The sequence below is a fragment of the Paraburkholderia sp. SEWSISQ10-3 4 genome, from assembly GCF_030464785.1.
Classification (GTDB): domain Bacteria; phylum Pseudomonadota; class Gammaproteobacteria; order Burkholderiales; family Burkholderiaceae; genus Paraburkholderia; species Paraburkholderia aspalathi.
In genome coordinates this window covers 1-115,105 of the sequence record NZ_JALPRI010000025.1, presented here as the reverse complement: position 1 = coordinate 115,105, position 115,105 = coordinate 1, and the positions used below count along the sequence as shown (strand labels likewise).

Below are 115,105 nucleotides of genomic sequence, written 5' to 3'. Positions count from 1 at the left end.
CCAATCGCATGATCCTCGGCCAGGTGCTGCACGAATGGCGTGAAGCCACCAATTTTTTCCAGCGTATCGCGCCGCATCGCGATGCTCTGTCCAAAGCAGGGGCGCGCGAGACCGAGCGCAAGCCCCGTCACCACGCCGGGCAGGAACTGATAGTTGGTCGCCTTGGCCGACAATCTCGGCCAGAACCCGGGATCGGGCGCGCCGCGATACACGCAGGTGACGAGACCGACGCCAGGCTTCTGCAATTCGCCGACTACATTGCGCAGATAATCCGGCCCGACGCTCACGTCGCTGTCGGCGAATACCAGCACGTCGTGCCGGGCCTGCGGCAGCATGTTGAGGATGTTGCTGATCTTGCGGTTCGGGCCGTACAGACGTGCGTCGGCGACCACGGTGATGTCCGCTTCCGGATGCAGCCGCCGCAGATCGTCGACGGCCTGCAATGCGGGGTCGGCCGAATCGTGCACGCCGAACAGGAATTGCACCGGGCCCGGATAGTCCTGCTGACAGAAGCTCGATAGATTGGTGAGTAACGCCCACTCGTCGCCGTGCAGCGGCTTGACGATCGTGACCGGCGGAAAGCTGGTCGGCTCGGACACCGCTCGCGCGAAGAACCGGCCGATCAGGGCGCCCGCCAACACCGTGTAGGCGATGCCGAAAACCGCCCCCGCCGCACACGCATAGGCCAGCGTGACGGCGAGCAGATGCACGGCGTTCACGCCTCGTGGGCGCGCAGGAAGCGGAAGAATTCGACGCCTTCACGCAGGCGCCGTTTCATCATGTCCCAGCTCGTGAGCATCTCGCGCAGAATTTCCCAGATCTTCGACGGACGGAAATAGAAGCGCTTATAGAAGTTTTCGAGCTGGTGGTAAATCTCGTCACGCGACAGATGCGGATAGCCGATCGCCGCGAGCTGCACGCCCGACTTGCTGACGAGGTTGATGACCTTGTTCTCTTCCAGCCAGCCGTTTTCGACCGCCTGGTTGTAGAGCGTCGTGCCGGGATAGGGAGCCGCGAGCGACACCTGAATCGTATGCGGATTGATTTCCTTCGCGTACTCGATGGTCTTCTGGATCGTGTCCTGCGTCTCGCCAGGCAGGCCGAGAATAAAGGTGCCGTGAATCTTGATGCCGAGCTTGCGGCAATCTTCGCTGAAGCGGCGCGCAATGTCGGTGCGCAGACCCTTCTTGATGTTCAGGAGAATCTGGTCGTCGCCCGATTCATAGCCCACCAGCAGCAGGCGCAGGCCGTTTTCCTTCATGATCTTCAACGTCGCGTACGGCACGTTCGCCTTCGCATTGCACGACCACGTCACACCCAGTTTGCCGAGACCGCGGGCGATCTCCTCGACGCGCGGCTTGAAGTCGGTGAAGGTGTCGTCGTCGAACATGATCTCCTTGACTTCAGGCATGTTGTCGCGAATCCACTTCACTTCTTCGAGCACGTTCTCGGTCGAACGCGTGCGGTAGCGATGCCCGCCCACCGTTTGCGGCCACAGGCAGAACGTGCATTTCGAACGGCAGCCGCGGCCCGTGTAAATCGACACGTACGGGTGCTTCAGATAGCCGATGAAATAGTTGTCGATCTTCAGATCGCGCTTGTAGACGGGCGCCACGAACGGCAACTCGTCCATGTTCTCCAGGATAGGGCGCGCTTCGTTGTGCTCGATCGAACCGTCGGCCGCGCGATAGCTCAGACCTTTGATGCCGGCGAACGGCTTGCCTTCGGCAACTTCCTGGCAGGTGAAGTCAAATTCTTCACGGCAGACGAAATCGATCGCCTCGCTCGCGGTCAGCGAATTGTGCGGATCGACCGCGACCTTCGCGCCGACCATCCCGATCAGCACCGAAGGCTTGCGCTTCTTCAGGTCTTCGGCGAACAGTGCGTCGGTGGGGAAAGACGGTGTGCTGGTGTGGATCACCACCAGGTCATATTGCTGTGCTATGTCGAGCGACGCTTCGAAGGACAAGCCGTCGGCGGGGGCATCGAGTACGCGGCTATCGGGCACGAGCGCGGCGGGCTGCGCGAGCCACGTCGGATACCAGAACGAGCGTACTTCACGCTTGGCCTGGTAGCGCGATCCCGCGCCACCATCGAAGCCGTCATACGACGGCGCTTGCAAGAAGAGGGTTTTCATGAATGCTCCAGCAAGCCTTAGATCGGCGCTTTCAGTTTTCTGTCGGAAAACTATCGGAACTATTGCCCGCGGGGATACGGGTGGTCGCGGAGATACTACGGAGCAAAGCTGAAGGAAACCTTAAGGAAAATACTCCCGGCCCGCCTGGCCACGTCCGCCATAGCGTCCAACCTGCTTTGATTGTGAGTTTTTATTCGTTCAGTTCGGCATGCGCATTGACTACATTGATCGGTCACAACTAAACGACCATCACAGGACCAGTCAATGAAAATCCCGCGGGGCACGGCGCGCTTTTCGCTTTCTTCGATTTCCTTACACCCGCGGCATGCGCGACGTCTGCAAGCCGGCCTGAGCGCGTTGCTGATCGCGGCGACGGCCACGCTCGCCCTCCTTGCACCGGGTATCGCACGCGCCGCGCCGCCGGCCGAACTGAAACTCGACTACGCTTACTATTCACCGGAAAGCCTCGTCATCAAGCGCAACGGCTGGCTCGAGCAGGAACTCGCGCCGCAGCACACCGAGGTCAAATGGGTGCTTAGCCTCGGCAGCAATCGCGCACTCGAATATCTGAACAGCGGTGCAATCGACATTGGCTCGACAGCGGGCCTGGCCGCCGTGCTCGCCAAAGCCAACGGCAATCCGATTCGCGCGGTGTACGTTTTCTCGCGCCCTGAATGGACCGCGCTCGTGGTGCGCAAGGACTCGCCGATCAAAACCCTCGCGGACCTGAAGGGCAAGAGGATCGCCGCCACCAAGGGCACGGACCCGTTCCTGTTCACACTACGCGCATTGCACACCGCGGGCCTCTCGCGCGACGACGTGGAGATCGTCAACCTTCAGCACCCGGACGGGCGCACCGCGCTCGCCAACGGCCAGGTGGACGCCTGGGCCGGCCTCGATCCGCACATGGCCGCCGCACAGATCGACGACGGCGCGAAGCTGCTGTATCGCAACGTCGACTTCAATACGTGGGGCTTGCTCGACGCCCGCGAGGATTTCATTCGCGATCATCCCGAGACGCTCGCGCAGGTGCTCAAGGTGTACGAGAAAGCGCGCCTGTGGATCGCCGCGCATCCGGACGAAACCGCGAAGATCATCTCGGAAGAATCGAAGCTGTCGCTGCCGGTCGCCAGACTGCAACTGAGCCGCGACGATTTCAGCCATCCGCAGCCGGGCACTCAGCAACTTGCCGCGCTCAAAGCGGCCGCGCCGATTCTCACGCAGGAGCAACTGGTGAAGCCGGGCACGGATCTGAATCAGGTCATCGACGCCTTGATCGACGTGAAGACGGCGCAGCCTGTTATCGCCGCGAACAGCAACCAGTGAGCCGGTGCGCCCATTGCTCCCGAGGACCCTCCGACCGACTCCCATGGCTACCGACGAATCGCTCGGACTTCAGCACCGATCGCACACAACGGATGAACACGCGAGGCATCGCGCGCCGCAAGCCGCCGATGCAACGCGGGTCGCGCCGCGACCGCGCGATCCGCTCAAGCGCTGGCGCATTGCCGGATTAATCCTGCCGCTTGCCTTTCTTGCCGCGATCGAAGTGCTGGTGCGTGCGTCGGTGTTGCCGGCGCACCTCGTGCCGGCGCCGAGCACGATTGCTGAAACGCTGTGGCAACTGGGCGGCGAGCGTCTGGCCCGCCACATCGGCGCCAGCTCGATGCGCGTACTCGCGGGTTTCGGCATCGGCTCCGCACTCGCCCTTCTGTTCGGTGGCGCAATGGGTTTGAGCCGCCGCCTCGACGCCCTTCTCGACCCTGCGTTTCAGGCCCTGCGCGCGATTCCGTCGCTCGCCTGGGTGCCGATTCTGCTGCTGTGGATGGGCATCGACGAAGCGCCGAAAATCACGCTCGTTGCCATCGGCGCATTTTTTCCGGTGCAGTTGAGCGTCGTGGCGGGCATTCGTGGCGTCGACAGAAAACTGATCGAACTCGGCGAAGTCAACCGGTTGAGTCCGCGGGCGCTATTCACGCGCATCCTGTTGCCCGCGTCATTGCCGCAGATCTTCACCGGACTGCGCACGGGCTTGAGTCTCGCGTGGATGTTCATGGTCGCCGCCGAACTGATTGCCGCCACTCGCGGCCTCGGTTATCTGCTGAGCGATGGCCGCGAAACTGGCCGGCCCGATCTCGTGTTCGGCGCAATTCTGTTGCTCGCACTGCTCGGCAAGCTCAGCGACAGCATTCTTAAAACGATCGAAGCGCGCGTGCTGTCATGGCGCGATACCGCGGACGAACCATCTTCCTCGCGAGGTGCGCGTTGAACGCGGCAGATCTTTCAAGTCAGGCGCCGCTGCTCCAGGTTCGTGCCGTGAGCAAGCGCTACGAAGCGCGCGCGGTGCTCGAACGCGTGACGTTCGGTATCCGGCGTGGAGAGATCGTGAGCCTGGTCGGCCCGAGCGGCTGCGGCAAGAGCACGCTGCTGCGCGTGCTGGCCGGCCTCGATCGCGACTTCGAGGGAGAGATTTTGCTCGACGGGCTGGCGCAACACGGCCCATCGCCGCGCCTCGGCGTGATCTTTCAGGAGCCCCGCTTGCTGCCATGGCTGAGCGTGGCCGATAACATCGCATTTTCCGCCGGCCCACGGCGAGGCGCGGACCCGCGTGTAGGCCAACTGCTCGATGAGGTCGGTCTGGCCGGCACCGGCGCAACGTTGCCCAAGCAGCTTTCGGGCGGCATGGCGCAACGCGTGGCGCTCGCGCGCGGCCTCTTCTCCCAACCCGACCTGTTGCTGCTCGACGAGCCGTTCAGCGCCGTCGACGCGATGACCCGCATGCGTCTGCAGGACCTCTTGCTGTCTCTGACGCGCGCGCACGGCACAGCAGCGCTGATCGTCACGCATGATCTGGATGAGGCCCTGTATCTGTCCGATCGCGTCCTGCTGCTCAACACGGCGGGTCAGCGCGGCGCCCGGCTGGTGCGCGACATCGACGTTGCCGCAGCGCATCCGCGTGACCGGCGCGACACGGCGCTCGCCGGCGTGCGAAACGAATTGCTCGATGGGATGGGTGAGACGCGAAACGCTTACGCGTAACCCGACTCGCGTTGTGCGTTAGAAGCGCGAGCAAATCGCGGTTGTGCGCGATCAACCACTCCCGGTCCGCCCGCCTGCGCGCGCGGACCGGTCACTGCTTTTACACCGGCTTGATGTCCGCCGCCTGCTTGCCCTTCGGTCCCTGCTTGATTTCAAAGCTGACCTTCTGGTTTTCCTGCAGCGATTTGAACCCTTCGCTGCGAATTTCCGAGAAATGGGCAAACAGATCCTCGCCACCGTCGTCCGGTGTGATAAAGCCAAAGCCCTTTGCGTCATTGAACCACTTCACTGTACCGGTTGGCATGTCGATTCCTCGTTTGCACCTTGGTTGATTGGGTTGCATTCACCAGCTTGCGCCGGTTCTTGCTACTGCTGCTTGACTTTACGCCTGTTTGCGCGGCGCCGCTCACGTAACCCTCAGCTACCCGTTTGTCCACCGCGGCAATCGGAGTAGCAAAGCCCGTGCCGCCCGTCGCCCGTGGGCTCTGCGCCGATGCGATTGCGCGCAATCAGATAAGATGACTGCTATCGGCAGTCCATCCTTGGCCGCGCAGCGTCAGCCCAATGCATCACGGCCGCGCGACCTATCGTTCTCCCCACTTACAGGAACCCAGCATGGCCACCTCGAGCTATACCGACACCCGTCTTCTGATCAATGGCGAATGGTGCGACGCAGCCAGCGGCAAAACCCTCGACGTCATCAACCCTGCCACCGGCAAGCCCATCGGCAAGGTGGCTCACGCCAGCATCCCTGATCTGGATCGCGCGCTGGCCGCCGCACAACGCGGTTTCGAAGCCTGGCGCAAGATTCCGGCCAACGAACGCGCCACTACCATGCGCAAGGCCGCGGCGCTCGTGCGCGAACGTGCTTCCGACATCGCCCGCCTGATGGTGCAGGAACAGGGCAAGCCGTTCGCCGAGGCGCGCGTCGAAATGCTGTCCGCCGCGGACATCATCGAATGGTTCGCCGACGAAGGCCGCCGCGTCTACGGCCGGGTCGTGCCGCCGCGCAATCTCGCAGTGCAGCAAACCGTGCTCAAGGAGCCGATCGGCCCGGTGGCGGCCTTCACGCCGTGGAATTTCCCGGTCAACCAGGTCGTGCGCAAGCTGAGCGCGGCGCTCGCGAGCGGCTGCTCGTTCCTCGTCAAGGCGCCGGAAGAAACCCCGGCGTCGCCGGCGGCGCTGCTGCAGGCGTTCGTTGAAGCCGGTGTGCCGGCCGGTACGGTCGGCCTCGTGTTCGGCGACCCGGCGGAGATTTCCAGCTACCTGATCCCGCATCCGGTGATCCGCAAGGTCACGTTCACCGGCTCGACGCCGGTCGGCAAACAACTGGCCGCGCTGGCGGGCTCCCACATGAAGCGCGCGACGATGGAGCTGGGCGGTCATGCGCCTGTCATCGTGGCCGAAGACGCCGACGTGGCGCTGGCCATCAAGGCCGCAGGCGCTGCGAAGTTCCGCAATGCCGGGCAGGTCTGCATCTCGCCGACGCGCTTTCTGGTGCACAACAGCATCCGTGAAGAATTCGCCGCGGCGCTCGTCAAGCATGCTGAAGGCCTCAAACTCGGCGACGGTCTGGCGGAAGGCACAACCATCGGACCGCTCGCCAATGCGCGCCGTCTCACCGCGATGAGCAAGGTGCTCGACGACGCGCGCAAGACCGGCGCGAAGGTCGAGACGGGCGGTGAGCGCGTGGGCTCGGAAGGCAACTTCTTCGCGCCGACCGTGCTGACCAACGTGTCGCTCGACTCGGACGTGTTCAACAACGAGCCGTTCGGCCCGATCGCCGCGATCCGCGGTTTCGACACGCTCGAAGAAGCGATCGCCGAAGCGAACCGTCTGCCGTTTGGCCTCGCCGGTTATGCGTTCACGAAGTCGTTCCGCAACGTGCATCTGCTGTCGCAACAGATGGAAGTCGGCATGCTGTGGATCAACCAGCCTGCTACGCCCTGGCCGGAAATGCCGTTTGGCGGCGTGAAGGATTCGGGCTACGGCTCTGAAGGCGGCCCGGAAGCGATGGAAGCCTATCTGGTTACCAAGTCGGTTTCGGTGACTGCGGCTTAAGACGCCGAAGACCGTCGTCAGGTTTTCGGTTCAGGGCGAGGTTTCTGACTTCGCCCGCCTGATTGATTGCTGTGCCAGGTCCGCGAGCGCTCGTTCGCGGACTTTTTTGTTTATTGCAACTTCTCGCTCACGTTCCTCACATTCCTCACGTCATGCAACCCATACTGATCGGACAGGCCGTCGAACTCAGGCCACTTCTGCCGGAACACGCCCAGGCGCTGCTGGACGCCGCAGCGGATGGGCAATTGTGGAATATGAAGCTGACTGTCGTGCCCGGTCCTGAAACCGTCGGCAGCTATATGGCAACCGCGCTCGATGGGCGTGCGGCCGGCACCGTAATGCCGTTTGTGATCGTGAGGCGCGATACTGCGGCGATTGTCGGCAGCACGCGGTTCTGGAAAATCGACCGGGTGAACCGGAAGCTGGAAATCGGCCACACGTGGCTGGGAGAATCGGTGCAGCGCTCACCGGTGAACACGGAGGCGAAGTACCTACTGCTGAGTCATGCGTTCGAAGCAATGCAGTGCGTGCGCGTGCAGTTCACGACCGACGAGCTCAACGAAAAATCAAGAGCGGCGATTCTGCGGATCGGCGCGAAACAGGAAGGGATTGTCCGGCACGAGCGGATCATGCCGGATGGACGCAAGCGCAATTCGGTGCGCTTTAGCATCATCGATGAAGAGTGGGCGGAGGTTAAGGCGATGCTGGAGAGGAAGCTGGGGCGGTGAAGCCCCGCCTCCACGTCATGTGACTCGCTGTACTTCGTCGCGTTCGGGCGCAAACCAGCCGCCCGCCCTACTCCTTCAAACGTGCACGTCCCGCTCATTGAGTGGCTGCGGCGGCGTGGTCGCTGCCGCAAACTCCTCACGCAGCGCATCGCGTGCATGATGCCGGCGCACCCATAGTGCGGTCAGAATCGGCACCAGAATCGCGGTCACGAGACACGCCGTCGCGACCATCGCCGTCGCCGCCGGCACCAGCGGCTTGAAGCGCGGAATCATCTCGCCGATGATCGCCGGATTCGCCACCGCGGCCCCCGCTGTCGACGAAGCCGCCAACCCCGCCGCCCCATTGCCGCCCGCGATCCAGCGGTCCGCGAGGATCAGCGGAATGCCCGTCACGACGATCACCCCGAGGCCCAGCACGATGCCTGGCAAGCCGCTCGTGACGATCACATTCAGGTCGATACCGTTACCGAGCGCGAACCCGAAAAACGGAATCAGCGGATGCACGCAGCGGCCGAAGAACTCGCGCAGCTCGCTGTCCAGGTTACCCAACGCGAAGCCGATCAGGAACGGCAGCACCGCGCCGACGAACAGCCTCGGTTCGAAAAACGCGACACCCGTCGCGCCGAGAATGATCATGCTGACGAGCGGTCCCGATTCGATCGACATCAGGACGAACGCGCCCGCCTCTTCCTTGCTGCCGTACTGCTGCATCACGGCTGCGTAGAGACCGCCGTTGGTCATGTCCATCGACGTCGTGATCGCGAGCACCGAGAGGCCCGCGAACAAGCCCGCCTTGACGCCGTCGATCGGAATGAAGTGCGAAGCAACGATCGTCGCAATCCACGCCACCACCATTTTGGTCACGAGCAGCGTGCCCGACTTGCGCAGCACGACGCCGGTTGCCCGCAGGTCGATCGTCGCGCCCATGCAGAAGAACCACACCGCCAGAATCGGCACGGTGCCGGTAATCAAGCCATTGGTGAACGACCCGAGGTACTTCCCTCCTCCCGGCGCAAACGTGTGGACACAGGCGCCGAGCAGCAGCGGCACCAGCATCAGGCCGCCTGGAATGCGGTCGATGGCCTTCTTGAGCTTCATGCCTCCTCCATGGACTTTGCGTCCAGTTGCCGGGTGGATTACCCGATTAATGTCCCGTTCTTGCGCCGGGCGTCTCCCCTTTCGGCGCAATATAGCACCGCGATAGGAACAACGTTCCGTTTTTGATAGACTTCCTGATCATCGTTTACCCGCGTGTCATTCAGAAGGCTTGCCACGCTTGATGTGGCAGTGCAATATTTTCGGACCGCCGTTCCATATTTAGAATTCTGCGCTACAGTCGATAACAGAACGCCGTCGTAAAACGGCTCGGCTAGACACCCCATCCGATCGGAGACAAGAGCAATGGAAGTGCGACAGAGCATCAATAGCGAGCACGCGAAGACGCTGGATACCGCCGGGCTGCGCAAGCAGTTCCTCATCGAAGACGTATTCGAACGCGACGCGCTGCGGCTCACGTACAGCCATATCGATCGCATCATCGTGGGCGGCGTGTGGCCGGCTACGCGCGCGGTCGAGGTGCCTGGTTCGCTCGGCAAGGCAATTGGCGTCGGCTACCTGCTGGAGCGCCGCGAGCTCGGCGCGATCAATATCGGCGGCGATGGCTGGGTCGACGTGGACGGCACGCGCTATACGGTGCGCAACGAAGAGGCGATCTACATCGGCAAGGGTAAGCAGGCCGTCGCGTTCGGCAGCGACGATGCGGCGCGGCCCGCGAAGTTCTACCTGAACTGCGCGCCCGCGCACGAGTCGCATCCCATCCGCACGATCTCGCTCGCACAAGCGTCGCCCGAAACGCTCGGCGACCCCGCCACGAGCAATCGCCGCACCATCTACAAGTTCATCGTTCCCGAGGTGCTGCCCACCTGCCAGCTCTCGATGGGCATGACCAAGCTCGAGCCGGGCAACCTCTGGAACACGATGCCCTGCCACACGCACGAGCGTCGCATGGAGGTGTACTTCTATTTCAACGTCGCCGACGACGCAGCCGTCTTCCACATGATGGGCGAACCGAACCAAACGCGGCACATCCTTGTGCATAACGAGCAGGCCGTGATCTCGCCGAGCTGGTCGATTCACTCGGGCGTCGGCACGCGTGCGTACACGTTCATCTGGGGCATGGTCGGCGAGAACCAGGTGTTCAGCGACATGGATCACATTGCGGTGCGCGATCTGCGCTGACGGCACGCATGTTTCCATTCTGGATAGCAGATACCTCAACGGCATCGAGGACCTACGCATAGTGAACAGCTTCGATCTGACCGGTAAGGTCGCCATCGTCACCGGCAGCAATGCGGGCCTCGGTGCCGGCATGGCCATCGCGCTCGCCACGGCTGGCTGCGACATCGTCGGCGTGAGCCGCGCGGACGCCGGCGATACGGCCGCCCACGTCGCAGCGACGGGACGCCGCTTCGCGGATGTGCGCGCCGACCTCGCCTCGATCGCTCCGGTTGACGACATCGTGCGCGCCGCAGTCGAAGCGTTCGGCCGCGTCGACGTGCTTGTGAACAACGCGGGCATCATCCGCCGCGAGGACGCGCTCGACTTCAGCGAAGACGACTGGGACGCCGTCATGGACGTCAACCTGAAGAGCCTCTTCTTTCTTTCGCAGGCCGTGGCGCGGCAGTTCGTGAAGCAGGCAAGCGGCGGCAAGATCATCAACGTCGCGTCGATGCTGTCGTTCCAGGGCGGCATCCGCGTGGCGTCGTACACGGCGTCGAAAAGCGGCGTGCTCGGTCTCACGCGGCTGCTCACGAACGAGTGGGCCGCGCAGGGCATCAACGTGAACGCAATCGCGCCGGGCTATATGGCCACCGCGAACACGGCGGCGCTGCGCAGCGACGCGCAGCGTCACGATGAAATCGTCGGACGTATTCCAGCGGGCCGCTGGGGCACGCCGGCGGATCTCGCGGGACCGGTCGTGTTCCTCGCGTCGTCCGCGTCGGACTATGTGCACGGTCATACGCTTGCAGTGGACGGCGGCTGGCTCGCGCGCTAGCGTGATGGCTGCAGAGGTCACGCGGCTCGCGCGACGCGGTATGCTCTCGGCACTGAAGGCGATCGGCATCCGGCAGTGAGCGGACTTTGATCGGTTTGGCATCAACAGGGAATCACGGACATGGCAGCAATGGGCAAGCAGCGCAAAGACGATGACGACGCAAACATGCAGGATGCGGATAGCGCGGGCGGCATGGCTAACGAGCGAGGCGAATCGGCCTCGTCGATCGGCAGGGTCTTCGCGATTCTTGGCGCGATCGGCGACAGCGGGCAGATCGGCATCAGCGAATTGTCGCAGCGACTCGGCATGTCGAAGACCACCGTGCACCGCGTGATCCAGACACTGAAAGCGCTCGGCTACGTAACGCAGGAAATCGAAACCGAGCGCTACCGCTTGACGATCCGCCTGTTCGAACTCGGCGCGAAGGCGCTGGAAAGCGTCGATCTGGTGCGCGAGGCAGACGTCGAGATGCGCCGCATCGGACAGGTGACGCGTGAGGCGGTCCACCTCGGCGCGTTCGACGAAGACGCCATCATCTATATCCATAAGATCGACGCCGATTACGGGCTGCGCATGCAGTCGCGCATTGGCCGCCGCAATCCCCTGCACAGCACGGCGATCGGCAAAGTGCTGCTCGCGTGGATGGACCCGACCCAAGCGCGCGAAGTCCTCTCGCATGTGGAATTTCGCAAGTCGACGCAAAAGTCGCTCGCCTGTGCCGACGCCGTGTTGAGCATCCTGCCGCGCGTTCGGGAGCAAGGCTACGGCGAGGACAACGAGGAACAGGAGGAAGGACTGCAGTGTCTCGCGGTGCCGGTGTTCGACCGCTTTGGCCGCGTGATCGCCGGCCTGTCGATTTCGTTTCCGACGATGCGCTGCGGCGCCGACACGAAATCGCACTACGTTGCGCTACTCAAGGAATCGGGGCTCGCGATCTCGACGCGGCTCGGGTATCGTGAAGCAACGGCGCCGGAGCGTGTACCCGTTGAAGGGCTGGGCTGAAAACGCAGGCGCCCCGCAGAAATTCGATAAAATTCCGCGGGGCGCATTCATAAGCGGTCCGCGATGCTCAGGCAGCCTTCGCAGCAGGATTCGGTTCGACGCTGCGTGTAAGACTGCGGCGACCATCGACGCTCACCGGCACGTCACCCTTCAGCGTCACGCGACGCACCACGCGGTGAGTATCACCATAGTCGTTGACGGCGTAGTGCTGGGTCGCGCGGTTGTCCCAGATCGCGACGTCGCCCGCCTGCCAGCGCCAGCGCACGATGTTCTCGAGACGCGTCACGTAAGCCTGCAGCAGTTCCAGCACATGCGCCGATGCGCTCGGCGTGAGGCCGACAAAGCTCTTCACGAAATGACCGAGAATCAGCGTCTTTTCGCCGGATTCCGGATGCACGCGCACGACCGGATGCTCGGTCTCATAGCGTGTCGACACGAATACTTCGCGGTAGCGTTTGAGCGCCTCGGCATCTCGCCCGCGTTCGCCGACGTTGCCGTAGCTCGCGTAGTCGTATTCATTGCTGTGCACGGCCCACAGTTGCTCGGCGAGCGCTTTGAGCGGTGGCGGCAGATCGTCGTAGGCGGTGGCGGTGTTGGCCCAGACGGTGTCGCCGCCCACTTCAGGAATCGTCACACCGCGCAGGATCGACGCTTGCGGATATGCATCGACGAAAGTCACGTCCGTATGCCACGAATTCGCGCGGCCGCCGCGATGTGAATCGAGTTCGAGCAGATAGTCGCTGCCGTCCACCACCGGCACCGTGGGATGCGAGACCGGTTCACCAAGCAGCTTGGCGAAGGCCTCCTGATCGGCATCCTGCAGATGCGTCTGGCCGCGGAAAAAGATCACCTTGTGACGTACCAGCGCGGCGCGAATCGCTTCTACCGTTGCCGATTCGAGTTGGCCCGACAGGCGCACGCCACGAATTTCCGCGCCGATGCGGCCGGTGACGGGATGAATGTCCAATGCGTTGGACGTCGCGAGACTGAGATTCGACATGCGATGCAACTCCTGGGTTTAAGGACGAGACAGGTCAGCGCACCACTTGAATCAACATCTGGGCGGCTCGGCCTGCTGAATCGATGAACCATTATCGGCAGGGTGAGCGCCGCGAATCTATCGCGCTTTGGACACTTGATAGAAGCGCTTTTTATATCGTTATCAGTTTTCTCACGCGGCGTCGCTAACTTCCCGCAATGCGTCCATATCGATCACGGTGATCCGGCTATAGCGCACGTCCACGATGCCCTGCTGCACCAGCCAACGCAGTTCCTTATTGATGCTTTGCCGGGAAGCCGCCAATAACGCCGCGAGGTCCTCCTGCGAGAGCTTGATCGTCAGCTCCACGCCCCGCTCCGTTTTCTTGCCGTGCCATTCGGCAAGCCCTAGTAATTGATCCGCCAGACGCGCGCGAAATCCGGCCAGCGCCGTCTTGCCCATCCAGCTATGCAACGCCCGGCTTCGCAGGCAGATCAGATCGAGCACGTTGCGCAACAACGCGGGCTCGCGAGCGAACAGCTCGAATAGTGCGCTGCCGGGAATGTGGAAGAGCGTCGTCGAGCCGTGCGCGCGCTGGTCGTGCATCGAGCCGCGCCGGTCCATCACCGGAATGAAGTTAATGACTTCGTTCGGCCACATGTACACCGCTACCGCACGCACGCCGGCCGAGTTGGTCCAGCTCATCTCGATCGCGCCGGAAAGGACGACCTGGATGTCGTCGCACGCTTCGTCGCGCGCGAAGATCAACTCGCCGTTGGTCCAGGTGCGCAATTGGCCGGCGTCGCATAACGCGTCGATTGCGTGCGCTGGCCAACTTTTCAGGCACGGGTTGGCGGTGAACGCCGCGTGAATCGCGGCACGAACGCTCACGTCGAGCGAGCGGCCGTCACGCCGCGATGGGAACAACGGCGCGGGCCACGCGGGAGGAAGATGCACAGAAGGCGCTGCCGAGCGCACGACGGATGGCCGCCCCGCGGAATCCGGGTTGAATGCTTCGGTAAGTGTGCTCATGGCTGACCGGCAAGAGATGCGGTTGGACCTGAATGACTGACAAACAGTCGATCCTCCGATCTAACCAGTGTTAGCGGCGCGCGTAAAAGACTTGTTTTTTATGTGCTTATCACGCACTCGGGAGTGGCGATCGCGCGCCGATGCAATGACGTCGAAACCGCCACGATCCAGGCACCGGGGAGGATATTGGTGGACCCAGCTAGCCGCGGACGGAACACGGCTCACACGCGAACGACAAACCGCTAACGCACACTAACGAATCACGGCAGCATCCGCTGCAATGTCTGATCCTTGAGCACGAAACGATGAAACAGCGCCGCCACGATATGCAGTGCAATCAGCGCGAACAACACCCAGGCCAGATAGCCATGAATGTCGCCCATTTCATGTCCCACTGGCGAACCGACCGCCGAGATGCTGGGATACGGCAATATGCCGAGCAGCTTGACGGACCATCCACGCGAAGACGCGTTGGCCCATCCCAGCAAAGGCACAGCCACCAGCGCGAGATAAAGAAGACCGTGCGTGATGTGTGAAACGACACGGAAGAAAGGTGACAGCGATGCAGGCGCGGGCGTGTGTGTGAGACGCCAGACGATTCTCACCACCACGGCGGCAATCAGCGTTGCACCCACGCCGAGATGCCACGCGATCAAACCATCGGGCTTCGTGTCCTTATGAATATCCGGCATGGTCCAACCGATCACGAACTGCGCGGCGATCAATAAAACCACCAGCCAGTGAAGAAACCTGGCTACACCGTCATAGCCTGATGCATAGCGCGAGAAACTAGCCGGGTCCGTTCGCATGGTCATGAGAATGTGTTAGTGGCAGTGAAGCCATTGGATGGAAAAAGCTTATTTGCACCGAAGATACACGCATTCTGGGCGCACTGACGCAGGATGCTACGGATCAAACCTTAAGAAAAGCTGATGCCGCGTTTGACCATTTCCTTCACGCGTATGAGACGGAAACACATCAGCGACCATCGAGAAAGTGCAAATCACAACACATCAGGTCCGCTCACATCCCTAGTCTGCAACTGAATGTATCCGTCAAGCATACGTGTGCAGAGCTGCCACGCTCTGCTCGCTCCAGTTGTTCATATGCATGTGTTTCAACCTGCCCGAGCACCGCGGATGCATGAAGGCCCGACGTTTTTCATAGCGCGCTCAACGGGTTGCCCACCGATTTCTTCCTGGCGGACCGACTAGTCGCAGCGCTGCAACGCGTCCCCATACCGTGTCACATGCGTGGCTGGCACGCGAATGAATCGACACGTCCTGTTACACACGAACACACCGGTAATCCAGTCGCTCAGTAGAGTTCGATCAAACGTAAAAGGAAGGCAACGTCATGAAACGAATTTTCGCGCTGGTGCTGTTGGCTGTCACCCTCGGGAGTGCATTGGGCGGTTGCATCGTCGTGCCGGAGGGCGGCTATCACGACCATGACCATGACCACTACCACGATCACGACCATTACTAAGTACTAAGCGCTGCCCGAACGGCGCACTCCACTCTCAATCGTAAAACCCGAGAATAAAACATGAGCAATTCACGAAACCGCTGGCTGTCCATGGCGATCGTTGCAGGTCTGGGGATCGGTGCATCTTCTGTCGCGCTGGCGCACGTCGATGTCGGGGTCAACATCGGCATTCCGGGCGTGGCCTATGCGCCTGAGCCGGTCTATGCGCCGCCTCCGCCTGTCTACGCGCCCCCTTCGCCAGTGGTCGTAGTGAGTCCGGGCTGGTACGGCGAGCGCTATTACGACGGCCACCGCTACTGGGAACGCCGAGAGTGGGAAGAACGCCATCACGAGCGCGAGTGGCATGACGCGCGCGGCTATCGCGACGGCCCGCACGGCGACTGGCACGGGCACGGGCACGACGGCGACCATGGCGATTGGCACGGCCATGGCGATGACCACGGTCGGGGCGACCACTAATGCATGGGCCGGAGCAGCGTCACTGACACCGGCACGCGCAGGCATTCGCGCCACACCTTTTTAGGAGCGACGATTTGCAACGCAGCGATCCACGGCGTGTAAGCGCACAAATCGACGGCACGCTCATCTCCGCCGAATACAGCGAACAAACCGGCCAATTGTGTTTGCGTCAGGACGGCGCCGTGCTCCGCGAATGGTTTCCCCCTCATTCGTGGATCGCGATTGCGTCAGTGGCCGGCGCGCGGCACTGGGGTACGCGGCCCACCGATGAAGACCTTCATGCCCTGCTGCGCAACGAGATGACCTTGTTGCGCACGCCATAACCGTATGACGGCCATGAAAAAAGGCCGGTCATTGGACTTGTTCCAATGACCGGCCTCTTATTTTCAACTCGCAGATTTTGAACGAGCGTAACAGCGCCGCAATGATCCGCGTATTTCGTTGTGCGCTTTCGTTACGCCCTTACCGCGCGTTATAGATCGGCGGCGAATACGAGCTTACCGTCGTTTCACCGCCGCGACCTGCTTGCCACGTGCCGCGACTGGCCGAACCATAACCGCTAGTGTCGGCTTGAGCAGCGCCCTGCTGCGTGGAAACCTGCGCTTGCGTACCCTGCGCGTTTTGCGAGGCCGGTTGATTCGATTGCGCAAACGAAGCGATCGGGGCGCCGAGAACAACTGCAATAGCAACAGCTTTGATGAGCGATTTCATGAAACCACCTCTAGAGAGTGTCTTACACGCACTGCAGATGTCACATGTCGTGCAGTCGGTGGAAGGAGTCTAGGGGTCAATCAGGCGCGGATAAATCCTCCATTCCTGAATTCAGTGTTGCTTTTGACACGACAATGGCGGGAGCCTGCCCATCAAGGGTTTGCCGGCGTGCGCGGGGTTCAGCGGGGGTTCGTCTGAGCAAAGATTTGCAGCGCGCATTCTATAAACGCTGGCAATACAAAGCTGCGCGCGCAGATCTCCATCCTTCTTATACGACGGCGATGCCCACGTAGTTCTCCGCCATCGCGGTAGCCGCCGCACGCGACGTGGTCACGTATTCGAGTTCGGCCACCTGCAACTGCTGTTCGAACGGCGATGCACCTTCAATGCGGTGCATCATGCTCGTCATCCAGTACGAGAAATGCTCCGCGCGCCAGATGCGCTTGAGCGCGGTTGCACTGTAATTGTCGAGCAGATCGGTGCGATTTTCGACGTAGAACGCGTTCAGCGCCTGGGTCAGCACACGCACATCGGCAACGGCGAGATTCATACCCTTCGCGCCGGTGGGCGGCACGATATGCGCGGCGTCGCCAGCGAGAAAGAGCCGGCCATGCTGCATCGTCGCCGACACGAAACTGCGCATGCCGACAATATTCTTCTGGAAGATCTTGCCGTCCACGATGTGCTGGCCGTCGTGCGAATCGACGCGCGCGTGCAGTTCGGCCCAGATGCGATCGTCGGACCAGTTGTCGACGGAATCCTTGGGATCGCATTGGAAATACATGCGCTGCACATTCGCCGAACGCGTGCTGACCAACGCAAAACCGCGATCGTGCCGCGCGTAGATCAATTCTTCCGACGACGGCGGCCCTTCGCACAGAATGCCGAACCAGCCGAACGGATAGACGCGTTCGAAATCTTTGCGCAAGGCCTGCGGAATCGATGCACGCGACACACCTTGCGAGCCGTCGCAGCCGATCACAAAGTCGCATTGCAGTTCGCACGCTTCGCCTTCGTGGCGGTAGCGGATCGACGGCTGATCGGTATCGATGCCGTGCAGCGACGTTTCCGTCACGCCGAAACGCAAAGCCCCGTCTGCAGCCAGACGCGCGGCGACCAGATCCTTGATGACTTCGTGCTGCGCGTAGACCGTGATCGAACGGCCGGTGAGCCCGGTCAGATCAATACGGCGCCGCTTGCCTTCGAAAGCAAGTTCAAAGCCGTGGTGCAGTGCCCCTTCGGCCTTCATGCGCGCGCCGACACCTGCCTCGGTGAGCAGGTCCATCGTGCCCTGTTCGAGGACGCCGGCACGGATGGTCGATTCGATCTGTTCGCGAGTGCGCGATTCGAGCACGACTGAGTCGATGCCGCGCAAGTGAAGAAGATGGGAAAGAAGCAGGCCTGCAGGCCCGGCACCGATGATGCCAACTTGGGTGCGCATGAGTTGTCTCCTGAATGCGGCGTTTGATATGCACGCAGTTTGACGATCATGCGCTGTATCGCGCAACGCGATATGGAGGATATGCAGTATCTAGTTTTGAGATAACCGAGGTGCCGGTTTGAGCAGGCGGGAGACGCGCAAATGCGCCATCCCGTTGCCCAGACGGCTGTTGCGCTTACTCGGCCGATAACCGATCGTCCGCGTCGCTTTGCGCAGCCTCGAGGTAAACCCTGGTCAATTTCCGGATCTCGGCAAGCAACCTCCGCCGCACTGCGGGCTTCTCGTCGTTGGCCCCGGCGACTGCCTTGAGCACATGCAGCAGCACCACCGCCTTTGTCTCGGACTGCGCCTTCGTCAGATGCGGAATCGCGTTACGCAAAATCGTGGCGATGCTGCCGCGCGTCGTTTCGCGAAAACGCGCGCGCCGCTCGTCGCTGCCACCGCGCGAATCGACAAGTGCGACAGCCAGACTGCGCTGCGATTGCAGCGACAGCATGAAATCGACGAACGCATCGGCGAGCTGGCCCGGCGTCATTGCCGACGCCTGATCGGCGAGCGCGGTAAAGCTGCTCGTCGTGTCCTCCACATAGCGCGAAAGCAATGCATCCGCCAACGATTCTTTGGACGGGAAAAACCGGTACAGCGAGCCAATCGCGGTGTTCGAGCGCGCGGCGATCTCAGTCATGGTGGCCGCGTCATAGCCCTTCTCGGTGAACACCGCGACGCCCGCTTCCATGATTGCCGCGACCCGCAGATGCCCCCGTTGTCGTTTCGGCTCCTGCGCGCCGCTGGAAAGTGTCGTTGCCATATCGGAGAGTTTTAACTGCTGTTTTTTGCGAGCGTCGCTTCGCATTGTGAGGTGAATTTCAGCGTGCATGTTAACCCCGCGGCTAGCGACGGCCAAGATTACTGACGCAGCACCCCGCGTGCGCCGTTGTTCACCATCCGTAGTCCGGTCTGGTGTGGTTTGACATATGCGAGGGTATCCTCTACTATCTTTTGAGAGGATATCCTCGCATAACTGCGGCATAGCCCTTGTCGCCCGATCACGTGTTTCGCTAACCAGACAAACCATTCCATGAGCTATCTCGCCCTGTTTTTCTCCGGCGCGTTTCTGTGCAATTGCGTCCCGCACCTCGCGAGCGGTCTGCGCGGCGAGCCGTTTCCGACACCTTTCGCGAAACCACGGGGTGTCGGCGATTCGTCGCCGTTGGTCAATGTGCTGTGGGGATATTTCAATCTGCTGGCCGGCTTCTATCTGCTAACGCGGCAGCCTGTCACGATCGGTGTGAATGCAAACAGCCTCGCTGTATTTGCAGGCACGCTGGTCTTAAGCGTGTATATGTCCGTGCATTTCGGCAAAGTCTGGCAGGGTAAGCACGCTCGCTAACAAGCGAAGCAACGGCGCCTGTTGTCTTTTGCCAGGCGCCGTCTCCTGCCACGCTGCAATTCGCATTTCTATGCGAGGAACAAGCGGTACACCGGATTCTGCGTCTCTTCCCAGTACGGGTAACCAAGCGTCGTGAGAAAGTGTTCGAACTCGCTGTTCTCGCTCTCCGGCACCTGAATGCCGACCAGAATCGAACTGTAGTCCGCACCCTGGTTGCGATAGTGGAACAGGCTGATATTCCAGTTCGGCGCCATCGACGACAGAAACTTCATCAACGCGCCCGGACGCTCCGGAAACTCGAAACGGAACAGACGTTCGTCATGCGCCAGCGGCGAGCGGCCGCCGACCATATAGCGGATGTGCTGCTTCGACAGTTCATCGAAAGTCAGATCGACGGTGGCAAAACCATGCGCTTCAAATGCACCCGCGATCTGCGCCGATTCGCTGCGATTGCGGATCTGCACGCCGACAAAGATATGGGCCGAATTCGCGTCCGCAATCCGGTAGTTGAACTCGGTGACGCTGCGCGTGCCCACCAGTTCGCAGAAGCGGCGGAAACTGCCGCGCTCTTCCGGGATCGTCACGGCGAACACCGCTTCACGTGCTTCACCCACCTCAGCGCGCTCGGCCACGAAACGCATGCGGTCGAAGTTCATGTTCGCGCCGGACGTGATCGCAATCAGCGTCTGGTCCTCGATGCCTTCACGCTCGGCGTACTGCTTGGCCCCGGCCACGGCCAGCGCGCCGGCCGGCTCCAGCACGCTGCGGGTGTCCTGGAACACGTCCTTGATCGCGGCGCATAGCGCATCGGTGTTCACGAGCAGCACGTCGTCGAGATATTCGCGGCACAGGCGGAAGGTTTCTTCACCCACGAGTTTCACCGCGGTGCCGTCCGAGAACAGGCCCACTTCATTCAGCGTCACCCGTTCGCCGGCTTTCAAGGAAGCGGCCATCGCGCACGAGTCGTCGGTCTGCACGCCGATCACCTTGATCTCCGGGCGCACCGATTTCACGTACGCGGCCACGCCCGCGGCGAGTCCTCCACCGCCGATCGGCACGAAGATCGCATGGATCGGGCCCTGATGCTGGCTGAGAATCTCCATCGCGACCGTGCCCTGGCCGGCGATCACGTACGGATCGTCGAACGGGTGGACGAACGTCAGGCCGCGTTCTTCCTGCAGTTTCACTGCATGTCCATAGGCGTCGCTGTACGACTCGCCGAACTGCACGACTTCGACGGTCGCCCCGCCATGTGCGCGTACCGCATCGACTTTCACCTGCGGGGTTGTGACGGGCACCACGATGATCGCCTTCACCCCCATGCGGGCCGCCGACAACGCGACGCCCTGCGCATGATTGCCCGCCGACGCGGTAATGACACCCCGCTCCAGCGCATCCGCCGGAATATGCGCCATCTTGTTGTACGCGCCGCGCACCTTGAATGAGAACACCGGCTGGTTGTCCTCACGCTTCAGATAAACCGGATTACGCAGCCGTGCCGACAGATTCGGCGCGCGTTCGAGTTCGGTCTCGCGGGCCACGTCGTAGACGCGCGCGGTCAGGGTTTTCTTCAGGTAGTCGTGGCGCAAGGCAACGCTATCAGCGGCTTCCGCGACCTGTTTGAGTTCGTGTAACGGCAAGGCATGCTCCTGTGCGGCAAGGACAAGTCATCAAAGAGATCACCAGGAGGCAGGCAGAAAGCGGACATAAAAAAACCCGCCTCGTGGGGCGGGTTTTTGTCACTGCGTATCAGACGCGCGCTAACCCACCATTCGATGAATGGTGCTAATAATCAGCGCAATACGGATGTCGAGGCAGTTCATGCGTTCGATCTTCGTTGACTTGACGGGCTTTGTCAATCCCTGTTCGTTACATCGGGCAGCGTGGTCTAGAGGCCGCGCGAGGGCAGCCGCGCTGCGCAGCATCCTTAATTACGCACGCCGCTTTGCTTGCGGAAAGCGTCCAGAATGCGACGCTCCAGCGCGTTGTAGTCGCGGCCGAAGTGATGATCGCCCGAGGTGCGAATCACCTCGACGCCGGTGTTGGCCAACGCCGGACACAAGGTGTCCTTCTCGTCTTCACCGTAGAAGCACTGCACGATCGTGGGCGGTACGCGTGCAAATTCCGGCTGCACCTTCAAGGCTTTGTCGCTCGCCGGCATACCGAGCCAGCCGCCCACGCGAATCTGGAAATCGGCGTCGGGCGCGAAACCGAGCAACGCAATCAGCGACACTTTCGCGCGCAGCGCTTCAGGCAGGCGGTTATAGGCGAACGGCATCACGTCGGCGCCGAACGAATAGCCGACGAGCGCAATATGCTCCGCATGCCAGCGCGTGCCATAGGTCTGCATCACGCGCGCCAGATCGCGGCTCGTCTGCGCCGGGGTCTTTTCGCTCCAGAAGTAACGCAGGCTGTCGATGCCGATCACCGACACACCGTCTTTCTGCAAGGCGAGCGAGATGGTCTTGTCGAGATCGCGCCAGCCGCCGTCGCCGGAAATCACGATCGCCATGAGGCCGTTCGGATGCGCAGCGGGCAATTCAATCAGCGGCAGATCGGAGACGTCGTCATCGTTCGTCGACGCTGTCTGCAAATGCGGCGCGACCATGGCAACAAGCCGCGTGCGATCGCCGTTGCCAGGGGTCGCCTTTTCGACGAAGCCCGGCACCTTGTCGCGGATGATCGTCGGGTCCGGCGGGCACGGTTGGAAGCGCGAATCCAGCGTGCGCTCCGCATCGACCGAGACCGCGCCGGCAACCGTATTCGACGGCGCCTGTTCGAGCACATGCATCGCCAGCGTCGCGCCCTGCCCCGTACCCGCGACGATCGGCGCGAAATAGCGGCTCGATTGCGATTGCCGTTCGAGTTGATGGCTCAAGGCTTCAGCGTCGCCCACCAGTTGATGGCAGGCTTCCTTTTTCGCGCTCAGATTGGCCGCGTAGCGCGCCGTATCCACGCCGACGGTCAACGCCCCGGCCTTGGCCAGCGCATCGGCGGTTTGCTGGTCGGCGGCACTCCAGCCGCTCGCCGCGGAGTAAAGCACCACGAAACCGCGCAAGGGACCGGCCGGCTGCGTCACCGTCACGTCGCCATAACGGCCGCCGGACACGGTGGTGGTTGCGGCCAAAGCGGCCGCGCTGCCAACAACTAGGCCCGCCGCCACGGCGAGCCTGAAAAACGGATGCAATGTCATGAACGCCGGCCTCCTGCCAGCAATGACAGGTCCGCGAGCGTGAAGAACACGCCCACCGAACCTGACGCCGCGAGATAGCGCGGCTCCCAATGCGGCTGGAACTTGCTCTTGAAAGCGCGCAGACCGCGGAAGTTATAGAAGCGGCCGCCGAAGCGCCACACGATGCCCGCCAGCCGATGCCAGCGCGACGCGAGCGGTGTCGGCTGCATGCCGGAGAGCGGCGCAATGCCGAGACTGAGCGAGCGGAACCCCGCCTGCTTCAGATGCAGCGCCAGCTGGGTGAACAGATATTCCATCGCATACGGCGACGCGCTTTCCACGTGCCGCATCACGCCGACCGTCGCTTCGGTGTTCATATCGGTCGTCATGAAAGTCACGAACGCGGCCGGCTCGCCGTTCTGGCGCACCAGCATCACGGATTGCGCCGCGAGGTATTCGTCGGTAAACGCCGCCACCGAGAAGCTCTTTTCGCGCGCGTCACGGCTATCGAGCCAGCCGTCGGAAATCTCGCGCAACGTCTCGAGCGACGCCGGCACATCGGCCTGATCGATCACTTCGACGGTAAAGCCGTCACGTTCGCCACGCTTGAGCGCATAGCGCAGATGCGCGCGATGCGAGCCCTTCAGGTCGAAATCGTCGAGCACCACGTGGGCTTCTTCGCCGAGCTTCATCAGCGTGAGGCCGGCATCGAGGTAAAGCGGCAAGGCATTGGCGCGCACCTGATAAAACGCGGCGCGGCCGCCGTGCGCATGCGCAAGCGCGACGAACTTGCTGATCAGGCCGGCCCACTCCTCGCGCGGTCCAACCGGATCGTGAAGCGCGGCCCACGTGCGGCCATTTTTTGCGTACATCAGGAAGGCTTCGCGCGATTCGGAAAAGAGGAAGCTCTTGTCTCCCATCAGCGCGAGACCGGCGTCGCTGCGCTCCTGGGCGCGCACGATGCGCGCCGCGTCCTGCAGATCCTGCGGAGCGGGCATGACGAAACGGCCTGCCGCGGGGCGCAGCAACTGCCAGAAGGAAAAAGTGGCGGCGAACAGGCTGGCGGCCAGGGTCGCGCGCAACGCACGCGGTGCACGTTCGTCGAAAGCGAATTGCCACCACAGGTCGCGCGTGTACGGCACGTCGCGGAACGCAAACAGCATCACCCACACGGCAAGCGCGAGCACCATCGCCACCGACACCAGCCAGCCCGCCGTAAAGCGCTCGGCAAACAGCGACGAATGACGGTTGAAACGGCGGCGCGTGGACAGCAGCAGCGCGATCAGCATGCCAAGCACGCTCGCTTCCACGAACGCGAGACCTTTGGTGAGCGAGAGCGCGAGGCTCAGCACCGCCAGCAGCAAGGTCATCCACCACGCGGCATCCAGACGCCGCAGCAAACCGCGCGCGACGAACAACAGCAGCACGCCGAGCACGCTGCACAGCATCTGCGAGCTTTCGAGCACCCACAGCGGCAGCACGTCGCGCAGAATCCGGATGCGCTGCCAGAACGCGGGGGTCGCGCTGGAAATCACCAGCATGCCGCCCACGACGAAAGTCACCAGGCTCAGGAACAGCGGCGCGAGTTTGTAGGCGCCTGCCGCGTGCCGCAGCGGCAGGCGGCTTTTCAGCGCGCGGCCTTCGAAGCCGGCGAGCAGCGCGGCCGAAACGATCAGCGGCACGCCGAAGTAAATCGCGCGATACGCGAGCAGCGCGGCGACCATCTGATGCGTTTGCACGCTGCCGTTCAGCGTGAACACCATCGCGGCTTCGAACACGCCGACGCCGCCAGGCGTGTGACCGATCATGCCGAGCAGCATCGCGGCGGCATAGACGGTGATGAAGGTCACGAAGCTGACGTCCGCGTGCGGCAGCAGCGCCCACAGCGCGAGGCCCGCGGCCACCACATCGAGCACGGCGAGGGCCACTTGCGCGAGCAGATCGCGGCGCGCCGGGATATCGAATGACAGCCACTGCCAGCGCGTGCGGATCGGGCGCGTGTCGCGGCGGCAGGCCGCGGCCCCGAGTCCGAGCACGACGAGCAGCGCCGCGCCACCCCAGCGCAGCGTGAGCGGCGGCAGATGCAGCATCGTCGCCAACAAGTCGGCGAGGCACACAATGCCGAGCGCCGTCATCAACACCAGTGCGAGCGCCAGCGAGACGCTCGTGAACACGGTCATGCGGCCGATCTGTGCCGGCGTGACGTTTGACACACCGTAGACGCGCACGCGCACGGCGCCGCCCGTCAGCGCCCCGAAGCCGGTCGCATTGCCGAGCGCGGAGCCCGCGGTTGCGCCAATCCACAATGCCGCGCGCGGCACCGCCACACCGAGGTAGCGCAAACCGACCGCGTCCCGCCCGACCAGCGCGATATAGCTGAGCGTGGTCGCGCCGAGCGCCGCGGCCCACTCACCTGCCGTCAGGTGACGCAGCTGGCGCATGATCGAACGATAGTCGACCGCTTGTGAAAGATGTTGCAAGACGAGCAGCAGCAGCCCGCAAATAACGAGCGCGAGCAAGGGCGAGAGGATGCTCCGCTTGCCAAGCGTCTTCGATATACGGTCGAACATCGCGCCTGGCTGGTCGAATTTGTAGTTATATCGGTGGAACATGGTCAATGCGGACCTTCGAGAGCTGTCGTGGCGACGGGTCGTCTGTCACGGCGTCGCCTTACTTTGGCGATTACAAATGGATAACGGCAAAGTGTTGAAAAGGTTGACAGTGTCAGCCAATGCCAGTGAATTCGTCGGGTTTTAACCTGGGCCGGTCATTGAGGCGAAACGCACTTCACCGCATGACGGAGCGTATGGCAGAGCGATATGGCCGATAAAACGGTCGATATTGCCGATTGGCTTGGCGTGCTGATGAGGACCGCTGTGCTCGACAAGGGGATGGATTTTAAACGCTTATGGAAGATCGCGAGACAAAGATTCGACGTGGCGTCGATATCGCTCGATCGCGCACCGTTTTAAAGGCTGATTCGCTCCATCAAGATTTTCGCGTCGCGTGCCGTAATCGAGATCAATAGCACGGCGCAATGTTGGTTTTCGCGGCGGAAATGGTGGCAACTGAAGGAGAACGATGATGGCAGATCAGGATTGGGTGATGGCCGGTGTGTATCTGGTCGGATTGGTGTCGATGGCGCTTCTGATGAGCGCGTTGTCCGCGCGAGCGACCAGAATGCAGCGCGTGGTTGCGTCGCGTATCAGGAAGTAACGCACGGGCTCGGCGCGTACCGGCAATCCAGAGGTAGCCCTCCAGCGTCCTGAAGCGGTTTGGTGCTCTAATCGATGACGATGCATCGATTCCGAAGCACGCTTCCCTCAGGACAGGAGACACGGATTGACGAACGAACAACAGCTGGAACGCTGGCTCGCACGCGAGCAGGAAGTATTGGCGACGCTTAACGCCGGCCCGGGCCCCGGCGTCGCAAGCCCCGAACAGGTGGCGGGCAAGACCGGTCTGGAAGTCATGCAGGCGATGATGAACGCGGAACTGCCCTACGCCGCGATTGCACGCACGCTCGACTTTACGATCGTCGAAGTCAGTGCCGGGCAAGCGGTCTTTCAGGGCACCCCGCTCGAGCAGCATCTGAATCCACTGGGCACCGTGCACGGCGGCTGGATCGCCACCCTGCTCGATTCGGCGCTAGGCTGCTCGGTGCATACGATGATGGCGCCGGGCCGCGGCTACACCACCGCCGAGCTGAGCGTGAATTACGTGAAAGCCGTCACGCCGCGCGTGCAACGCGTGCGCGCCGAAGGCAAGGTGATTCATTGCGGACGGCAACTGGCCACGGCGGAAGCTCGCCTCGTCGGCCCCGACGGCACGCTCTACGCACATGCCACGACGACCTGTCTGGTGTTCGAGATCCCGAGCCGCTAACGATACGGTCACGGTCGAAACCGCCGGTTGCTTGCCACGGTCGGTGACTTGGCGGCAGTCCGGCTATGCAAGCGCCCGTGCTGCCACTGGCGCGTCGCGATGCTTACTGCGGACGGCGATGCGCTTCGGCGATCACAGCGCAGTTTTGCAAATGCAGGTTCAGCGCGTGCAGAGCCAGTGCGCGGAGCTTGCCCAGAAACGTGTTAGCGGCGGGTGCAGTGCGGACAGCGGCGTTGGAAGCGGTGTTCATGGTGGACTCCTGTATAGGGTTTATACCTAGGCAATAACCCGATTATAGTCCTCTCGTGCCGCACCGCAACAAATATCAATAATCTCGCCGGCATGTTGTGCGACGGTCACATCCGCGATCCTCGCAATCTCGAAAAGGGTCGGCATCAGGCGCTCCACTATTAACCATCCGCACCGTACAGGTGCAATAATGTCGCCTTTGCCTGCGGCCTTCCGCCGCAGATCGCCCGCCCCTCCATGACCGTCGTTCAGAAAGCCCTGATTGCGCCCCTTATCGTCGCATGCGCGATGTTCATGGAAAGCGTCGATGCGAATGTGATCGTCACCGCCTTACCGGTCATGGCGCGCGACTTCGGGCGCGATCCGGTCACACTGAAAATCGCGGTAACGAGCTATGTGCTCGGTCTCGGTGTGTTTATCCCGGTGTGCGGCTGGCTCGCGGACCGTTTTGGTGCGCGCACGATTTTCCGCACCGCGATCGGCATCTTCGTGACCGGATCGCTCCTGTGCGCCGCGTCGAACTCCCTGCCCACCTTCACCCTCGCCCGTTTCGTGCAAGGCGTCGGCGGCGCGATGATGGTGCCGGTCGGGCGGATCATCATCTTTCGGGTGGTGCACAAGTCCGACTTCATCCGCGCGATGAACTATCTGAGCGTCCCGGCGCTGCTCGGACCGGCGGCCGGACCGCTGCTCGGCGGCTTCATCACCACCTATCTGCACTGGCGCCTGATCTTCTTCATCAATGTGCCGATCGGCATTCTCGGTATCTATCTGACCAACCGGTATATCGCCAACACGCGCGAACCGGATCCGGGACCGCTCGACTGGATCGGTTTTTTTCTGTCGGCGGCCGGCGCTGTGCTGCTTCTGCTCGGACTGTCGCTGGTCGGCGGCGAACTCATGTCGAATCGGGACGCGTTCGGCATGTGTGCGAGCGGCGCGGCGCTGCTGGTGGTCTACGTCGCGTACGCCCAGCGCGTCAAAATGCCCTTGCTCGATCTGCGCTTCTTCAAGGTGCCGACTTTTCAGGCGAGCGTGCTCGGCGGCTCACTGTTTCGCATCGGCCTCGGTGCGTTGCCCTTTCTGCTGCCGCTGATGCTGCAGGAAGGACACGGCATGAGCGCGTTCGAGTCCGGCCTGATTACCTGTGCGTCCGCGTTCGGCGGCATGTTCATGCGTACGTTCGCCTCGCGCGTGCTGCATCGCTTCGGCTTCCGTTCGGTGCTGGTGGTCAACGCGGCGCTGTCAGGCATTGCGATCGCGGCGTGCGGACTGTTTTTCCCCGGCACGCCGACCTGGATCATCTGGTTCGTGGTGTTGCTCGGCGGTTTCTTCCCCGCGCTGCAATTCACGAGTCTCAACTCGCTGACTTACGCGGAAATCGCCAGCCGCGACGTGGGCCGCGCGACGAGTCTCGGCAGCGTCGTGCAGCAGATGTCGCTCGGCCTGGGCGTGACGGTGGGCGGTATCGTGCTGCAGATTTCACGCGTGCTGCACGGACATCCGGGCATCATGTGGTCGGATTTCTGGCCCGCGTTTCTGGTGGTAGGCCTGTGCTCATTCGCGTCGATTCCGGTCACGCTGCGCATGCCGCATCGCGCGGGTGAAGAGATCTCGCGAGGCGGTCGAGGCTAACGCCCGCGTTTATCCCCCGCGTCTATCCCGTCGCCCACGCGAGGAGCGTGTCGCCGAAGCCATCGCGTGCGCGCGTCACCGTACGCGCGCTCGTGATCACGCGCGGTGCGGCGCTCCATGCGATGCTGGCCCCCGTCTCGATCAACCGGTCGACAAGCGCGACGTCTTCACGGCACGTGAGCGGTGGAAAGCCACCGGCTCGTCGATACGCCTCGGCTGAGACGCCGAGATTGGCGCCATGCACGTGGCGATGACCGTCCGCGTCCACATAGGTCTTGCGAAAATATTCGCGCACGCTGTGCGGATGAGCGGTCCAGTCGTCGACGGCAATCGAGCCGCACACCGCGTCCGTGCCGAGCGACAACTGCGCGACCAGCCAGCCTGGTGACACGCGGCTGTCGGCGTCGGTGAAGGCTAGCCAGCGAGCGCCGTCCGCCAGCAGGTAGTCGGCGCCCGCCGCACGCGCGATACCGACATTGCGCGCCTTTAGCGTCAACGTCTCGACGCCATAAGCACGCACGATCGCCTCCGAAAAATCGCTGCAAGCGTCGAGCACGACGACAAGCCGCACGACCTCGTCAACCAGATCCGCGTGTCGCGCTGCTTCGATCAACGCGGCAAGACAAGGCGCCAGCAACGCCTCTTCGTTATGCGCCGGAACGATTACGCCGATCATAGAAGCCCCTCGCACTGTGCAACCGAACGTGCGTCGCGCGACCAGACGTCGATCAACAGATCGGCTTCGTCGTGATGCGCGAGACGTGATAGACCACAACGCGCATCGAACAACGCGTGCGCGGTATCGGCATTCTCCAGCGCCTCGGTAAACGGACGGCGCCAGTGGCAAGCGAGCAGCGTGCCGTCCGGCGTGAGCGATGCAGCGATGCGCGCGGCCAGCATTTCAAGGTCGGCGGCATCAAGGTAATAGGCAAATTCGCTGATGACGATCAGGTCGAACGGCGCCGTTGCGGTCGGCCATTCGTGCGGAACCGTGCACTGTTCGACGCGAACCTGCCGCATACCGGCAACACGTTCGCGTGCAAGACGCACCGCTGTTTCGTGCAGATCGGCGGCGAGCAGCCCATCACAGCGGGTCGCGAGTTCGGCCGTCAGTTCCCCGTTCGCACAGCCCGGCTCGAACGCGTTGCGATAACGCGGACGCGGCAACAGCGCTAGCGTGAGCGAACGCTTGCGGCGCTCGTACCAGCCCTGGCGCAACTTCCACGGGTCGTCGCTGCCTTTGTAGAGTTCGTCGAAGTACGCCGTAGAGGTCATGTCAGCGGCCCTCCATGCATCGCGTCAGAGCGTCCACGGCGCACCTCCGTCTGCAGCGTTGGCGTCGAACTTTGTCTTGGCGGTCAACTCGCCGAGCGCGGCAAGATCGCGTTCGGCGTGGCTCTGCCTCAGGAACACCGGCAGGTCCGCCAGCGCGCGGGCGAAGCGCGCATCGCGGCACAACGGACCCGCGCCGAGCGTGCGCGTGGCGTGACACATCACAGCTGTCGCCGCTTCTTCAACGACGAGGCGTGCGCGCATGACCTCACGCTGCGAGTCGGCTTGTGGGTTCGCGTCGATATGGGCGGCAGTTTCGCGCAGCACCGCTGCGGCGCCGGCCAACGCGACATCGACCGCGCCGAGGTGGGCGAGCCGATGTGCGTCGACACGCTGCGTGGACGCTTCGCGCAACGTCCGGCCGATCTGCGTGGCGGCGCCGTACCAGCACGCGGCAATGCCGGCGCCGCCGTGCCAGAAGCCCGGCCGGCGCACGTATGCATGGGCCGCGCCCACGCGTGTGGCCGGTGTCTGATCGAAGGTGACGTCAGCGCTAGCGGTTGCCTGCATGCCGATCGCCTGCCACTTCGATGTGTCGATCGAAATCGACTCGTGATCCATCGCGACGGCCGCCAGCACGGGTTCATCGTCGAGCCAAACGGTGACGAGCGCGTGACTGACTACACCCGCGCCCGAACACCAGGCTTTTGTGCCACTCAGATACAGTTGCCCGGCGTCGTCTGTACGAGCCTCGCGATTGCTGGCCTTCACGCGCGCGTCAGGCGGCTCCGCGGCCCACACCCCCCAGCGGCTGCCCAGAAGCGGCGCGGGTCCGTGCAACTCGGCGAGAATCGCCAGCGCATCGGTATGCCCTTCGAACAGTTTGACCAGACCGAGATCGCACGTCGCAACCGCAGCCAGGGTACGCCAGCGCATGAGAGTCTGCCCGTGTCCTGGCAACGGTGCGAAGGGCAAACGGTCGTAGCCTCGCCGGATCAATGCGCGCAAAACATCGCCCAGTGCGGCAGGGTCGCTCGCATCGAATTGCCTGTCATGCAGAAAATGGTCGAGCGGCTCGGCAGAACGCGCAGCGTCCTCCCCGGCGAGTACCGCATGAGGATCACGAGTGCGGGTTCTGCTGATTTTTTCCGGCTGCCGCGCACTCATGCCGGCCGTACGATCACGCGTATCGAGCATCGCGTCTCCCTGAATCTGTTCGATCTGTGCGCACGGACTTTTGCTAGCCGCAGCGCGTGCAGACCGACAGCAAGCGGCGTGCCGCAGGCGTCTGACACCTGGGACACGCCGCAATATTTCAGGGCTTATAGCGCGCTAAGGACAGCGCACCGCGCACTCGTATGAGGAAGCGCGCATTGACGGCTAGCCGGGACCGCGCGGCCGGCGCCGCGTTTCCGCCTGCTCCAGCACCGCCTCGAATAGCGCGAGTTCCACCGGCTTGACGAGGTGGGCGTGAAATCCAGCTGATTGGGTCCGTTCGCGATCGCTTGCGTGACCGAAGCCGGTCATGGCGGCGAAGACCGTGTCGGACAGCGTGGGCATTGCGCGCAATGCCTCGAGCGTCGCGTAACCATCCATTTTTGGCATCGCAAGGTCGATCAAGGCAAGGTGAGGCACGAGGCGCGGCGCAACAGCGAGCGCCTGCGGGCCGTCGTAGGCAATGCGGACTTCGTGGCCTTTGAGTTCGAGCAGCATGGCGAGGCTGTCGGCGGAGTCGCGATTGTCGTCCACCAGCAGAATACGCAACGGTGACACCGCGTTTCCTGCCATGTCGGCCTGATCGGCCTGCTCTGCGGGCAGCGCTGCGGCAAACGGCAAACTGAGCGTGAACGAGCTGCCGCACCCCGCGCCCTCGCTGCTCGCGATGATGCTTCCACCATGCAATTCGACCAGCGATTTGCACAGTGTGAGGCCGATGCCGAGGCCACCTTCGCCGAGGCTTTGCCCTTCCTTTTCCTGCGCGAACAGCTCGAAGATCGCATCGAGCGAACGTGCCGGAATGCCGCGGCCATGATCGCGCACCTCCAGCACAGCCATCTGATGATCGACCCGTCCGAAGATCTCGATGCGGCTGCCCGGCGGCGAAAACTTCGACGCGTTATGCAGCAGGTTTTGCAGCACCTGTACGAGCCGCGTTGTATCACCGTGCACGATCAGCGGCTCGACCGGCATATGCGTCCCCACACTCTGCTCCCGTGAGTCAGTAAACGGTCGTGCCGCTTCGATCGCACGCGCGACCACTTCGGCCAGATCGACGCGCGCGAGGCGCAACTCGACCTTGTCCGACATGATGCGGCCGACGTCGAGCAGATCGTCGACGAGACGCGTGAGGTGCGTGACCTGGCGGTCGATCAGATCGCGCGAGCGTGCCAGCGTTGGACTCACGCCCGCTTCGAGTTGCATCACGCCGATCGCGTTACGCACCGGCGCAAGCGGATTGCGCAACTCGTGCGCGAGGGTCGCGAGAAACTTGCGCATGCGCTCGCTGGAGCGCGCCAGTTCTTCGCGCTCACGGCGCTCGGTCAGATCGCGTGTGACTTTGGCGAAACCACGCAGCCGGTTCGATTCGTCATACACCGCCGTGATGTTGACGTTGGCCCAGAAGGTCGTGCCGTCCTTGCGCACGCGCCAGCCCTCGTCTTCGACCTGACCGAGCTGCCTCGCGATCGCCAGTTCGCGCGCGGGTTTGCCAGCCGCGGCTTCTTCGCGCGTGTAGAAGTTCGAGAAATGCTGGCCGATGATTTCGTCGCGCGTATAGCCTTTGATGCGCGCGGCGCCTGCGTTCCAGCTCACCACATAGCCGTCCGGATCGAGCATGAAAATCGCGTAGTCTTTCACGTTGTCGACCAATAGACGGAAGCGCTCCTCGCTCTGTCGCAACGCCTCCACAAACGCGCGCTGGGTGGTCAGATCGCGGGTAATCTTGGCGAAGCCGGTCAGCACACCCGACTCGTTGCGCACCGCCGTAATGACCACGTTGCACCAGAAGGTCGTACCGTCTTTGCGAACCCGCCAGCCTTCGTCCTCGAAGCGGCCAGTCAGCGCGGCCTGCTGCAACTCGTAAGCGGGCCAGCCGCGCGCCACGGCTTCCGCAGGGTAGAAACGCGAGAAGTGTTCGCCGATGATTTCGTGCGCCGCGTAGCCCTTCAGTTTTTGCGCGCCGGCATTCCAGCTGACGATATATCCCTTCGGATCCAGCAGGAAGATTGCGTAGTCTTCGATCGATTGGACCAGCGACCAGTAATCGACCTCAGCCGGCGCGTTCGCACGAAGCACGGGCGGCTCGTCAGCGGTCTCGCCGTTGTCTCCTGCGGGGTGGACGTCGGTCTTGTTCATGGTGAAAAGCGTCTATTGGTATGTTCAGGCAGCATACACTGGCTCACCTCCATGTTTGGGGTATTGCCCACTCATTGTCCAACGTCGTTGACCAACGTTGGTGGGCTGAATCAGACGACGACCACGCCGCGGAACTCGACCCTCAATGCCCCCCAGCGCCAGCCGCCGCGGCCGCGCTGGCCTTGTCCGGCTTCGTCAACCAGATCAACGGAATGATCACCACGAAAATCACGGCGGAAAGCCAGAAAATATCGTTCAGACCGAGCATCGCAGCCTGTGCGTTCATCGACTGTTCGAAGAACGCCATCGCCTGAGAAGCGCTTCCGCCCAGCGCCGCTTGCGCGGCGTCCAGCGCGGAAGTGAACGTCGGATTGTTCACACTTGTCTGCTCGGCCAGCTGCGCATGATGCAAGATCGTGCGGTCATTCCAACCCGTAGTAGCAAGCGACGTTCCCGCTGCCCCCGCAAACACCCGCGCAAAGTTCGACAATCCCGCGGCGGCCGGAATCTTGTCGGGGGTGAGGCCGGAAAGAATGATCGCCGTCAGCGGCACAAAGAACAATGCGGTCGGAATACCTTGCAGCAGAGTCGGTAAAACCAGGGTCCACGTGTCCACGCCCGTCGTGTAATGCGAGCGCATGAAAAACACGCCGGCGAACCCGAGAAACGCCAACGTTGCCAACACGCGCGCATCCGACTTCGGCATGATCTTCGCCATTACCGGAGCAAGAATTACAGCAAAAACGCCAAGCGGCGCGGTAGCCAGACCGGCGTCCACCGACCGGTAGCTCAGATACTCCTGCATCCACTGCGGCAACAGAACAAGGTTGGAGAAGAACACCGCGTACGCCACCGAAATCGCAATCGTGCCGCCCAGAAAATTACGCCCTCCAAACAATCGCAAGTCGATGATCGGATTCTTCTCGGTCAACTCCCAGATCAGAAAGAACAGAAAACTGATCGCCGCGAATACGGTCAGCGCGACAATCACGGGCGAATTGAACCAGTCGAGGTCCTTGCCCTTGTCGAGCATGATCTGCAGCGAGCCCACCCATGCGATCAGCGAGAGCAGCCCTATCTTGTCGATCGGCAAGCGCTTGGTCGGGGTTTCGCGCGTGCGGTAGATCGCCCAGGTCACGCCTGCTGCAAAGAGGCCTACCGGAATATTGATGTAGAAGATCCATGACCACGAGTAGCTATCGGTAATCCAGCCGCCGAGCGCCGGACCGGCGATGGGGCCGACCGTCGCCGTCATGGCCCACAACGCCAAAGCGTGCGAGCTCTTTTCCCGCGGATACGAGCCGAGCAGAATCGCTTGCGACAGCGGAATCAACGGACCCGCCACCGCACCCTGCACGATCCGCGCCGCGAGCAGTACCGGCAGCGTCGGCGCTATGCCGCACAACCATGACGAGAGGACGAACAACAGAATTGCCCACACGAACAGTTTGATTTGCCCGACGCGCTGCGTGAGCCAGCCCGTTAACGGAATCGCAATCGCGTTGGCCGCGGCGAACAGCGTAATCACCCACGTCCCCTCGTCCACCGACACACCAAGATTGCCCGCAATGGTCGGAATCGCGACGTTCGCGATCGATGAATCAAGCACGTTCATAAACGTGGCCAATGCCACGGCAAGCGTCGCCAGCACGAGCTTGCCGCCGGTCAGAGGCGGGAGCGCTGCGGCGTTGGGCGATCCATTCATTTCGTCACCTATCGAAGAAGGCTAATGTCTGACTTGTCAGCTAATTGGTTAAAAAAACGGGCGTCGGGAGATCGCCCGTTCAACCTGCTATCCGTGCTGCGTTCTTTGGTGTCGCGCTTGCCGCTACAGCACGTGCCGATGGCATGTTCTGCGCGATGATCCTGGCGATTTCGGCGTCGGCGTCGGCGCCGTACTGGGCGAACACGTCCGTGCGATACGTGGTGTTGATTGCCGCGCCCAGTTGGGTGCCCGACTCGTCACGCGTTTCGACATCCACTTGCATCGACAGGCCGATCCGCAGCGGATGCGCGTTGAGTTCGTTCTGGTCGAGCTGGATTCGCGCCGGGAGACGCTGGACGACTTTGATCCAGTTGCCGGTCGCGTTCTGCGCGGGCAACACGGCGAATGCTGCGCCCGTACCCGCCGAGAAACCGACCACGTGGCCGTGATACTTGACGCTTGACCCATATACATCGGCGGTCAGCGTGACTGGCTGGCCAATGCGCATGTGTTTCAACTGGCCTTCCTTGAAGTTCGCATCGACCCACACACCGTCGAGCGGCACGATCGCCATCAACGGCGTGCCCGGCGCCACGCGTTGACCGACCTGCACCGAGCGGCGCGCCACATAGCCCGTGACCGGCGCGGGCAACGTGTTGCGCGCGTAACTCAGGTACGCGTCGCGCACTTTCGAGGCGGCGGCCTGCACGTTCGGATGCAGTTCGACCGACGTGCGGTCGGTCAGCGCGTGGTTAGCTGCGGCCTGCTGACGAGCGGCGTCGGCCGCGGCTTGTGCGGAGCTCACGGCGTCGCGCGCATGGGCGATGTCCTCACCGGATACCGCGCCCGTTTCGGCAACGGCCTGGCGGCGCTTGAGGTCGTCTTCGGCGCGCGCGAGATCGGACTGACGTTGCGCGACGGTCGCGGCGTAGAAATCGTTGTTCACGTAGAGACCGCTGACCTGTCTCACGGTCTGGCCGAGCGTCGCTTCGGCGTTCGACAGCGCGACTTTCGCATCGGCGTTATCGAGCGTCACGACCGGTGCGCCCTGCTTGACGATCTGCGTGTCGTCGGCGTTCACCGCCACCACGGTGCCGCTCACTTGCGGCGTTAGCTGGACGAGATTGCCGTTGACGTAGGCATCGTCGGTCGACTGGTGGTACTGGCCGTTCGTGATGTAGTAGGCGCCGTAACCCGCGCCGGCCAACACGACGGTGGCTGCCAGCAAGGCGAGCAGCAGCTTGCGCTTCGCAGGCGCCCGCACCTGCTGGGGCTGGTCCGCGTCCGCCGTCTCGCGGTTGGTGGTGATCGTATCGCTCATTTTGTGGGTCCTGACAGAAAGTGAAAGCGTCGCGATGGCGTCTTAGCGGGTGGCGACGACGGGGTTGGTTTGTACTGCCGAAGTGGCCGAACTGGCCGGGGTTGCCGACGCGGCCACGCTGCCCTGTGCGCTCGAATCGGCGTTGTCGGTATAGCCGCCGCCCAGTGCAGCGGCCAGCGCAATCTGCTGATCGCGACGGTTCATCGTCAGATTCGCGACCTGCTGGTCGGCAGCGAGCGCCGTGGTGTCGGCATTCAGTACCGTCAGCTGATTCGTAAGACCGGCCTTGTACTGCGTGAGCGCCAATTGATCGGCGCCGCGGGCGGCTTCCTGGGCGGCTTGCGCGTCGCCCAGTTGCTCATCGGTCGAACGGATTTGCGCGAGTTGCGTCGCGACTTCTGAGAGCGCGGTGACGAGCGTCTGGTTATACGTCGCGACGGCATAGTCGAAGTCGGCATACCGGCCCTTCAGTTGCGCGCGCAACTGACCGCCGTCGAAGATCGGCAGATGGATCGCAGGACCCGCCGATGCCGTGCGGCTCGCTGCGCTCAGGAAGCGGCCGAAGCCAAACGCGTCGAGACCAATCGCAGCGCTCAGATTGATGTCGGGGTAGAACTCAGCCTTGGCTTCCTTCACGTCATGCGTGAGCGCGTCGACGCGCCATCTGGCGGCGACCAGATCCGGACGACGGCTCACCAGGTCGGCAGGCAGGTTGTCCGGCAGACTTACTTCGTCACCGATTCCGAGCGTTGGGCGCGCAATCGCGAGGCCACGGTCCGGGCCGGCGCCAAGCAAGGCGGCCAGTTGATAACGGGTGGTGAGGATGCTGCCGTCGAGCGACGCCAACGTCGCGCGACTCGTGGCGAGGTTCGCTTGCGCCGTCTTGCGCTCGACCTGGGTGTCGAGCCCTGTTGCAATGCGGCCGGCGGTGATGCGGTCGATCTGCTCGCGTTGCGTGACCTCCTGCTGCGCGATGTCGCGTAGCGCGTACAGACGGGCCAACTGGTTATAGGCCCGTGCCGTTGCGGACGTCAGCGACAATCTGACGACTTCGGCATCCGCCTCGCTCGCCTGCAGTTGAGACAGCGAGGCCTTGAGCGCCTCGCGATTCTTGCCCCACAAGTCGAGATCATAGGAAGCGGATAACAGGCCCTGGTTCTCCGATTGCCATGAACCGCCATACGGCGGCGGCACCAGCGCCGTGCCCGAATACTGCTGGCGCGTGAACGAATAGGTGGCGCCGACTTTCGGCATCGTGCTGGCCTTTGCCGTGTCGCTATACGCAGCGGCCGCGGCAACGCGTGCCCGGGCCTGTTCAATCGACGGATTGCCCTTCAGCGCTTCCACAAGCAAGGCCTTCAGTTGCGCGTCGCCGAACTGATCGGCCCAATCGGCGGCGGGCCAATGGCCGTGATCCGCGGGGAGGCTTTGTTGCGTCGCGTAGGTCTGCGGCTGCGCCATCTGTTTGTCGCTCGAGATGCCGGCATAGTTCACGCAAGCCGACAGCGTGGCCGCGAAGATTGCCGTCACGCCCGCCTTCGCGATGCGTGACCTGGCTGCCTGCCTATTTAGCTGCAATATCATTTGCTGACCTGTCAGATATTAGGGTAAAAAAATGGCTGCAATCGTTCGCAGCGCTGTTTGCCTCGTGCTTGCTAGTCTTCGAGAAACTTGTTCAGCAGGCGGCGCAATTCCTCAAATTCGGTTTTGGTGAATTTCCTCAAACGCGCGTTCAGCACCGTCGGCGCAATCTGCGGCAGACGCGCCGCAACGACCTCCCCTGCCTTCGTCAACTTCAGATTGACGACGCGCCGGTCCTCGATGCTGCGCGAGCGCTCGAGCAGACCTTTGGTCTCGAGCTTGTCGAGCATGCGGGTCATCAAACCCGTGTCGATACCGAGATGTTTGGACAACTCGAACGGCGTGGCCGCAATGTCCTGACGCAACGACAGCAGGATGCCCATTTGCTGGCTGGTGATATCCAGATCCTTGAGCGCGGCGTCCATTTCCGTAATCAACACGTTGCGCGCCTTGTTGATGGCGAATCCCACGCTGTTTGTCAAACCGAAACTCTCCGGGGTGTAGTGCTCCATGCGTCGCTCCTTCCTGGTTGGAAGCAATATATCTGCAAAGTCAGATACTGTCAAATTTAAATTCGCAGAAGTCAGATTTCTCAACGCAAGACGGGATGGCAAGGATGATCAGACGAATGCACGGCACGTGGCCGACGCCCGCGGAGCACGGTCTCCCGCGCCCGCTGAACGGTTGGTTATTGTCCCCGGTCAGCCCGCCGCGCCGACCTTTTCCGCCAGCTTCGCGTCGTAACTGGAATGGACGTGCACCCGCTTCTTCTCCGGATAGGCGTACGTGTACGCCTTGCGCAGCGCCAGCGACGCTTCGTGAAAACCGGACAGAATCAGCTTCTGCTTGTTCGGATAGTTGGCGATGTCGCCGACCGCGAAGATGCCGGGCCGCGAGCTTTCGTAGTTGGACGTATCCACGTCGACGCGGCCGCCGTGAATCGACAGATTCCACTGCGCGATTGGCCCGAGATCGGCAACCAGGCCGTACAGCACGACGAGGTGCTCGGTGTCGAGTTGCGTTTCGCCTTCGATATGCCGCAGCGCGATCGATTTCAGCGTATCGCCTTCGACGTTGAGCCCCGAAATCGCACCGACGATGAAGTCCATCTCCCCTGCTTCGACCGCGCGCCGCATCGACTCGACGCTTGAATCGGCCGCACTGAAGCCGTTGCGACGATGCACTAGCGTCACGCGCCGCGCGACCTTGCGCAGTGCCAGCGCCCAGTCGAGCGCGGAATCGCCGCCGCCGGCCACCACGACTGTCTTGCCAGCGAAATCGGCGAGACGTTGCACGCTGTAGTGCACGTGACGCGATTCCAGCGGCACGGCTTCGGCCAGCGCCAGTCTTTGTGGCACGAACGCACCGTTGCCGGCGGCAAGCAGAATTGCGGCTACGTCGAATACGAGGCCATGGTCAGTGCGCACGGTCCAGCGCCCGTCGTCGCGCTGCTCGACCGACTCGACCTTTTGCTCAAGATGGATGGGCACATCGAACGGTTTGCATTGCGCCATCAAACGCTCGACCAGTTCGCGCGCGGTACACGAGGGAATCGCGGGAATGTCGTAGATCGGCTTGTCCGGATAGAGCTCGATGCACTGCCCGCCCACCTTGTCGAGCCCATCGACGATCTGGCACGAGAGGCCGATTACACCGGCTTCGAAAGCGGCGAAAAGGCCGACAGGCCCGGCGCCGACAATCAGGACATCGGAGCGAATCGGTTGCGAAGGCGGTTGCAAAAGCGGGTCTGTTGCGGACGTCATTCGGAGTCTCATGGGGTAGATCGATGATCCACCATACAGAATCGCCCGAAGCCCGGCAACGATGCCATTACAGGCGATAAGGACGCTTGGGCTCAGCAGGCATCGGCCCTCCGGCGGCCACCGGGGGGCTCGTTGAATAGATTACATTTATAGAACTATAAGAAAACAACATTATTTTTATAGCCGACGGCTTCGTATAGTCGAGCCCAGTTCGAATGCGCCCTCCGCTCGGCGCTCTCCTTTCCCGCTACTGGACCACGATGAAACTACTCAAGTTCGCCCCTCTCGCGATCGCCGGCGCGCTCTCCAGCGCCGCCCATGCGCAAAGCAGCGTGACGCTGTATGGCCTGATTTCGGCGGGCGTCGGCTATGCGACGAATCAGGGCGGCAAGAACGCGTGGCAGGCACTCTCGGGGACCAACCAGAACCCGCGCTGGGGTTTGAAGGGCGTCGAAGATCTGGGCGGCGGCACGACCGCGATCTTCCAGCTGGAAAACGGCTTTAACGTGATGACCGGCACCGCGTCGCAAAATGGCCGCGAATTTGGCCGGCAGGCGTTCGTCGGGCTCGCCAGCAAGAAGTACGGTACCTTGACCTTCGGCCGTCAGTACGACACGGTGCACGACTACGTCGGCCCGGTGATCATCGCGAGCAACGGCGTGAACATCGGCGACAACGACAACGGCTATAACGACATCCGCGTGCAGAATGCGGTGAAGTACGTGACGCCCGACTATCGTGGATTGAAGGCCACGGCCGAATACGGCTTCAGCAACGCCACCGGTTTCGCCAACAACAATGCGTACAGCTTCGGTGCCGGTTACGAGAATGGCCCGCTGAAGTGGAGCGTGGTCTACGCGCAGTACAACAACCCGTTTAGCGCGACCAATCCGGACGGCGCGATTTCGAACGACTACGCGTCGTCGCTGCTGATCTTCGCGAAGAGCGCGCTGCATCCGGCTGCGTACGCGAGCAAGCAGCGCATCTTCGGCACCGGCGGCTTCTATACGGTCGGCCCCGCGCAATTTGCAGCGCTTTTCACCGATGTCCGCTACGATTATCTCGACGGTTCGCATCTGCGTTTGCAGAACTACAACCTGAACCTGAATTACCACGTGACGCCCGCGCTCGTTCTCGGCGCAGCGTATGCCTTCACTGACGGCGAATACGATGTGATCAACACGAGCCCCAAATGGCATCAGGTCAATCTGCAAGCCGACTATTTCCTGTCGAAACGCACCGACGTCGCGCTGACGGTGATCGCGCAGCAAGCTGCTGGCGACGCGCAACACGCGCAGATTTTTGCCTATGCGCAATCCACCGGCATCCGTCAGATGATCACGACGGTCGGCATGCGCCACGTGTTCTGACAATGATGAACGCCTTCGATCCAACGCAGAACCGTCGCGCGTTTTTGCGCACGGCCGTGGGACTGGCTGCGGGCGCCTCGGCGTGGCCGATGCTGGCCGCCGCTGCAAGTGGCCCCGGAGCGGCTGACGCGGCCAGTGGCACGGCCTCTTCAAACGCCTCCGCTTTGCAAAGCGGCGCGCGCCGCAGCGTGATCATCGATTGCGATCCCGGTCAGGATGACGCGATTGCGATCCTGTTCGCGCTCGGCGCGAGCGACCGGCTCGACGTGCGCGCGATCACGACAGTCGCGGGCAACGTGCCGCTCAACCTCACCGAACGCAACGCTCGTATCGTGCGCGACTGGGCCGAGCGAACGCAATCGCTGCCGGTCTATGCCGGCTGCCCGCGCCCGCTCACGCGCGAACTGATCACGGCCGCCAACGTGCATGGCAAGACCGGTCTCGAGGGCGTGCCGCTGCATGAACCGCTCGCGCCTCTCGCGTCGCAGCACGCGGTTGCTTTTCTGATCGACACCTTGCGCGCGGCGCCGCCGCATAGCGTGACGCTGTGCGCGCTCGGGCCGCTGACCAACCTCGCCACCGCGTTCACCGAAGCGCCGGAGATCCGCAACGGCATCCGCGAAATCGTGCTGATGGGCGGCGCCTTCTTTGAGCGCGGCAACATCACGCCCGCGGCCGAGTTCAACATCTACGTCGACCCGCAGGCCGCGCAAGTCGTGTTTGCGAGCGGTGTGCCGATCGTCGTGCTGCCGCGCGACGTCGCCGTGAAAGCGCCGATCACGCCGGCCCGGATCGCACCGATTCGCGCGCTCGGTAATCGCTGCGGCGCGATGGCTGCCGATATCATGGCCGCGGAAGTCACTTATCAGAAGGGACGCCGGGGCATTGAAGAAGCGCCCATGTACGACCCCTGCGCGACGGGCTACCTGATCGAGCCGTCCCTGTTCAAGGGACGCGAGGTCAACGTGATGATCGAGACAGTCGGCGAATGGACGCTCGGTGAAACCGTGGTCGACTGGAGCGGACATAGCGGCCGCAAGCCGAACGCGACCTGGATCACCGAAGTCGACGCGGACGGTTTTTATGCCGCCTTGCGCGCACGGCTCGCCACGCTGCCGTGATCCGGCGAGCCCGCGAACCCGTGAAAGGCTCGGCAACGGTCATGCATACCGTCTGCGTTGCATCAGATATGCGCGGCGAGCCATTCGCGGCAAGCACGCACGTGCGGGCCGCGATCGTCGCCGGCGAGCGAAATCAGTGCGATCGAACGGGTGACGCGCGGCTTGTCGAGGCGCAACGCGACCAGTTCCGTGTCGTGCAGATGCATGGTGTAGAGACTGGGCAGCACCGCAATCGCCAGACGGTTGCGCACGAGTTCGTACAAGGGCTCGGTGTACTCGACGCGGTAGGCGACCGTCAGTTGCAGACCTTCGGCCCCGCCGGTGCGTTGCAACGCGTCGCTGACGCTGCCGCGCACGAACACCGCGAGATCGCGGCCCACCAGCTTCGCCCACGCAAGGGTCTTTTTCTGCGCGAGCGGATCGTCGCGCCGCACCACCACCACGATCTGATCCTCGAACAGGTCCTGGTAGCGCAACGCGGCTTCGCCGTCGTTGTCCGCCGCGGCCGCATCGGGCTCGTGCACACCCACGCCGAAATCGACTGCCCCTTGCCGCACGGCATCGATCAAGGCGGTGTTCGGCATATCGTTCAGCGTAAAACGCAGCGACGCCTGCTTTGCGCGCAACAAGGTGAGCGCGGGCAACAGGCGCGCCGCAGCCGACGGAATCAGCCCGATGCGCACCGTCTGCACGCGTTCGGCGAAGGTGCTCGCCATATCGTCGAAGGTGCCGCGCGCCTGATTGAGCAGACGCTCCGCGAGCGGCAACACGCTGGCGCCCGCATGCGTGAGCGTCAGCCGATGCGCGGAGCGCGCGAACAACGGGCCGCCGAGCAGGAACTCGATCTGCCGGATCGCCGCGGTCAGCGCAGGCTGCGTCAAGGCGAGCGACTGCGCGGCCTGCGTGAAACTGCGTGCATGCGCAAGCGTCACGAAGTACTGGATTTGCCGCAGCGTGAGCGCGGGCAAGAGGGACGAACGGTCGGTCATGGAGAGCAATGCATCAACGCAATGCGCAGCAGTATAAATGGCTGGTTACAGGATGAATCAATTGATCAATAACGAATCTTCAATGCCGACAGCAAACAACCCGGCAACCACGGCGCGTGGCGGCTGGCTCGAACAGCGTTTCGCGCTCGCCGAACGCAAGACCAGCGTGCGTATCGAAACGATCGCCGGCATCACGTCGTTTCTCGCGGCCGCCTATCTGCTGGTAGTGATTCCGTCGCTGCTGTCAGCGGGCGGCATGGATCGTGGCGCGGCGACGACCGCAACGATTCTGGTGTTCGTGCTGAGTACGGTGCTGATGGCGCTGTATGCGAATCTGCCGTTTCTGGTGGGGCCCGGCATCGGCGGCTCGGTGATTCTCGGCATTACGCTCGCAGGCGAGCATGTCGCGTGGCAAACGGGCTTGGGCATCGCCTTCGTGTCGGGCGTGCTGTTCCTGATCCTGACGCTGGTGGGCGCGCGCAGTCTCGTGGTGCGGCTGATACCGGCGCAAATCAAGCTGGGGCTCGGCGCCTCGATCGGTTTGTTCATCGCGGTGCTCGGTTTCCGCAATGCCGGGATGGTGATCGCCAACGCGAAAACCAATGCGCTTGCGCTCGGCGATTTCTCGCGGCCCGGCACCCTGGTCGCCTTGATCGGCCTTGGCGCGGCTGTCGTGCTGCAAGGCCGCCGCGTGCCCGGCGCGATCTTGTGGGCGATCCTGATTGCGGCCGCCGCCGGTGTGCCGCTCGGCGTCACGCATATGCCTGCGTCGTTTCTGTCGTGGCCGCATAGCATCGCGCCGATTGCGTTCAAGCTCGACATTGCGAGCGCCTTGAGCGTGGCCGCGATTCCGTATCTGTTCGTGTTCTTCGCGGCCGAGTTTTTCTCGACGCTCGGCACCACGCTCGCGGTCGGCGCCAAAGCGGATCTGCTCGACGAAAACGCGAATCTGCCAAACATCAACCGCCCGTTTCTCGTCGATTCGATTGCGGCGACGCTCGGTCCGGTGTTCGGCATTCCGGCGCTCACGGCGCTGGTGGAATCCGCAGCAGGTGTTGAAGCGGGTGGACGTACGGGCCTTTCTTCGCTCGCGGCCGCCGCGATGTTCGCGCTGATGCTGCTGTTCGTACCGGTCGCGCTGGCCATTCCGAAAGAAGCCACCGCACCCGCGTTGATCCTGATCGGACTGTCGATGTTCAGCACGATTCGCCATACGCATTTCGACGACTTCAGCGACTCGCTGCCCGTTCTTTCGATGGTGCTGCTCACGCTGATGTCGAACAGTTTCGGCACCGGCATTGCGGGCGGCCTGCTCTGCTACGTGCTCGTCAAGCTGCTCGCCGGACGTTTCCGTGAAGTACCGTGGGGTCTCTATGTGTTGGCTGTACCGCTCGGTTATTACTTCTATACCGTGGTGAAGCCGCATTGAAATTTGCACCCGAGCACCCCGGTCACCCGACTTTGCCGCACATTGTTATCCTGCATTCGCACTAAACTGAATCAGCGTCGAGTTTTACGCACTACCGAAAACCATACCGACATGAAAGAGACATTGGGCAACGTGCCCGCATCGCGCCTTGGCATTACGCTCACCGAAGCCCATCGCGCCTTCTTCACGGCCCTGCCGAAGGTCGAATTGCATTGCCACCTGCTCGGCGCGGTGCGTCACGAGACCTTTATCGCGCTCGCTGAAAAGAGCAACGCGCCGATTGACCGCGAGGAGATCGACGCGTTCTATACGCGCGGCGAAAAACCGGTCGGCGTGCTGCGCGTGCTGCGCGCACTCGACGAGCATCTGCTCACGCACGCGGACGATCTGCATCGCATCACCTACGAATATCTCGCTGACGCCGCCGCGCACCAGGTGCGTCATAGCGAATTCTTCTGGAATCCTACCGGCACGGTGCGCGTCTCGAAGATTCCCTATGCGGATGCGCAAGCAGCCATCGTCACCGCGATTCGCGAAGCCGCGCGCGACTTCGGTATCAGCGCACGACTGATCCCGAGCATCGACCGCGAAGCCGATCCCGACGAAGCGGTCGCGTTAGTCGACTGGATGTGCGCACATCGCGCGGACGAAGTGGCAGGCCTCGGCATCGATTACCGCGAGAACGACCGGCCGCCAGAGCTGTTCTGGAAAGCGTACCGCAATGCGCGCAACGCCGGCTTCAAAACCACCGCGCATGCGGGCGAATTTGGCATGCCGTGGCGCAATGTCGAGACGGCCGTGGACCTGCTGCATTGCGACCGGATCGATCACGGCTATACGATCGTCGATAACCCGCAGTTGGCGGCCCAATACGCGGAACGCGGCATCGTGTTCACCGTGGTGCCGACCAACTCCTACTATTTGCGCACACTCGCCCCGGAAGTCTGGGCCGAACAGCATCCAATGCGACGCATGCCGGATCTGGGCCTGAAAATTCACCCGAACACCGACGACCCGACGCTGCACAAAGTGACGCCAAGCGAAGCATGGCAATTGATGTATAGCCACTTCGGCTTCAGCATTGCCGAGTTGCGGCAGTTCATGCTGAACGGCATCGACGGCGCATGGATAGACGAAGCGACACGCCACGCATGGCGCACGGCGTGGGGTGCGGAGTTCGACGCGTTGGCAGCGGCCTTGCCCGCTTGAGTGCGGACACTGCTTCAAGTCAGGCTAGCCACTCCCGCACGGTTTCACTCACCAATCCACGAGCCGCGCAAATCGCTGTCGTGCAGCAATTGCAGCAACGTGCCCGCCGGACGGCTTAGCCGCTTGGCGGCCAGCGCGATAAATTCCACCGAGGGCAGCGTCGGCAGACTGGCCGCGTTAAGCGGCGGCGTCAGACCCCGCGCGGCCAGATACTGCGGACGAACCGTGATACCGAGCCCACCGCGCGCGGCCGCAATGCAGCCCGAATGACTACTGCTCGTACACACCACCTGCCAGCTAAAACCGGCTTCGGCGAGCGCGTCGAGCACCACCGCCCGCGTCACACTCGGCTCGGCGACCAGAATCAGCGGCAACGGCTGGCTGAGATCGACCAGCGTGCCGGTGCGCGCCAGCCACTCCAGCCGCCCCGTGAACAGCGGCACGCCGCGCCGGTCACCCAGACGGCGCTTGCCGACCAGCAGATCGATCGAACCGGCATCCAGCAATTCATAGAGCTTGCCGGTCATACCGATCGTAATTTCCAGTTCGACGTCAGGATGCGCGTCGCGAAACGCCGCCAGCACCGTGGGCAGCGGCCCGAGCGCGACGTCGTCCGATGAACCGAGCCGCACGCGCCCTTTCAGGCGCGGCGCGCGAAACTGCGATTCGGCCCGCGCGAGCGCCTGCAGGATCACGGTAGCATGGGCGAGCATGGCCTCGCCGTCCGGGGTCATCGCGAGCGAATGGGTGTCGCGCACGAACAGGCGCCGCCCGACGCTCTGTTCGAGCCGGCGGATGTGTTCGCTGACGCTCGACTGCGTGAAGTCGAGTTGCCGCCCCGCCTCGGTAAAGCTATGGCAGGCCGCGACTGTCGCGAAGGTCTTGAGCCAGATGGGATTGAGCATGCGTTATTGTGACCCTGGTCATCGGCAAAGTCGATAACAGTCAACAAGCCTAGTGGGGTTCCCGATTGACGAGGATGTCAATATCATGACGGAATCCCCCCAACGATCGCTCCGAGCTCGGCCCGCCGGTCCGTCCGCCCCGCCGCCCCCGCAGCTCAATTGAACATGAACAAGGATTCCGCCCAGACCGCACTGCTCTGGATTGTCGCCGCCGGCTTTTTCATGCAGTCGCTCGACACGACCATCGTCAACACCGCGCTGCCGTCGATTGCGAACAGCCTGCACGTCGCGCCCCTCGCCATGCAGCCGATCGTGGTTGCCTACACGCTGACCATGGCGATGCTCACCCCCGCATCGGGCTGGCTCGCCGACCGCTTCGGCACGCGGCGCGTCTATTTCGTGGCGATTCTGATATTCGTGCTCGGATCGATCTGCTGCGCGAGCGCGCATACGCTCGGCCAACTGGTGATGGCGCGGGTCCTGCAAGGACTGGGCGGCTCGATGCTTCTGCCAATCGGAAGGCTCGCAGTCCTGCGCAGCGTCTCGAGCGAGCAATACGTATCGGCGCTCGCGTTCATTTCGATTGCCGGCCAGTTGGGCCCAATCGCCGGTCCGACGCTCGGCGGCTGGTTCGTCGAGGCCATCACGTGGCACTGGATCTTTCTGATCAACGTGCCGATCGGCGCGATCGGTCTCTACGCAGTGCAGCGGTTTTTGCCGGCGCATGGCGAAACCCAGGCGCCGCCGTTCGACTTTGTCGGTTGCGGGCTGCTGTCCCTGTGCATGATCGCGTTTTCGCTCGCCGTCGAGGCGCCGGTCGCGACGCATCGCGCGGCATGGTCGGCGGGTCTCTTCGCGCTCGCGGTGGTCAGCGCGCTCGCCTACATTCCGCACGCAAAGCGCCGCGACAATCCGCTCTTCAAACTCTCGCTCTTTAGCGAACCGAACTTCAGCGTCGGTCTGATCGGCAACCTGGTGTGCCGCATCGGCTCGAGCGCCGTACCGTTTCTCGTGCCGCTGCTGCTGCAATTGCAACTCGGCTACACACCGCTGCATTCCGGCCTGATGATGCTGCCTGCCGCACTTGCCGGCACCCTCACCAAACGCTGGATTGCGCCGCTCGTGCGCCGCTATGGCTATGACACGTTCCTGCTCGTCAACACGATCATCGTGGGGTCGGCGATCGTTGCGTTTGCATTGATTACGCGGGGTACGCCTCTCATCGTCGAGATCGTGATTCTGGCGGTGTTCGGCGGCGCCAACTCCATGCAATTCGCGGCGATGAACAGCGTCACGCTCAAAGGCCTCTCGCATGAAGATGCCGGCAGCGGCAACAGCCTTTTTTCGATGGTGCAGATGCTGGCGATCGGCTTGGGTGTCTCGATCGGCGGCGGCCTGGTAAATCTCTTCTCGGCACAATGGGGATCGGCGGCGCTCGGGTTCCGCCTGAGCTTCGTGTGCGTGGGCGTCATCACGCTGGTGTCCGCATGGGTGTTTCGGCATCTCGACGAAGCGCCCGTCACGCGCGACATGCGTCGCCAGGCGACCCAGGGCGCGGGGCGTTGAATCTCAGTCCGGCAAACGGATGCCGGAAAATCCCTCGCATGCTTCGAGCAAGCGCTCTTGCACCGCGACGTCGTGGACCGCCGGATGCGTCTCGCGCGGCTTCTTATGATAGAAGTACGCGCCGCTGACGGTGGCCGACGGTTCATCGCTGGCAGCGAGCCACACCTGGGTTTTCGGCGCCGCTTGCAGATCGTCCGGCGCGCCTGCTCCGCCCATTTTCGTCGCCACCCAACCGGGTTCCAGTGCGTTCGACAATACCGCCGGCCAGCGGCGCGCGATCGCAAACGCCAGCAGCGCGTCATGCAGTTTCGAATCGGAATAGGCCGCTGTGCCCCGCCATGGCCGCCGGTCCCATGCCAGATCGTCGAGGCTCGCGTCGCCGCTTCGATGCAGGCCTGAGCTGAGATACACGAGCCGCTTCGGCTTCCTGATCAGCGCGGTCAAGATGTAGGGGGCCAGCGTGTTGACCGCGAACACGTGCGGCAGGCCGTCCACGGTGGCAATCCGGCGCGGCTCCTGGTAACCGACCGCCGCGTTATGGATCACCGCGTCGAAGCGGCCGAGTGTGTTGACCTGCTCCGCCAGCGCGATTGTCGCTGCAATGCTCGACAGATCGCCTGTTAAAGCAGTTTCCGCCTCCGGTACGGCCTTCAACGCTTCCTCGGCACGCGCCGCATTGCGTGCATGCACAACCACTTGATGACCGGCGTCGACGAGCAGACGCGCGGCCATCTGGCCAAGACCGTCGGCGGAACCGGTGATAAAAACTCGCGACATGATGGTGCACTCCGTTGATCAGTCATCTATGCCTGACGCATGGTGAGAACCGCGTTCCATCGTGCGGCAGGCGAACCCGTGCAGATTAGCGCCAAACGAGTGCCTGACGCGATAGCGCGGCTGTCATTCCACTCATGACGCCGTGTCATTGATTGACCCGGACAGGTGGCGTTTCCCGGCGTCGTCGCGTGAATTCAAACACTATTTCGCGATAGCATGTCATGCATTAATACGTAACAAGGGAATATCACATGCCATTTGACGAGCGCATGCTGAACGGCATGGGCGTGCTGACAGCGATTGTCGACTGCGGCAGTTTTGCGGCGGCAGGCGAAGCACTCGACATGTCGCAATCCGGCGTCAGCCGTTCGGTTGCACGGCTCGAAGCACGCCTCGGCATCCGGCTATTCGACCGCACCACCCGCTCGGTTACGCTGACTGACGAAGGCCGGCGTTTCTACGAACAGATCGTGCCGCTGCTCGGCGGACTCGAAGAAGCAGCGGCTTCCGCGGCGCAGGGCGCCACGGCGGTTCGTGGACGTTTGCGTGTGAACATGGACCCGTTCTTTTCGCGTCTCGTGCTGGGGCCGAGGCTCGGCGGCTTCGTCGACAAGCATGCCGATCTGCATCTCGAGTTGATCACACGAGACCAGTTAGGCGATATGGTGGCCGACGGTTTCGATCTTGCGATCCGTTTCGGCGACCCGCCGGTTTCGTCGCTCATTGCGCGCAAGCTGCTCGACACACGGGTTCTGACCGTCGCCGCGCCCTCGTATCTGAAGAAACACGGTCATCCGGCAAGCCCGGCCGAACTCGAAAGCGGCAAGCACGCATGCATCAAGTTTCGTGATCCGCTAACGGGTTACCCGTTCAGTTGGGAGTTTCATCGCGGACGCAAGAAGACGACGATTACGCCGCAAGGCCGCCTGACCGTGAACGACGTCGGCACCTTGCATAGCGTATGCGCTGCCGGCCAGGGCGTCGCGCAGATTCTCGCGTTCGGCGCCGAGTCATTGTTCGCCAACGGCAAACTGGTCGAACTGTTTCCCGACTGGAGCGACGAAGTTTATCCGCTGTATGCGCTCTATCCTTCGCGTCATCATCCGCCGGCCAAGGTGCGGGCATTCTTCGACTTCATCGTTTCGCTGACTGGCGGCCCGACACGCGAAACGGCCGCTTGAGTGACGGCCTGGCGAGCGTGACGTCTCGCCGACAGCCATCGAGCGGCATCCGTGCGTTTATCGGCGTGGAGTATATCGGCGTGGAAAGCGCGACTTCGCATCTTGTACGGTAGCGTGCAGACACAATCTCACGATGCGCGCAGGCTATGTGAAGGCACTCACTGCCCGTACGGAAAAACTATGTCGAACTACCCATTTGAGAGCGAGCTCGCCCATCTCGAACAGATTATTCCCTTTCTCATGACTGCTCCGCCCTTGGGCCTGCCCTACTGGCGACGCCGGATTCTCGCCTTGTCTCCGCCTGAAGGACGTCTGCCGGCTGGCAGTGCCCAACGTATCGGCAGGTTAATGGACGTATTCGAAGAGATCGAGCGCAAGGCATCACCGGACGCAGCGTCTGCAGCAAGGACAACGGCACGCTAGCGCGCTGGACGGCGAACCGGATCAGCCAGCCGTGCTCGCCCTCGCTTCGCCACGGGGCGTTCGCTAGATCGCCTGCAATGCCGGCAACAGCCGGTCGAATTCGCGCTTGACCACCGCGTAGCATTCACACACGTGGACTTCCAGACCGGGCCGGTCCAGCACGGTGATATGGCCGTGGCTATAGCGGATCAAGCCGGCGTTCTGCAGTTTCAGCGCCGCCGCGGTAACACCGGAGCGACGCACGCCGAGCATATTGGCAATGAGCTCCTGAGTCATACGCAATTCGTTCGACGGCAAGCGGTCGATGCTAAGCAGCAGCCAGCGGCACAATTGTTGATCGATCGAATGATGGCGGTTGCATACCGCGGTCTGCGCCATCTGGGTAATGAGCGCCTGCGTATAGCGCAATAGAAGGCGCTGCATGGGGCCGCCGCGATTGAATTCGTCTTTCAGCATGCGCGCATTCAAGCGCCAGGCGCGGCCCGCGCTTTGCACGATCGCGCGGCTCGGCGTGGTCTCGCCGCCCATGAACAGCGACACGCCGACAATGCCTTCATGTCCCACGATGGCGATTTCCGCCGAGGCGCCGTCTTCCATCACATAGAGCAACGAAATAATCGACGTAGTGGGGAAAAAGACGTGTTCGAGCTGACCGCCGGATTCGTAGATCACCTCACCTAAGGGCAAATCGACTTCGACCAGATGCGGCTCGATGCGCGCCCACTCCAATTCGGGCAACACCGCTAACAGTTGATTCGCTTTTGGGTCACCCTTAAGCATCGGTGGCTCCTTGCTGGGTTCCGGACGCGCCAGCGGCGCGGCTACGCATTGATCTGCGGAAACGGCGCAAGCACGCGTTCCGCTGCAACGGCGATTATGAACCGCGCTCAGGACGCGCGGAATCGGGTAAAGCGCCCGCTTCGCTTCGGCCGTGAGCGTCAACGGCTTCAACGCACACGGCACAAATAGAAAAACCGGCTCGACGCCGGTTATTTTCGTTCCGAATGCCTACAGAGCGATGGGTTTCTTTTTGAGTATCAAGGGTCGGCGCGTTTCCATCAGCGTGCGTTTCGCACCGAGCCACTTCGTCACGTGCTTGACCCATTGCTTCGGCGCGGTTTCAATTCCCTGCGCCTGCTGAGGCTCGTTTGCCGTGGGTGCGGCCGTTTTTTCGCTTTCGGCAAGGCGCTCTGCTTCGCGCCGGCGTTTGCTATCGGCAATTTCTTCTAGATTGACCTGGTCATCATCCATGCTGGAACTCCCGCGACAAAGCACGACGAGGCGCCGGTGGGCGCCACGCTGCTTCGGCTGTGGAACAAGGCGGCGCACGGCAGGTCCGGTTGGACCTACCGCGCCGCGCTCGCTGTATCAAGAAATCGTGTAGCGGTTTTGCGGACCGCCGACATACAGACCGCGAGCAAGCGTGAGAATTTGCTCGCGATGACGGTCGAAGGCTGCCAATACTGCCGGCTCGTCGGAGCCTGCGCTCGGGCTCAGATTCGAAATGACCGAATTATTGACAGTGAAGGCGATTTCGCGCGCATTGTCATAGCCCCAGAAATTGACACAATGACGGAAGGCGTCATAGCTGCGGCTTGGGTTCGGGAAGTTGAGGGACATTTCACGCTCCCGTGGTGTTTTCCTTCTTCACGGTGCGCTGAATATGGGGCGCGGTCAAGGTGTTGTTTGTAAGTGTGGATGTTTATCGGGTCCATGCCTTGCTGTTCTGTAGGTGTTCTCACACCAGGAGCATGCAATGAGCGAAACCAAAGAACACAAAGGCGCCAAACCTGCCGACATCGAACATCCGCAGCCCGCCACCCATAGCGACAACGAAAAGAGCAAGCTGCCCGAACGCCACGACGAAGGGCGCGATCAGTCGCCGGCGGACCGCCCAGGAAAAAAACCCGGCGAAGGCGAACCGTCAGTAAGCTAAATTATTAACCGCTAGCCCAACGCCTAGCCCAAGCGGCTTTGCTGCGTTTTTTGCATCAAAGCCGCATAAATTCTCCCCTTCGAACCGCTTTCACAGCGCGGACATTTCTTCCGATTTATTACGGATTATTTTTTCCCTGCAATGGACTATTTTGCTGCATGCAGCAATGTGTGCGCAAAGCGAACCGGCTGCCGCCCCTTAACAGATAAGAACGGAGACGCCCGTGTTCACCTTCTCCACTCCTACGTCCCGCCCTTCCCGCTCCTCTCCCAAGGTTTCCATTTGCCTGCCCACCTGCAATCGGCCTGAGTTGATCGTCGAGTGCATCGATTCGTGCCTCGCGCAGACGTATGGCAATCTGGAGATTGTGATCGGCGACGATTCAAAGGACGAACGCACCCGGCAGTTGATCGCGCAGCGCTACGCAAACGAGGCGCGCATCCGCTATGTGAAGAACCAGCCGGCACTCGGCCAGGCGCGCAACGTCGCGAGCCTGTTCGCGCGCGCACGCGGCGACAAGATCCTGCTGATTCACGACGACGACCTGCTCACCACCGACGGCGTCGAAAAGCTGGTGTCACTATGGAAGCTTCATCCACAGCTCGAAGTGGCCTTTGCCGATCAGTATGAGGCCGACCACACCGGCGCCATCGACTTTGAAGGCAGTGCACGCCTGAATACCGCGTTTCGACGCACTCGGGAAGCTGAAGGCTTGCAGACTTTGCCGGGCAGAACCGGGCTGATCCAGATGTTCCCGAACAACGGCTGGATGGCGAACGCGGATCTCGTCAAACGGATCGGCTATAGCGACCAGTACGGCATGTGCTGCGATTTCGTGTTCGGCACCGAGCTCTGTCTCGCCGCGCGCGAGGTGTTCTATCTGCACGAATACGTGTCGGTGTATCGGAAGACCGCGACCTCGATCTCGCACAGCACGCGCGGCACGACGGTTGCCGCGACCGTGAGTGCGTATGCGTTCGTCAAGGCGCTGAAACTGCCTGCGCAACTGGAGCCGTCACGCAAGCTGGCGTTGCGCCGTCTCGCGCCGATCGTCGTCTCGGTTCATGCGAAGAATCGCCAGGCAATGCCGGGATTGAAGATCGCCTTCACGCATCTCTTCGCCTACAACTATGGTTTGAGCACGCGGCTCTATTACCACCTGCTCATCCTCTCACGTGCTGCCGTAAGCATACGGCAGCGCGCGGCGGTGGCCGCGGTGGTCGCGGCAGCGCCGGCTGTCATTGCCGAGCCAGCCGCCGCGGTGACAGAGCTCGTCACGGACCTCGTGACGGATCGATCCGAAATGATCTGACGCAGCCGCAGTTGGAAGCGGCTGTCCGGTCAGTCGCCGGACAATGCCTGGGTGGCGGCCGGTGCGCGCGGCAGCACGATGCGCTTGCGCCGCGTCAACGCATAAGTCGCGATGCGGTCAAGCGCCGTGCACAACACCAGATAGATGAAGCCGACGAACAAAAAGATCTGCGCGGGATACACCATCAGCCGGTTGCTGACCTGCGTCGCGACGAACGACAACTCGCCGACGCCGACGATATACGCAAGCGAGGTGTCCTTCACCAGCGATACCCATTGATTCACGAACGACGGCGCCATGATGCGCATCGCCTGCGGTAGCGACACGTAGCGCAGTGTTTGCATCCGCGTGAGACCGAGCGAGAGCCCGGCTTGCCACTGACCCTCGCCGACAGCACGAATGCCCGCGTGCACCGAGTGCGCGAGGTACGCGCCGCCGATCAGCGAGAGCGCGCAGACGACCGTTGCGAGCCCGGGCACATCGACATGGAAGACCATCGGCAGCAGGAAATACGTCCAGAAAATCAGCATCAGCATTGGAATCGCGCGGAAGAAGCCGATCACGAGCAGCAACGGCACACGGGCGATGCGCCCCGCCAACGCCAGCGCAATCCCACCCGCGACGCCGAGCACGGCCGATGCAAGGGCCGAACACAACGCGAGTACCAGCGTGAGCGCTGCGCCGCCGAGCGGTCCTTGTGGAAATGCGCCGACCAGCAGATACGGCAGGTTGTGGGCGAACAGTGTCCATGTCATGTTCAGCGCCTCGCCAATGAGCGGTCGCGCGCATGCGCCACCGTATGCGAGACCGCTTCGATCAACGCGATGGCGGCGATATACAACACGGTGGCCACACCGAACGCCTCGAAAGTCTTGAAACTCTCTGTCTCGACTTGACGCGACGCGTACGATAGTTCGGCCAGACCGATTGCCATGGTCAGCGATGAATTTTTCACGAGGTTCATGTATTGACCGAAAAGCGGCGGCAGCGAAATGCGCACCGCTTGCGGCAAAACGACGTAGCGGAACGCCTGCAATGGCGTGAGACCAAGCGCCGCGGCCGCGGCATGCTGACCATCCGGCACGCCGCGCAAACCCGCCTGGAACTCTTCGGCGATGAAAGCCGCGGTATAGCACGTGAGCCCGAGCCATCCGGCGACAAACTCAAACGATGGCCAGCGCAACGCGTACACGCCGAGGTGCACGCCATGCGGCGTATTCAACCATTGCATCAACGCGTCAGGCATCAGCGTGGCCGCGCCGAAGTACCAGAAGAACAGTTGCACCAGCAACGGCGTGTTGCGAAACACCAGCACGTACGTGGCCGTTGCGCGACGCAGCCAGCCATACCGCGCATGACGCGCGATCGCCAGCACGAAGCCGGACACCGTGGCCGCGAGCGCCACCGTCAACGCGAGACCGACGGTGACACCAAAGCCTTGCCACAGCCACATCAGATACTTTGGAGCGAGCCACGCTTGCATCTTTGAACCTGCTTCCTGAAACCTGCTTCTTTCGAAAATGCCGACGGACACGTTGCCAACGTGCCCGTTCATTGCTGGGTGCCTGGATGCTACAGCGACACGACGATCAGGTCTTGTCGCCGATCTTGAAGATGCGTGCGAGCGGGGTCTTCGTTTGCGGACCGAACCAGCGGTTGTAGATCTTCGCCGCAGAGCCGTCGGCTTCCAGCCCCTTCAGCGTGTCGTTCACGAAGCCGACCAGACGCGTCTCGCCCTTCGGGATGCCGACGCCCATGTAGTCGTTCGAAATCGTGAACGCCGGAATCTCGTAGTTCTGCTTGTCCGGCACGTTCGCGAGCAGGCCGACCAGCTTCGGACCATCCTGCGTGATCGCCTGCACGTTGCCCGCACGCAAAGCCGCGAACGCGAACGGCGTGTCGTCGTACGCGACAATCGTGGCTTGCGGGAATTTCTCGCGCAGCGTGATCTCGTTGGTGGTGCCCTTGTCCGCGCCCACCCGCAGGCTGTTGATCTGATCCGTCGACTTCAGCACGCCCTTCTTCGCCAGGAACTGCTGGCCCGACGAGAAATACGGAATGCTGAAATCGACCTGTTTGGCGCGCTCCTCGGTGATCGTGAAGTTGGCGAGCACCAGGTCCACTTTTTTCGACGTCAGGAACGGAATGCGGTTGGCCGGATTGGTGGGTTGCAGTTCGAGTTTCACGCCGAGCTTGTCGGCGAGCGCCTTCGCGTAGTCGACGTCGAGACCGACAATCTGGTTGCTGGTTGCGTCGACGTAACCGAACGGCGGATTGCTGTCGAAGGTCGCGACGCGCAGTACGCCGGCCTTCCTGATGTCGTCGAGACGGTCGGCATAGGCGAGCCCCGGCGCCGTCAGCGAGAGTCCCGCCAGTGTCATTAACCAGGCAGCGAGTATTTTCGATTTCATTTTTATGGATCTCTTGGTTTGTGCGTGATGCTTGTTCAATATGCGTGCGATGTTTCTAAAAACGGATGCGTGTCGGCGATATCCATCGTCAATCCGTTGCAACCGCAAGGTGCAACCGATGGCCACGCATGGGCGTCACATTAGCAGCGACGCTGCGCGCTCCGAACCAAGAAATGCTCCTGTAATAAGCGCGTTTTCTGCTAAGCATCCACTCATTAGCAAACGTGTATTTGTCGCTTGGGCTTGCAAGCGCGGCTGATTAGGATGGACCTCGAACCGTCATCAGCCCGGAGGTTATCCACCATGTCCGACAGTGCCTGTTTCAAGCCACGTGTGATCGAGCCGGTCGTCGTCAATCAGCCGGAAGGATTGGGGCTTGCAGTGGAATTGTGGCTTGCGCATCCCGTCGATGGGATTGCGGGGCGCGCCGTGCAGATTCATCTGCGCAGCGATGCGAAGATGGCGCAAGCCGAGTCGCTACGCGACCTGCTTCATGCGCTGGGAACGGAGATCGTGGTGGCGTGAGCGTGAACTTCGCGCCGTGCTTGCCGTGCTTGCCGTGCTTGCCGGCGGGATAAAAAAAACGGCGGCCGGGTTGCCCCAGGCCGCCGTTTTCAAAGAGCGCTCATGCGCGCTGTTCGAGCTTATCGCCTGAACTCAAGCTCAAGGCTCGTTGCGCAGATAGCCTTCTTTCGAAGGATCGCGCATGCGCAGCGACACGAGACCCGCAATCGCGCACAGCGCAGTCACATACCAGTAGAACGTCGTCTCGCTGCCCACCGATTTCAGCCACAGCGCGACGTATTCCGCCGAGCCGCCGAAGATCGCATTGGCCACCGCATACGACAACCCTACGCCCAGCGCCCGCACTTCCGGTGGGAACATTTCGGCCTTGATCAGGCCGCTAATCGACGTATAGAAGCTGACGATCGCAAGCGCCACGACAACAAGGCCGAAGGCCGCATACGGACTCGTCACGTCTTTCAACGCATGCAGCAGCGGCACCGTGCCGATAGTCGCGAAGAAGCCGAAGAACAGCATCGAACGACGGCGGCCGATGCGATCCGACAACGCGCCGAACGCCGGCTGCATGATCATGTAGACGAACAGCGCCGCGGTCATCACGTTGCTGGCCGTCTTGGCGTGCATACCGGCCGTGTTGACCAGGTACTTCTGCATGTAAGTCGTGAACGTGTAAAAAATCAGCGAACCGCCGGCCGTGAAGCCGAGCACCGTCGCGAATGCACCCTTGTGCTGCCACAAGCCACGCAGCGTGCCGGCTTCCTTGCGTTGACGCGTTTCGGCCGTGGTCGTTTCTTCGAGCGATTTACGCAGATACAGCGCGACCAGCGCCGCTAACGCACCGATCACGAACGGCACACGCCAGCCCCACGCTTTCAGTTCTTCGGTGGAGAGGGTTTGTTGCAGGATCACCAGCACCAGCAGCGCGCACAACTGGCCGCCGATCAGCGTGACGTACTGGAACGACGCGAAGAACCCACGACGGCCCTTGAGCGCGACTTCACTCATATAGGTGGCGCTGGTGCCGTATTCACCGCCCACCGACAGGCCCTGGAACAGCCGCGCGACCAGCAGCAGCGCCGGCGCCAAGGCGCCGATCTGCGCATACGTGGGCAGCACGGCGATGACGAGCGAGCCGCCGCACATCATGAACACCGACACCATCATCGCGGTCTTGCGGCCGTGCTTGTCCGCAAGCCGGCCGAAGAACCAGCCGCCGATCGGGCGCATCAGGAAGCCCGCTGCGAAGACGCCGGCGGTGTTGAGCAACTGCGTGGTGGTGTTGCCGCTCGGGAAGAAGGCCGGCGCGAAATACAGCGCGCAGAACGAGTACACGTAGAAATCGAACCACTCGACTAGATTGCCCGATGAAGCGCCAACGATCGCGAAGATGCGGCGCCGGGTGTCGTGTGCGTCGTAAGTGGTGGCCACGGTTTGGTCGGTCAGGTCGGTCATGCTGTTGTCTTTCCTTGTCTTTAAACGGAGGTAGCGGTCGCGGCGCCGCTTTCACAACACGCGCATCGCGGTGCCGCGCTGGCACCTATAGCGCGCGTGCGCGAATTTTACAGAATTGCAAGGGAGAGATGGGGGTTTGTTAGGGACTATCCCGAGAGGCTCGTTGCCAGGTCTCCGAGTGCTGCTTAGTGAGCGCCTCAGGGAGGAGACCGATACGAGGTTGATATCGGTCTCCTTGGGCATCGCGAGAATTCTGCCTTCCGGAACGGATTGTGGGTTTTTCAGTACTTTTTCAAAAATTACTGAAAAAAGGAGGCGACGCGACCCGCCAGACTCCGAATGACAAAAGCCCCTGTTCGTCATAGACAAACAGGGGCTTCGGACAGATCAGAAAACAGCCTCTACGCAATAAGGCCGAGCGAACTCAAACCCTTATCGCCGGCGGCACATACTTGCACTCATACCGCTTCCTCACCGTGCCGTTCTCATCGACGCTTTCCAGGTAGACGTCGAACTGCCACAAGCGCGCCATGTGCTTGAGCACTTCATCGCTATCGCCGGACAGATGCCGGTTGTCGCTCATGAAATGCCGCAGCGTCAGGCTCCGGTCACCACGCGTATTCACCGCCCAAACCTGAATATTCGGCTCCCGATGGTGCATGTCGTACTGCCGCGACAACGCCTGACGCACGTACTGATACCCGCTGTCGTCGTGAATCGCGGACACTTCGAGCGCATCGCGCATGTCGTCGTCGAGCACCGAGAACAGACGCATCTCGCGAATCAGATGCGGCGACAGATACTGCGCGACGAAACTCTCGTCCTTGAAGTTGCGCATCGCGTAGTGCATCGCCTGCAGCCACGGACTGCCGGCCAGCTCGGGGAACCACTTGCGGTCCTCCTCGGTTGGCGATTCGCAGATCCGGCGGATGTCGCTCATCATCGAAAAGCCGAGCGCATACGGGTTGATGCCGCTGTAGTACGGTTTCGTGACCGGCGGCTGGTAGACCACATTGCTGTGCGAATGGAGAAACTCCATCATGAAACCGTCTTCCAGCTTGCCCTGGGCATACATCGTATTGAGCAAGGTGTAGTGCCAGAACGTCGCCCAGCCTTCGTTCATGACCTGGGTTTGCCGCTGCGGATAGAAATACTGGCCGACCTTGCGCACGATGCGGATCACTTCCCGCTCCCACGGCTCGAGCAGCGGTGCGTTCTTCTCCGCGAAATACAGCAGGTTTTCCTGCGGCTCGGGCGGATAACGCTCCTCGATTTCCTCCGGCAACGGCGTATGCCGGGTCGGCAAGGTGCGCCACAGTTCGTTGACCTGCGATTGCAGATAAGCCTCGCGTTCGCGGCGCGCCGCAAACTCCTTTTCCAGCGACAGTTTCTGCGGACGTTTGTAACGGTCCACGCCGTAATTCATCAACGCATGGCACGAGTCGAGCAGTTCCTCCACCCGGTCGAGCCCGAAGCGCTCTTCGCACTCCGCGATGTAATTCTTCGCGTAGACGAGGTAATCGATGATCGCGTGCGCATCCGTCCATAGCCTGAACAGATAGTTGCCCTTGAAGAAAGAATTGTGGCCATAGGCCGCGTGCGCGATGACGAGCGCCTGCATCGTCATCGTGTTCTCTTCCATCAGATACGCGATACAAGGGTTCGAATTGATGACGATCTCGTACGCGAGCCCCATCTGCCCGCGACGGTAGCTTTTTTCGGTAGAGAGAAAGTGTTTGCCGAACGACCAGTGACGGTAGTTCACCGGCATGCCGACGGACGCGTAAGCGTCCATCATCTGTTCGGCGCTGATGAGTTCGAGCTGGATCGGATACACGTCGAGTTCATATTGCTCTGCAACACGGGCAATATGCGAGTCGTACTCTTCGATCAATTCGAAGGTCCAGTCGGACGGGCACGGCAGAGGCCGTCTATCGGCTACGTTCATACGGACTTCCCTTTGCCCCTCAGTGGGCGTTCCGGTGTGTCCCCGTGCTGCAGCGGCGTCGACTGCTCCGGCTGCGGCGGCTCCCGTATCGTCCGCCTTCGCCTCGGCATGCCCCGACTTTTGCTGCTGCGGCACGCCTTTTCCGCGCGCCGGCTGATCGCCGCGCGCTTCGTTGGGCAGGTGCTTTGCCGTCATGAAGACGCCACCTGCTTTTCAAACAACTCCCGAAACACCGGATAAATGTCAGCCGCGGTCTCGACCTTCTTCATCGCCATGTGCGGCTGGCTCAGCGCCAACTGTGCATATTCGAGCCACAGGTTCTGCTCTTCCGGCGTCACCTGGATATACGCAAAATAGCGCACCTTCTCCAGGATGTCATCCGAAAGTATCTTGCGGCACTTGGGCGAATCGTCGGTCCAATTGTCGCCGTCAGACGCCTGAGCGCCGTAAATATTCCATTCAGTCGGCGAATAGCGCTCGTCCATCACCTTCTGCATCAGCTCCAGCGCGCTCGACACCACCGTGCCGCCGCTTTCCGTCGAATGAAAGAACGTGTCTTCATCGACCTCTTCAGCGCGGGTGTGGTGGCGAATGAACACCACCTCGATCTTTTCGTAGTTACGCTTGAGGAACAGATACAGCAGGATGAAAAAGCGCTTGGCGAGATCCTTGCGCTGCTCGTCCATGGAACCGGACACATCCATCAGACAGAACATTACCGCCTGGCTGGACGGCGTAGGCTGCTTCACCCGGTTCACGTAGCGCAGATCGAACGGATCGATAAACGGAATGCGCCAGATGCGCCCGCGCAAATGGTGGATTTCCTCTTCGAGCAGTTTGATCTCGTCGCGACGGTCGTCCGGATCGGCCTTCATCACTTCGAGTTGCCGTTCCATCTCGTGCAACTGATTGACGAGCGGCGCACCAAGCGCAATCCGGCGGCCGAGCGCGCTGCGCAGCGAACGGACCACGTCGATATTGTTTGGCGTGCCTTCGGCCGCCCAGCCGGCGCGGATGCTTTTCCACGTGGGCACGGCCATCAGATGGGTTTTGACGAGACGCGGCAGTTCAAGGTCGTCGAAGAAATACTGCATGAATTCTTCGCGGCTCAACTCGAACACGAAGTCGTCCTGACCCTCGCCCTCGTTGCTCGCCTGGTTGCCCCCGCCTCCGCCGCCGCCCCCTTGCGGGCGCTGGATCTTGTCGCCGCGGATGTAGTCGGAATTGCCCGGATGCACCATTTCCCGCTTGCCGCCGGGGCCATGCCGGAACGACGGTTCCGCAATGTCCTTGCGTGGGATGGTGATGCTCTGGGTGTTCTGAATATCCTTGATGCTGCGATCGCGAACCGCTTCCGAGACAGCGCGACGAATGTAGTTTTTAACGCGGCGCAAAAAACGCTCGCGGTTTGCAATGCTCTTGTTCTTACCAGCTAACCTGCGGTCGATGATTTGATGAAGCACGCCCGGTCTCCAGTATCGACCGGAGTTGGCGCTTTAGCGCTTACTCCGGTCCTATGCAGTCGCAATTTCCGCTGCGCGAGACGTACGTTGCAATAGGCATGTCGGCAAACGCAACGCTATGTCCATGCAACTTGCGGCTCGCAAGGTGCCCGCGCGGTCAGACCGCGCGGGCGGCACGCAGTGCGTATCATGACGACTTGCGCACGCGCAGATACCAATCACACAGCAAGCGCACCTGCTTCGGCGTATAGCCCTTCGTCACCATGCGGTTGACGAAGTCTTCGTGCTTGCGCTGCTCTTCCGCCGAACCCTTGGCGTTGAACGAGATCACCGGCAACAGCTCTTCCGTGTTCGAGAACATCTTCTTTTCGATCACGACGCGCAGCTTCTCGTAGCTGATCCACGCGGGATTCTTCCCCGCGTTCGCTGCCCGCGCACGCAGCACGAAGTTCACGATCTCGTTGCGGAAGTCCTTCGGGTTGCTGATGCCCGCAGGTTTCTCGATCTTCTCCAGTTCGGCGTTCAGCGCCGCGCGGTCGAAACTCTCGCCGGTGTCGTGGTCGCGGAACTCCTGATCCTGAATCCAGAAGTCCGCATACGTCACGTAGCGATCGAAAATATTCTGACCATACTCGGAATACGACTCCAGATACGCGGTCTGAATCTCCTTACCGATAAACTCGGCATAGCGCGACGCCAGCACGTCCTTGATGAACGACAGATACTTCTGCTCGGTTTCCGGTGGGAACTGCTCGCGCTCGATCTGCTGTTCGAGCACGTACATCAGATGCACCGGGTTCGCCGCGACTTCCGTCGAATCGAAGTTGAACACGCGTGACAGGATCTTGAACGCGAAGCGGGTCGACACACCGGTCATCCCTTCATCCACGCCCGCGAAATCGCGGTACTCCTGATACGACTTCGCCTTCGGATCGGTGTCCTTGAGATTCTCGCCGTCGTACACCTGCATCTTCGAGAACAGGCTGGAATTTTCCGGCTCCTGCAAGCGCGTGAGCACCGACATCTGCGCCATCATCTTCAACGTACCTGGCGCGCATATCGCACTGGCCAGCGACGAATTGCGCAGCAGCTTCTCGTAGATCTTGACCTCTTCGCCATAGCGCAAGCAGTACGGCACCTTCACGACGAAGATCCGGTCGAGCAGTGCTTCGTTGTTGCGGTTATTGCGGAACGCCTTCCATTCCGACTCGTTCGAGTGGGCGAGGATCACGCCATCGAACGGGATTGCACCGAAGCCTTCCGTGCCCTTGAAGTTGCCTTCCTGAGTCGCGGTAAGCAGCGGGTGCAAGACCTTGATCGGCGCCTTGAACATTTCGACGAACTCGAGCAAGCCCTGGTTCGCAAGGCACAGGCCACCAGAGTAGCTATATGCGTCCGCATCGTCCTGCGCGTACTGTTCGAGTTTGCGGATATCGACCTTGCCGACCAGCGACGAAATATCCTGATTGTTTTCGTCACCAGGCTCCGTCTTGGCGATACCGATCTGACGAAGGATCGATGGGTAGCGTCGCACCACGCGGAATTTGCGGATGTCGCCGTTGTATTCGTGCAGGCGTTTCACCGCCCACGGACTCAGAATGTTTTTCAGGTAGCGGCGTGGAATACCGTATTGCTCTTCGAGGATCGGACCGTCCTCGTCGTAATCGAACAGACCGAGAGGCGACTCGTTCACGGGCGAGCCCTTGATCGAGTAGAACGGCACGCGTTCCATAAGTTGCTTCAGACGTTCCGCGATCGACGATTTACCGCCGCCGACCGGTCCCAACAGATACAGAATCTGTTTCTTTTCTTCGAGCCCCTGGGCCGAGTGCCGGAAGTAGGCGACCACCTGCTCGATCACCTCTTCCATTCCGTAGAACTCACGGAATGCGGGGTATACCTTGATGACCTTGTTCGCGAAGATACGCGACATGCGCGGATCGTTGCGAGTGTCGATCTGTTCTGGTTCACCGATTGCCGTCAACATGCGTTCGCCAGCCGTAGCGTACGCGGCGGGATTGTCTTTGCAGAGCGCGAGATACTCCTCGAGCGAGAGTTCATCTTCTCGCGTTTTCTCGAAGCGGGTCGCGAAACTGCTGTAGATATCCATGCTACCTCCTCGCCGAAGTCTAGACCGATGTCGTGCGCGGCGCGCTATTCGGAAACGACATCGCTCGAATTCATCCTAAACCCTTTTAAATTTTTTTTCACGAACTACGTTGCGAAAATCGCGCCGTACCCGCCTCCCAACATTCCTCACTTGGAAACACAGATTCGCTCACCTACAATCTTCCGCTCACATCACAGCGAATGTGCAGCGATTGCCGGCTCACGTTACTGCCTCTCCTGCGCCCTCTGCTCGTCATACTGACCAGCACTGACCAGCACGGTTCGCCATGCTCCGTTACACGAATCGTCTCGTTCATCGAACGATCCCACTGCTCTACCGGACAGCCTGTCTGCATGCGCACACTTTCGTGCATCGAGCACGGACGTCATGCGTTTTCTGTGCCCGGGACCTTTTTTCATCAACGCGCGGCTTCGCTGTTTGGTCTACAGCGACATGCGCAGTGTTACATGTTCGTTCGCCGTGATCACCTGCGACGCGCTTCACCGACGCAGCGTCAAGCGGTTCGTCAACGCGACGGCTGTATTGTTCCGCACTATTTCGCATGAAGTGCGGTGTGTTGCCGCTGCTTGCTGCCCATGCCTGCCTCGCGTATTAACCGCGTCGGCGACATGGTTAGCCGCATATATAACTGGATCACGGCAGCGCATCGGGCCACTTCATAGGTGTATACGGCTAAACGCGCAGTGCAGATGCGCCGGCAAATGTAAAACGGCCGCCCGCGGGCAGCCGTTTGCGTGATGCTTCGTAATCTGCGGTTACAAGCGGACCCTCACAAGCGCACCGTTACAAGTACACGATGACTCGCTCAGGTCAGTTCAATCTCCACTTCCCCAAGGCCGTCGATGTGGCCGCGCACGATGCCCGGCTTGTCCACATTGTGCGCACCGACGTACGAACCGGTGGTGATCGTCCATTCCGGCTCGATGGTGATGCCCATGGCGGCACAATGGTTGACGAACCACACCAGCAGTTCACGCGGATCACCGGCCGGATTACCCGTGGCTTCGGGCACCAGCGAGTTGCCGTCGAAACTCAGCTCGAGCTCGGGCGATACGAAATCGAAGCTGCGCGCAAGACCCGTATAGGCAACCGGACGACCCGTGATCAAGGCGCCGTTGTTCTGTGCGTCGGCCAGTTGCGCGAGCGGCGCGACATTGGGCCACTCGGCAAAGCGGCTATCGACGATCTCGATGGTCGGCAGCACCATGCCGACCTTCGACAGCACCTCATCGCGCGCATAAGCCCGGCCGCGCGGTTCGATCGCCTCGGCGAAACGGAAGGCGACCTCCAGCTCCACCAACACCCGGAAAAAGCCGGTATGGGCCACCCGCGCGGGCGACGGCAGCACCAGCGAAGCCGGAATCGGCGCGCCCGCGGCGGCCCCGCCCGGCGCTCTGGCGCCGATCTTCCACGCACCGGTCGAGTCGCCGAGGCCCACGATCACGGCCTGCTGGATCGCGTACGCGGTTGCTGCGTCAGGCGGCAGGCTGTCGAGTGGGGGCGCATCGATCGGGCGATGCTGCCGGCGGGCTTCGACGAGGCGGTGCGCGAGGTCGTATTGCGTCATGTCGGTCCTTTATGGCTGGCGCGTTGAGCGTTGGGTTGCCGCGCTGAGTTGCAGCAGTTGGGAAAAGCGGGCTCACGGTCCGCGCGTTGACTGCCTTTGGCGGCGATTTGCCGATACAAGCGGTAGTCGCGCCCGTCAATGTACCGGATCATGGCGCTTACCAGGGTGTCGACAACGCATGTGAACGTTACTTAGTGCGCAGACCATGAAAAAAGACCGCGGTTGCATGCGCAATCGCGGTCTTTATCGTCATGCGGTCGATCCGCACAAGCGCCGTTCCGTCTGATGCATCATCGGGAACGAATGTTGCAACGATCAGAAAGTTTCCCAATCCTGATCGCTTCCGGCGCTCGCCACTGCCCGGGCGGGTGCCTTCGTCGGCGCGGCGGCAGCCGGTGCCTGTGTCGCTGCGGACGCAGCAGACGTCCTCGCTGCCGGGGTGGCTTGTGAAGCGGAATGTGACACGGCGTGTGACACCGCATGTGGCACCGCATGTGGCACTTTACGTGCCGCCGCCGGGCGAACCGGCGCGGCCGCGCGCTTCGGCGCCGCGCTCACCGGCGCCTTGAAACCGCTTTCTTCGAGTTGGAACACCGCGACCGCCGAACGCAGTTTGCCGGCCTGATCTTCGAGCGAAGACGCTGCCGCAGCGGCTTCTTCGACCAGCGCGGCGTTCTGCTGCGTCACCTCGTCCATCTGCGTGACCGCGCGCGCGACCTGGTCGATGCCGCTGCTTTGCTCTTCCGAGGCCGCCGCGATCTCGCCCATGATGTCGGTCACGCGCTGCACCGCACCGATGATCTCGGTCATGGTGCGGCCCGCTTCGTCGACCAGCGCCGAGCCGGACTGCACGCGCTCCACCGAGGTGTCGATCAACTCCTTGATTTCCTTGGCCGCCGCCGATGAGCGCTGCGCGAGGCTGCGCACTTCGCCTGCCACCACCGCGAACCCGCGCCCTTCTTCGCCGGCCCGCGCCGCTTCCACGGCCGCATTCAGGGCCAGGATGTTGGTCTGGAACGCAATCCCTTCGATGATCGAGATGATGTCGGCAATCTTCGCCGAGCTCTGATTGATGTCGCCCATCGTGCCGACCACCTGGCCGACCACCGCGCTGCCCTTGTTGGCAATCTCGGACGCATTGGCCGCCAGCGAACTCGCCTGGCGGGCGTTGTCGGCGTTCTGCTTGACCGTGCCGGTCAGCTCTTCCATGCTCGACGCGGTTTCCTGCAACGCCGACGCCTGCTCTTCCGTTCGCGAGGACAGGTCGATATTGCCGGCCGCGATCTCGCGCGTGGCGGTCGCAATCGATTCGCTGCCGCTGCGCACCGTACGCACCGTTTCGGTGAGGCTGCGCTGCATCTTGGCGATACCTTCCAGCAGTTGCCCCATTTCGTCGCGCGAGGTGATCACGACCGGGCGGCGCAGATCGCCAGCGGAGATCGCGTCGAAATGACCGAGAGCGGCGTCGAGCGGACGGCCAATCGCGCGGCTGAGCGTCAGGTACGACAGCGCGGCGGCAAGCACGCCGACCAGCAGTGCGCCCATGCTCACCATACGGAACACTTCGAAACTGCTTTGCGCGGAGTCGTAACCTTGCTTGGCCGAGTCGAACTGGAACTTGCGCAGCGCGTCGTCCGCCGTGGAGAGGTCGTTGTATGCCACCTGCAGCCGCTTGGCGCCGTCGACAACCTTGCTCTGGTCGTTCGCCGTAATGATTGCCGAAAACGACTCCAATTGCTGATGGAGTGCATCGCGCTTGGCGATTACGTCCTGCGCGAGACGGTCTTCACCGGTGTCGCGCGGCAGGTCCATATATTTTTTCCACCACATGTCGGACGCCGCGCGCATCGCACGCGCACGTTCGATCGTCGAGGCCACCTCCGGCGTGCCCATCATGAACGCGGCCCGGTCGAGCGCCAGCCGCTCGCGCGCGGCAAACAACTCGGCGTTGCCGATATTGACCGCGCTCGGCATTGCGTTGGCGAACGTATCCTTGTAAGCGTCGTTCGAACGGCTCATGCCGAACAAACCGAAAACGCCGATGGCGACCAGCAGCGCGGCGAGGAAAGCCATCGTGAGGCCAATCCGCGCCTTGATCGTGATGCCTTTGTTCAACATGCTCGTTCCTGTACTTAACAAATAAGAGGCTGCGTGCGCAGCGCGGGGTAGCGTGTGGCTCTGCGTACATGGCGCTGATTTGAGGCGGCGCTCTAATAGTTTTGTTTACGGCACCTGATCGGCATACTTGAAGGATTTATATGGTATGAAGAAAGACGTTGTAAACAATTGGAAGAAATTACAAAACACTGACAGGCCGTGTCTGTGCGGCGCTCGCACGGCGTTTTGGGCATTCGGGGAATTGCATTCACGCGGCGCGAAAGCGCCGAACGCGGATAGGCGAAACGGATTCAGACGGGGTTTAAAGCGGGACTTTCGATCCGGGACCTTGGGCGCGCAATGGCGCGCTCGAAGACGGGTGGGAAGCGCTTAAGTCCGGGTCGGCGCTCAACTCTCGCGCGCGATTCAGCAGCCCGCAAAAAGCCGCATGGAAGACCGGCCGCGAAGCCTTCCGGCTCACGCCCGGGAACACGACAAGCGATATCAGGCCGCCATATCGCGTCTCGCCAAGCCGGCCCATGTTGCGGTCGATTCGCGCACGATCAGGCGCGGCGACACGACACGCCGGCGACCCAGCGCTCGCGGACTGCCCGACGAGGTACCCGCAATGCGTTCGATCAGCGTCTGCGCGGCCATATCGCCGAGCGCGCGGACTGACTGCCCGACTGTCGAGAGCGCCGGATAGGTGAATCGTCCCAGTTCGATATCGTCGAATCCGATGATCGAGCAATCGCGCGGCACGCTGATATTGCGCTCCGCCGCGGCGCGCAACGCGCCGATGCCCATCATGTCGTTGCCGGCAAAAATCGCCGACGGCTTCACGGTGTCGAACAGTTGTCCCGCCGCGCGATGACCGCCCATTCCCGAAAAATCGCTTTCGACAATGGCCCCGGCCGGAATCTCGATACCGCGTTCGGTCATGGCGCGGATGAAACCGTGTACCCGCATGGCGCTCACGGCCGTCTTGACAGGCCCGGTGATGCAGCCGATCCGCACGTGTCCCAGCTCGAGCAGATGACGCGTCGCAAGATAGCCGCCCTTCTCGTGGTCGATCTGCACCAGATCCGCGTTCACGCCCTCGATATTGCGGTCCACGACGACCAGCGGCTCGCGGGCGTCGGCAAGCGCCTGCGCCAGCACCGCGTCGTCGCCCGCGGAGGCGACGATCAGTCCGTCGATACGCTTTTCCTGCAGAACACGCAGATAGTTACGCTGCTTGGCCGGATCGTCGTCGGAATTGCAGAAGAACAGGCAGTAACCGTTGCGCGAGCAACCATCCTCGATACCACGCGCCATCTCCGCGAAATACGGGTTCGTACTGTTCGGCACCACCAGACCGATCGTCGCCGTCGCCCGCGCCTTGAGCGAGCGAGCCACCGCCGACGGTACATAGTGAAGCTGACGGATCGCGTGTTCGACCTTCGCGCGCACGTCGGCCGACACCGGCCGTGAGTTGTTCACCACGTGCGATACCGTCGTGAACGACACGCCTGCCACGGCCGCTACATCCTTGATCGTCGCCATAACCTGTTGCTCTCCTGCCTGTTGTTCCCGCCGGCCACGCCATCTGGCGACCCACCGGACGTCTTCCTCGAAGACAGACCACACCCATGAATACTTGCTTTAATCGCACTGATCCGACAAGCCGCGTGCCGGTGGCCTTGTCGCTTACCTCTGGATTTAACGGCGGCGCAGGAGGTTTCTTGAGCGTTTATTGAATTGACGCGGGTTCGCGCGCCTTTTGTCATGCATTCCGCATGCAGCGGCGTAAGCGCGAACCCGCGTGCTTCGGCGTGCTTCGGCGTGTTGCGGCGCTTCTTGTGGTGCTTCTTGCGGTGCGTATTTCGGCACCTACTGCCCGACGCTTACCTGGTCACGAGGTCGCACGGCGTTTCCACCACGCCGGACAGCTGCGACTGCTTCTTGTGCTCGCTGATCGCCTTCAGCGCGGTGTCGATACCGAACACGGCCTGCTTGGCGGCGTACTGGTCGGCGGTGGCGAGCACGCGACCGTCCTTGAGCATCGGCTTGATCGCGTTGATGTTGTCGTAGCCGACCACCAGCACCTTGCCCTGCTTGCCGGCCGCGCGCACGGCCGAGACCGCGCCGATCGCCATATTGTCGTTGCCGGCGAGGAGCGCCTTCAGGTTCGGATACTCATTGAGCATCGCCGACGCCACCGCGTTGCCCTTGTCGATTTCCCATTCGCCCGACTGCACCGACACGACCTTTGCACCGACGGTCTGCATGGCGTCCTTGAAGCCCGCGGTGCGTTGCTGCGCGTTGGTGGTGGTCGACACGCCTTCGATAATGCCGACTTCATCGCCCGCCTTCAGCTTTTTGGCCAGATAGTCGCCGACCTTCTGCGCGCCCTTGCGGTTATCCGGGCCGACGAACGGCACGTTCAGATCTTTCGACTTGAGCACGTCCGGGTCGAGCCGGTTGTCGATATTCACGACGATGATGCCCGCGTCGATGGCCTTCTTGACGACCGGCACCAGCGCCTTCGAATCAGCCGGTGCCAGCACGATCGCATCGACCTTCGAGACGATCATCTGTTCGACGATGCGGATCTGGTTCGCCGTGTCGGTTTCGTCCTTGATGCCGTTGGTGATCAGGTCGAACTGCGAGGCATTGTGTTTCTGATAGTCCTTCGCGCCGGTTTCCATGGTCAGGAAGAACTCGTTGGCGAGCGACTTCATCACCAGCGCGACCTTCGGCTTATGAGCGGGCGTGGATTGCGCGTAAGCAGAGGAAAACGGAAAAGCGGCGGTAGCGGTGACGAGAACAGCGGCCGCCAGCATGCGGCGGCGAATGCGATGGCTCATGCCAATCTCCAGGGTTTGTTGGGCTCGCGGCGAGCCGTATTTTTAGTAGTGCGCAAACGTTTGCGAGGCCTATTCTCAGCGTGCCATTTCCGCAGTGTCAACGATTCGCAGTGTTGCGGTGCGTCGGCTCGCAGAAAATGCGTCGATGCGATGCGCTCGATGGCGTCGGCGCGGTGCGGCGAACAGGCGCACCGGCAGGCTGTGTTCTGGCAACGGTTCCTCGCTCAGTCTGTGCGTGGCGGATTTACTGCCAGCTGCAAGCTTAGCGGCCGGCGGGCCGCCTATGCTGGACTTTTATTGCGCACGGTGCAAGCGGAGAACCACGCGGGGCGATGGGCTGGCGGCGCGTCAGAGCCAGCCGGACTTGCGAAAGCGCCAGTACAAGATCAGATCCACGATCACCATCACGGCAAGGCAGATTGGATAGCCGAACTTGTAATGCAACTCCGGGATGGTCTCGAAGTTCATCCCGTAGATACCGGCGATCATGGTCGGCACGGCGAACAATGCGGCAAACGAGCCGAGCCGCTTGGTCACCTCGTTTTCGACCAGCGAGATCATCCCCAGATTGACCTGCACCGCGGTCACAACCAGTTCGCGCCGGCCATCGATGATCCTGACGATCCGATCGAGATGGTCGTAGACGTCACGGAAATAGGCTTGCATGCCGCCGCAGACGCTCGGAATCCGGCCGCCCGTCAATTTGCCGACCGCCTCCTGAAGCGGCGCGATGTGATGCTGCAGGATCACGAGCCGGCGTTTCAGCGAATACAGATCCTCAATGATTGCCCGTGATGCCACCGAATTGTTGCGCTCGAAAATGCGGTCCTCGAGTGCTTCGATCTCGTTGTTCATCGTCTCGAGGATCGGAAAATAACGATCGACGATGTCGTCCATTAGCGCATACAGCACGAATGCCGAGCCCTCCTTGAGCAATTCCGGCTCGCGCTCGCAACGGGCGCGAACATTCTGGAACCCGGTGCGCGTACCGCGGCGCACCGACAGCACATAGTTGTGCCCCACGAATACATCGACCTCGCCGATCAGCAGTTCACCCGCTTCGTCCATTTCCACCGTATGTATGACGGCGAATAGCGACTCGCCGTACTCCTCGATTTTCGGACGCTGATGGCCGTTTTGCGCATCTTCGATCGCAAGTTCGTGCAGACCGAACTCGTGCTGCATCACAGCCAGTTCTTCCGGCTCCGGGTCTTTCAGCGCAACCCAGACGAAGCACTCGGGCCGCGCCACATAGTCGCTGATGCTATCGATATCGATATCGGCCAGCTTCCGGCCGTCCTGATAGGCGGCGCAATTGATTAGCATGTTGGATTACCTTGAAAACGGAACAGACCGGCCGGCTTCGCACTATGCGTAAGCCCGGTGGCGAATCTGAGTGAACGAATACACGACAGCCGACATGTTAAGGGCTCTGCGTGACTGTCATGTATCCAATTGTTAAATGATCAGACTGGAAACGTCGTTAACGCTTACGTAGGGCCGCGGGTGCGGTTCGACACCGTTCAACACGCTCTCGCGCCGCAATCCCGCGCTTGTCAGACCCTCCCCTGCGTTATTGCGCAACCCGGCGCAAAGCGATGCCGTGATCGCCGTCGAAGGTGACCGAGGCGCGGTTTGTATAGCGTGTATCCGCCGTGACCGTAAAGCGCATTTCCACGACCGGATCGAATTGCGTGGAGACGCCGATGCGATGCACCCCCGGGCTCAGATAGAAAACCACATGTTCGCCGTTCATCAGATCGGTGACCTGCTCGCCGTCGATATACACCAGCGCATCGCGAAACCGGACGATAACGTCGCGGGAACGTTCGCGCCGCACGTCCACGGCGACCAGCCCGGTTCCGGGCTCCGTATAACCGGGCTGGACGATGCGCGCCTGCGGCACCTCCTTGAACGGGACGGGCTCGGCAGGTGTCGAGGCGCAACCGGCGAGCGACGCGATAGCCAGCGCAAGCAGCGCGGCTTTGCAGTGGAAGTGCGGACGCATCGGCATGCTGGGTCTCCCGTGTTGTTGGTGGTGTTGCTCTTGTTATAGGCGCATTGCGCGATCCTGGCCGAACGGCCCACTGTCTTTGCGCCCTCTTGCGCGCAGCTGCGTTCTTCTTCATGATCGCTGCAAAGTGCAGCGCTGTGGGTGCCGCGCGCTGCGGATTTACCCTCGGATTCGCCGCATGCTACCTTTATCTGCCCGCATGTTTGCTTCTCTGTACCGGCTATGCGTAGTGCCTCACCGGACACACGATCAAGGAGACCGCGATGTGGTATTTCACCTGGATTCTCGGCATCGGCGTGGCCTTGGGCTTCGGCATCATCAATGTGATGTGGCTGGAGGCCAGCGGCAAATTCGCGCGTGACCCGCAGCACGCCGGCACCCCGGCCGCGGCACCCGAGGACACGTCTTCGTGACCCACCTGGTTTTCTTCTGCGGTCACGCCGGCACCGGCAAAACCACCCTGGCGAAGAAGCTGATCGGCCCGCTGATGCAGGCAAGCGCGACACCCTTCTGCCTGCTCGACAAAGATACGCTGTTCGGCGGATACAGCGCGGCCGCCATGGCCATGCTGACCGGCGATCCGAACGACCGCGACAGCCCGCTTTTTCTGCAACACCTGCGCGATCCCGAGTATCGCGGCCTGCTCGATACCGCCCGCGACAATCTTGAGCTCGGCATCAGCGCGCTGGTGGTCGGGCCGCTCTCGCGCGAAGTGCGCGAGCGGCGCCTCTTCGATCGCGCCTGGCTTGGTATCGGCGCGGACGTGACACTGCGGGTCGTCTGGGTCTATGTGTCCGAAGAAATGGCGCACCAGCGCATCCTCGCGCGCGGCAATCCGAACGATGCCTACAAACTCGCGCATTGGGACGAGTATCGGCAGCGCCGCTTCGTGCCGAGCGGCGATCTTTGCGAAGACCTGTTGATGTTCGACAACACCGCCCCAACCCGCGCGGATTACGAAGCGTTGCTCGCACGCCTCGTGGGCGAGCCGCCTGCGCCGCCGGCGATGCTGCCGCCGCTGCCGGTGTAGCAGCCCATGTCACAGCCAGTGCAACTGCCTGCATAGCATCGGCGTTTCAAACGAAAAACGCCCCGCATAACGGGGCGTTTTTCAAGCGGCCTTCTACGAGACCTGCTTCGTTGCTCGCGGCAATCACTACCGCGTCGTCGCACGGCCCTCGGTATTGAGCCTCTTTTGCTACCTCAACGCGACAATCGCGGCTTACACCGTTGCCATCGCATCCAGCGACTGCCCTTCGTACAACTGGCCAAAGCGGTTCGCGAGGAAGTCGCGCAGCGACACCTGTTCCTGACGCACGAAACCGCTTTGCGGCAGCTTCTGCTCACGGAACAGATCGAGCACCGCGCACATCGCGCCGGCCGTGGTGATCTGAATGGCGCTCATCGGCACGCCGCACACGGTCTTCGCGAAGATCTTGCGGGTGAAGACTTCCTGCACCAGTTGACCGTCACGCATACCGCTCACAGTGATGAACACCAGCACGACGTCTTGCGCGGTCGCGGGCACCGAGCGGCGCATGATGGTCTTGAGCGTATCGCGGTCGCTCGAAAGACGCAGGTCTTCCAGCAGGAACTGCATCAGGTTGCGGTGGCCCGGATAACGCACCGACTTGTAGTCCAGCGATTCGACGCGGCCCGCCAGCGTTTCGCATAGCGTACCCAGCCCGCCGGACGTATTGAAGGCTTCGTATTCGGTACCGTCGAGCGAGAAGTGCTCGAGGCCTTCCAGCGGCTGCACCCACTGCGTCCGGCTGTCGCGGATCGCTTCGCACGGCTGGCAGTACTCGTTGATCAGACCGTCGACGCTCCACGTCAGGTTGTACTTCAGCGCGTTGGTCGGGAACTCCGGGAGCGCGCCGACGCGCATTTTCACGTCGCGGATTTCGGTGAAACGGTTCGCCAGTTCATGCGCGGCGATGCCGATGAAACCCGGTGCGAGACCGCATTGCGGCATGAAGGCGTGATCGGCGTCGTCGGCGATTGCACGAATCGCGCTGGTGGCGCGCACGTCTTCGGTCAGATCGAAGTAATGGACGCCCGCGCCCTTGGCGGCCGACGCCACGTTTACCGCCAGGTAATACGGCAGTGCGTTGATGAGCGCATCGAAGCCCTGAATGGCGGCGCGCAGTGCGGCGGCATCGGCGGAATCGACGCGGCGGGTCGGGATACCCTGGGCGGCGAGCTTATCGAGCGCATGCTGATCGCGGTCGAATGCGACGACGTCGTAGTCGCCAGTTTCGCGCAACATATGGGCGATAGTGTGACCGATCAAACCTGCGCCAACGATGGCTACTTTCATGTCGCTTCTCCTTGTTCTGTGTATGCTGTCTCCAGCTTGGGAAGTGCGCTGCGCTAAGGCGCTGCGCCCGGCGGGCTGAACCCTTGAGACACAGTTTAGGGAGAAGCAAAAACAGTTCATACGCGCAAAGTGCTGCGCTATGACCATGAACTTCGACGTTATGACGACATGATCGGTCGATATGTCGAAAACATGTCAAAACGGCGTAAAAATCTGGCCGTAGGATCACACCATGCCGCGGTCGATCTTGCGTGCAAGAATGATCGACGTGGTGGTTCGCTCCACCCCTTCCAGGCCGCCGATCTCGTCGAGCAGATCGTTGAGGCGGTCAGGCGAATCGGCGCGCAGCCATGCGACATAGTCGAACTCGCCGCTCACCGCGCATAGCAGTTGTACCTCGGGCATCTTGCCGAGACGTTTCTGCACGGCCGGCCCGTACTTCGGCGCGATGATGATGCCGACGTACGCCTGGATGCTCGAGTCGAGTACGTCCTGGCCGAGCCGCACGCTATAGCCACCAATCACGTTGCTGCGCTCGAGCCTGGCGATCCGGGCGATCACAGTGGTACGCGCCACATCCAGTTGACGCGCGAGGTTGGCGACGCTCTCACGGGCGTTGGCTTGCAGCAGCGCAACGAGGTTGCGGTCGAGATCGTCGAGTTGGTCGAGGCGCGGAGGTCTCATCGGGGGCGAAGGAAGTTGGTCGGTTGTGAAGGATTATCGCGCGTCCTGGGCATCGGGCGGCAGGCAGAGGAACCCCGAGCCATGCGTGACGCAATGATGAACGGCTAACAACGAGCGCGAAACGGGAAACGAAGCCTGGCAAGCGGCACGATCACGCCCCGAACCGCTCGATCACGAAATCGATGAAGCTGGTGAGCTTGGGCGTGGCGCGGCGGTCGCGTGAGTAAAGCAGATGGACGGGCGCGCCCTCCGGCAGATAGTCCTCCAGCACCGACACCAGTTCGCCACTGGCGATCTCCCTCGCAAGCAGCGCCTCCGGCTGCAACACCAGCCCGAAGCCACGCAATGCCGCAACCTTCAGCGCCTGGCCGTTGTTCGCCCGGAACCGTCCGGCGCGCAGCTGGTTTTCGTCCGCGTCCTCGCCGCCTAGCCGCCACAAGCCCTCACGGCCCCAATGCAGAAAGCCGAGGCATTCGTGCTGCACGAGATCGGCCGGCGTACGCGGTGTGCCGGCCCGCGCCAGATAGGCCGGCGACGCGCACGCGCGCATCCGGTAAGGCTTCAACGGCCGCGCGACGAAACTGGAATCCGGCAAGCGGCCGATGCGCACCGACGCATCGAAGCCCTCTTCCACTAGGTCAATCACACGATTCGACAGATCCAGTTCGAGGCTCACGTCCGGCCACGCACTCAGGTAATCGGTCATCGCCGGGGCAAAGACCTCGACGCCGTAGGTCAGCGGCACCGTCACTTTCAGCACCCCGCGCGGCGCGGCCGCCATGGCCTCGGCGAGCGACTCCGCCGCCTTGACGTCGGCCAGAATGCGCCGGCACTGCTCGTAGTATTGACGGCCGATTTCGGTCAGGCTCTGACGGCGCGTGGTACGCGTCAGAAGCCGCGTCGCGAGCCGCGTTTCAAGCGAGCGGATGTGCTTGCCCACCATCGCCGACGAAATGTCAAAACGCTCGGCGGCCGCCGTGAGACTGCCCGCCTCGACCACCGCAACGAAGATTTCCATGCTGACGAATTTGTCCACCCGCTATTTCCTGTTCGTTTCGGTTGTAAGCGTTTGTCGCACTGCAGCCGCATTGTAGGGATATCGTGATACTAATAGCGGCGACGGCGAAGTGGGCAGCCGGTCGCCTTGCGTCGCTATGCGAACGCGCGTTGGGCCGCTCGCCATGCTCGCCTTGTCATAATTCGAACAGACATCAGGAGTTTCGATGAAAAAAGCACTCGTAATGCTGGCCACCGCAGTCGCCATGAGCGGCGCATTCGCACAAACTTCCGCACCGGCCTCGGCACCGACGGGCACCCCGGCTTCGGCGCCGGCCGCCAAAGCAGGCCACGAGCGCAATGTCGAAGACCGTATCGCCTACCTGCACACGCAGTTGAAGATCACGTCGGCGCAGGAATCGCAATGGAACGCGTTCGCCGATGTCATGCGCGGCAATGGCGAGACGATGGGGCAGTTGTTCCAGCAGCGCAAGGCCAACACGAATCTGTCGGCGATCGACGACATGAAGCAATACGCCACGATCGCGCAAGCGCATGCGGACGGCATGAAGAAACTGGTCGATGCGTTCGATCCGCTGTACAGCAGCTTCTCGCCTGAGCAGAAGAAACTTGCCGACGTGACGTTCCATCAGGGCGGTCCTGAAGGCGGCCATCGTCACCAAGGCAAGGGCGGCGCCAAGAAGGCACCGGCCGCTGCGGAATGATGCGACTCTGAAGCCGTAAGAAATTAGTTACGTTACACGGTTGATGGCGCGCGGCGCGGGTTTCCGCGCTGCGCGCAGTTCTATTGCCCTTGGCAAAAGAACCCGATCTTCAAATGCATCTGGCATGATTGCGAGTATGCAGCGTCGGGACGCAAGGTCCTGGCCAGGCTGTTCATCTCTCCACATCCACTCGCTTCATGACCGAACTCAAAAATCTCGATCTGAGTCAAGATGACGACGCCCAGCGCGTCGTCAAAAACGAAACCGTGCGCGTTGAATTTGCTGCTGCCGAAGGCGAACTGATGAGCCTGGAAGGCCCGAACCGCTATGCCCGCGGTGACGCGCTGATCACCGGGTCGACCGGCGACCGCTGGGTCGTCTCGCGTGAACGTTTCGATGCCAAATACCTGCCGGAAGACGCCGCGCTCGCTCACGGCGAAGCGGGCGCATACCGTAACCGTCCCGCTGTCGTGCTGGCCAAGCAGATGAATGAAGCGTTTTCACTGGCCCGCTCGGCGAGTGGCGGCGACGTGCTGCACGGCGCGGCCGGCGACTGGATCATGCAGTACGCCCCCGGCGACTACGGCGTGGTGCAGGCCGCCCGCTTCGCGAAGGTTTATCGGCTCGCGGACTGAGTCACAGCCTATGAGTCACAGCCTATGATTCACTGCCGCTGAATCGTGGCCGGCTGGGCGCGAAAAGGCCGCCTTCTACCCAATGGCCCGGCCGTCTCGAGCCAATCGCTTCAGGCAAACTCGTCGCCGAGATCCACCGTCACATCGCGCGGCACCGCGTCGCCGTTCGCGTACTGTTCTTCAAGCGAGCCAATACTCGCTTCGACATATGCCCGTAACACGGCGAAACTCCGGCCTCGCAGCCGCGCCGGCAATGCGCGATAACGCGCCAACGCCGTCGGCGCGATCAGCACGGTCATCACAATCCGGCGCGCGGTCGAACCGAAACGCATGGCAACCCAGTGAATCGCCAGCGTCGGCGTGCCGTCTTCGCCCGCACGCTGGATGAACTGCGTCTGCTCGGGAAACAGATCGCTGATAACGCGCGCCAATTCCTCGAACTCGGGATTCGCGCAGTCGTATTGGTAAGCTTCTTCCATGAAGTGTGCCGAAAGGATGAGCCTGAACTGCGTACCGCAAGGGTACGCCGAAAGTTAGAGAATCACGGATGGCCGGTGTAACAGGCGGTTCACAAACGACTCACGCGGCAAGCGTCGGGCGACGGAACGCTCTGAACAACAAGCCCGCGACGATCACCGCCCCCACCGCATACACGCCGTCCACGGCAGCGAGCGGCACGAGCTGCGCCTGGAACAACGCAGCCGGCACGTCGACCAGCGCGTGCAACACAATCGCGAGCGGCAGGATGCCGCGCCAGCCAGCCCGCAACCCACGCCACATCAGCACCGACAAGCCGATCTGGAACACCAGCGCGGCCACACGTTCGAGCGCGAAAATGCCGGCCGTCTGCGGCGTCAGGCTGGCGAGAATCAGGTGGATGCGCATCACCGAGTCGGTCGGCAGATTGCTCAGATAGCCGTCCAGCTCGCCGCGGTTTTCGAAGATGGCGAACAGGATCCATTGAATCTGCACCAGCACGCCAACCAGCCACGCTTCAGCGCCGCCGTGGCCGAGGCCATAGGTCAGCGCCGTGCCGTCGCCCGTGCCCGCAGCGGACTTCGCTGCCGCGCGCTTGAGCAGCAGCCGCATCCCGATGAACCGCCCCACTTCCTCGCAGATACCCGCCGCCAGCGCGCCATACACCACGAAGGCCACCGGATTGGACAGGAAGGTGGCGGTCGCTTCGTTCCGATGCAGCACGTAGTCGTTCAGCGCGCGCTCGATCACCATCGCGAACAGCGCGAACACGGCGATGCCGGTGATCGCGTCGCGGGGGTTCAGCGCGAGCGGCCGACGCAAACGGCGGTAGATCAGGAACGGTAAAGCGGCGATGAACAGCGTCGCGACGGCGAGGCTCGAGAGGGTAAGCGGTGCAACAACCATGGGTTTCCTTGCGATAACCGGCGCGCACCCGCTGCGCGCCGCAGCCCGAATGATCGCAGATCAGCGCGAAGTCAGCGCAAAGTTGAGGCGCGGACGATCAATTCGCCTGGCAGGAGGCAGTCGCGCACGGTGGCCTGAACCCCTTCGATGCGCTCGTGGAGGAACTCGACCGCGCGATAGCCGATCTCGTAGGTCGGCTGGCGGATCGCTGTGATGCCCGTCAATTCGGCCCATTCGGGATCGTCGATCGACAGCAGCGCGACGCGCGCCTGCCAATCCGCGCCGTAGCGCGCTTTCAAATGGAGAGCGAGGCACAGCGCGACGGGCGCGTTGGCCGCGAACAAGGCGATGCGGCTGGCTTTGCCACCGGTGCGAACTGTGACGCTGCTTGTCGCGTTACCTGTCACGCTGGCCACGGCATCGCCAGGGCCGCCATCCGCGTCAATTGCGCGGTCCAGTTCGGCAAGAGCGCGCTCGACGGCTGCCGGCTCCGCAAGATTCAGCACCAGCGTATGCCCACGCGCGCCGCCCACGCCGCTTATCACCTCGCGAAACGCCGCCTCGCGCAGTTGCCGTGAACTGACTTGCTCGAAAGGCTGGACGACAAACCAGATATCGTCGAACCCATTGTCGAGCAGATGCCGCGTGCCGAGCTCGGCCGCCGCCCGGTTGTCCAGCCCAACCATGTCGGCGACGAGCCCATCCACCGAACGGTCGACCAGCACCGCCGGAATCCCGCCGCCGCCCACCGGCCGCAGGGTTTCCTCGCGCACGCCGAGTGCGTTGACGATCACGCCTTCCACGCGATACGTGGTCAGCAGTTGCAGATAGCGCCGCTCCATTTCGACTTCGTTGGCCGCGTGGCAGATCAGCGGCATCAGCCCAAGCGCATGGCAAGCGGCTTCCACCCCTTGAAGCACTTCGACGGAATACGGGTTGGTCAGGTCGGCGAGCAGCATGCCGATCAGGCGATTGCGGCCACGCTTGAGGCCGCGCGCCATCTGGTTCGGCTGATAGTTGAGACGCTCGATAGCCGCCTCGATACGTGCGCGCAATTCCGGCGACAGCACGCTCATCTCGCCATTCAGATAGCGCGAGATGCTGGTCTTGCCCGTGCCGGCTTCGCGCGCGACGTCCGTAATCGTCGCGCGGCGCGGGGCGGCAAGCGGCGTCGTGCTCATTTCTTCAGCACTTCACGGTTGACGATATTAGTCGCGAGCGTACCGTCAAGCGCGGCAACGAGGTTTTCCGCTGCGTTAAGCGCCATCGCATGGCGGGTCTCGTGCGTCGCCGAGCCGATGTGCGGCAACGCGACCACGTTGGCCATTTTCAGCAGCGGCGAATCAGCCGGCAGCGGCTCGGTCTCGAACACGTCCAGACCCGCACCGTGAATCGTGGCGTTTTGCAGAGCTTCGATCAGCGCCTGTTCATCGACCGTGGCGCCGCGCGATGCGTTGATCAGAATCGCGCTCTTCTTCATCGACTTGAATTCGGCCGCGCCGATCATGTGCTTCGTCTCGGGCGTGAGCGGCACTTGCAGGCAGACGAAGTCAGCGGTGGCGAGCAACTCCGCCAACTCGACGCGGCGCGCGCCGTATGCCTGTTCCGCCTGCGCGTTCGCACTGCGATTCGTGTACAGCACCTTCATGTTGAAACCGAGCGCCGCGCGCCGCGCAACCGCGCCGCCGATCCGGCCCAGCCCAACGATGCCAAGCGTCTTGCCCTGCACGTCGACACCGAAATGCGCGGGTCCGATGCTTTGCTTCCACTCGCCCGCCTTCACCCAATCCGCGAGTTCGACCACGCGCCGCGCCGACGCGAGGATCAGCGAGAACACCGTATCCGCCGTGGACTCGGTCAACACGTCCGGCGTGTGCGCGAGCACGATGCCGCGGCGCGTGAGGTCGGCAACATCGAACTGGTCGAAGCCCACCGAGATGGTCGACAGCGCCTTCAGCCGGCTTGCGCCTTCGAGCATCGCCGGCGTGATTTTCACGCTCGAACCAATGCCACCGTCCGCGTCCTTCAAGGCGGCGACGAACGTATCGTGCTGCGCAGGGTCGACCTGCACGACTTCCGCATGCTCTTGCAGATACGCGAGCACATCCTCAGGCAGCGACTTCCAGGCGACGATCTTCTTCATCAGCTTATTTTCCTTGCAACGGTGTAGCGAGCGTGGCGCCCTTGGTTTGCGGCTGTACTTGCGCCTGCGGTTTGACGATCAACGTCAGAATCACCGCGGCGATCAGGGCTACGCTCATAAACGCATAGGATGCCGCGGGTGAACCAGTCGCGCCATTCAGATAGCCGACCACGTACGAGCCGACGAACGAACCGAGCGCGCCCATGCTATTGATCAGCGCCATCGCGCCGCCCGCGACGTTCTTCGGCAGCAGTTCCGGCACGATCGCAAAGAACGGCCCGTACGGCGCATACATTGCGCCACCGGCAATCACCAGCAACGCGTATGAGATCCAGAAGTGCGTGGAGCCGAGCGCGTACGACGCGGCGAACGCGATCGCGCCGACCAGCAGGAACGGCCACACGAACACTTTACGGCGGTTGAGTTTATCCGATGCCCACGAAGCCGCAAGCATGGCGATCGTTGCAGCCAGATACGGCAGCGCCGAAAGCCAGCCGGTTTCGACCATGCCGAGCGTCGAACCGTTCTTCAGAATCGACGGCAGCCACAACACAAAACCATACACGCCAATGCTCCAGCAGAAATATTGCGCGCACAGCTTGATCACGGCGGGCGTGCGGAACGCTTCGCTGTAATTGCGCATCGGTTTGATAGCGGCCTGTTCGGCGCGCAAGGTTTCGGCGAGATCGTCCTTCTGCTGCTGCGTGAGCCACGATACCTGCTGCGGCTTGTCCTGCACGATGAACCACCAGCACACCGCCCAGAGAATCGCCGGCGCGCCTTCGGCGATGAACATGTGACGCCAGCCGAACGAATGCACCAGATAGCCGGAGACCACCGACATCCACAGCACCGTAACGGGATTGCCGAGAATCAGGAAGGTGTTGGCGCGGGAGCGCTCGCTCTTCGTGAACCAGTTGCTGATGAAAATCAGCATCGCCGGCATCACCGCGGCCTCGACCACGCCGAGCACGAAGCGGATCACCATCAGCGAGGGGATATTGCTGACCATGCCGGTCAGCGCCGCGCACCCGCCCCACAGGACCAGGCTCCAGAATACGAGCTTTTTCACGCTACGGCGTTCCGCGTAAATCGCGCCGGGAATCTGGAAGAAGAAATAACCGAGGAAGAACAACGCGCCGATCAGCGACGACAAGCCCTTACTGATGCCGAGATCCTGATTGATGCCGGCGGCCGACGCGAAACCGAAGTTCGCGCGGTCGAGGTAAGCGAGGCTGTACGTGATGAATACGATCGGCATGATCGTCCACCAACGGCGAATCGCAAGCGATGAAGTCATGGAAGTCTCCTTTGTCGACCAGAGTTAGCGTTTTAGCTGTCGACCAGAGTTAGCGCTTTAGCGCTTACTCTGGTCCCATGCAAAGCACTTACTCCGGTCCCATGCAAGAAAGTTGCTAACGGCTTCCCGAAGCAATGATGGACGGTCACGGGGCGCTGTTCGGGCGCTCTTGCTGTTATCGAGCCAGCTAGTGCTGAACGATTGAACGCTCGTTATGCGAGGCCCAGACGCTCAAGCCGCGGTTGCGATGTGCGGCACGTCGGCGCGTTCGAGCGCGTCGAGTTCGGCGCGGCTCGGCAGGCCTTCCGAATCGCCGATCACCTGAATCGCCAGGGCGCCGATACGGTTGCCGCGTGCGACCGCTTGCGGCAGTGTCTTACCTTCGAGCAATGCACTGACCACGCCGACGGCGAAACCATCGCCCGCGCCCACCGTATCCACTACGTTCACAACCGGCTGACCGGCGATCACGGCGGCATCGTCGGCGGTGCGGAAGTACGCGCCTTCTGCGCCGAGCTTGATAATCACGCCACGCGCGCCTCGGTCCAGATAAAACCTGGCGATGTCGTCCGGCTTCGTGTAACCCGTCAGAATCTCGCCTTCGCCGATACCGGGCAGCACCCAGTCAGCCAGTGCGGCGAGCGCATTCAAACCTTCGACCATCGCGGCGCGCGAGGGCCACAGCGTCGGGCGCAGATTCGGGTCGAACGAGATCGTCTTGCCTGCGGCACGCATTTCACGCGCCAGATGGAATGCGAGTTCGCACGAGCTGGCTGAGATGGCCGGCGCCACGCCCGTCAGATGCAAGTGACGCGCGGGCAGCACGTAATCGGCCACGTAGTCAGCCAAGGACAGATGGCTTGCCGCGGACCCTTTGCGGAAGTATTCGATGGCCGGATCGCTGCCGTCGTCGTTCTTCGACTTCAGCTGGAAACCGGTCGGGTAGCGCTCGTCGGTGGTCACGCAGCGCTGGTCGATGCCTTCTTTCGTCAGCGTGTCGCGCACGTATTGGCCGAACGAATCGTTGCCGACGCGGCTCATCCAACCCACCTTGAACCCCAATCGCGACAGGCCGATCGCCACATTCAGATCGGCGCCCGCGACGCGCTTGGTGAATTGCCCGACACCGGCGAGTGCTCCGGTTTCGGCGGCCACGAACATGGCCATCGCTTCGCCGTAGGTGATGACATCGAGTGCTGCGTTTGTGTTGCTCATGCTTCGCTCCTGCGTGTTCCTGTTTGCTACCTGTCTTTTGCTTGCGCTTCTCTGCATGCTTCCGCCCTTACCGCGTGCACTTCGCCACACGCGCTTCTTGCCGGGCATTTTTTGGGTACCGCTCTCTCAGGTCCTACGCGCCGCTTACGCGGCGGCCAGCCATGCGACGTAGTGCGCCGCGTCCGCATCGATACGGTTCGCATCGAACGGAAATTCAATGCCGCGCGGCACGTGGCGCGGCAGCTTATCGAGCACCGCGGCGAACTGCGTGTCACCGGCGGCCGGCGCGACGGGAAAGCGTCGTGCGCCCTCGCCCACCGTCGTCTTGCAATGGATGTATTCGACGTGCGCAGCCAGCGGCCCGGCGGCATCGAGCGGCGCGACATCGCGCCAGGCCCAGTTGCCGATGTCGAAGGTCATGCCGAGCAGGCCGGCGTGGCCTTCACGCTCCAACGCTTCGAACAAGTCCGTGAATTGCCCAAGCGAACCGCCTTCCGCCAGTTGACCGTTTTCGACGACGAGCCGCACGTCCGCGCAGCGCATGTAATCGGCAATCACTGCGGCGTTAGCCTCGGCGCCAAACCCGCCAAGTTGCAGCTTCACGAAGCGCGCGCCCAGCGCGATCGCTTCTTCAATCGAGACGCGCAGTGCGTCGGCGTCGAGCCCGCCATCCGGCGTGTACAGCGACGCGGGCGTCGAGTAGACCGACCACAACCCGAGGGCCGCAATTTCCTTGCCGAGCGCGCGTAAAGCCTGCGGCGCGGCGTCTGCTTCGTCGGCGAAGAGTTCGCGACGCACTTCGAAGCCGGTGGCGCCGGCCCGTTTGCTCGCGCCGGCCCACTTCAGATGACCGTGCGTGCGAACCGCGTCCATCCCGAATGCGCTTGCGACGATCACCACGTCCACTACGTCAGTCATGTCGAAATTACTCAAATCTGTCTCACGATCGGCATTTGGAACCGGTTCCAAACACGTTTCGAAAAAAAGCGCCGAGGCGCTTGCGATGCCCGAATAGTGCGCCGGGCGAGGTGTCATGCACCATAGTGGAAATCCCCAGGAAACCTCCATCAGGGTCCATCAGCAAGGCACAGCGCGAGGAACTGCTCGACCACCCGCGACGGCGCACTCGCATGTGGCACCAGAATCGACAGCCGCCGCGTCAGCGGCTCCGGGCTCAACGAGAACAGACACAGCGCGCCGTCCTCGTGTCGCATCGACATCGCCGAAACGAAACCGATACCCATGCCTGCCCGCACCGCCTCCTTGACGCCTTCGACCCCGGCAATCTCCAGCGCCACCCGCATCGGCACGCCCGCCCGGGCAAAGGCCCGCTCGACGATCTGCCGCACGCCCGACCCGGCCTCGCGCACCACTAGCGGATGCGTGCCAAAGGCCGCCAGATCCACCCGTCCGCCGTTGACAGCCGCTCCGCTTTCCACCGCTCCCGACGCTCCGCCCCCATCCACTCCACCTGCCGCGCCAGCGGTACCCGTACCCGTGCCACCCGTCTGCGCCACCGCCAGTGGATGCGTGCGCGGCATGATCGCGACGATCTCATCCTCGCGCCACGCGTGCACCGCGGTGTCCGGCGGTAGATCCGAGCCCACAGGACCTTCGATCATCGCGATATCCACTGAGCCCAGCGCGCCGACGATCTCCGTGGTGTTGCCGTCGGCGGTATGCAGCGTCACGTCGGGATAGTGGCGATGAAAATCGGCGATCAGGTACGGCAGCAGATAGCTCGCCGGCGTGGTGCTTGCGCCGATGCGCAAGGTGCCCTGCTCGAGGCCGCGCAGCGCGTCGCGATACGCATGCGCCTGCCGCCACGTATCGCGCAGCCGCGTCGCATAGCTGGCGAGTTGCTCGCCGGCGGGCGTCAGGCGCACGCCACGCCCGTCGCGCAGATAAAGCGGCTCGCCGAATTCGTCCTGCAACTGGCGCAATTGTCCCGATACGGCCGGCTGCGACAGATGCAACGCCACAGCCGCCCGGCTGATATTGCGATGCTCGGCGACAGCGGCAAACGTTATAAGTTGGTCCGGGGTCATGGCGGGCTAAATATCCGTTGAACTGATACTTCACATTCTAAATCACGATTTTTCATATCGATATATCTAATTTAGGATTGGGCCTATCGAATCACGACAGTCATAGGAAGGCGCTACGCCATGTCCACCGCTCACCTCACCGCTTCCGCCGCCCCCGCCGGGTCATCGACCCGCGGCCAACTCAACGGCATTCTGTTCGTTGCGCTCTTCGCCGCGGCCGTGACCCGCATCGCGTCGATCCCGGCCATCGCCGGCCTGGGTCTGAGCCCGCTGATCGTCGGCATCGTAGCCGGCGCCATTTACGGCAACGCGCTGCGCGACGGCATGCCCGAAAGCTGGGCGGCCGGCGTCAACTTCTCGGCGCGCAAACTCTTGCGCATCGCCGTGGCGTTTTTCGGGCTGCGGGTCAGCCTGCAGGAAATCGCCCAGGTCGGCTTGCCCGGTCTCGCTGAATCGGTGCTGATCGTCGTGAGCACGCTGGTAATCGGCACGTGGGCCGGCATGAAGATCATGAAGCTCGACCGCGACACCGCGCTGCTGACGGCGGCGGGCAGCGCGATCTGCGGCGCGGCGGCTGTGCTCGCGTTCGAGTCGACGTTGCAATCCAAGCCGCATAAGAGCGCGATGGCGGTAGGCAGCGTGGTGCTGTTCGGCACCCTCTCGATGTTCCTTTACCCCGTGCTGTTCAAGGCAGGTTGGCTTCATCTCGACACGGTTGGCGCCGGCCTGTTCTTCGGCGGCACCATTCACGAAGTGGCGCAGGTGGTCGGCGCGGCCAGCAACGTGAGCCCGGAAGCGACCCACATCGCCACCATCGTCAAGATGACCCGTGTGATGCTGCTGGTGCCGGTGCTGCTGGTCGTCGGCATGTGGGTGAACCGCTCGGCGCGCAACGCAGCCGCCTCCGCAACGGCCGAAGACGGCAAGCAACACGCCCCGCGCAAGCTGGCGATTCCCTGGTTCGCGCTCGGTTTCCTCGCCTTCGTCGTGATCAACTCGCTGCACGTCCTGCCGGAAAGCACGACCAGCACGCTGAACATGCTCGACACCTTCGCGCTCACCATGGCCATGACCGCGCTCGGTATCGAAACCCGTATCGCGCAAATCCGTCAGGCCGGCCCACGCGCATTGACCACCGGCTTCATCCTGTATGTGTGGTTGATTGCCGGCGGACTGGGTATCACATGGACCGTCCAGCACCTGTTCGGCTAAGACGCTCCCGCCTCCCCGTCAACCCCGCCGCGTGCGGGGTTTTGTGCGTTCAGGAGAACCATCTGTCACTCATGCGCGGCATACTGGTTGCTAACGTTATCCGTTCGCGCACACCTGTTCATGCAACTGGAATGAGGACTGATCGATGAGCCTGGAACTTTACTATTGGGATGGCCTGCAAGGCCGCGGCGAATTCGTGCGGCTGGCCCTGGAAGAAGCTGGCGCAGACTACGTGGAAGTGGCGCGCGGCGAATCGTCCGATGGCCTCGGCACGAACGCGATGATGGCGATCATGAAAAGCAAGGACGAGCCCTATCCACCGTTCGCCCCGCCGTTTCTCAAGGACGGCGATCTGGTGATCGCGCAGACCGCCAACATCCTGTTCTACCTTGGCCCGAAGCTCAATCTCGCGCCGTCGGCCGAAAGCCTGCGCTATGTCGCCAACGGACTGCAACTGACGATCGCCGACATGGTGACCGAAGCGCACGACACGCATCATCCGCTCGCCAGCGCCTTGTATTATGAAGACCAGAAAGACGCCGCCAAAGTGCGCGCGCACGACTTCATCGACCACCGGATTCCGAAGTTCATGAAGTACTTCGAGCGCGTGCTGAAACAGAACCCGGCCGGCGACTCGTTCTTGGTGGGCGACGCGCTCACTTACGTCGACCTGTCGATGTTCCAGCTGATCGACGGCCTGCTATACGCGTTTCCGCGTGCGCTCAAGCGTTTCGGCGAACACTATCCGCGTCTCGCGGCCTTGCACGACGCAGTGATCGAGCGGCCGAACATCGCCGCTTATCTGCAGTCCGACCGGCGCATCGCGCATAACGAAGCCTGCATCTTCCGGCACTACCCGGAACTCGACAAGGCGGCGACTTGATCCACGCTGCACTCCTCCGCGAACCCTCTGCATTGCGCCCGCTTCCGCCAGCGGGCGCAATGCTGTTACCGTACGCGCATCCCATCCACCCATCACGCCCACTCCTGCCGACGTGCTTTCATTCCTGCTGAAGCTGCGCACCCGCGCCCAGACCCTGTTCCGTCTCTCCGACGCCCACACGATGCTGGTCTGGTCGGTGGTGGTCGGCGTCGCGGGCGCGTTCGCGACGATTGCCTTTCGCGAAGGCATCGCGTTGCTGCAACTGGCGACGGTCGGCAAATCCGGCAGTTTCGTCGAAATGGCGCGCAGCTTGCCGTGGACGGTGCGCGTGTGGCTGCCCGCCGCGGGCGGCCTGATCGCAGGCTTGTTTCTGTTGATCGCGCAACGTCACGTCGACAAGTGCAATCACATCGACTACATGGAAGCGGTCGCAATCGGCGACGGCGTGGTGCCGGTCAAGCTGAGCTTCTGGCGCAGCGTGTCGTCGCTGTTCACGATTTCGAGCGGCGGCTCGATCGGCCGCGAAGGTCCGATGGTGCAACTGGCGGCGCTGGCCGCGTCGCTGATCGGCCGCTGGGTGCATCTGGATCCGCCGCGCCTGCGCCTGCTCGTCGCCTGCGGCGCCGCAGCCGGCATTACCTCCGCGTACAGCGCGCCGATTGCCGGCGCATTTTTCGTCACCGAAATCGTGCTCGGCTCGATCGTGATGGAAAGCTTCGGCCCCGTCGTAGTCTCGGCGGTGGTCGCCAACATCACGATGCGTGAGTTCACCGGCTACAAGCCGCCGTACGAAATGCCGGTGTTTCCGCCCGTGGCGGGCGCTGAAGTCCTGTTGTTCGTTGGGCTTGGACTGCTGTGCGGTGCGGCCGCGCCGCAGTTTCTTCGGCTGATGGACTTCTCGAAAGCAAACTTTCGCAAACTGCCCGTGCCGTTGCCCATCCGGCTGGCGCTAGGCGGTCTGATCGTCGGCATTCTGTCGGTCTGGACGCCTGAGGTGTGGGGCAACGGCTACTCCGTCGTCAATTCCATCCTGCATTCGCCGTGGACGTGGAGCGCGCTCGTCCTCGTGCTGGTGTTCAAGATCGTCGCGACATCGGCGACTGTGGGTTCAGGCGCGATCGGCGGGGTATTCACGCCGACGCTCTTCGTCGGCGCGGTGGTCGGTTCGCTGTTCGGTCTGGGCATGCACGCGTTGTGGCCACACGGCACCTCGGCGCCGTTCGCTTACGCAATGGTCGGCATGGGCGCGTTTCTGGCCGGCGCCACACAAGCACCGCTGATGGCAATCCTGATGATCTTCGAAATGACGCTCAGCTATCAGGTGGTATTGCCGCTGATGCTGTCGTGCGTGGTCGCGTATTTCGTGTCGCGCGCAATCGGCAAAACGTCGATGTACGAAATCACGCTGCGTCGCAATCAGGAGGAACAGGAACGCACCCGTCTGCGCGCGACGCAGATGCGCGAGCTGATCCGTCCCGCCGAAACCGTCGTGCCACCCAACGCGACCGTGCAGGATATGACGCGCGTGTTCCTCGAATACCCGGTGAAGTATCTGTACGTCGCCAACGAGTCCGGAGCGTTTCTCGGCGTGGTCGCGCTCAAGGACATTACCTCCGATCTACTCGACAAGCGCGACACCTCCGCAAAGACCGCCGCGGATTATCTGCAGCCGCACTTCGATGTGCTCACGCCGGATATGCCGCTCGGCGTTGCGTTGCAGCACTTCATGGCGTTTCAAGGAGAGCGATTGCCGGTGGTTGAAAGCACCGCGGATCCGAAGCTGGCGGGGGTGGTGTACAAGACTTCGCTGCTCGATGCGTACTTCCGCATGAATCCGACGCGCTGAGGCCTGACGCCGCGTCCTCATCCGTGCAAAGCGCGGCAGATTCTCTACAATGAGGAAACCGCTGCCGCGCTTGCGAGCAGCGCGCGTTACGCCAAGACGGGCGCACCGAGACGCCCGCCCTTCGATCGGAGCGAAGATGAGCGAACCGTCCCTCGATGCCGTCCGCCGTGATCAGGCCGGCTGGATTTTTCTGCATATCGAAGGCGAGCCGTACGATCGCGGCGAGCAGCATGGCCAGTTGCTAGCCACCGAAATCCAGAACGCGATCCGCACCGCCCGCTACCTCGCGAAATGGGATACCGGCGAAGACTTCGATACCTTCACCGACGCCGCCGTGTCCCAGTTCGCCAACAAACTCGACACTGAATTCGCCGACGAAATCCAGGGCATCGCCGACGGCGCGAAGTTGCCGTTCGCCGAAGTGCTGGCCTGGAATGGCTACATGGATCTGCTGCAAAGCTGGTGGCCGAGCCACGCGGCGGCCCAGAAACCGCAGCTCGGCATGAAACCCTGGCGCGGCCGCCGCGGCCATCACTGCAGCGCGTTCATCGCCACCGGCAACGCCACCCGCGACGGCCGCATCGTGATGGCGCACAACTCGTGGGACCGCTACGCCGCGGGCGACGCGTTCAACGTCGTGTTCGACATCGTGCCCGACCGCGGCAACCGCATCCTGATGCAGGGCCTGCCGGGCTGCATTTCCAGCCTCACCGATTTCTGGATCACCGAAGCCGGCCTGATGGTCACCGAAACCACCATCTCCAACTTTGTCGGCTACAACGCAGCGGGTGCGCCGGAGTTCTATCGCTCGCGGCGCGCGTCGCAGTACGCCAACAACATCGGCGAATGGTGCGAGATGTTCGCGGTCGCCAACAACGGTGGCTATGCGAATAGCTGGCTGCTCGGCGACACCAAGACCGGCGAGATCGCGCGCTACGAACTGGGGCTGCACTATTCGGGCTTCGAGAGTACGAAAGACGGCTTCTATAGCGGTTACAACACCGCGACCGATCTGAAAATCCGCAACCAGGAATGCATCGGCGAAGGCGAAGACTATACGGACGTACGCAAGAACGGCGCGCGCCGCTTGCGCTTCATGCAGCTCGAAGAAATGCATCACGGCAAGATCGACGTCGAACTTGCGAAGGAGATGATCGCCGACCATCACGACGTCTATCTCGACCGCAACGACAACCCCTGCTCGCGCACCATCTGCGGGCATCTGGAACTGGACGACGCGCGCTTCGGAGGTTCCGACCAAGGACCGTTTAATCCGTGGGGCGCCAACGACGGCAAGGTGGTCGACAGCGAGATGGCGCGCAAGATGGCGTTCACCGCGCGCTGGGGCCACCCGTGCGGCCGGCCGTTCGACGCCCAGGCGTTCATGAAGCGGCATCCGCAGTGGAACTGGCTCAACGGTTATATGCGCGACCGGCCGTCGTGGCCGTGGACACAATTCGACGTGCTGCGCTAGAAGCCCGTTCTTAGCGGTCTCTGAACCGTTGTTGGCCCAGACTGTTATCAGGCAGATTGAGGTTCGCACGCGACCTGGGCATCAGCCGTTACCGCACTGCAACATAAACGCAGCACGACCGTTCGCGACTGCGCTGCCTTTTTCCTGCCATCATGTGAAATCTACAATTAGGTTTTGTCTCTTTTGGGCGCGCGTCGCAGCCGTTTGCCATCTAAGATGGTAGATGCACGTCGCCCGCCTGTATCAACGCCGCGTGTAGGTTGCGCCGTCCTTACGACGCGGGGACGGCACAACGCTTGCTCAACTGTCAGCGCCGCATGAGCTTAGGAGGTCGGGCGATGAAAACCTCGACACTGTTGACCATGGTGACGCTGTCAGCCTCGTGTTTTGCCGCGCCGGTTCATACCGCGCCGGACAGCACAGCCGCCAATAGCCTTGCCGAACGCGCCAACGCCGCACCGGTCGCTCCCGCGGCGCCGGACGTCGCTGCCACGGACGACAATCGTCCGCAACAATGGCAACACATCGCACTGCCCAAATCACGGCATCTGGAGCGAAGCTTCACCGGCCAGAACGAGCATCTGCAGACCTGAAAACAGCACCTTTGGAGCGCGCATGACCGCATCGGCTATCCCCGGCGAATCGATTGATCTGCAGATCGCCGACGTTCTGCGCGAAGTCCGTTTCCCGACCTACAAGGACGCGCTAGTCGACGCCGCGCGCGAAGCCGGCGCGAGCAACGAAGTCGTGTCGATGCTCGACGGTTTGCCGGAGCAGGACTATGCCGACGTGGCGTCGGTCACGCGCCTCGTCGGCGGCAACTATGGGCCGGGTCTGGGGGCATGAGCGGAAAGCAGGTCTTGACGCTGGGTTCGCTTTCGTCCGCTCCGAAGCCCGCTGCCGACTGGATTCATCGCTCGCCGCATTCGGGCGGCACGAGCGGCATCGAGCGAATCGAAGCCTTCTTTCATCATGCCGGCTATGCGATGCACCGGCACGATACCTATGCAATCGGCCGCACGCTGGCAGGCGTGCAGAGCTTCCGCTACCGCGGCAGCATGCGTAACAGCTTGCCTGGCGGCACGATGGTGCTGCATCCCGATGAGCAGCATGACGGCCAGGCCGGCACGCGTGACGGCTTTCACTACCGCATGATCTATGTCGACCCGGCGCTGTTCCAGCAGGCGCTCGGCGGCAAGCCGCTGCCGTTCATTGAAGGCGGACTCTCGAGCGACCCGCGTCTGTTTGCGGCGACCGAGAGCCTGCTGCGCACGATGGATTGCGCGATCGATTCGCTCGAACAGGACGACGCGCTCTACGAACTGGCCATCGCGCTCGACGCCGTGGCAGGCGGTGCGGCGACGCGCCGTCCGGTGGATTACCTCGCGGCTGAACGGGCACGCGAGTACATGCTTGGTTCGCTCGATAGCGCCGTGACACTCGACGAACTGGCGGCAGCCGCCGGCCGCGACCGCTGGAGTTTGTCGCGGGATTTTCGTGCGCTGTTCGGCACGAGTCCGCATCGCTATCTGACCATGCGCCGGCTCGATCTCGTGCGCCGACTCGCGATTCAGGGCGTGTCGCTCGCCGACGCATCGGCGGCGGCCGGCTTTACCGATCAGAGCCATATGACGCGGCACTTCAAGCGCGCGTGGGGCGTTGCGCCGGCGCATTGGCTCAAGATGCTGGGGCCTTCGACACGCGGTGCGCGTTAACGGTAGCTCGACGGATATCCCACCGTCCATCGCCCGCCGCCCAGCGCCCCCGCGCACAAACGTACAAGACCCGCTAGCGCCTCCCGCCCTACGCTCCTGCCTGACACACCTACCCCTCAGGAGAGAGCACCGCGATGTCCACCCATCAAACGATTCAACGGCCTTACCGCGCCATCAATTTCGCTGAGAAGCTGGAGCTCTTCAGCGACCAGTGGCAAGCACGCGTCGTCGCGGAAATGAACGACTACCAGTTCAAGCTGGTCCGCATCGAAGGCGACTTCATCTGGCACGAACACGCCGACACGGACGAAACGTTTATCGTGCTCGACGGACAGTTGCGCATCGACATGCGCGATGGCTCCGTGCTGCTCTCGGCGGGAGAAATGTTCGTGGTGCCCAAAGGCACGGAGCACAAACCGTATGCCGAACGCGAGGTCAAGCTGCTATTGATCGAACCACGCGGCGTGAAGAACACCGGCGAAGAAAGCAATGAACGCACCGCGGCAAACGACGTGTGGATCTAGGTTTACCTCGCACCCGTCAAAGCGACGACGCTACGATCCGCGCACGTGAAACCGGGAGCGTCGGCCGTGTCGTCTCGCCCGGCAAGGCGGACACCGGCAGGTCGTCGGCATAAACCGGCGAGCCGGCCACGGCGCGCCGCGGCATCCTGGCCCGTGGATCGCGCACGTGTTCGTCGGTGCGCTGGAAATGCGCGACGAGATGGTCGATAAACGTGCGCACTTTCGCCGGCAAATGAAGGCGGCTTGGATACGCGATCGTGATTTCGATCTGCGGCAGGCGGTAATCGCCGAGCAACGGGACCAAGCGCCCGGACGCCAGATCGCGACCGATCAGGTAGCTCGGCAAAATAGCTACGCCCATTCCCAGCAAAGCGAACTGCCTCAGCATCTCAGTGTTGTTCGCGGCAATCGCGTTGGTGGGTCTCACACGGACTTCACCCTGCGGTCCGGTAAACACCTTTTCATCGCCGCCCTGCTCCGAAGGCCGGCTCAGACACGGATGCTTCAACAGATCCTCAGGACGAGTCGGAGTACCGTGCTGCTCCAGATAGGCGGGCGTCGCGCACACCGTCATATAGCCGGTGGTCAATCGCCGCGTGACGATGCTCGCGCTGCGCATCTGCCGCGCGACCATAATGCCGACGTCGAACCCCTCTTCCACCAGATCGACGTGGCGATCCGCCAGCGTGACATCAGGCATGACTTCCGGATACCGCTCGGCGTAAGACTGCACTACCGGTGCGAGGCTATGCAGCCCGAACACCACTGGCGCAACAATGCGCAGCGTTCCGACCGGTTCGTGATTGCGCGCCACCACCATCTGCTCGACGCCTTCCAGGTCGTCGAGAATATGGCGCACGCGTTCCAGATAGGTGGTGCCGGATTCGGTGAGCGAGAGACGCCGCGTCGTGCGATTGAGCAGCCGGGTACCAAGGCGCGCTTCCAGATCCGCGACGTGGCGCGTGACGACGGCAGTGGAAAGATCCAGCGCGCCGGCCGCGCGGACGAAACTGCCAAGGTCGGCAACCTTGACGAATACGCGCATCGACTGCAATTGATTCATGGGACGACTCCTGCCTCGGTAAAGCCGGGCCGGCGCAACGCTGCCGCCTGTGTCGACCCGCGCGACAAGGCGCGCGCGGATTTGCCCAACGATTCGATTGTATCGACCCGATCATGTCCCAACCCTGACCTGAACATGACAATCCGGTCAGGTTTCTGAGGCGCTCGCGACACTATTGCGAGGCTTATTGCGGATATTAGGTAGGTATAAACCCTTAGATGCTGGTAAGATAGCGGCCGAAAGGAAATCAATCGCTATGCCACATCGTTTTCAGCTTTTCGAAAAAATCGCGTTTTCACTGGTTTGCTGGTCTGCCGCAGCCTGTTCGGCCTTCATCGCTTACGAGCGGTGCCCGGAACTCAAGGTTGCCCTGCACGTCGGTGAAGAAGTCCTGCGCTACAGCGGGCAGTATTCGTTCGTCTGCGCCACGCCGGTGGCAGACGCCTGCGCTCAGTTGCCGGCGAGCTGATCCGCCGGCATTCGTCATATTGCGCGGGTATCACGCCCGCATTCGTATTACGGATCGCGCCCGAACACCACGCGCGCGAAAAATCCCGCCAGCACCGTTTCAGCCATCTCCGACGACACGTTCTGCGGGTCGACCGTGTAGAAGAACTGCACGCCGTCGCACAAGCCCATCAAACCCATCGCCAACGTCTCCGCCGGTAGCGGTAGCGGCGTGCCGACTCGCGTCGAAAACTCGCGGATGTACGCGCTCAACTGTTCAAGCTTCTCGTGCAGGAACGCGTTAAAGCGTATCCGGAAGCGGCCGTCACGCACGGCAAGCAGCTTCGCCTCCACCCACAGCAGGAAGCACTTGTTCTCGCGATGCAGGTTGCTGTAGTAGCGCAGCACGCGCTCTTCCATCTCCTCGCGCGTGGCCGCATTTTCGAAGATGGTCTGCAAGCCCGCTTGCATGGCCTCGTGGTCGCGCCGCAGTAACTCGAGAAACAACTCGTTCTTGCTGCGGAAGTTCGAATAGAACGCGCCGCGCGTATATCCCGCCGCCCCGGCGATGTCTTCGACACTCGCCGCGACAAAGCCTTTCTTCATAAAAATTGCTTGCGCAGCATCGAGCAGACGCAGGCGCGTCTGGTCTTTGCTCTGCTCGCGAGTAAGTCGTTGCCGTTTCATGGGCGCAAGTCTAGCACCGAAAAGAATTCCAATTCACATCAACATTCAAATACAGGTGTGTATTAGAATGCGACCAATCATTCGAAGTCAGACGCGTATGCCAATTGCATGTTTCGGCCCTCGTGTCTTCGCTGGCGAGCCGCTGCGGCTTGCCGTGTTCGTTCGCTGTCTCCAGTTGGGGTAATTGTGAAGCGTCCCGGTCCTCCCGCATCGTCTGCGATGCGCCAGCAGTCCCATCGGCATGCCCGTTCCGCACGCTTGCGCCGCGCAGCATTTGCCCTCGCGCTCGCCGGTATGGTCACGCTCGCCGCGTGCTCGAAGAAGGAAGCGGCTGCGCCCGCGCCGCGTCCGGTGGTCGCCGTCGCCGTGCATGCGGACGGCAGCGCGCCGGCGGCGGCCTCGTTGCCCGGCGAAGTGCAGGCGCGCTATTCCACTCCGCTGTCGTTTCGCGTCGGCGGCAAGATCATCGAGCGGCGCGTACGCTTGGGCGACGTCGTGAAGAACGGGCAGATCGTCGCCCGGCTCGATCCGGCGGATGCGCAAAAGAATGCCGCCAGCGCGCAAGCTCAACTCGAAGCCGCGCAACACAGTCTCGTGTATGCGAAGCAGCAACTCGATCGCGACCAGGCACAGGCGAAAGAAAACCTGATCGCGCCCGCGCAGCTCGAACAGACCACCAACGCGTACGCCTCAGCCGCCGCGCAGCGCGACCAGGCCGCGCAGCAGGCGGCGCTGTCGAAAGACCAGTTGCAGTACACCACGCTCAGTGCCGATCACGCCGGCGTGATCACCGCCGAACAGGCCGACACCGGCCAGAATGTGTCCGCGGGACAAGCCGTCTACAACCTCGCATGGAGTGGCGATATCGACGTCGTCTGCGACGTGCCGGAAAGCGCGCTCGCCGCGCTCTCGGTCGGGCAGACCGCGCAGGTCACGCTGGCTGCGCTGCCGGGCCGCAGCTTCAAGGCGCGTGTGCGCGAACTGTCGCCCGCCGCCGATCCGCAAAGCCGTACTTACCGCGCCAAGCTCACGCTCGACAATCCCGGCCCGGACGTACGCCTCGGCATGACCGCTGATATCGCGCTCGCCGCGCAGTCGCCCGCGGACTCATCGGCCAACTCATCGGCCAACTCAACTGCCAACTCAACTGCCAACTCAACTGCCAACGCCTCGGCGAGCCAGAACGGTTCCTTCACCGTGCCCGCCACCGCCCTGTTCCACGACGGCACGCAGCCGGCTGTGTGGGTCGTGCGTGCCGCGGACAACGCGCTGGAACTGCGCCGCGTGACGGTCACGCGCTATAACGAGCGCACGATCGTGATCGGTCAGGGGCTTAAGGAGGGTGAACGCGTCGTACTGCAAGGCGTGCATACCGTGACCGCCGGCGAAAAAGTCCACGTGATCCCGCCGCTGCATCCCGAGGACTTCGCTTCATGAGCACCACGCATGAAGAAGGACGCTTCAACCTGTCCGCATGGGCGCTGCGCCATCAGGCGCTGGTCGTTTTCCTGATCGCGCTCGCTACCGCATTCGGCGTTCTCGCCTATACACGTCTCGCGCAATCCGAAGACCCGCCCTTCACGTTTCGCGTGATGGTGATCCGCACCTTCTGGCCCGGCGCGACCGCGCGCCAGGTGCAGGAACAGGTCACCGACCGTATCGGCCGCAAATTGCAGGAAACGCCTGCCATCGATTTCGTGCGCAGCTACTCGCGCCCCGGCGAATCGCTGATGTTCTTCTCAATGAAAGACTCGGCGCCGGTCAAGGACGTGCCGGAGACCTGGTATCAGGTGCGCAAGAAGGTCGGCGATATCGCGGCGACCTTGCCGCCAGGCATTCAGGGCCCGTTCTTCAACGACGAATTCGGCGACGTCTACACCAACATCTGGACGCTCGAAGGCGACGGCTTTTCCGCCGCACAACTGCACGATTATGCCGACCAGTTGCGCACGGTGCTGCTGCGTGTGCCCGGCGTCGGCAAGGTCGATTATTTCGGCGATCCGGACCAGCACATCTATATCGAGATCGCCAACACGCAGCTCACGCGCCTCGGCATCTCGCCGCAGCAACTCGGCCAGGCCATCAATTCGCAGAACAGCGTCTCGCCGGCCGGCACGCTGACCACCACCGACGACCGCGTGTTCGTGCGCCCCACCGGCCAGTTCAAGGACGTCAATGCGCTCGCCGACACGCTGATCCGCATCAATAACCGCTCGTTCCGTCTCGGCGACATCGCGACCATCAAGCGCGGCTACGACGATCCGGTCGCCACGCAGATGCGCGCCGGCGGCAAGGAAGTGCTCGGCATCGGCGTAACGATGCAGCCGGGCGGCGATGTGATTCGTCTGGGCAAGGCGCTCGATCAGCAGATGGTCACGCTACGGGCCTCCCTGCCCGCCGGCTTGCACCTGGTCGAAGTGTCGAGCATGCCGAACGCGGTGGCGCATTCGGTCGATGATTTTCTCGAAGCCGTCGCCGAGGCGATTGCGATCGTGCTGGTGGTCAGTCTGCTGTCGCTGGGCGTGCGCACCGGCATGGTGGTCGTGATCTCGATACCTGTCGTGCTCGCCGTCACGGCTCTGTGCATGTATCTGTTCGATATCGGCCTGCACAAGGTGTCGTTGGGCACGCTGGTGCTCGCTTTGGGGCTATTGGTCGACGACGCGATCATCGCCGTCGAGATGATGTCGGTGAAGCTGGAGCAAGGCTGGAGCCGCACGCGCGCTGCTGCCTATGCGTACACGAGCACCGCTTTCCCGATGCTGACCGGGACGCTCGTGACCGTCTCCGGCTTCCTGCCGATTGCTCTCGCCAAGTCGAGCACCGGCGAATACACGCGTTCGATTTTCGAAGTGTCGGCCATCGCGCTGATTGCGTCGTGGCTGGCCGCCGTTGTGCTGATTCCGTTGCTCGGCTATCACATGCTGCCGGAGCGTAAACGGCAGGCACACGAAGCGGAAGATCACGAACACGACATCTACGACACGCGGTTTTACAAGCGCCTGCGGGGCTGGATCGGCTGGTGCATCGAGCGGCGCTTCGTCGTGCTGGCGATCACTGTCGTGCTGTTCATTCTGGCCATGGCAGGCTTCACGCTGGTGCCGCAGCAGTTCTTCCCGAGCTCCGACCGTCCCGAGTTGCTGGTGGATGTGCGTTTGCCCGAAGGCGCGTCGTTCGAAGCGACGTTACGGCAAGCGGAGCGGCTGGAGAAAGTCCTCGTGGGCCGGCCGGAAATCGATCATACGGTGAACTTCGTCGGCACCGGTGCGCCGCGTTTCTATCTGCCGCTCGATCAGCAATTGCCGCAGCCGAATTTCGCGCAGTTCGTGATCACGGCGAAATCCGTGAAAGATCGCGAGAAGCTTGCGCAATGGCTCGAACCAGAATTGCGCAACAACTTTCCGGCGATCCGCACACGCCTGTCGCGCCTCGAGAATGGGCCGCCGGTCGGCTACCCTGTGCAGTTCCGCGTGAGCGGCGACGATATCGCCACCGTGCGCTCGATCGCGGAGCGCGTCGCCGCGACCATGCGCGCCGACGGCGGCACCCGCAACGTCCAGTTCGACTGGGACGAACCCGCCGAGCGCTCGGTGCGCTTTGAAGTCGATCAGAAGAAGGCACGCGAACTCGGCGTGACCTCCGAAGACATCTCGAGCTTCCTCGCGATGACGCTATCCGGCTATACCGTCACGCAGTATCGCGAGCGCGACAAGCTGATCAGCGTCGATCTGCGCGCCCCCAAAGCGGAGCGCGTCGACCCCGCGAAGCTCGTCACGCTGGCTATGCCGACGCCGAACGGCCCGGTGCCGCTCGGCACGCTCGGTCATTTGCGCAACGACCTCGAATACGGTGTGATCTGGGAACGCGACCGGCAACCTACCATCACCGTGCAGTCCGATGTCGCGCCCGGCGCGCAAGGGATCGACGTCACGCATGCCGTCGACAAAGCCCTCGGCCAGATTCGCAGCACGCTGCCGGTCGGCTACCGGATCGAGATCGGCGGCTCGGTCGAGGAAAGCGGCAAGGGGCAGACGTCGATCAACGCCCAGATGCCGATCATGATCATCGCCGTACTGGTACTCCTGATGGTCCAGTTGCAGAGTTTCGCGCGCGTGCTGATGGTAGTGCTGACCGCGCCGCTCGGCCTGATCGGCGTGGTGTTGACGCTGCTGTTGTTCGGCCAGCCGTTCGGCTTCGTCGCGATGCTGGGGGTGATCGCCATGTTCGGCATCATCATGCGCAACTCGGTGATTCTGGTCGATCAGATTGAGCAGGACATTGCTGCGGGGCATAAGCGCTTCGACGCGATCGTCGGCGCGACGGTGCGACGCTTCCGGCCAATCACACTGACCGCGGCCGCTGCCGTCCTCGCGTTGATTCCGCTGTTGCGCTCCAACTTCTTCGGCCCGATGGCAACCGCACTGATGGGCGGCATTACAAGCGCGACCATCCTCACGCTGTTCTATCTGCCGGCCCTGTACGCGATGTCGTTCAGAGTACGCAACGACGAGCGCGAGCCGCCGGCGCCGTCCGCCACGACGCATTCGGGGAACTGAGATCATGGCTATCCTTGCATTCCCTCGACACGCGCGTCTCACCCTTCTCGCCGGCGCTACGCTGACGCTGGCCGCCTGCTCGTTCGGCCCGAACGGCGAGCCGCCTGCCATGCCGCAACCGGCTCACTACGGCGCCGAAGTGCAACCGACGCAAACCGTGCCGGCACAAGGCGTCACCCAGCAATTCGTGGTCGGCGCGAAGCCCGTGCCCGAATGGTGGAAGCTGTATCAATCGGAGGCGCTGAACGCGCTGGTCGACGAAGGCTTGCGCAACAGCCCGACGCTCGCCGCGACGGACAAGAACCTCGCTGCCGCGCGCGAGCAACTGCGCGCGCAGATCGGCAGCTCGATGCTGCCGACCATCGACCTGGGCGGCCAGGCCACCCGCAACCGCGCGCTGGCGATCCCCGAGGCAGGTCCGAATACGTTCCTGTACAACATCTTCGTCGGCCAATTGCAGGCGCACTACACGTTCGACCTGTTCGGCGCCGCACGTCTCGCCGACGCCGCCCTCGCCGCCCGCGTCAACGTACAGGCCTATCAGTTCGACGCCGCACGCCGCGCACTGGCCGCCAACATCGTAACGGCCGCGATCACGAGCGCCGCATTGCGCGCGCAGATCGACACGACCGAGCGCCTCGTGACGCTTGCCAACGATCAGGCGCGCGACACACAACGGCGCTACGTATTGGGCGCGGTCTCACACGCCGACCAGTTGAGCGCACAACAAAGCGCGGCGAGTCTGTCAGCGAGCTTGCCAGGCTTGAAACAACAATGGCTGACGACGCGTCATGCCTTGGCCGTCCTACTCGGCCGCACACCGGACGCCGCCCCGGACGACCTCGAGCTTGCGCAACTACACGTGCCTGAACAGGTGCCTGTCGTAGTGCCATCCGAGCTGCTGCGCACCCGCCCCGACATCCAGGCTGCGGACGCCGCCCTGAAGGCCGCGGCGGCCGACGTCGGCGTGGCGACGGCGCAGATGTTCCCGAGTCTCTCGCTGAGTGCATCGATGGGACAAGGCGGCTTTAGCTGGCCGGTGGCGCTATCCGGCGCGGGGGCGATATGGAGCATTGGCGCGTCTTTGTCACAACCGCTGTTCCATGGCGGCGCCTTGTTCGCACAGCGCCGCGCGGCCGTCGACACGTACGACGCCACGGTTTCGCAATATAAGCAGACCGTACTGACCGCATTCCAGAACGTCGCCGACACCCTCGCAGCACTTCAGCACGACGCGCAAGCGCTCGACGCCGCGAACATTGCAGCGCGCTCCGCGCAAGGGATTTTCGACGAAACGTCGGGACGCTACCGACTGGGCGCGTTACCGATCGCATCGACGCGCTCGAGCGAGCAACAGTTCCGCAACGCGCAGCTCGACGAGATCCGCTACACCAGCGCACGGCTAACGGACACGGCAGCCCTGTTCCAGGCGATGGGGAATCCACCATTGGAGGTGGAGCGGTCTGCATCCGCAGCGTCTGCATCTACGACGGCCTCGGCGACGCCGGGGGTTCCTACGGCCAACGTGGGCGCCTCGAACTAAACCTGGGATTCCGTAGTTATGGCTGGGGACTTATCCCCAGTTTATGTTGAAGAGGCTGTTGAAAACTATCTGACAAGCGGGCTAACGCGTTGAACGCGCTGTGATTTTTGGTCACGGTGCGGAATGAACCAGGGGATGCTGAACGTGCCTCTTGACTTTGGTTAAAGCCGTTGGGATGCCTCACCATGCCAAAACGTTATCCCCAGTTTATGTTGACAGGGCTGTTGATAACTACGGGGCTACGCGCTTAAGTGCTTGATGCAGATCGGTTTGTTGCGTGGGGTGCGGGCTGATGCAGAGGATAATCGACTACGCGGGCGCGACGCCGGGCCGTATTGCGAAGAGCCGCCTTATCCACAGATTTTGTTGAAAGGCATGTTGATAACATCGGGACATCCGGCGTAAGTGCTTGAGCGCGCAACGAAATCAAACGTAGATCTTTGGAACGCCGTCCAACCAGCGCATGGTTTTAGGAATGACTCTTCGGCGCGCGTAGCGCCGCCGGAAGTATGACTCCCTTGTCACAAGCACGTGCAGGGGCACGAACCCAGATTCCAGATGCACCACTACCCGTTGCAAGCTACGGTGCCCACTTAGCATTAGCGGTTTGAGCTGCTTTCTTTTGCCTACTTTTCTTTGCAGCCGGCAAAGAAAAGTAGGTGCCGCCCCGCACAGGGGCAACGCTAATAGACCACTAACAAAACAAGGAAAGGCCAAAGCCCCAGGAACACGGACAAAAGCGCCGCAAAGGCAAAAATTCAGTAAACCCCAGCCTCCCCAGCAGGCCGATGCTTAAACCTCTTATGCACCCAATAATACTGATCAGGAATCCGACGCACCTGCGTCTCAAGAAACTCCGTGATCCGCCGAGCATCAACAGCAACATCCTCCGAAGGAAAATCCTTTAACGCTTCGAAGATAGTCAACTTATAGCCCCGATAGTCGGGCAAGACTTCAGTCACAAACGGCACAACCCGAGCATTCCCAGCCTTAGCCATGCGCGAAACGGAAGTAAGCGTACAAGCAGGCACACCAAAAAACGGCACAAACACCGAATCCCGCAACCCAAAATCCATATCAGCAGCCAGCATGACAGGCTTGCCATCCCGCAGAACCCGCAACGCGCGCCGCACGCTATCGCTACGCGGAATCATCTCCGTACCAAAACGCCCACGCTGCCGCTTAGCCATCGCATCAAGCAACAAATTCGACATCGGCGTGTACAAAGACGCAACGGGATGCCGCGTCGAATACATCATGCACCCCGCCTCGATACCGACAAAATGGAAGCCGACAAAAATCGTCGGCTGCCCCTCCATATCGGTCAGATCGATCGCGCTCTCCACTTCGACCAGGCGCGCCAACGCCTGCGCGTTGCCGAACCATTGGGGACCGCGCTCGACATAACTACGGATCACATGACAGAAATGCGCACGCGCGAGACGCTCGCGTGCGTCGTCGCTCATGTCGGGAAAGCACAGTTTCAGATTGGTATGCACGACGCGCCGGCGCGCGCTGGGAATCCGGTACAGCAACGCACCGATGCCGGTGCCGATGCGCGCGACAACGCCGTATGGCAGGAAAGCAAACGCGCGCAGCAGACCTGTCATCAGACAGATGAGTATTCGACTTTTCACGAGGCAACGACCCGGTGGATGCTGTATGACAAACACGCCGGCCGCGGCAACCTGACAGTTGCCCACAGACGAAGTGGCATGCGCGCGCGTCAAACGGGTCTTGCGCGGCGGGACTTTCGAAGACGTGCGCCTCGCTCGCGGCGAGACGCAGCAGTGGTGGAGGCCGAAACCGCTTAGGAATCGAGCGTCCGTATAGGACCCAATAAAAAAGCACCGCAGGCGTGATTAAAACACACTGCAGAAGGCGGGCACAAAATCTGCTCGGCGAGGCCCGCGTAGCGCGATAGAAATCCGCGTCAGCGCGTGGTTTCCCCCGCCCTTTCAAAAACTTGCGCGTGCGGCCACAGGCAAGCCGCACACTCGCTACGCCCCTAAGCGAACCCCGAAGGAGGTCCCCTTTGGAGCGCTGGCAGACATCAAGGCTTGTTCGTCTCGAACAAATCCATGATCTGCTTCTTCTCATTCGACGAGACGTTCGGCGGCGGCACCGCCGGTGGCGTCATACCCGCCGGCCCTACGCCGCCCACCGCGTCGCTCACACCGGCGGTCGGATTCGCCGAATCCAGACCGATGCTGGCCACGAAACCATTGCCCGGCGTCATGTCCGTATAGAACAGTTCGCCGTCGACCGCGGTCACGCCGTCCGGCTGCGCCGGCTCGCTTTGCGGCACGCCACGCAGCGCGCGCTGCATGTACTCGACCCAGATCGGCAACGCGAGCTGCGCACCGAACTCGCGGCTGCCGAGACTCTTCGGCTGGTCGTAACCCATCCACGCCACGGCCACCAGCGATTGCTGATAACCGGCGAACCAGCCGTCCTTGGCGTCGTTGGTCGTACCCGTCTTGCCCTGCAGGTCCGAACGATGCAGCGCGTTGGTGCCCGCACCCGTGCCGGCCGTGGCCACCGAATGCAGCAGGCTGTTCATGATGTATGCGTTACGCGGCTCGAGCGTGCGCGGCGCATCCTGCCCTGCGGTCAACGGCTGCGCCTTCGAAAGCGGTACGCCGCGAGCATCCGTCACCTCGTTGATCAGATACGGATTGATACGGTAGCCACCGTTCGCGAACACCGAGTAAGCGCCCGCCGATTGCAGCGGTGTGACGAGGCCGGCGCCGAGCGCCATCGGCAGATACGGCGGGGTCTTGTCGGCGTCGAAACCAAAACGCTGCGTGACAAAATCTTGTGCGTACTTGGTGCCGATGAACGACAGGATACGGATCGACACCAGGTTCTTCGATTTCTGCAGCGCGAGGCGCATTGGCATCGGACCGTCCGGCTGGTCGTCGTCCTTCGGTTCCCACGCGTCACCGCCCGGCGTGCTCGGCGGGAAGTACAGCGGCGCGTCGTTAATGATCGTAGCCGGTCCGAGACCCTTGTCGAGCGCTGCCGAATAGATGAACGGCTTGAAGCTCGAACCCGGCTGACGCCACGCCTGCGTGACGTGGTTGAACTTGTTCTTGTTGAAGTCGAAGCCGCCCACCAGCGCGCGAATCGCACCGTCCTGCGGTGTGAGCGAAACCAGCGCGCCTTCCACTTGCGGCAGCTGCGTGATCTGCCAGTTGCCCTTGTCGTCGGCAACGAGGCGCACGATCGAACCCGGCTTGATCTTCGTGGCAGCCGCCGCGCGCGCGGAGAGCGCACCGGCTGCAAAGCGCAGGCCGTCGCCGCTGATCGTCACTTCGGTGCCGTCGACCAGTTGCGCCTTCACCTGCTTCGGATTTGCGTCCGTCACCACGGCGGCGATGATTTCGCCATTGTCGGGGTGATCGGTGAGCGCGTCGTCGATGGTCTGATCGCGGTCGTCGCCCGGTGCGGGCAGTTGCACGAAGCCTTCCGGTCCGCGGTAGCCGTGGCGCCGCTCGTAATCCATCACGCCCTTGCGCACCGCGCGATAGGCGGCGTCCTGGTCGGCGGAATCGATCGTGGTGGTGACGTTCAGGCCGCGCGTATAGGTTTCGTCCTTGTACTGCGCGTACATCATCTGACGAACCATTTCGGCGATGTACTCAGCGTGCACGCTGTATTCGTTGCCCGGATTCTTGGTGTGAATCTCTTCCTTGACGGCCTGGTCGTACTGATCCTGACTGATGTATTTCAGCTCGAGCATGCGCTTCAGAATGTATTCCTGACGGATCTTCGCGCGCTTCGGATTGACCACCGGGTTATACGCGGAAGGCGCCTTCGGCAAGCCGGCCAGCATCGCGGCTTCAGCCAGCGTGATGTCTTTCAGATCCTTGCCGAAGTACACGCGCGCGGCCGCGGCAAAACCGTACGAGCGCTCGCCCAGATAAATCTGGTTCATGTAGACCTCGAGGATCTGATCCTTGGTCAGCGCGCGCTCGATCTTGTACGCCAGCATCATTTCGTAGATCTTGCGCGTGTAGGTCTTCTCGCTCGAGAGGAAGAAGTTGCGCGCCACCTGCATCGTGATCGTGCTCGCACCCTGCGAGGCGCCGCCGTGCGTGATGTCGGAAATGCCCGCGCGCAGAATGCCCACGAAGTCGACGCCGCCGTGCTCGTAGAAACGATAGTCTTCGATCGCGAGCACCGCCTTCTTCATCTGGTCCGGAATGTCCTGGAAGCGCACGATGCTGCGCCGCTCTTCGCCGAACTCGCCGATCAGCACGTGATCCGCGGTGTAGACGCGCAGCGGCACTTTCGGGCGATAGTCGGTCAGCGCGTCGAGCGACGGCAGTTGTGGCCCCATCACCACGAGCGCGTAACCGACGATCAGCGCACCCACCACGGCGATGGTTGCCAGCAGACTGACAAACCAGATGGTGATGCTCGCGCCAATCGAACGGCGGCCAGGCTCGGCGTCGCGCGAAGCAGCGTTACGTCCTGGGGTACGGTGGTAGGCGTCCCGGTCTTCACCAGCCGGAGAATTTGAAGAATGCGGTCGTTTGATGATTGGCATGACTGGAATAGTGGGCGTGCAACTGAACGCGTGAGGCGCAAAACACCGCGCGGCCCTATGCCCCCGGGCGACCGCACGGCACGCCTGTGACAGCGTCCGGCGCAACGTAACAGCGCATTTTAAAGAAATCAAGCGCCGTCCAAGACAGTTTTTTTGTAAGAATTCCCTTCGTGCTTCGTTATACAGGTAGATCACGGCAGTCGCGCAAGTGCTCCGCGCCGCCTGCCAGGGTTATCAACAGAAAATGTTGAAAGGCCTGTGGACAAGCCCGCCGCAAACGCTACAAGCCGTTGATGTCACGGGATTTTCATGTCACGCCCGTTCCGCATCGGTGCAACTCGTCATATGATGGACTCGGCGCGGAAGTCGTAACCGACACGCGCGACGGCGTACGCCAGATTCACGCCTTGATTCGCCAATGCCAACAAGTATGCGAGCCGACCATGAACAAGCCCAGCGAACGCATCGTCGTATTCGTCACGACCGCGCAGAAACGCGCGATCGCCGCCACCGCCGAAAATCTGGGCATTAGCGTCAGCGAACTGATGCGCCGCGCGGTGTTGAGCTTCGGCGCGACCAGCGAACAGGTGAAAGCGGCCAGCATTGTCGACCGGCTGCGCGCGCCGCGCGCACCGGACGCGCTCGACGCCGCGTTGCAGCGGGTCGCGCGCGGCACGCGCAACGCACGGGCGGCGCTCCCGGAGGCCTTGCAGACTCACGGTGACAACGAATCCGCTGCGCCGGCGGAAAGCGCGGCCGCATCGAACGCGGATGAATTGTTGGGCACGGCCGCCGGCGCAGGCCCGGCGCCGTTGCTGCCGGCCGGCGTATTGGCCGCCCTCACCGCCACCGCCGAGGAACTGGAAGCGGCTGCGGCAGCCGAAGCCGTGGCGCGCGTCGCCGCTGCCGAAGCGGCGTCCATTGCCGGTTCGGCGCAGAAACCCAACGACGTGGATACGCCTTTGCGCAACGTGCTTAAACGCCCGCGCCTCGACGCGAAGCGCGACGAAGACGATCCGCAAAGCGATCCGAGCACGGAAGGCGGCCGCTTCGCCTGAATCGGAAGTGTCACGGTCAAGCGCCCTAACCCAACGCGCATCGAAGCGCAGTTGAAGCGGTGTTGAAACGCAAGCACGCCGTCCACACACGACGCTGTTCACATCCGCGACACCCGCCGCGCGGACACTCGCCATGTCGATGCGCGCCGCGCAGATGCCCGTCGAACGGGTGCTCGCAGCGCACAAAGTTAGCGATTATGTCATCGCGCCCTTTAAGGCGGTTTTAAGAGAATGCGTGGTGTAATATCCGCGAACGGCTGAATAAGCCAACCCACGTTTTAACCACTGAGGCCGTTGGCCATTTGTTTTCAAAACGTAAATTTGTGGCGCCGCTATTGCAATTGGCGAGTGTGCCCCGAACTCCGGTCCGAACGTTGCGCAGCTTCTCGCGCAGCGGCGTAAAGTAGCATTTGAAAGCAGTTAAAGCGCGTGGGAATTATTCAGCGCCGATTTCATTCTTTGGAGGTTTTCATGTCGCTTTTTGACAGCATTTCGCGCACGCTTAAAGGTCTCCTGAACGACGCAGCCGATTCCGTGCAGGACCCGTCGCGCGATTCGCGCCAGATTGTGCGCGAACTCGACGAGAGCATCGCTAAAGCCGAGAACTCGCTGATCGAGATTCAGGCACAGGTCGCCACGCAGCAAAGCAAGCGCGATGTCGCCGCCGACAAGGCGAAGAAGTACGAAGACGGCGCGAAGCGCGCGCTGCAATCGGGCGACGAAACGCTCGCACGCGAAGCCCTGGGCGCGCAAGCCACGGCCGAAGCTGAACGCGATGCGCTGGCCAAGGAATTGACCACACTGGAGCCGTCGGTTGCGCAGTTGAAGAGTCAGATTGACGACATGCGTGGCCGTCGTAACGACCTGAACGCGCGCTCGAACATTCTGCAAGCCAAGCAGCAGATCGCTCAGGCCAAAGATGTTGCCGCTACTGCGTTGGGCGGTATCGGCGGCAAGAATCTGTCCGAGGATTTCCAGAAGCTGGAAGACAAGGTTGCGTTGTCGAATGCCCGTTCCGACGCGCGCCTGAATTCTGCCGACGTGAAGACCGGCAAGGCGCTCGACGACAAGCTCGCGGACCTGAACCGCGGCCCGTCCGTCGAAGATCGTCTCGAAGCATTGAAGAAGCAGATCAACACGCCGGCTCAGTAATTGCGTCAGCAGTGCATACCGGCGGCCGTTACGAGCGCCGCCGGAATCGACTGAAGGAGACGGGTGCATCGCACCCGGTCCGTAAATGAAAAAATTTCTCGCAAGCGTATTCGCCTCACTGCTGTTCGTGTCGGCTGCGGCGTTCGCCGTGCCGACGGTCCAGCAGATCGAATCCGCCATGTCGCAAGGCAACTGGCAGCAGGCCGATGCCGGTTTGAGCGAAGTGCTGCAGGCGCATCCGAACAATGCCCGCGCGCGCTACCTGTACGGCCAGGTGCTTGATCGCGAAGGCCGTTACGGCGACGCCCTCGCCCAGATCCAACAGGCCAAGACGCTCGATCCGCAAATCCGCTTCACCGACCCGACCCGTTTCGCGCAAACCGAAGCGCGTATCCGCAAGGACGCGGAACGTGCCGGCGGCGCCGGCGGCAACACCACGAGCCGCGCGGCCAACCCGTTCGTCCAGCAGAATTCGCCGGCCGTGCAACAGCAATCGGCGATGGTGCAACAAGCGCCGCAACGGCATGGTCCCGGCATCGGCATGTGGCTCGGCATCATTCTCCTGATCGGCGTGATCGCGCTGGTGTTGCGCTGGACCTTGCGCCGCGCCCGCACGCAAGACGATTCGCGCGCCGACGACGATCGTCGCGTGCAGCTCAAGCGCGCAACCGAAATGCTCAACGCCGTGCGCTCGTTGAAGCTCGACGTGAAGCTCTCCACCGTGCAAGGTCATGAGGCGCTGGAGAAGGAAGTCGAATCGACCGAAGACCAGTTGCGCGGTCTCGTCGAAACGCTGTCGAACAGCAAGAATCCGGTGCCGCCGTATCAGCTCGACGAACTGGAGCAGCGTATCGGCAGCCTGCGCGCTCGCGCCGAGGGGCGCCCCGATCCGTATGCCGCACCGGCCGCCGGCACGCAGCAGTCGCCGTATGCGCAGGAAGCCGAGCGTTTCGGCAACCCGCCGCAGCCATACCCGCAGCAAGGACCGTATCAGCAGCAGCCGCAGGTCATCGTGCAACAAGGTGGTGGCGGTTTCGGCGGCGGCATGGGCGGTCTGCTGACCGGCGTGTTGCTTGGCGAGGCGCTGAATTCCGGGCGTGAACGCGTTGTGGAGCGCGACGTGATTGTCGATGACGAAACGCGTCGCCGCGGCGGTGACGGTGGCAATGGCGGCGGTCTCGACTTCGGCCAGGGTTCGAACGACTGGAACGACAACAACGGCGGTGGTGTCGACATGGGCAGCAACGACGATTCCGGCGGCTGGAGCGATACCTGAGAAACACCGCGCTGCGTGAGATGCAGTCAGTCAAACGCCAAGCGATCAGGCTGCAATGAAAACAGGCTCCGTACGGAGCCTGTTTTTTTATGTCGATTCCCTTCATTCATGCGGGCGCCCTGACCGGCTCATGCTGCGCCAGCAGCATCGAACCTGCGAACAGCCGGACGATGAAACGCTCCGCATACGCGACCAGCGCGTCCCGGCGGGCGGCATTCCCGTCGATGTACTCCGCCGAAAGATGAAACAGCTGCAGCACGATCTGCGTGCAGACTTCGTCGACAGTTGCGCGGGCAAGCGTCGGCATCAGTTCCAGTTGCACGACGTCGTCCGCCATTTCCGCCGACACCTCGTGGAGGTTGGCCCGCACCGCTTCACGCAGCGCCCGCGACGTGCCGTGATACTCGGCCAGCGCGCTCAGAAACGCCTCGCGATTCTCCAACGCGAACGCGAAGAACGCCATGCACGCGCGACGCGGCACGCTCTGCGGCTCATCGTGCGCCGCCAGCCAACGCTCGCGCCGCAGCATCGGCCGCAAGCGGCGGCTCACCGATTCAACCGCCTCGCGCGCCAGGTCGTCGAGCGTGTCGAAATGGCGGTAGAACGTGTTGGGATTCAACCCCGCCTCGCGCGCCAGTTCGCGCAGACCCAGGCTTGCAAAGCTGCGCCCACCCGCGGTCAGACGCAACGCGGCTTCGATCAGCTTGCGCTTGCCGGGCGGAAGGTCCTGTCCGGCAACGGCGCCATGGTCGGCGGCGAGCGCCGCTTCGGGTGAGGATTTCATGAGCTTTCAGTCAGGGCGCGGCTCGCGCGTTTAATAGTCGTACTCTAAACGATCTTGACGCGAAGTGTACAGTTGTCTACCCTGCGCGTTATACAGCTGTAGACATATGTAGACACCCGAATTTTGCCCACCTCCGGAGACCCGCCGTGACGCCTGCTTCTGTTGCCCAACCCGCCACGCCACGCATCGCTATTGTCGGCAGCGGGTTTGCGGGCATCGGCATGGCGATCCGCCTTCAACAGATGGGCATCACGTCGTTCACGATTTACGAGGCGGCCGGCGATGTTGGCGGCACGTGGCGCGACAACACCTATCCGGGCGCGGCCTGCGATGTGCCGTCGCATCTGTATTCGTTTTCGTTCGAGCCGAATCCGGCGTGGTCGCGTGCGTTCGGCAGCCAGGCGGAGATCTTCGCTTACCTCAAGCATTGCGCGCGCAAATACGGCGTCGATCGTTACGTGCGTTGCAATGCGCGCGTGGCCTCGGCGCGTTTCGACGAAGCGCGGCGGACATGGCAGGTCGAGATCGATTCGAACGGTACGCGCGACAGCATCGAGGTCGACGTCGTGATCGCCGCGAGCGGTCCCCTATCGCGGCCGGCTATGCCGCAGATCGCCGGGCTCGAGCGCTTTGAAGGCAAGCTGTTTCATTCCGCGCGCTGGGACCACGACTATCCGCTCGAAGGCAAGCGCGTGGCCGTGATCGGCACCGGCGCCAGCGCGATCCAGTTCGTGCCGCAGATCCAGCCACGTGTCGCGCAACTCGAACTGTTCCAGCGCACCGCACCGTGGATCATGCCCAAGCCCAACAAGCCGGTCGGCCCGCGCACGCATTGGCTGTTCCGCCATCTGCCGTTCACGCAGCGCTTTGTGCGCAACGCGATCTACTGGCAGCTCGAATCGCGCGCGATTGCGTTCGTCGTCAATCCGAAACTGATGAAGCTGCCGATGAAGTTCGGCTTGAGCTACCTGGAACGGCGCGTCAAGGACCCGGCGCTGCGCGCGAAGCTGACGCCGAACTACCGGCTTGGCTGCAAACGCGTGCTGCTGTCGAGCGATTACTATCCCGCGCTCAGCCAGCCCAACGTCGACGTGGTGACGACCGGTATCCGCGAAATCGTCGCCGATGGCATCGTCACTGAAGACGGCGCGCATCACCAGGCCGACGCGATCATCTGCGGCACGGGCTTCCAGGTCAACGACGTGGGCGCACCGTTCGAGGTGACCGGTCTCGAGGGCGCCGACCTCGGCGCGATGTGGCTGCGCGATGGACCGGAGGCCTACCTCGGCACCAGCATCGCCAACTTCCCGAACTTCTTCATGATCGTCGGCCCGAACACCGGGCTCGGCCACAACTCGATGATCTACATGATCGAGTCGCAAGTGCAGTACATCGCTGATTGCCTGCGCGTATTGCGCCGACGCAAGGCACGCACGATGACGCTGCTGCCCGACGTGCAGCGCGATTTCAATGCGCGTCTGCAGAAGGAGATGCAGCACTCCGTATGGGTCAGCGGCTGCCATAGCTGGTATCAGACGAAAAGCGGCAAGGTCACCGCGCTGTGGCCGGGCTTCACATTCAGCTTTCGCAAACGCACGCGGCGCGTGCGGCCGCAGGATTATCGCTTCGCGCGTTGATGTGGCATGCGGCGGCTGAGGGCTGCTCGCGACGTGGAGGCGGAGGCGTTCGAATTCAAACTAAAGGGAGACAACAACCATGGCAAGCATCGAATCCGCAACGCCCGCACCCACCGCGCCGCTGCGCCCCCGCTCGCTCGCCGCGCGCCTCGGCATCACCAGCGTACCGCGCACCGAATTGCAACGGCGCTACACGCAAAGCGGCTCCAAGTTCGTCAAGATCATGGGTGCCGACGTGCACTACGTCGACGAAGGCAGCGGCGACACGATCGTGATGATTCACGGCTTCGCGTCTTCGTTGCACACGTGGAATCGCGTCGCCGACGAACTCAAGCACGAGCATCGCGTGATCCGTCTCGATCTGCCGCCGTTTGGCGTAACCGGACCGCTGCGCACGAACGCCGGCGAAATCGAAACGATGAATCTGCCGACCTACCGGCGATTTATTGACACCTTCATGCAGGCACTCGGCATCTCGCGCGCGACGCTGATCGGCAACTCGCTCGGCGGCCTGATTTCGTGGGATTACGCAGTGCGCCATCGCGATGCCGTTGAAAAACTCGTCCTGATCGACTCGGCCGGTTTCCCGATGAAGCTGCCGATTTACATCGGCCTCTTCAATAGCGCGCTGGTGCGGGTCAGTTCGCCGTGGTGGCTGCCGGAAGTCATTATCAAGAGCGCGGTGCGCAACGTGTATGGTGATCCGCGCAAGATCGATGCGGTGACACTGCGGCGTTACGTCGAGTTCTTCCACGGCGAAGGCACGCGCACGGCGATCGGCAAGATGGTGCCGACGCTCGACTTCAAGGACGTCGATACCGACGTGCTGAAGACGCTGAAGGTGCCGTCGCTGGTACTGTGGGGGGCAAAGGATCGCTGGATTCCGCCTGCGCACGCGGCCGAATTTTCAAGCCGCATTCCAGGCGCGAAATCGGTGATGTACCCGGGACTCGGCCACATTCCGATGGAAGAAGCCCCTGAGCGCGTAATGACCGATCTGCGCGCGTTTCTCGGCACGAGCGGCGCCACTGCTCCGGCAGTTGAAGGCGTGCGCAGCGCGCCGGTCTGACCCTTCCTGCCCGCACGATGCGGCGGTCGTATCGCCGCATCGTCTGGCGCTCCCGCCGATTCACGCATTCACCGATCCGCAGCCAGCGCGCATCGCCGCGCTGTTGACGCATCGCCGAAACCCGACGTTGCGCTCTCAACCACCTCCGAGCAGCCGCAACAGTCCCCAAAGAAACTTGCAGAGCATCACGATCAGCTCCCACAGGTGGTAAAGCTGCTGCCAGCCTGAGACGCGTGCGAAGGAGTCGATCATGGTCCGCTGGTGAGTGGAAGGGCTGTGAGAAATGGCAGGCACAGCCACTTGCGGGGCCAGGCCTCTGTCAGGCCGGGCCGTCGCACGCGTGCTGCGCACCGGGCCGTGCCAGCGCCCTGCCGGAGCCCACATCATAACGACCGCGGGATACCCCGTATCAAGTTGTTTGAAAGTTTGCCGTCAATACCTCGGGAAGACGCGGCATCCGGGCTGGATGAGCGCGCGAATCGACTCAGCAAACCGCGCCATCAAGGAGAACACGACCATGACGCGCTTCAGCTTCCGCCGGGCTGCCCATTCGCAGACCGTGGTCGGCGACATTGCCGCCCACGCCGGCAAACTGGGCATAGAAATCTGCGACGTATCGGGCCACGTCGAAGAAGTGGCTGCGCGCGTGCAGCGCCAGGCACAGGTATGCCGCGCGCTGCGCGAATCTGCTGCCGTCACGCTGGCGGGCAACCACCGCATCGCCGCCGCTGCGCGCGAAATGCGCAACGTGTCGGCCGAAGCCGCAACGGGCGTACAAGCGTCGCAACAGACGCTCGAGGCGTCGCTCGCCGATATCCACGGGCTGGTGGAGGGCGTAACGGTGATCGAGAGCCAGATTGGCGCGCTGCGCAGCGCATTGGCCCATGTGAGCCGCGTCTCCGAGGAGATTTCGCTGATCGCCCGCCAGACGCATTTGCTGGCGCTGAATGCCGCAATTGAGGCCGCGCGCGCCGGCGACTCCGGCAAGAGTTTCGCGGTCGTGGCCGCCGAGGTGAAGAACCTCTCGGCGAAGACCGCACAGGCGACCGGCCAGATCGAGACGACGCTCGCGCAACTCACCCAGCAGACCGAGCAGTTGATCAGCGAGGGCTCGGTGAACACGGCGCGCGCTCATCGGGTACGTGAAGGCACTCGCAAGATCGGCGACGTCGTCCATGCGACGGGCGATGCGATTACGCAGCTCAACGACGAGGCTGGACAGATCGCCACGTTGACCGGCGAGATTGAAACGCAATGCAATGGGCTCGAGGCGCAGGTTCTGGAGATGGCGAGCGGCGTCGAAGATTCGAGCGAGAACTTCGTCCAGGCGAAGGACCGGCTGGGGAATCTGCTCAGCGTGTCCGAGACGTTGATCGAACTGACCGCGGCGACGGGAGTTGAGACGACGGATACGCGGTTTATCGAAGCCGTGCAGCGGGCCGCGGCCGAGGTGAGCAAGGTATTCGAAGCGGCTGTTGCGCGGGGAGAAGTGTCGATTGAGGATCTGTTCGATCAGCACTACGTGCCTGTTGCCGGGAGCAATCCGGCTCAGTTCATTACGCGGTTTACTGCGTTTACCGATCGGGTTTTGCCGGCTATTCAGGAGCCGCTACTCGGGTTGGATCCACGCGTGGCGTTTTGTGCTGCTGTCGATGTGCGTGGGTATCTGCCTACTCATAATCTGAAGTTTTCTTTGCCGCAGCGCGATGATGTGGTCTGGAATATGGCGAATTGCCGGAATCGGCGGATGTTCGATGATCGGACTGGGATTGCGGCTGCTTCGCATGTTAAGAAATTTTTGCTGCAAACGTATCGGCGCGATATGGGCGGTGGGCAGTTTGTTTTGATGAAAGATGCGTCGGCGCCCGTGTTTGTGGCCGGGCGGCATTGGGGTGGGGTTCGGGTTGGCTACAAGGTTTGATTTTTTTGCCTACGCGGCGCTTTTGTCAGTGTTCCTGGGGCTTTGGCCTTTCCTTGATCTGTTATTGGTCTATTAGCGTTGCCCCTGTGCGGGGCGGCACTTACTTTCTTTGCCGCCGCA

General features: G+C 62.3%; 105 protein-coding genes and 1 pseudogene (1 of these 106 cut by a window edge). 48 read left to right on the top strand and 58 right to left on the bottom strand.

What is annotated here, in order from left to right:
- Both hpnI and hpnJ read right to left on the bottom strand, forming a co-directional pair.
- Positions 1-719, bottom strand: partial view of a bacteriohopanetetrol glucosamine biosynthesis glycosyltransferase HpnI gene (gene hpnI, locus M0D68_RS31590; RefSeq protein ID WP_200653148.1) — the 5' portion only. It extends 466 nt beyond the left edge of the window; only the first 719 of its 1,185 coding nucleotides appear in the window; it begins with the start codon at positions 717-719; its stop codon lies off the left edge, out of view.
- Positions 716-2,137 (bottom strand): hopanoid biosynthesis associated radical SAM protein HpnJ, encoded by a 1,422-nt coding sequence (gene hpnJ / locus M0D68_RS31585; RefSeq protein WP_266226335.1) that lies wholly within the window; start codon positions 2,135-2,137, stop codon positions 716-718. Before hpnJ ends, hpnI begins: the two co-directional genes overlap by 4 nt.
- A gap of 264 nt (positions 2,138-2,401) precedes the next feature.
- Between hpnJ and M0D68_RS31580 the strand changes: the two genes are divergently transcribed.
- From M0D68_RS31580 to M0D68_RS31570, 3 genes are read left to right on the top strand one after another with little or no spacing between them, the layout of a single operon-like run.
- Entirely contained in the window at positions 2,402-3,463 is a 1,062-nt protein-coding gene (locus tag M0D68_RS31580) for an aliphatic sulfonate ABC transporter substrate-binding protein (RefSeq protein WP_266226333.1), read from the top strand.
- A 43-nt stretch (positions 3,464-3,506) separates the two neighbouring features.
- Complete coding sequence (locus M0D68_RS31575; RefSeq protein ID WP_093642932.1) at positions 3,507-4,406, top strand: ABC transporter permease; 900 nt, start codon at positions 3,507-3,509, stop codon at positions 4,404-4,406.
- Positions 4,358-5,176, top strand: coding sequence for an ABC transporter ATP-binding protein (locus M0D68_RS31570; RefSeq protein WP_266226332.1), 819 nt, complete (start codon positions 4,358-4,360; stop codon positions 5,174-5,176). The genes M0D68_RS31575 and M0D68_RS31570 overlap by 49 nt, the downstream gene beginning before the upstream one ends.
- Positions 5,177-5,276: 100 nt before the next feature.
- Here M0D68_RS31570 and M0D68_RS31565 read toward each other — a convergent pair whose 3' ends face one another.
- On the bottom strand, positions 5,277-5,480 hold the full coding sequence (locus M0D68_RS31565; protein WP_007181784.1) for a cold-shock protein: 204 nt from the start codon (positions 5,478-5,480) through the stop codon (positions 5,277-5,279).
- A gap of 311 nt (positions 5,481-5,791) precedes the next feature.
- Here M0D68_RS31565 and M0D68_RS31560 point away from each other — a divergent pair, with 311 nt between their 5' ends.
- Positions 5,792-7,237, top strand: a complete 1,446-nt coding sequence (locus tag M0D68_RS31560; RefSeq protein WP_093642937.1) for an NAD-dependent succinate-semialdehyde dehydrogenase — start codon at positions 5,792-5,794, stop codon at positions 7,235-7,237.
- Between the two features lie 152 nt (positions 7,238-7,389).
- Positions 7,390-7,965 carry a GNAT family N-acetyltransferase gene (locus tag M0D68_RS31555; RefSeq protein ID WP_266226331.1) on the top strand — a complete coding sequence of 192 codons (576 nt, stop codon included), beginning with the start codon at positions 7,390-7,392 and terminating at the stop codon, positions 7,963-7,965.
- Between the two features lie 75 nt (positions 7,966-8,040).
- Here the strand turns inward: M0D68_RS31555 and kdgT are convergent, their stop codons facing one another.
- Positions 8,041-9,063, bottom strand: coding sequence for a 2-keto-3-deoxygluconate transporter (gene kdgT / locus M0D68_RS31550; RefSeq protein WP_093642943.1), 1,023 nt, complete (start codon positions 9,061-9,063; stop codon positions 8,041-8,043).
- A 303-nt stretch (positions 9,064-9,366) separates the two neighbouring features.
- Here kdgT and kduI point away from each other — a divergent pair, with 303 nt between their 5' ends.
- The 3 genes from kduI (at position 9,367) to kdgR (ending at position 12,022) form a co-directional block, all read left to right on the top strand.
- Positions 9,367-10,203 (top strand): 5-dehydro-4-deoxy-D-glucuronate isomerase, encoded by an 837-nt coding sequence (gene kduI, locus M0D68_RS31545; protein ID WP_266226330.1) that lies wholly within the window; start codon positions 9,367-9,369, stop codon positions 10,201-10,203.
- A 61-nt stretch (positions 10,204-10,264) separates the two neighbouring features.
- On the top strand, positions 10,265-11,020 hold the full coding sequence (kduD, locus tag M0D68_RS31540) for a 2-dehydro-3-deoxy-D-gluconate 5-dehydrogenase KduD (protein WP_266226329.1): 756 nt from the start codon (positions 10,265-10,267) through the stop codon (positions 11,018-11,020).
- Positions 11,021-11,140: 120 nt separating this feature from the next.
- Complete coding sequence (kdgR, locus tag M0D68_RS31535) at positions 11,141-12,022, top strand: DNA-binding transcriptional regulator KdgR (protein WP_266226328.1); 882 nt, start codon at positions 11,141-11,143, stop codon at positions 12,020-12,022.
- 67 nt (positions 12,023-12,089) lie between these two features.
- Here the strand turns inward: kdgR and M0D68_RS31530 are convergent, their stop codons facing one another.
- The 3 genes from M0D68_RS31530 to M0D68_RS31520 form a co-directional block, all read right to left on the bottom strand.
- Complete coding sequence (locus M0D68_RS31530; RefSeq protein WP_266226327.1) at positions 12,090-13,022, bottom strand: TauD/TfdA family dioxygenase; 933 nt, start codon at positions 13,020-13,022, stop codon at positions 12,090-12,092.
- A 171-nt stretch (positions 13,023-13,193) separates the two neighbouring features.
- Positions 13,194-14,033: a Crp/Fnr family transcriptional regulator gene (locus tag M0D68_RS31525; protein WP_266226326.1), complete on the bottom strand. Its 840-nt coding sequence runs from the start codon at positions 14,031-14,033 to the stop codon at positions 13,194-13,196.
- Positions 14,034-14,293: 260 nt separating this feature from the next.
- The gene (locus M0D68_RS31520; RefSeq protein ID WP_234486674.1) at positions 14,294-14,848 is read right to left on the bottom strand and encodes a cytochrome b; all 555 of its coding nucleotides are present in this window, start codon (positions 14,846-14,848) and stop codon (positions 14,294-14,296) included.
- 541 nt (positions 14,849-15,389) lie between these two features.
- Here M0D68_RS31520 and M0D68_RS31515 point away from each other — a divergent pair.
- From M0D68_RS31515 to M0D68_RS31505, 3 genes are all read left to right on the top strand, one after another.
- Positions 15,390-15,521, top strand: a complete 132-nt coding sequence (locus M0D68_RS31515; RefSeq protein WP_266226325.1) for a hypothetical protein — start codon at positions 15,390-15,392, stop codon at positions 15,519-15,521.
- Positions 15,522-15,581: 60 nt separating this feature from the next.
- Positions 15,582-15,980 (top strand): hypothetical protein, encoded by a 399-nt coding sequence (locus M0D68_RS31510; RefSeq protein WP_266226324.1) that lies wholly within the window; start codon positions 15,582-15,584, stop codon positions 15,978-15,980.
- A 74-nt stretch (positions 15,981-16,054) separates the two neighbouring features.
- Positions 16,055-16,303, top strand: a complete 249-nt coding sequence (locus tag M0D68_RS31505) for a hypothetical protein (RefSeq protein ID WP_093642958.1) — start codon at positions 16,055-16,057, stop codon at positions 16,301-16,303.
- 139 nt (positions 16,304-16,442) lie between these two features.
- Here M0D68_RS31505 and M0D68_RS31500 read toward each other — a convergent pair whose 3' ends face one another.
- The 3 genes from M0D68_RS31500 to M0D68_RS31490 all read right to left on the bottom strand — a co-directional run bounded on the left by M0D68_RS31500 (position 16,443) and on the right by M0D68_RS31490 (position 19,162).
- Positions 16,443-16,691 carry a hypothetical protein gene (locus M0D68_RS31500; RefSeq protein WP_093642961.1) on the bottom strand — a complete coding sequence of 83 codons (249 nt, stop codon included), beginning with the start codon at positions 16,689-16,691 and terminating at the stop codon, positions 16,443-16,445.
- Positions 16,692-16,959: 268 nt separating this feature from the next.
- Positions 16,960-18,132: a 4-hydroxybenzoate 3-monooxygenase gene (locus M0D68_RS31495; protein ID WP_211707455.1), complete on the bottom strand. Its 1,173-nt coding sequence runs from the start codon at positions 18,130-18,132 to the stop codon at positions 16,960-16,962.
- A 175-nt stretch (positions 18,133-18,307) separates the two neighbouring features.
- Entirely contained in the window at positions 18,308-19,162 is an 855-nt protein-coding gene (locus M0D68_RS31490; RefSeq protein WP_266226323.1) for a TetR/AcrR family transcriptional regulator, read from the bottom strand.
- 48 nt (positions 19,163-19,210) lie between these two features.
- Between M0D68_RS31490 and M0D68_RS31485 the strand changes: the two genes are divergently transcribed.
- Entirely contained in the window at positions 19,211-19,522 is a 312-nt protein-coding gene (locus M0D68_RS31485) for a hypothetical protein (RefSeq protein WP_266226322.1), read from the top strand.
- A 68-nt stretch (positions 19,523-19,590) separates the two neighbouring features.
- Here M0D68_RS31485 and ilvA read toward each other — a convergent pair whose 3' ends face one another.
- From ilvA to mprF, 3 genes are all read right to left on the bottom strand, one after another.
- Positions 19,591-21,162, bottom strand: a complete 1,572-nt coding sequence (gene ilvA / locus M0D68_RS31480; RefSeq protein ID WP_211701340.1) for a threonine ammonia-lyase, biosynthetic — start codon at positions 21,160-21,162, stop codon at positions 19,591-19,593.
- 287 nt (positions 21,163-21,449) lie between these two features.
- Positions 21,450-22,715 (bottom strand): virulence factor family protein, encoded by a 1,266-nt coding sequence (locus M0D68_RS31475; protein ID WP_266226321.1) that lies wholly within the window; start codon positions 22,713-22,715, stop codon positions 21,450-21,452.
- Positions 22,712-25,264, bottom strand: a complete 2,553-nt coding sequence (mprF, locus tag M0D68_RS31470) for a bifunctional lysylphosphatidylglycerol flippase/synthetase MprF (protein WP_266226338.1) — start codon at positions 25,262-25,264, stop codon at positions 22,712-22,714. The genes M0D68_RS31475 and mprF overlap by 4 nt, the downstream gene beginning before the upstream one ends.
- 249 nt (positions 25,265-25,513) lie before the next feature.
- Between mprF and M0D68_RS31465 the strand changes: the two genes are divergently transcribed.
- The 3 genes from M0D68_RS31465 to M0D68_RS31455 all read left to right on the top strand — a co-directional run bounded on the left by M0D68_RS31465 (position 25,514) and on the right by M0D68_RS31455 (position 26,579).
- Complete coding sequence (locus M0D68_RS31465; RefSeq protein ID WP_211707459.1) at positions 25,514-25,666, top strand: hypothetical protein; 153 nt, start codon at positions 25,514-25,516, stop codon at positions 25,664-25,666.
- A 109-nt stretch (positions 25,667-25,775) separates the two neighbouring features.
- A complete protein-coding gene (locus M0D68_RS31460; RefSeq protein ID WP_266226320.1) occupies positions 25,776-25,910 on the top strand; it encodes a hypothetical protein in 135 nt (44 codons plus the stop codon).
- A 126-nt stretch (positions 25,911-26,036) separates the two neighbouring features.
- Complete coding sequence (locus M0D68_RS31455) at positions 26,037-26,579, top strand: PaaI family thioesterase (RefSeq protein WP_200652108.1); 543 nt, start codon at positions 26,037-26,039, stop codon at positions 26,577-26,579.
- Between the two features lie 103 nt (positions 26,580-26,682).
- On the opposite strand, the gene M0D68_RS31450 is transcribed toward M0D68_RS31455, so the two are convergent.
- Positions 26,683-26,829, bottom strand: coding sequence for a hypothetical protein (locus tag M0D68_RS31450; protein ID WP_167378516.1), 147 nt, complete (start codon positions 26,827-26,829; stop codon positions 26,683-26,685).
- Between the two features lie 236 nt (positions 26,830-27,065).
- Here M0D68_RS31450 and M0D68_RS31445 point away from each other — a divergent pair, with 236 nt between their 5' ends.
- A complete protein-coding gene (locus tag M0D68_RS31445; protein WP_093644899.1) occupies positions 27,066-28,463 on the top strand; it encodes an MFS transporter in 1,398 nt (465 codons plus the stop codon).
- Between the two features lie 22 nt (positions 28,464-28,485).
- On the opposite strand, the gene M0D68_RS31440 is transcribed toward M0D68_RS31445, so the two are convergent.
- The 9 genes from M0D68_RS31440 to M0D68_RS31400 form a co-directional block, all read right to left on the bottom strand.
- Positions 28,486-29,139: a glycosyltransferase family 2 protein gene (locus tag M0D68_RS31440; RefSeq protein WP_266226319.1), complete on the bottom strand. Its 654-nt coding sequence runs from the start codon at positions 29,137-29,139 to the stop codon at positions 28,486-28,488.
- Positions 29,136-29,738: a class I SAM-dependent methyltransferase gene (locus tag M0D68_RS31435; protein ID WP_266226318.1), complete on the bottom strand. Its 603-nt coding sequence runs from the start codon at positions 29,736-29,738 to the stop codon at positions 29,136-29,138. The genes M0D68_RS31440 and M0D68_RS31435 overlap by 4 nt, the downstream gene beginning before the upstream one ends.
- Positions 29,739-29,762: 24 nt before the next feature.
- Positions 29,763-30,932, bottom strand: a complete 1,170-nt coding sequence (locus tag M0D68_RS31430; protein WP_266226317.1) for an acyl-CoA dehydrogenase — start codon at positions 30,930-30,932, stop codon at positions 29,763-29,765.
- 183 nt (positions 30,933-31,115) lie between these two features.
- Positions 31,116-33,089: a PAS domain-containing sensor histidine kinase gene (locus tag M0D68_RS31425; protein ID WP_266226316.1), complete on the bottom strand. Its 1,974-nt coding sequence runs from the start codon at positions 33,087-33,089 to the stop codon at positions 31,116-31,118.
- 142 nt (positions 33,090-33,231) lie between these two features.
- Positions 33,232-34,794, bottom strand: coding sequence for a DHA2 family efflux MFS transporter permease subunit (locus M0D68_RS31420; RefSeq protein ID WP_093644909.1), 1,563 nt, complete (start codon positions 34,792-34,794; stop codon positions 33,232-33,234).
- A 79-nt stretch (positions 34,795-34,873) separates the two neighbouring features.
- Positions 34,874-36,115: an HlyD family efflux transporter periplasmic adaptor subunit gene (locus tag M0D68_RS31415; protein WP_266226315.1), complete on the bottom strand. Its 1,242-nt coding sequence runs from the start codon at positions 36,113-36,115 to the stop codon at positions 34,874-34,876.
- 42 nt (positions 36,116-36,157) lie between these two features.
- Complete coding sequence (locus tag M0D68_RS31410; RefSeq protein ID WP_266226314.1) at positions 36,158-37,699, bottom strand: efflux transporter outer membrane subunit; 1,542 nt, start codon at positions 37,697-37,699, stop codon at positions 36,158-36,160.
- Positions 37,700-37,770: 71 nt separating this feature from the next.
- Entirely contained in the window at positions 37,771-38,208 is a 438-nt protein-coding gene (locus M0D68_RS31405) for a MarR family winged helix-turn-helix transcriptional regulator (RefSeq protein ID WP_211701332.1), read from the bottom strand.
- A 189-nt stretch (positions 38,209-38,397) separates the two neighbouring features.
- On the bottom strand, positions 38,398-39,459 hold the full coding sequence (locus M0D68_RS31400) for an NAD(P)/FAD-dependent oxidoreductase (protein ID WP_093644917.1): 1,062 nt from the start codon (positions 39,457-39,459) through the stop codon (positions 38,398-38,400).
- 260 nt (positions 39,460-39,719) lie between these two features.
- On the opposite strand from M0D68_RS31400, the gene M0D68_RS31395 reads away from it, so the two are divergent.
- Positions 39,720-40,829 carry a porin gene (locus M0D68_RS31395; RefSeq protein ID WP_266226311.1) on the top strand — a complete coding sequence of 370 codons (1,110 nt, stop codon included), beginning with the start codon at positions 39,720-39,722 and terminating at the stop codon, positions 40,827-40,829.
- Positions 40,830-40,831: 2 nt separating this feature from the next.
- On the top strand, positions 40,832-41,950 hold the full coding sequence (locus tag M0D68_RS31390) for a nucleoside hydrolase (protein WP_266226310.1): 1,119 nt from the start codon (positions 40,832-40,834) through the stop codon (positions 41,948-41,950).
- Between the two features lie 62 nt (positions 41,951-42,012).
- Here M0D68_RS31390 and M0D68_RS31385 read toward each other — a convergent pair whose 3' ends face one another.
- Entirely contained in the window at positions 42,013-42,939 is a 927-nt protein-coding gene (locus M0D68_RS31385) for a LysR family transcriptional regulator (RefSeq protein WP_054039623.1), read from the bottom strand.
- An 82-nt stretch (positions 42,940-43,021) separates the two neighbouring features.
- On the opposite strand from M0D68_RS31385, the gene M0D68_RS31380 reads away from it, so the two are divergent.
- Complete coding sequence (locus tag M0D68_RS31380; protein ID WP_211701329.1) at positions 43,022-44,368, top strand: NCS2 family permease; 1,347 nt, start codon at positions 43,022-43,024, stop codon at positions 44,366-44,368.
- Between the two features lie 111 nt (positions 44,369-44,479).
- Positions 44,480-45,577, top strand: a complete 1,098-nt coding sequence (add, locus tag M0D68_RS31375) for an adenosine deaminase (protein ID WP_266226309.1) — start codon at positions 44,480-44,482, stop codon at positions 45,575-45,577.
- Positions 45,578-45,621: 44 nt separating this feature from the next.
- On the opposite strand, the gene M0D68_RS31370 is transcribed toward add, so the two are convergent.
- Positions 45,622-46,482 carry a LysR family transcriptional regulator gene (locus M0D68_RS31370; RefSeq protein WP_266226307.1) on the bottom strand — a complete coding sequence of 287 codons (861 nt, stop codon included), beginning with the start codon at positions 46,480-46,482 and terminating at the stop codon, positions 45,622-45,624.
- A gap of 165 nt (positions 46,483-46,647) precedes the next feature.
- Between M0D68_RS31370 and M0D68_RS31365 the strand changes: the two genes are divergently transcribed.
- Positions 46,648-48,048, top strand: a complete 1,401-nt coding sequence (locus tag M0D68_RS31365; RefSeq protein ID WP_266226306.1) for a DHA2 family efflux MFS transporter permease subunit — start codon at positions 46,648-46,650, stop codon at positions 48,046-48,048.
- A gap of 3 nt (positions 48,049-48,051) precedes the next feature.
- On the opposite strand, the gene M0D68_RS31360 is transcribed toward M0D68_RS31365, so the two are convergent.
- Positions 48,052-48,825, bottom strand: a complete 774-nt coding sequence (locus M0D68_RS31360; protein WP_211701326.1) for an SDR family NAD(P)-dependent oxidoreductase — start codon at positions 48,823-48,825, stop codon at positions 48,052-48,054.
- Between the two features lie 251 nt (positions 48,826-49,076).
- Here M0D68_RS31360 and M0D68_RS31355 point away from each other — a divergent pair, with 251 nt between their 5' ends.
- Together M0D68_RS31355 and M0D68_RS31350 are read left to right on the top strand one after the other, a co-directional pair.
- The gene (locus M0D68_RS31355) at positions 49,077-50,006 is read left to right on the top strand and encodes a LysR family transcriptional regulator (RefSeq protein ID WP_093644929.1); all 930 of its coding nucleotides are present in this window, start codon (positions 49,077-49,079) and stop codon (positions 50,004-50,006) included.
- A 180-nt stretch (positions 50,007-50,186) separates the two neighbouring features.
- Positions 50,187-50,429 carry a hypothetical protein gene (locus M0D68_RS31350; RefSeq protein WP_093644931.1) on the top strand — a complete coding sequence of 81 codons (243 nt, stop codon included), beginning with the start codon at positions 50,187-50,189 and terminating at the stop codon, positions 50,427-50,429.
- Between the two features lie 63 nt (positions 50,430-50,492).
- Here M0D68_RS31350 and M0D68_RS31345 read toward each other — a convergent pair whose 3' ends face one another.
- The 3 genes from M0D68_RS31345 to M0D68_RS31335 all read right to left on the bottom strand — a co-directional run bounded on the left by M0D68_RS31345 (position 50,493) and on the right by M0D68_RS31335 (position 52,049).
- Positions 50,493-51,209, bottom strand: coding sequence for a Crp/Fnr family transcriptional regulator (locus M0D68_RS31345; RefSeq protein WP_093645034.1), 717 nt, complete (start codon positions 51,207-51,209; stop codon positions 50,493-50,495).
- 228 nt (positions 51,210-51,437) lie between these two features.
- On the bottom strand, positions 51,438-51,680 hold the full coding sequence (locus M0D68_RS31340) for a hypothetical protein (RefSeq protein WP_211701325.1): 243 nt from the start codon (positions 51,678-51,680) through the stop codon (positions 51,438-51,440).
- 117 nt (positions 51,681-51,797) lie between these two features.
- Entirely contained in the window at positions 51,798-52,049 is a 252-nt protein-coding gene (locus M0D68_RS31335; protein WP_093644935.1) for a DUF1488 domain-containing protein, read from the bottom strand.
- Positions 52,050-52,185: 136 nt separating this feature from the next.
- Between M0D68_RS31335 and M0D68_RS31330 the strand changes: the two genes are divergently transcribed.
- Together M0D68_RS31330 and M0D68_RS31325 are read left to right on the top strand one after the other, a co-directional pair.
- A complete protein-coding gene (locus tag M0D68_RS31330; RefSeq protein WP_093644937.1) occupies positions 52,186-52,365 on the top strand; it encodes a hypothetical protein in 180 nt (59 codons plus the stop codon).
- Positions 52,366-52,588: 223 nt separating this feature from the next.
- Complete coding sequence (locus M0D68_RS31325) at positions 52,589-53,677, top strand: glycosyltransferase family A protein (protein WP_266226304.1); 1,089 nt, start codon at positions 52,589-52,591, stop codon at positions 53,675-53,677.
- Positions 53,678-53,706: 29 nt separating this feature from the next.
- Here M0D68_RS31325 and M0D68_RS31320 read toward each other — a convergent pair whose 3' ends face one another.
- The 3 genes from M0D68_RS31320 to M0D68_RS31310 all read right to left on the bottom strand — a co-directional run bounded on the left by M0D68_RS31320 (position 53,707) and on the right by M0D68_RS31310 (position 56,088).
- The gene (locus tag M0D68_RS31320) at positions 53,707-54,432 is read right to left on the bottom strand and encodes an amino acid ABC transporter permease (RefSeq protein WP_266226303.1); all 726 of its coding nucleotides are present in this window, start codon (positions 54,430-54,432) and stop codon (positions 53,707-53,709) included.
- Positions 54,433-54,434: 2 nt separating this feature from the next.
- Positions 54,435-55,160 carry an amino acid ABC transporter permease gene (locus tag M0D68_RS31315; protein ID WP_256456465.1) on the bottom strand — a complete coding sequence of 242 codons (726 nt, stop codon included), beginning with the start codon at positions 55,158-55,160 and terminating at the stop codon, positions 54,435-54,437.
- Positions 55,161-55,266: 106 nt separating this feature from the next.
- Positions 55,267-56,088: an ABC transporter substrate-binding protein gene (locus M0D68_RS31310; protein ID WP_093644943.1), complete on the bottom strand. Its 822-nt coding sequence runs from the start codon at positions 56,086-56,088 to the stop codon at positions 55,267-55,269.
- A 303-nt stretch (positions 56,089-56,391) separates the two neighbouring features.
- Here M0D68_RS31310 and M0D68_RS31305 point away from each other — a divergent pair, with 303 nt between their 5' ends.
- Positions 56,392-56,613 carry a hypothetical protein gene (locus M0D68_RS31305; protein WP_054039606.1) on the top strand — a complete coding sequence of 74 codons (222 nt, stop codon included), beginning with the start codon at positions 56,392-56,394 and terminating at the stop codon, positions 56,611-56,613.
- A 138-nt stretch (positions 56,614-56,751) separates the two neighbouring features.
- Here the strand turns inward: M0D68_RS31305 and M0D68_RS31300 are convergent, their stop codons facing one another.
- From M0D68_RS31300 to M0D68_RS31255, 10 genes are all read right to left on the bottom strand, one after another.
- Positions 56,752-58,065, bottom strand: coding sequence for an MFS family transporter (locus tag M0D68_RS31300; protein ID WP_093644945.1), 1,314 nt, complete (start codon positions 58,063-58,065; stop codon positions 56,752-56,754).
- Positions 58,066-58,489: 424 nt separating this feature from the next.
- Complete coding sequence (locus M0D68_RS31295) at positions 58,490-60,208, bottom strand: SpoVR family protein (RefSeq protein ID WP_200621706.1); 1,719 nt, start codon at positions 60,206-60,208, stop codon at positions 58,490-58,492.
- Positions 60,205-61,476, bottom strand: a complete 1,272-nt coding sequence (locus M0D68_RS31290) for a YeaH/YhbH family protein (RefSeq protein WP_054039600.1) — start codon at positions 61,474-61,476, stop codon at positions 60,205-60,207. Before M0D68_RS31290 ends, M0D68_RS31295 begins: the two co-directional genes overlap by 4 nt.
- A 187-nt stretch (positions 61,477-61,663) precedes the next feature.
- Positions 61,664-63,586, bottom strand: coding sequence for a PrkA family serine protein kinase (locus tag M0D68_RS31285; protein WP_054039598.1), 1,923 nt, complete (start codon positions 63,584-63,586; stop codon positions 61,664-61,666).
- Positions 63,587-64,412: 826 nt separating this feature from the next.
- A complete protein-coding gene (locus M0D68_RS31280) occupies positions 64,413-65,174 on the bottom strand; it encodes a hydratase (protein WP_266226301.1) in 762 nt (253 codons plus the stop codon).
- Positions 65,175-65,489: 315 nt separating this feature from the next.
- Positions 65,490-67,292, bottom strand: a complete 1,803-nt coding sequence (locus M0D68_RS31275) for a methyl-accepting chemotaxis protein (RefSeq protein ID WP_266226299.1) — start codon at positions 67,290-67,292, stop codon at positions 65,490-65,492.
- A 483-nt stretch (positions 67,293-67,775) separates the two neighbouring features.
- Positions 67,776-68,816, bottom strand: a complete 1,041-nt coding sequence (locus M0D68_RS31270; protein WP_093644957.1) for a LacI family DNA-binding transcriptional regulator — start codon at positions 68,814-68,816, stop codon at positions 67,776-67,778.
- A 341-nt stretch (positions 68,817-69,157) separates the two neighbouring features.
- A complete protein-coding gene (locus tag M0D68_RS31265) occupies positions 69,158-70,120 on the bottom strand; it encodes a sugar ABC transporter substrate-binding protein (RefSeq protein WP_200622667.1) in 963 nt (320 codons plus the stop codon).
- Between the two features lie 348 nt (positions 70,121-70,468).
- Positions 70,469-71,446, bottom strand: coding sequence for a magnesium/cobalt transporter CorA (corA, locus tag M0D68_RS31260; protein WP_093644961.1), 978 nt, complete (start codon positions 71,444-71,446; stop codon positions 70,469-70,471).
- A 247-nt stretch (positions 71,447-71,693) separates the two neighbouring features.
- Positions 71,694-72,134 (bottom strand): hypothetical protein, encoded by a 441-nt coding sequence (locus M0D68_RS31255; RefSeq protein WP_093644963.1) that lies wholly within the window; start codon positions 72,132-72,134, stop codon positions 71,694-71,696.
- A gap of 263 nt (positions 72,135-72,397) precedes the next feature.
- Here M0D68_RS31255 and cydX point away from each other — a divergent pair, with 263 nt between their 5' ends.
- Both cydX and M0D68_RS31240 read left to right on the top strand, forming a co-directional pair.
- A complete protein-coding gene (gene cydX / locus M0D68_RS31245; RefSeq protein ID WP_093645038.1) occupies positions 72,398-72,547 on the top strand; it encodes a cytochrome bd-I oxidase subunit CydX in 150 nt (49 codons plus the stop codon).
- Positions 72,544-73,164: an ATP-binding protein gene (locus M0D68_RS31240; protein WP_200652129.1), complete on the top strand. Its 621-nt coding sequence runs from the start codon at positions 72,544-72,546 to the stop codon at positions 73,162-73,164. The genes cydX and M0D68_RS31240 overlap by 4 nt, the downstream gene beginning before the upstream one ends.
- A 192-nt stretch (positions 73,165-73,356) precedes the next feature.
- On the opposite strand, the gene M0D68_RS31235 is transcribed toward M0D68_RS31240, so the two are convergent.
- From M0D68_RS31235 to M0D68_RS31225, 3 genes are all read right to left on the bottom strand, one after another.
- Positions 73,357-74,454 (bottom strand): saccharopine dehydrogenase family protein, encoded by a 1,098-nt coding sequence (locus tag M0D68_RS31235; protein ID WP_093644967.1) that lies wholly within the window; start codon positions 74,452-74,454, stop codon positions 73,357-73,359.
- A gap of 225 nt (positions 74,455-74,679) precedes the next feature.
- On the bottom strand, positions 74,680-75,138 hold the full coding sequence (locus M0D68_RS31230) for an Lrp/AsnC family transcriptional regulator (RefSeq protein WP_054039581.1): 459 nt from the start codon (positions 75,136-75,138) through the stop codon (positions 74,680-74,682).
- 151 nt (positions 75,139-75,289) lie between these two features.
- A complete protein-coding gene (locus M0D68_RS31225) occupies positions 75,290-76,174 on the bottom strand; it encodes a LysR substrate-binding domain-containing protein (protein WP_200621325.1) in 885 nt (294 codons plus the stop codon).
- A gap of 187 nt (positions 76,175-76,361) precedes the next feature.
- Here M0D68_RS31225 and M0D68_RS31220 point away from each other — a divergent pair.
- Together M0D68_RS31220 and M0D68_RS31215 are read left to right on the top strand one after the other, a co-directional pair.
- Positions 76,362-76,878 (top strand): annotated as a pseudogene (locus M0D68_RS31220) (Spy/CpxP family protein refolding chaperone).
- A gap of 178 nt (positions 76,879-77,056) precedes the next feature.
- Positions 77,057-77,494 carry a PGDYG domain-containing protein gene (locus tag M0D68_RS31215; protein ID WP_200621327.1) on the top strand — a complete coding sequence of 146 codons (438 nt, stop codon included), beginning with the start codon at positions 77,057-77,059 and terminating at the stop codon, positions 77,492-77,494.
- 110 nt (positions 77,495-77,604) lie between these two features.
- Here the strand turns inward: M0D68_RS31215 and M0D68_RS31210 are convergent, their stop codons facing one another.
- From M0D68_RS31210 to M0D68_RS31175, 8 genes are all read right to left on the bottom strand, one after another.
- Complete coding sequence (locus tag M0D68_RS31210; RefSeq protein WP_093644975.1) at positions 77,605-77,973, bottom strand: DUF3022 domain-containing protein; 369 nt, start codon at positions 77,971-77,973, stop codon at positions 77,605-77,607.
- 100 nt (positions 77,974-78,073) lie between these two features.
- The gene (locus tag M0D68_RS31205) at positions 78,074-78,877 is read right to left on the bottom strand and encodes a YhfC family intramembrane metalloprotease (protein WP_200621328.1); all 804 of its coding nucleotides are present in this window, start codon (positions 78,875-78,877) and stop codon (positions 78,074-78,076) included.
- Between the two features lie 71 nt (positions 78,878-78,948).
- Positions 78,949-80,058, bottom strand: coding sequence for a LacI family DNA-binding transcriptional regulator (locus tag M0D68_RS31200; RefSeq protein ID WP_200652131.1), 1,110 nt, complete (start codon positions 80,056-80,058; stop codon positions 78,949-78,951).
- The gene (locus tag M0D68_RS31195; protein ID WP_211701316.1) at positions 80,055-81,020 is read right to left on the bottom strand and encodes a D-glycerate dehydrogenase; all 966 of its coding nucleotides are present in this window, start codon (positions 81,018-81,020) and stop codon (positions 80,055-80,057) included. Before M0D68_RS31195 ends, M0D68_RS31200 begins: the two co-directional genes overlap by 4 nt.
- Positions 81,021-81,024: 4 nt before the next feature.
- Positions 81,025-82,320, bottom strand: coding sequence for an MFS transporter (locus M0D68_RS31190; RefSeq protein ID WP_211708405.1), 1,296 nt, complete (start codon positions 82,318-82,320; stop codon positions 81,025-81,027).
- A gap of 231 nt (positions 82,321-82,551) precedes the next feature.
- Complete coding sequence (locus M0D68_RS31185) at positions 82,552-83,535, bottom strand: sugar kinase (protein ID WP_266226295.1); 984 nt, start codon at positions 83,533-83,535, stop codon at positions 82,552-82,554.
- A gap of 144 nt (positions 83,536-83,679) precedes the next feature.
- Positions 83,680-84,453: a sugar phosphate isomerase/epimerase gene (locus M0D68_RS31180; protein ID WP_266226293.1), complete on the bottom strand. Its 774-nt coding sequence runs from the start codon at positions 84,451-84,453 to the stop codon at positions 83,680-83,682.
- A 149-nt stretch (positions 84,454-84,602) separates the two neighbouring features.
- Positions 84,603-85,583: a LysR family transcriptional regulator gene (locus M0D68_RS31175; protein WP_266226291.1), complete on the bottom strand. Its 981-nt coding sequence runs from the start codon at positions 85,581-85,583 to the stop codon at positions 84,603-84,605.
- 120 nt (positions 85,584-85,703) lie between these two features.
- Between M0D68_RS31175 and M0D68_RS31170 the strand changes: the two genes are divergently transcribed.
- The 8 genes from M0D68_RS31170 (at position 85,704) to M0D68_RS31135 (ending at position 93,237) form a co-directional block, all read left to right on the top strand.
- Positions 85,704-86,795 (top strand): YeiH family protein, encoded by a 1,092-nt coding sequence (locus M0D68_RS31170; RefSeq protein WP_093644989.1) that lies wholly within the window; start codon positions 85,704-85,706, stop codon positions 86,793-86,795.
- Positions 86,796-86,940: 145 nt separating this feature from the next.
- Positions 86,941-87,678 (top strand): glutathione S-transferase, encoded by a 738-nt coding sequence (locus M0D68_RS31165; RefSeq protein ID WP_266226290.1) that lies wholly within the window; start codon positions 86,941-86,943, stop codon positions 87,676-87,678.
- Between the two features lie 112 nt (positions 87,679-87,790).
- Positions 87,791-89,524, top strand: a complete 1,734-nt coding sequence (locus M0D68_RS31160; RefSeq protein WP_093644994.1) for a ClcB-like voltage-gated chloride channel protein — start codon at positions 87,791-87,793, stop codon at positions 89,522-89,524.
- A gap of 136 nt (positions 89,525-89,660) precedes the next feature.
- On the top strand, positions 89,661-90,998 hold the full coding sequence (locus M0D68_RS31155) for a C45 family peptidase (RefSeq protein WP_266226288.1): 1,338 nt from the start codon (positions 89,661-89,663) through the stop codon (positions 90,996-90,998).
- A gap of 338 nt (positions 90,999-91,336) precedes the next feature.
- Complete coding sequence (locus tag M0D68_RS31150; RefSeq protein WP_054039558.1) at positions 91,337-91,591, top strand: hypothetical protein; 255 nt, start codon at positions 91,337-91,339, stop codon at positions 91,589-91,591.
- A gap of 22 nt (positions 91,592-91,613) precedes the next feature.
- Positions 91,614-91,844 carry a DUF2795 domain-containing protein gene (locus M0D68_RS31145; RefSeq protein WP_093644998.1) on the top strand — a complete coding sequence of 77 codons (231 nt, stop codon included), beginning with the start codon at positions 91,614-91,616 and terminating at the stop codon, positions 91,842-91,844.
- Entirely contained in the window at positions 91,841-92,713 is an 873-nt protein-coding gene (locus M0D68_RS31140) for an AraC family transcriptional regulator (protein ID WP_266226286.1), read from the top strand. Before M0D68_RS31145 ends, M0D68_RS31140 begins: the two co-directional genes overlap by 4 nt.
- Positions 92,714-92,847: 134 nt before the next feature.
- Positions 92,848-93,237, top strand: coding sequence for a cupin domain-containing protein (locus tag M0D68_RS31135; RefSeq protein WP_093645002.1), 390 nt, complete (start codon positions 92,848-92,850; stop codon positions 93,235-93,237).
- 16 nt (positions 93,238-93,253) lie between these two features.
- On the opposite strand, the gene M0D68_RS31130 is transcribed toward M0D68_RS31135, so the two are convergent.
- Entirely contained in the window at positions 93,254-94,300 is a 1,047-nt protein-coding gene (locus tag M0D68_RS31130) for a LysR family transcriptional regulator (protein ID WP_266226283.1), read from the bottom strand.
- 256 nt (positions 94,301-94,556) lie between these two features.
- Between M0D68_RS31130 and M0D68_RS31125 the strand changes: the two genes are divergently transcribed.
- Positions 94,557-94,769, top strand: a complete 213-nt coding sequence (locus M0D68_RS31125) for a hypothetical protein (protein ID WP_175052980.1) — start codon at positions 94,557-94,559, stop codon at positions 94,767-94,769.
- Between the two features lie 47 nt (positions 94,770-94,816).
- Here M0D68_RS31125 and M0D68_RS31120 read toward each other — a convergent pair whose 3' ends face one another.
- Complete coding sequence (locus M0D68_RS31120) at positions 94,817-95,434, bottom strand: TetR/AcrR family transcriptional regulator (protein ID WP_054039549.1); 618 nt, start codon at positions 95,432-95,434, stop codon at positions 94,817-94,819.
- 219 nt (positions 95,435-95,653) lie between these two features.
- On the opposite strand from M0D68_RS31120, the gene M0D68_RS31115 reads away from it, so the two are divergent.
- The 3 genes from M0D68_RS31115 to M0D68_RS31105 are packed head-to-tail and all read left to right on the top strand — an operon-like array spanning position 95,654 to position 101,533.
- Positions 95,654-96,871: an efflux RND transporter periplasmic adaptor subunit gene (locus M0D68_RS31115; RefSeq protein WP_266226281.1), complete on the top strand. Its 1,218-nt coding sequence runs from the start codon at positions 95,654-95,656 to the stop codon at positions 96,869-96,871.
- Entirely contained in the window at positions 96,868-99,990 is a 3,123-nt protein-coding gene (locus tag M0D68_RS31110) for an efflux RND transporter permease subunit (protein WP_211701312.1), read from the top strand. Before M0D68_RS31115 ends, M0D68_RS31110 begins: the two co-directional genes overlap by 4 nt.
- 4 nt (positions 99,991-99,994) lie before the next feature.
- Complete coding sequence (locus M0D68_RS31105) at positions 99,995-101,533, top strand: efflux transporter outer membrane subunit (RefSeq protein ID WP_266226278.1); 1,539 nt, start codon at positions 99,995-99,997, stop codon at positions 101,531-101,533.
- Positions 101,534-102,291: 758 nt separating this feature from the next.
- Here M0D68_RS31105 and M0D68_RS31100 read toward each other — a convergent pair.
- Together M0D68_RS31100 and M0D68_RS31095 are read right to left on the bottom strand one after the other, a co-directional pair.
- Complete coding sequence (locus tag M0D68_RS31100; protein ID WP_234475406.1) at positions 102,292-103,143, bottom strand: lipid A biosynthesis lauroyl acyltransferase; 852 nt, start codon at positions 103,141-103,143, stop codon at positions 102,292-102,294.
- 443 nt (positions 103,144-103,586) lie between these two features.
- Positions 103,587-106,088 (bottom strand): penicillin-binding protein 1A, encoded by a 2,502-nt coding sequence (locus tag M0D68_RS31095; RefSeq protein ID WP_200621343.1) that lies wholly within the window; start codon positions 106,086-106,088, stop codon positions 103,587-103,589.
- A gap of 443 nt (positions 106,089-106,531) precedes the next feature.
- Here M0D68_RS31095 and M0D68_RS31090 point away from each other — a divergent pair, with 443 nt between their 5' ends.
- The 3 genes from M0D68_RS31090 (at position 106,532) to M0D68_RS31080 (ending at position 109,574) form a co-directional block, all read left to right on the top strand.
- Positions 106,532-107,146, top strand: coding sequence for a hypothetical protein (locus tag M0D68_RS31090; RefSeq protein WP_093645016.1), 615 nt, complete (start codon positions 106,532-106,534; stop codon positions 107,144-107,146).
- Positions 107,147-107,617: 471 nt separating this feature from the next.
- A complete protein-coding gene (locus M0D68_RS31085; RefSeq protein ID WP_093645018.1) occupies positions 107,618-108,298 on the top strand; it encodes a PspA/IM30 family protein in 681 nt (226 codons plus the stop codon).
- Between the two features lie 85 nt (positions 108,299-108,383).
- Positions 108,384-109,574 carry a M48 family metallopeptidase gene (locus tag M0D68_RS31080; RefSeq protein WP_266226275.1) on the top strand — a complete coding sequence of 397 codons (1,191 nt, stop codon included), beginning with the start codon at positions 108,384-108,386 and terminating at the stop codon, positions 109,572-109,574.
- A 106-nt stretch (positions 109,575-109,680) separates the two neighbouring features.
- Here M0D68_RS31080 and M0D68_RS31075 read toward each other — a convergent pair whose 3' ends face one another.
- A complete protein-coding gene (locus M0D68_RS31075) occupies positions 109,681-110,358 on the bottom strand; it encodes a TetR family transcriptional regulator (RefSeq protein ID WP_200621345.1) in 678 nt (225 codons plus the stop codon).
- A gap of 146 nt (positions 110,359-110,504) precedes the next feature.
- Here M0D68_RS31075 and M0D68_RS31070 point away from each other — a divergent pair, with 146 nt between their 5' ends.
- The 3 genes from M0D68_RS31070 to M0D68_RS31060 all read left to right on the top strand — a co-directional run bounded on the left by M0D68_RS31070 (position 110,505) and on the right by M0D68_RS31060 (position 114,985).
- Positions 110,505-111,995, top strand: a complete 1,491-nt coding sequence (locus M0D68_RS31070; RefSeq protein WP_093645024.1) for an NAD(P)/FAD-dependent oxidoreductase — start codon at positions 110,505-110,507, stop codon at positions 111,993-111,995.
- Positions 111,996-112,074: 79 nt separating this feature from the next.
- Positions 112,075-113,064: an alpha/beta fold hydrolase gene (locus tag M0D68_RS31065; RefSeq protein WP_266226274.1), complete on the top strand. Its 990-nt coding sequence runs from the start codon at positions 112,075-112,077 to the stop codon at positions 113,062-113,064.
- Positions 113,065-113,581: 517 nt separating this feature from the next.
- Complete coding sequence (locus M0D68_RS31060; RefSeq protein WP_266226273.1) at positions 113,582-114,985, top strand: methyl-accepting chemotaxis protein; 1,404 nt, start codon at positions 113,582-113,584, stop codon at positions 114,983-114,985.
- Positions 114,986-115,105 lie beyond the last annotated feature (120 nt).

Coding starts and splice junctions, on each gene's coding strand:
- hpnJ (WP_266226335.1), bottom strand. CDS start 2,137: ATGAAAACCCTCTTCTTGCAAGCGCCGTCGTATGACGGCTTCGATGGT.
- M0D68_RS31580 (WP_266226333.1), top strand. CDS start 2,402: ATGAAAATCCCGCGGGGCACGGCGCGCTTTTCGCTTTCTTCGATTTCC.
- M0D68_RS31575 (WP_093642932.1), top strand. CDS start 3,507: ATGGCTACCGACGAATCGCTCGGACTTCAGCACCGATCGCACACAACG.
- M0D68_RS31570 (WP_266226332.1), top strand. CDS start 4,358: ATGGCGCGATACCGCGGACGAACCATCTTCCTCGCGAGGTGCGCGTTG.
- M0D68_RS31565 (WP_007181784.1), bottom strand. CDS start 5,480: ATGCCAACCGGTACAGTGAAGTGGTTCAATGACGCAAAGGGCTTTGGC.
- M0D68_RS31560 (WP_093642937.1), top strand. CDS start 5,792: ATGGCCACCTCGAGCTATACCGACACCCGTCTTCTGATCAATGGCGAA.
- M0D68_RS31555 (WP_266226331.1), top strand. CDS start 7,390: ATGCAACCCATACTGATCGGACAGGCCGTCGAACTCAGGCCACTTCTG.
- kdgT (WP_093642943.1), bottom strand. CDS start 9,063: ATGAAGCTCAAGAAGGCCATCGACCGCATTCCAGGCGGCCTGATGCTG.
- kduI (WP_266226330.1), top strand. CDS start 9,367: ATGGAAGTGCGACAGAGCATCAATAGCGAGCACGCGAAGACGCTGGAT.
- kdgR (WP_266226328.1), top strand. CDS start 11,141: ATGGCAGCAATGGGCAAGCAGCGCAAAGACGATGACGACGCAAACATG.
- M0D68_RS31530 (WP_266226327.1), bottom strand. CDS start 13,022: ATGTCGAATCTCAGTCTCGCGACGTCCAACGCATTGGACATTCATCCC.
- M0D68_RS31525 (WP_266226326.1), bottom strand. CDS start 14,033: ATGAGCACACTTACCGAAGCATTCAACCCGGATTCCGCGGGGCGGCCA.
- M0D68_RS31520 (WP_234486674.1), bottom strand. CDS start 14,848: ATGACCATGCGAACGGACCCGGCTAGTTTCTCGCGCTATGCATCAGGC.
- M0D68_RS31515 (WP_266226325.1), top strand. CDS start 15,390: ATGAAACGAATTTTCGCGCTGGTGCTGTTGGCTGTCACCCTCGGGAGT.
- M0D68_RS31510 (WP_266226324.1), top strand. CDS start 15,582: ATGAGCAATTCACGAAACCGCTGGCTGTCCATGGCGATCGTTGCAGGT.
- M0D68_RS31500 (WP_093642961.1), bottom strand. CDS start 16,691: ATGAAATCGCTCATCAAAGCTGTTGCTATTGCAGTTGTTCTCGGCGCC.
- M0D68_RS31495 (WP_211707455.1), bottom strand. CDS start 18,132: ATGCGCACCCAAGTTGGCATCATCGGTGCCGGGCCTGCAGGCCTGCTT.
- M0D68_RS31490 (WP_266226323.1), bottom strand. CDS start 19,162: ATGCCGCAGTTATGCGAGGATATCCTCTCAAAAGATAGTAGAGGATAC.
- M0D68_RS31485 (WP_266226322.1), top strand. CDS start 19,211: ATGAGCTATCTCGCCCTGTTTTTCTCCGGCGCGTTTCTGTGCAATTGC.
- M0D68_RS31475 (WP_266226321.1), bottom strand. CDS start 22,715: ATGACATTGCATCCGTTTTTCAGGCTCGCCGTGGCGGCGGGCCTAGTT.
- mprF (WP_266226338.1), bottom strand. CDS start 25,264: ATGTTCGACCGTATATCGAAGACGCTTGGCAAGCGGAGCATCCTCTCG.
- M0D68_RS31465 (WP_211707459.1), top strand. CDS start 25,514: ATGGCCGATAAAACGGTCGATATTGCCGATTGGCTTGGCGTGCTGATG.
- M0D68_RS31460 (WP_266226320.1), top strand. CDS start 25,776: ATGATGGCAGATCAGGATTGGGTGATGGCCGGTGTGTATCTGGTCGGA.
- M0D68_RS31450 (WP_167378516.1), bottom strand. CDS start 26,829: ATGAACACCGCTTCCAACGCCGCTGTCCGCACTGCACCCGCCGCTAAC.
- M0D68_RS31445 (WP_093644899.1), top strand. CDS start 27,066: ATGACCGTCGTTCAGAAAGCCCTGATTGCGCCCCTTATCGTCGCATGC.
- M0D68_RS31440 (WP_266226319.1), bottom strand. CDS start 29,139: ATGATCGGCGTAATCGTTCCGGCGCATAACGAAGAGGCGTTGCTGGCG.
- M0D68_RS31435 (WP_266226318.1), bottom strand. CDS start 29,738: ATGACCTCTACGGCGTACTTCGACGAACTCTACAAAGGCAGCGACGAC.
- M0D68_RS31430 (WP_266226317.1), bottom strand. CDS start 30,932: ATGCTCGATACGCGTGATCGTACGGCCGGCATGAGTGCGCGGCAGCCG.
- M0D68_RS31425 (WP_266226316.1), bottom strand. CDS start 33,089: ATGAACAAGACCGACGTCCACCCCGCAGGAGACAACGGCGAGACCGCT.
- M0D68_RS31420 (WP_093644909.1), bottom strand. CDS start 34,794: ATGAATGGATCGCCCAACGCCGCAGCGCTCCCGCCTCTGACCGGCGGC.
- M0D68_RS31415 (WP_266226315.1), bottom strand. CDS start 36,115: ATGAGCGATACGATCACCACCAACCGCGAGACGGCGGACGCGGACCAG.
- M0D68_RS31410 (WP_266226314.1), bottom strand. CDS start 37,699: ATGATATTGCAGCTAAATAGGCAGGCAGCCAGGTCACGCATCGCGAAG.
- M0D68_RS31405 (WP_211701332.1), bottom strand. CDS start 38,208: ATGGAGCACTACACCCCGGAGAGTTTCGGTTTGACAAACAGCGTGGGA.
- M0D68_RS31400 (WP_093644917.1), bottom strand. CDS start 39,459: ATGACGTCCGCAACAGACCCGCTTTTGCAACCGCCTTCGCAACCGATT.
- M0D68_RS31395 (WP_266226311.1), top strand. CDS start 39,720: ATGAAACTACTCAAGTTCGCCCCTCTCGCGATCGCCGGCGCGCTCTCC.
- M0D68_RS31390 (WP_266226310.1), top strand. CDS start 40,832: ATGATGAACGCCTTCGATCCAACGCAGAACCGTCGCGCGTTTTTGCGC.
- M0D68_RS31385 (WP_054039623.1), bottom strand. CDS start 42,939: ATGACCGACCGTTCGTCCCTCTTGCCCGCGCTCACGCTGCGGCAAATC.
- M0D68_RS31380 (WP_211701329.1), top strand. CDS start 43,022: ATGCCGACAGCAAACAACCCGGCAACCACGGCGCGTGGCGGCTGGCTC.
- add (WP_266226309.1), top strand. CDS start 44,480: ATGAAAGAGACATTGGGCAACGTGCCCGCATCGCGCCTTGGCATTACG.
- M0D68_RS31370 (WP_266226307.1), bottom strand. CDS start 46,482: ATGCTCAATCCCATCTGGCTCAAGACCTTCGCGACAGTCGCGGCCTGC.
- M0D68_RS31365 (WP_266226306.1), top strand. CDS start 46,648: ATGAACAAGGATTCCGCCCAGACCGCACTGCTCTGGATTGTCGCCGCC.
- M0D68_RS31360 (WP_211701326.1), bottom strand. CDS start 48,825: ATGTCGCGAGTTTTTATCACCGGTTCCGCCGACGGTCTTGGCCAGATG.
- M0D68_RS31355 (WP_093644929.1), top strand. CDS start 49,077: ATGCCATTTGACGAGCGCATGCTGAACGGCATGGGCGTGCTGACAGCG.
- M0D68_RS31350 (WP_093644931.1), top strand. CDS start 50,187: ATGTCGAACTACCCATTTGAGAGCGAGCTCGCCCATCTCGAACAGATT.
- M0D68_RS31345 (WP_093645034.1), bottom strand. CDS start 51,209: ATGCTTAAGGGTGACCCAAAAGCGAATCAACTGTTAGCGGTGTTGCCC.
- M0D68_RS31340 (WP_211701325.1), bottom strand. CDS start 51,680: ATGGATGATGACCAGGTCAATCTAGAAGAAATTGCCGATAGCAAACGC.
- M0D68_RS31335 (WP_093644935.1), bottom strand. CDS start 52,049: ATGTCCCTCAACTTCCCGAACCCAAGCCGCAGCTATGACGCCTTCCGT.
- M0D68_RS31330 (WP_093644937.1), top strand. CDS start 52,186: ATGAGCGAAACCAAAGAACACAAAGGCGCCAAACCTGCCGACATCGAA.
- M0D68_RS31320 (WP_266226303.1), bottom strand. CDS start 54,432: ATGACATGGACACTGTTCGCCCACAACCTGCCGTATCTGCTGGTCGGC.
- M0D68_RS31315 (WP_256456465.1), bottom strand. CDS start 55,160: ATGCAAGCGTGGCTCGCTCCAAAGTATCTGATGTGGCTGTGGCAAGGC.
- M0D68_RS31310 (WP_093644943.1), bottom strand. CDS start 56,088: ATGAAATCGAAAATACTCGCTGCCTGGTTAATGACACTGGCGGGACTC.
- M0D68_RS31305 (WP_054039606.1), top strand. CDS start 56,392: ATGTCCGACAGTGCCTGTTTCAAGCCACGTGTGATCGAGCCGGTCGTC.
- M0D68_RS31300 (WP_093644945.1), bottom strand. CDS start 58,065: ATGACCGACCTGACCGACCAAACCGTGGCCACCACTTACGACGCACAC.
- M0D68_RS31295 (WP_200621706.1), bottom strand. CDS start 60,208: ATGACGGCAAAGCACCTGCCCAACGAAGCGCGCGGCGATCAGCCGGCG.
- M0D68_RS31285 (WP_054039598.1), bottom strand. CDS start 63,586: ATGGATATCTACAGCAGTTTCGCGACCCGCTTCGAGAAAACGCGAGAA.
- M0D68_RS31280 (WP_266226301.1), bottom strand. CDS start 65,174: ATGACGCAATACGACCTCGCGCACCGCCTCGTCGAAGCCCGCCGGCAG.
- M0D68_RS31275 (WP_266226299.1), bottom strand. CDS start 67,292: ATGTTGAACAAAGGCATCACGATCAAGGCGCGGATTGGCCTCACGATG.
- M0D68_RS31270 (WP_093644957.1), bottom strand. CDS start 68,816: ATGGCGACGATCAAGGATGTAGCGGCCGTGGCAGGCGTGTCGTTCACG.
- M0D68_RS31265 (WP_200622667.1), bottom strand. CDS start 70,120: ATGAGCCATCGCATTCGCCGCCGCATGCTGGCGGCCGCTGTTCTCGTC.
- corA (WP_093644961.1), bottom strand. CDS start 71,446: ATGCTAATCAATTGCGCCGCCTATCAGGACGGCCGGAAGCTGGCCGAT.
- M0D68_RS31255 (WP_093644963.1), bottom strand. CDS start 72,134: ATGCCGATGCGTCCGCACTTCCACTGCAAAGCCGCGCTGCTTGCGCTG.
- cydX (WP_093645038.1), top strand. CDS start 72,398: ATGTGGTATTTCACCTGGATTCTCGGCATCGGCGTGGCCTTGGGCTTC.
- M0D68_RS31235 (WP_093644967.1), bottom strand. CDS start 74,454: ATGAAAGTAGCCATCGTTGGCGCAGGTTTGATCGGTCACACTATCGCC.
- M0D68_RS31230 (WP_054039581.1), bottom strand. CDS start 75,138: ATGAGACCTCCGCGCCTCGACCAACTCGACGATCTCGACCGCAACCTC.
- M0D68_RS31215 (WP_200621327.1), top strand. CDS start 77,057: ATGACCGAACTCAAAAATCTCGATCTGAGTCAAGATGACGACGCCCAG.
- M0D68_RS31210 (WP_093644975.1), bottom strand. CDS start 77,973: ATGGAAGAAGCTTACCAATACGACTGCGCGAATCCCGAGTTCGAGGAA.
- M0D68_RS31205 (WP_200621328.1), bottom strand. CDS start 78,877: ATGGTTGTTGCACCGCTTACCCTCTCGAGCCTCGCCGTCGCGACGCTG.
- M0D68_RS31200 (WP_200652131.1), bottom strand. CDS start 80,058: ATGAGCACGACGCCGCTTGCCGCCCCGCGCCGCGCGACGATTACGGAC.
- M0D68_RS31195 (WP_211701316.1), bottom strand. CDS start 81,020: ATGAAGAAGATCGTCGCCTGGAAGTCGCTGCCTGAGGATGTGCTCGCG.
- M0D68_RS31190 (WP_211708405.1), bottom strand. CDS start 82,320: ATGACTTCATCGCTTGCGATTCGCCGTTGGTGGACGATCATGCCGATC.
- M0D68_RS31185 (WP_266226295.1), bottom strand. CDS start 83,535: ATGAGCAACACAAACGCAGCACTCGATGTCATCACCTACGGCGAAGCG.
- M0D68_RS31180 (WP_266226293.1), bottom strand. CDS start 84,453: ATGACTGACGTAGTGGACGTGGTGATCGTCGCAAGCGCATTCGGGATG.
- M0D68_RS31175 (WP_266226291.1), bottom strand. CDS start 85,583: ATGACCCCGGACCAACTTATAACGTTTGCCGCTGTCGCCGAGCATCGC.
- M0D68_RS31170 (WP_093644989.1), top strand. CDS start 85,704: ATGTCCACCGCTCACCTCACCGCTTCCGCCGCCCCCGCCGGGTCATCG.
- M0D68_RS31165 (WP_266226290.1), top strand. CDS start 86,941: ATGAGCCTGGAACTTTACTATTGGGATGGCCTGCAAGGCCGCGGCGAA.
- M0D68_RS31155 (WP_266226288.1), top strand. CDS start 89,661: ATGAGCGAACCGTCCCTCGATGCCGTCCGCCGTGATCAGGCCGGCTGG.
- M0D68_RS31150 (WP_054039558.1), top strand. CDS start 91,337: ATGAAAACCTCGACACTGTTGACCATGGTGACGCTGTCAGCCTCGTGT.
- M0D68_RS31145 (WP_093644998.1), top strand. CDS start 91,614: ATGACCGCATCGGCTATCCCCGGCGAATCGATTGATCTGCAGATCGCC.
- M0D68_RS31140 (WP_266226286.1), top strand. CDS start 91,841: ATGAGCGGAAAGCAGGTCTTGACGCTGGGTTCGCTTTCGTCCGCTCCG.
- M0D68_RS31135 (WP_093645002.1), top strand. CDS start 92,848: ATGTCCACCCATCAAACGATTCAACGGCCTTACCGCGCCATCAATTTC.
- M0D68_RS31130 (WP_266226283.1), bottom strand. CDS start 94,300: ATGAATCAATTGCAGTCGATGCGCGTATTCGTCAAGGTTGCCGACCTT.
- M0D68_RS31125 (WP_175052980.1), top strand. CDS start 94,557: ATGCCACATCGTTTTCAGCTTTTCGAAAAAATCGCGTTTTCACTGGTT.
- M0D68_RS31120 (WP_054039549.1), bottom strand. CDS start 95,434: ATGAAACGGCAACGACTTACTCGCGAGCAGAGCAAAGACCAGACGCGC.
- M0D68_RS31115 (WP_266226281.1), top strand. CDS start 95,654: ATGCGCCAGCAGTCCCATCGGCATGCCCGTTCCGCACGCTTGCGCCGC.
- M0D68_RS31110 (WP_211701312.1), top strand. CDS start 96,868: ATGAGCACCACGCATGAAGAAGGACGCTTCAACCTGTCCGCATGGGCG.
- M0D68_RS31105 (WP_266226278.1), top strand. CDS start 99,995: ATGGCTATCCTTGCATTCCCTCGACACGCGCGTCTCACCCTTCTCGCC.
- M0D68_RS31100 (WP_234475406.1), bottom strand. CDS start 103,143: ATGACAGGTCTGCTGCGCGCGTTTGCTTTCCTGCCATACGGCGTTGTC.
- M0D68_RS31095 (WP_200621343.1), bottom strand. CDS start 106,088: ATGCCAATCATCAAACGACCGCATTCTTCAAATTCTCCGGCTGGTGAA.
- M0D68_RS31090 (WP_093645016.1), top strand. CDS start 106,532: ATGAACAAGCCCAGCGAACGCATCGTCGTATTCGTCACGACCGCGCAG.
- M0D68_RS31085 (WP_093645018.1), top strand. CDS start 107,618: ATGTCGCTTTTTGACAGCATTTCGCGCACGCTTAAAGGTCTCCTGAAC.
- M0D68_RS31080 (WP_266226275.1), top strand. CDS start 108,384: ATGAAAAAATTTCTCGCAAGCGTATTCGCCTCACTGCTGTTCGTGTCG.
- M0D68_RS31075 (WP_200621345.1), bottom strand. CDS start 110,358: ATGAAATCCTCACCCGAAGCGGCGCTCGCCGCCGACCATGGCGCCGTT.
- M0D68_RS31065 (WP_266226274.1), top strand. CDS start 112,075: ATGGCAAGCATCGAATCCGCAACGCCCGCACCCACCGCGCCGCTGCGC.
- M0D68_RS31060 (WP_266226273.1), top strand. CDS start 113,582: ATGACGCGCTTCAGCTTCCGCCGGGCTGCCCATTCGCAGACCGTGGTC.